This is a genomic window from Larkinella sp. VNQ87, from assembly GCF_049445795.1.
Lineage (GTDB): Bacteria > Bacteroidota > Bacteroidia > Cytophagales > Spirosomataceae > Larkinella.
The window spans coordinates 1-115343 of the sequence record NZ_JBMSDT010000011.1; the positions used below are offsets into that span (position 1 = coordinate 1).

The 115343-nt window shown below is 52.1% G+C and carries 101 protein-coding genes, 1 tRNA gene and 1 pseudogene (1 of these 103 running past the window's edge); 51 read left to right on the plus strand and 52 right to left on the minus strand.

Annotated features, from left to right (window positions below):
- The 10 genes from ACO2Q8_RS19245 to ACO2Q8_RS19290 all read right to left on the minus strand — a co-directional run.
- Positions 1-604, minus strand: a 604-nt coding sequence (locus ACO2Q8_RS19245; protein ID WP_423346480.1) for an amidohydrolase family protein, incomplete at its 3' end; no start/stop codon positions are given.
- 92 nt (positions 605-696) lie between these two features.
- A complete protein-coding gene (locus tag ACO2Q8_RS19250) occupies positions 697-1152 on the minus strand; it encodes a DUF4920 domain-containing protein (protein WP_423346481.1) in 456 nt (151 codons plus the stop codon).
- Between the two features lie 214 nt (positions 1153-1366).
- Positions 1367-2254, minus strand: a complete 888-nt coding sequence (locus tag ACO2Q8_RS19255; RefSeq protein WP_423346482.1) for a Nif3-like dinuclear metal center hexameric protein — start codon at positions 2252-2254, stop codon at positions 1367-1369.
- 19 nt (positions 2255-2273) lie between these two features.
- Entirely contained in the window at positions 2274-5537 is a 3264-nt protein-coding gene (locus tag ACO2Q8_RS19260) for a PKD domain-containing protein (RefSeq protein ID WP_423346483.1), read from the minus strand.
- A gap of 316 nt (positions 5538-5853) precedes the next feature.
- A complete protein-coding gene (locus ACO2Q8_RS19265) occupies positions 5854-6549 on the minus strand; it encodes an aminoglycoside phosphotransferase family protein (protein WP_423346484.1) in 696 nt (231 codons plus the stop codon).
- A 39-nt stretch (positions 6550-6588) separates the two neighbouring features.
- Complete coding sequence (locus ACO2Q8_RS19270) at positions 6589-7203, minus strand: ABC transporter ATP-binding protein (protein WP_423346485.1); 615 nt, start codon at positions 7201-7203, stop codon at positions 6589-6591.
- Positions 7204-7301: 98 nt separating this feature from the next.
- Positions 7302-8096: an acyl-ACP--UDP-N-acetylglucosamine O-acyltransferase gene (gene lpxA / locus ACO2Q8_RS19275; RefSeq protein WP_423346486.1), complete on the minus strand. Its 795-nt coding sequence runs from the start codon at positions 8094-8096 to the stop codon at positions 7302-7304.
- Between the two features lie 74 nt (positions 8097-8170).
- Positions 8171-9565, minus strand: coding sequence for a bifunctional UDP-3-O-[3-hydroxymyristoyl] N-acetylglucosamine deacetylase/3-hydroxyacyl-ACP dehydratase (locus tag ACO2Q8_RS19280; RefSeq protein WP_423346487.1), 1395 nt, complete (start codon positions 9563-9565; stop codon positions 8171-8173).
- A gap of 71 nt (positions 9566-9636) precedes the next feature.
- Positions 9637-10668: a UDP-3-O-(3-hydroxymyristoyl)glucosamine N-acyltransferase gene (gene lpxD / locus ACO2Q8_RS19285; protein ID WP_423346488.1), complete on the minus strand. Its 1032-nt coding sequence runs from the start codon at positions 10666-10668 to the stop codon at positions 9637-9639.
- A 74-nt stretch (positions 10669-10742) separates the two neighbouring features.
- Complete coding sequence (locus ACO2Q8_RS19290) at positions 10743-12017, minus strand: HD domain-containing protein (protein WP_423346699.1); 1275 nt, start codon at positions 12015-12017, stop codon at positions 10743-10745.
- A 162-nt stretch (positions 12018-12179) separates the two neighbouring features.
- Between ACO2Q8_RS19290 and ACO2Q8_RS19295 the strand changes: the two genes are divergently transcribed.
- From ACO2Q8_RS19295 to ACO2Q8_RS19305, 3 genes are all read left to right on the plus strand, one after another.
- Positions 12180-12253, plus strand: a tRNA-Ile gene (locus ACO2Q8_RS19295).
- Between the two features lie 205 nt (positions 12254-12458).
- Complete coding sequence (locus tag ACO2Q8_RS19300; protein WP_423346489.1) at positions 12459-13400, plus strand: LytR/AlgR family response regulator transcription factor; 942 nt, start codon at positions 12459-12461, stop codon at positions 13398-13400.
- Positions 13401-13638: 238 nt separating this feature from the next.
- Positions 13639-15774 (plus strand): DUF5916 domain-containing protein, encoded by a 2136-nt coding sequence (locus ACO2Q8_RS19305; RefSeq protein ID WP_423346490.1) that lies wholly within the window; start codon positions 13639-13641, stop codon positions 15772-15774.
- 204 nt (positions 15775-15978) lie between these two features.
- Here ACO2Q8_RS19305 and ACO2Q8_RS19310 read toward each other — a convergent pair whose 3' ends face one another.
- Entirely contained in the window at positions 15979-16302 is a 324-nt protein-coding gene (locus tag ACO2Q8_RS19310; RefSeq protein WP_423346491.1) for an RNA polymerase sigma factor, read from the minus strand.
- Positions 16303-16399: 97 nt separating this feature from the next.
- Here ACO2Q8_RS19310 and ACO2Q8_RS19315 point away from each other — a divergent pair, with 97 nt between their 5' ends.
- Entirely contained in the window at positions 16400-18757 is a 2358-nt protein-coding gene (locus ACO2Q8_RS19315; protein WP_423346492.1) for a transcriptional regulator, read from the plus strand.
- A gap of 333 nt (positions 18758-19090) precedes the next feature.
- Here ACO2Q8_RS19315 and ACO2Q8_RS19320 read toward each other — a convergent pair whose 3' ends face one another.
- A complete protein-coding gene (locus ACO2Q8_RS19320) occupies positions 19091-20533 on the minus strand; it encodes a family 43 glycosylhydrolase (protein WP_423346493.1) in 1443 nt (480 codons plus the stop codon).
- A 40-nt stretch (positions 20534-20573) separates the two neighbouring features.
- Entirely contained in the window at positions 20574-21326 is a 753-nt protein-coding gene (locus ACO2Q8_RS19325) for an acetylxylan esterase (RefSeq protein ID WP_423346700.1), read from the minus strand.
- Between the two features lie 416 nt (positions 21327-21742).
- On the opposite strand from ACO2Q8_RS19325, the gene ACO2Q8_RS19330 reads away from it, so the two are divergent.
- From ACO2Q8_RS19330 to ACO2Q8_RS19350, 5 genes are all read left to right on the plus strand, one after another.
- Positions 21743-21934 carry a hypothetical protein gene (locus ACO2Q8_RS19330; RefSeq protein ID WP_423346494.1) on the plus strand — a complete coding sequence of 64 codons (192 nt, stop codon included), beginning with the start codon at positions 21743-21745 and terminating at the stop codon, positions 21932-21934.
- 630 nt (positions 21935-22564) lie between these two features.
- On the plus strand, positions 22565-22888 hold the full coding sequence (locus tag ACO2Q8_RS19335) for a cupin domain-containing protein (RefSeq protein ID WP_423346495.1): 324 nt from the start codon (positions 22565-22567) through the stop codon (positions 22886-22888).
- Between the two features lie 120 nt (positions 22889-23008).
- On the plus strand, positions 23009-24151 hold the full coding sequence (locus tag ACO2Q8_RS19340) for an acyltransferase family protein (protein ID WP_423346496.1): 1143 nt from the start codon (positions 23009-23011) through the stop codon (positions 24149-24151).
- A 138-nt stretch (positions 24152-24289) separates the two neighbouring features.
- A complete protein-coding gene (locus tag ACO2Q8_RS19345) occupies positions 24290-24691 on the plus strand; it encodes a hypothetical protein (RefSeq protein WP_423346497.1) in 402 nt (133 codons plus the stop codon).
- 245 nt (positions 24692-24936) lie between these two features.
- On the plus strand, positions 24937-26028 hold the full coding sequence (locus ACO2Q8_RS19350) for a fatty acid desaturase family protein (protein WP_423346498.1): 1092 nt from the start codon (positions 24937-24939) through the stop codon (positions 26026-26028).
- Between the two features lie 55 nt (positions 26029-26083).
- On the opposite strand, the gene ACO2Q8_RS19355 is transcribed toward ACO2Q8_RS19350, so the two are convergent.
- Entirely contained in the window at positions 26084-26539 is a 456-nt protein-coding gene (locus ACO2Q8_RS19355; protein ID WP_423346499.1) for a cold-shock protein, read from the minus strand.
- 905 nt (positions 26540-27444) lie between these two features.
- Here ACO2Q8_RS19355 and ACO2Q8_RS19360 point away from each other — a divergent pair.
- From ACO2Q8_RS19360 to ACO2Q8_RS19375, 4 genes are all read left to right on the plus strand, one after another.
- Complete coding sequence (locus ACO2Q8_RS19360) at positions 27445-28128, plus strand: MCP four helix bundle domain-containing protein (protein ID WP_423346500.1); 684 nt, start codon at positions 27445-27447, stop codon at positions 28126-28128.
- 181 nt (positions 28129-28309) lie between these two features.
- Positions 28310-29596: an acyltransferase family protein gene (locus tag ACO2Q8_RS19365; RefSeq protein ID WP_423346501.1), complete on the plus strand. Its 1287-nt coding sequence runs from the start codon at positions 28310-28312 to the stop codon at positions 29594-29596.
- A gap of 126 nt (positions 29597-29722) precedes the next feature.
- Positions 29723-30616 (plus strand): ROK family protein, encoded by an 894-nt coding sequence (locus tag ACO2Q8_RS19370; RefSeq protein WP_423346502.1) that lies wholly within the window; start codon positions 29723-29725, stop codon positions 30614-30616.
- A gap of 53 nt (positions 30617-30669) precedes the next feature.
- A complete protein-coding gene (locus ACO2Q8_RS19375) occupies positions 30670-31239 on the plus strand; it encodes a D-sedoheptulose-7-phosphate isomerase (RefSeq protein WP_423346503.1) in 570 nt (189 codons plus the stop codon).
- A gap of 72 nt (positions 31240-31311) precedes the next feature.
- On the opposite strand, the gene ACO2Q8_RS19380 is transcribed toward ACO2Q8_RS19375, so the two are convergent.
- The 3 genes from ACO2Q8_RS19380 to ACO2Q8_RS19390 form a co-directional block, all read right to left on the minus strand.
- A complete protein-coding gene (locus ACO2Q8_RS19380; RefSeq protein WP_423346504.1) occupies positions 31312-32037 on the minus strand; it encodes a sulfite oxidase-like oxidoreductase in 726 nt (241 codons plus the stop codon).
- Between the two features lie 97 nt (positions 32038-32134).
- Positions 32135-32995 carry a DJ-1/PfpI family protein gene (locus tag ACO2Q8_RS19385; RefSeq protein WP_423346505.1) on the minus strand — a complete coding sequence of 287 codons (861 nt, stop codon included), beginning with the start codon at positions 32993-32995 and terminating at the stop codon, positions 32135-32137.
- A complete protein-coding gene (locus ACO2Q8_RS19390; protein ID WP_423346506.1) occupies positions 32992-33969 on the minus strand; it encodes a GlxA family transcriptional regulator in 978 nt (325 codons plus the stop codon). Before ACO2Q8_RS19390 ends, ACO2Q8_RS19385 begins: the two co-directional genes overlap by 4 nt.
- 271 nt (positions 33970-34240) lie before the next feature.
- On the opposite strand from ACO2Q8_RS19390, the gene ACO2Q8_RS19395 reads away from it, so the two are divergent.
- Both ACO2Q8_RS19395 and ACO2Q8_RS19400 read left to right on the plus strand, forming a co-directional pair.
- The gene (locus tag ACO2Q8_RS19395) at positions 34241-35380 is read left to right on the plus strand and encodes a thioredoxin-like domain-containing protein (protein ID WP_423346507.1); all 1140 of its coding nucleotides are present in this window, start codon (positions 34241-34243) and stop codon (positions 35378-35380) included.
- The gene (locus ACO2Q8_RS19400; RefSeq protein WP_423346508.1) at positions 35377-36486 is read left to right on the plus strand and encodes a redoxin domain-containing protein; all 1110 of its coding nucleotides are present in this window, start codon (positions 35377-35379) and stop codon (positions 36484-36486) included. The genes ACO2Q8_RS19395 and ACO2Q8_RS19400 overlap by 4 nt, the downstream gene beginning before the upstream one ends.
- A gap of 141 nt (positions 36487-36627) precedes the next feature.
- Here the strand turns inward: ACO2Q8_RS19400 and ACO2Q8_RS19405 are convergent, their stop codons facing one another.
- Complete coding sequence (locus ACO2Q8_RS19405) at positions 36628-37113, minus strand: hypothetical protein (protein ID WP_423346509.1); 486 nt, start codon at positions 37111-37113, stop codon at positions 36628-36630.
- A 171-nt stretch (positions 37114-37284) separates the two neighbouring features.
- Positions 37285-39816 carry a YfhO family protein gene (locus ACO2Q8_RS19410; RefSeq protein ID WP_423346510.1) on the minus strand — a complete coding sequence of 844 codons (2532 nt, stop codon included), beginning with the start codon at positions 39814-39816 and terminating at the stop codon, positions 37285-37287.
- A 265-nt stretch (positions 39817-40081) separates the two neighbouring features.
- Here ACO2Q8_RS19410 and ACO2Q8_RS19415 point away from each other — a divergent pair, with 265 nt between their 5' ends.
- Positions 40082-40663, plus strand: a complete 582-nt coding sequence (locus tag ACO2Q8_RS19415) for a Uma2 family endonuclease (RefSeq protein ID WP_423346511.1) — start codon at positions 40082-40084, stop codon at positions 40661-40663.
- Between the two features lie 165 nt (positions 40664-40828).
- Here the strand turns inward: ACO2Q8_RS19415 and ACO2Q8_RS19420 are convergent, their stop codons facing one another.
- Positions 40829-43246, minus strand: a complete 2418-nt coding sequence (locus ACO2Q8_RS19420; RefSeq protein ID WP_423346512.1) for an endonuclease MutS2 — start codon at positions 43244-43246, stop codon at positions 40829-40831.
- Between the two features lie 228 nt (positions 43247-43474).
- Between ACO2Q8_RS19420 and ACO2Q8_RS19425 the strand changes: the two genes are divergently transcribed.
- Positions 43475-44347: a hydroxymethylglutaryl-CoA lyase gene (locus ACO2Q8_RS19425; RefSeq protein ID WP_423346513.1), complete on the plus strand. Its 873-nt coding sequence runs from the start codon at positions 43475-43477 to the stop codon at positions 44345-44347.
- Between the two features lie 68 nt (positions 44348-44415).
- Here ACO2Q8_RS19425 and ACO2Q8_RS19430 read toward each other — a convergent pair whose 3' ends face one another.
- Positions 44416-44940 (minus strand): hypothetical protein, encoded by a 525-nt coding sequence (locus ACO2Q8_RS19430; RefSeq protein WP_423346514.1) that lies wholly within the window; start codon positions 44938-44940, stop codon positions 44416-44418.
- Between the two features lie 174 nt (positions 44941-45114).
- Between ACO2Q8_RS19430 and ACO2Q8_RS19435 the strand changes: the two genes are divergently transcribed.
- On the plus strand, positions 45115-45441 hold the full coding sequence (locus ACO2Q8_RS19435) for a HesB/IscA family protein (RefSeq protein WP_423346515.1): 327 nt from the start codon (positions 45115-45117) through the stop codon (positions 45439-45441).
- A gap of 83 nt (positions 45442-45524) precedes the next feature.
- Positions 45525-49280: a sensor histidine kinase gene (locus ACO2Q8_RS19440; protein ID WP_423346516.1), complete on the plus strand. Its 3756-nt coding sequence runs from the start codon at positions 45525-45527 to the stop codon at positions 49278-49280.
- Between the two features lie 9 nt (positions 49281-49289).
- Here ACO2Q8_RS19440 and ACO2Q8_RS19445 read toward each other — a convergent pair whose 3' ends face one another.
- Entirely contained in the window at positions 49290-49868 is a 579-nt protein-coding gene (locus ACO2Q8_RS19445) for an HNH endonuclease (protein WP_423346701.1), read from the minus strand.
- 349 nt (positions 49869-50217) lie between these two features.
- Between ACO2Q8_RS19445 and ACO2Q8_RS19450 the strand changes: the two genes are divergently transcribed.
- Positions 50218-50580 carry a CoA-binding protein gene (locus ACO2Q8_RS19450; RefSeq protein ID WP_423346517.1) on the plus strand — a complete coding sequence of 121 codons (363 nt, stop codon included), beginning with the start codon at positions 50218-50220 and terminating at the stop codon, positions 50578-50580.
- A 112-nt stretch (positions 50581-50692) separates the two neighbouring features.
- Here the strand turns inward: ACO2Q8_RS19450 and ACO2Q8_RS19455 are convergent, their stop codons facing one another.
- From ACO2Q8_RS19455 to ACO2Q8_RS19470, 4 genes are all read right to left on the minus strand, one after another.
- The gene (locus ACO2Q8_RS19455; protein WP_423346518.1) at positions 50693-51694 is read right to left on the minus strand and encodes a 3-oxoacyl-ACP synthase III family protein; all 1002 of its coding nucleotides are present in this window, start codon (positions 51692-51694) and stop codon (positions 50693-50695) included.
- A gap of 3 nt (positions 51695-51697) precedes the next feature.
- Positions 51698-51955: a phosphoribosylformylglycinamidine synthase subunit PurS gene (gene purS / locus ACO2Q8_RS19460; protein ID WP_423346519.1), complete on the minus strand. Its 258-nt coding sequence runs from the start codon at positions 51953-51955 to the stop codon at positions 51698-51700.
- Between the two features lie 61 nt (positions 51956-52016).
- Complete coding sequence (gene pssA, locus ACO2Q8_RS19465; RefSeq protein WP_423346702.1) at positions 52017-52700, minus strand: CDP-diacylglycerol--serine O-phosphatidyltransferase; 684 nt, start codon at positions 52698-52700, stop codon at positions 52017-52019.
- A 94-nt stretch (positions 52701-52794) separates the two neighbouring features.
- Positions 52795-53784 (minus strand): 2-hydroxyacid dehydrogenase, encoded by a 990-nt coding sequence (locus tag ACO2Q8_RS19470; RefSeq protein ID WP_423346520.1) that lies wholly within the window; start codon positions 53782-53784, stop codon positions 52795-52797.
- 226 nt (positions 53785-54010) lie between these two features.
- Between ACO2Q8_RS19470 and dinB the strand changes: the two genes are divergently transcribed.
- The 3 genes from dinB (at position 54011) to ACO2Q8_RS19485 (ending at position 57123) form a co-directional block, all read left to right on the plus strand.
- Positions 54011-55090: a DNA polymerase IV gene (gene dinB, locus ACO2Q8_RS19475; RefSeq protein ID WP_423346703.1), complete on the plus strand. Its 1080-nt coding sequence runs from the start codon at positions 54011-54013 to the stop codon at positions 55088-55090.
- 192 nt (positions 55091-55282) lie between these two features.
- Positions 55283-55699, plus strand: coding sequence for a DoxX family protein (locus tag ACO2Q8_RS19480; RefSeq protein ID WP_423346521.1), 417 nt, complete (start codon positions 55283-55285; stop codon positions 55697-55699).
- Between the two features lie 104 nt (positions 55700-55803).
- The gene (locus ACO2Q8_RS19485) at positions 55804-57123 is read left to right on the plus strand and encodes an MFS transporter (RefSeq protein ID WP_423346522.1); all 1320 of its coding nucleotides are present in this window, start codon (positions 55804-55806) and stop codon (positions 57121-57123) included.
- 97 nt (positions 57124-57220) lie between these two features.
- On the opposite strand, the gene ACO2Q8_RS19490 is transcribed toward ACO2Q8_RS19485, so the two are convergent.
- Entirely contained in the window at positions 57221-61030 is a 3810-nt protein-coding gene (locus ACO2Q8_RS19490; protein ID WP_423346523.1) for an ATP-binding protein, read from the minus strand.
- Between the two features lie 330 nt (positions 61031-61360).
- Between ACO2Q8_RS19490 and ACO2Q8_RS19495 the strand changes: the two genes are divergently transcribed.
- The gene (locus tag ACO2Q8_RS19495; protein ID WP_423346524.1) at positions 61361-62896 is read left to right on the plus strand and encodes a choice-of-anchor I family protein; all 1536 of its coding nucleotides are present in this window, start codon (positions 61361-61363) and stop codon (positions 62894-62896) included.
- A gap of 82 nt (positions 62897-62978) precedes the next feature.
- On the opposite strand, the gene ACO2Q8_RS19500 is transcribed toward ACO2Q8_RS19495, so the two are convergent.
- Together ACO2Q8_RS19500 and ACO2Q8_RS19505 are read right to left on the minus strand one after the other, a co-directional pair.
- A complete protein-coding gene (locus tag ACO2Q8_RS19500; protein ID WP_423346525.1) occupies positions 62979-63203 on the minus strand; it encodes a hypothetical protein in 225 nt (74 codons plus the stop codon).
- Between the two features lie 410 nt (positions 63204-63613).
- Positions 63614-64471 (minus strand): 5'-methylthioadenosine/adenosylhomocysteine nucleosidase, encoded by an 858-nt coding sequence (locus ACO2Q8_RS19505; RefSeq protein WP_423346526.1) that lies wholly within the window; start codon positions 64469-64471, stop codon positions 63614-63616.
- Between the two features lie 29 nt (positions 64472-64500).
- Between ACO2Q8_RS19505 and ACO2Q8_RS19510 the strand changes: the two genes are divergently transcribed.
- Positions 64501-64944, plus strand: coding sequence for a RidA family protein (locus ACO2Q8_RS19510; protein ID WP_423346527.1), 444 nt, complete (start codon positions 64501-64503; stop codon positions 64942-64944).
- Between the two features lie 3 nt (positions 64945-64947).
- On the opposite strand, the gene ACO2Q8_RS19515 is transcribed toward ACO2Q8_RS19510, so the two are convergent.
- Positions 64948-66264 carry an NCS2 family permease gene (locus ACO2Q8_RS19515; protein ID WP_423346528.1) on the minus strand — a complete coding sequence of 439 codons (1317 nt, stop codon included), beginning with the start codon at positions 66262-66264 and terminating at the stop codon, positions 64948-64950.
- A gap of 193 nt (positions 66265-66457) precedes the next feature.
- Entirely contained in the window at positions 66458-66814 is a 357-nt protein-coding gene (locus ACO2Q8_RS19520; protein ID WP_423346529.1) for a hypothetical protein, read from the minus strand.
- 267 nt (positions 66815-67081) lie between these two features.
- On the opposite strand from ACO2Q8_RS19520, the gene ACO2Q8_RS19525 reads away from it, so the two are divergent.
- The 3 genes from ACO2Q8_RS19525 (at position 67082) to ACO2Q8_RS19535 (ending at position 69820) form a co-directional block, all read left to right on the plus strand.
- On the plus strand, positions 67082-68275 hold the full coding sequence (locus ACO2Q8_RS19525; RefSeq protein ID WP_423346530.1) for a sensor histidine kinase: 1194 nt from the start codon (positions 67082-67084) through the stop codon (positions 68273-68275).
- 29 nt (positions 68276-68304) lie between these two features.
- Positions 68305-69051 carry a LytR/AlgR family response regulator transcription factor gene (locus tag ACO2Q8_RS19530; RefSeq protein ID WP_423346531.1) on the plus strand — a complete coding sequence of 249 codons (747 nt, stop codon included), beginning with the start codon at positions 68305-68307 and terminating at the stop codon, positions 69049-69051.
- A 103-nt stretch (positions 69052-69154) separates the two neighbouring features.
- Complete coding sequence (locus ACO2Q8_RS19535; RefSeq protein ID WP_423346532.1) at positions 69155-69820, plus strand: Uma2 family endonuclease; 666 nt, start codon at positions 69155-69157, stop codon at positions 69818-69820.
- A 55-nt stretch (positions 69821-69875) separates the two neighbouring features.
- On the opposite strand, the gene ACO2Q8_RS19540 is transcribed toward ACO2Q8_RS19535, so the two are convergent.
- From ACO2Q8_RS19540 to nusB, 8 genes are all read right to left on the minus strand, one after another.
- Positions 69876-72089: a S9 family peptidase gene (locus ACO2Q8_RS19540; protein WP_423346533.1), complete on the minus strand. Its 2214-nt coding sequence runs from the start codon at positions 72087-72089 to the stop codon at positions 69876-69878.
- 103 nt (positions 72090-72192) lie between these two features.
- Complete coding sequence (locus tag ACO2Q8_RS19545; RefSeq protein WP_423346534.1) at positions 72193-73845, minus strand: amidase; 1653 nt, start codon at positions 73843-73845, stop codon at positions 72193-72195.
- A 73-nt stretch (positions 73846-73918) separates the two neighbouring features.
- On the minus strand, positions 73919-74542 hold the full coding sequence (gene coaE / locus ACO2Q8_RS19550) for a dephospho-CoA kinase (RefSeq protein ID WP_423346535.1): 624 nt from the start codon (positions 74540-74542) through the stop codon (positions 73919-73921).
- Positions 74539-75318: a hypothetical protein gene (locus ACO2Q8_RS19555; RefSeq protein WP_423346536.1), complete on the minus strand. Its 780-nt coding sequence runs from the start codon at positions 75316-75318 to the stop codon at positions 74539-74541. Before ACO2Q8_RS19555 ends, coaE begins: the two co-directional genes overlap by 4 nt.
- Positions 75319-75428: 110 nt before the next feature.
- Positions 75429-75695 carry a preprotein translocase subunit YajC gene (gene yajC, locus ACO2Q8_RS19560; RefSeq protein ID WP_423346537.1) on the minus strand — a complete coding sequence of 89 codons (267 nt, stop codon included), beginning with the start codon at positions 75693-75695 and terminating at the stop codon, positions 75429-75431.
- A 107-nt stretch (positions 75696-75802) separates the two neighbouring features.
- A complete protein-coding gene (locus ACO2Q8_RS19565; RefSeq protein WP_423346538.1) occupies positions 75803-76243 on the minus strand; it encodes a DUF1573 domain-containing protein in 441 nt (146 codons plus the stop codon).
- Between the two features lie 29 nt (positions 76244-76272).
- On the minus strand, positions 76273-76575 hold the full coding sequence (locus tag ACO2Q8_RS19570; RefSeq protein WP_423346539.1) for a YtxH domain-containing protein: 303 nt from the start codon (positions 76573-76575) through the stop codon (positions 76273-76275).
- Positions 76576-76623: 48 nt separating this feature from the next.
- Complete coding sequence (nusB, locus tag ACO2Q8_RS19575; RefSeq protein ID WP_423346540.1) at positions 76624-77766, minus strand: transcription antitermination factor NusB; 1143 nt, start codon at positions 77764-77766, stop codon at positions 76624-76626.
- A gap of 338 nt (positions 77767-78104) precedes the next feature.
- Here nusB and ACO2Q8_RS19580 point away from each other — a divergent pair.
- From ACO2Q8_RS19580 to ACO2Q8_RS19600, 5 genes and pseudogenes are all read left to right on the plus strand, one after another.
- A pseudogene (locus ACO2Q8_RS19580) lies at positions 78105-78437 on the plus strand (GxxExxY protein).
- 195 nt (positions 78438-78632) lie between these two features.
- Positions 78633-80414, plus strand: coding sequence for an ABC transporter ATP-binding protein (locus ACO2Q8_RS19585; RefSeq protein ID WP_423346541.1), 1782 nt, complete (start codon positions 78633-78635; stop codon positions 80412-80414).
- A 49-nt stretch (positions 80415-80463) separates the two neighbouring features.
- Complete coding sequence (locus tag ACO2Q8_RS19590; protein WP_423346708.1) at positions 80464-80670, plus strand: hypothetical protein; 207 nt, start codon at positions 80464-80466, stop codon at positions 80668-80670.
- Positions 80642-80827 carry a putative toxin-antitoxin system toxin component, PIN family gene (locus ACO2Q8_RS19595; RefSeq protein ID WP_423346542.1) on the plus strand — a complete coding sequence of 62 codons (186 nt, stop codon included), beginning with the start codon at positions 80642-80644 and terminating at the stop codon, positions 80825-80827. Before ACO2Q8_RS19590 ends, ACO2Q8_RS19595 begins: the two co-directional genes overlap by 29 nt.
- 35 nt (positions 80828-80862) lie before the next feature.
- On the plus strand, positions 80863-81069 hold the full coding sequence (locus tag ACO2Q8_RS19600) for a putative toxin-antitoxin system toxin component, PIN family (protein WP_423346704.1): 207 nt from the start codon (positions 80863-80865) through the stop codon (positions 81067-81069).
- Positions 81070-81077: 8 nt separating this feature from the next.
- Here the strand turns inward: ACO2Q8_RS19600 and ACO2Q8_RS19605 are convergent, their stop codons facing one another.
- The 5 genes from ACO2Q8_RS19605 to ACO2Q8_RS19625 form a co-directional block, all read right to left on the minus strand.
- Positions 81078-81641 carry a GNAT family N-acetyltransferase gene (locus ACO2Q8_RS19605; protein WP_423346543.1) on the minus strand — a complete coding sequence of 188 codons (564 nt, stop codon included), beginning with the start codon at positions 81639-81641 and terminating at the stop codon, positions 81078-81080.
- 10 nt (positions 81642-81651) lie between these two features.
- Positions 81652-82749 carry a mandelate racemase/muconate lactonizing enzyme family protein gene (locus tag ACO2Q8_RS19610; RefSeq protein WP_423346544.1) on the minus strand — a complete coding sequence of 366 codons (1098 nt, stop codon included), beginning with the start codon at positions 82747-82749 and terminating at the stop codon, positions 81652-81654.
- A gap of 155 nt (positions 82750-82904) precedes the next feature.
- Positions 82905-84047 (minus strand): amidohydrolase family protein, encoded by a 1143-nt coding sequence (locus ACO2Q8_RS19615; protein ID WP_423346545.1) that lies wholly within the window; start codon positions 84045-84047, stop codon positions 82905-82907.
- A 40-nt stretch (positions 84048-84087) separates the two neighbouring features.
- The gene (ispF, locus tag ACO2Q8_RS19620; RefSeq protein WP_423346546.1) at positions 84088-84567 is read right to left on the minus strand and encodes a 2-C-methyl-D-erythritol 2,4-cyclodiphosphate synthase; all 480 of its coding nucleotides are present in this window, start codon (positions 84565-84567) and stop codon (positions 84088-84090) included.
- Between the two features lie 48 nt (positions 84568-84615).
- A complete protein-coding gene (locus ACO2Q8_RS19625; protein ID WP_423346547.1) occupies positions 84616-85851 on the minus strand; it encodes a M16 family metallopeptidase in 1236 nt (411 codons plus the stop codon).
- Between the two features lie 112 nt (positions 85852-85963).
- Here ACO2Q8_RS19625 and ACO2Q8_RS19630 point away from each other — a divergent pair, with 112 nt between their 5' ends.
- Positions 85964-87073, plus strand: a complete 1110-nt coding sequence (locus tag ACO2Q8_RS19630; RefSeq protein WP_423346548.1) for a tetratricopeptide repeat protein — start codon at positions 85964-85966, stop codon at positions 87071-87073.
- A 12-nt stretch (positions 87074-87085) separates the two neighbouring features.
- On the plus strand, positions 87086-88084 hold the full coding sequence (locus tag ACO2Q8_RS19635; protein WP_423346549.1) for a phosphotriesterase family protein: 999 nt from the start codon (positions 87086-87088) through the stop codon (positions 88082-88084).
- Between the two features lie 81 nt (positions 88085-88165).
- Here ACO2Q8_RS19635 and ACO2Q8_RS19640 read toward each other — a convergent pair whose 3' ends face one another.
- Both ACO2Q8_RS19640 and ACO2Q8_RS19645 read right to left on the minus strand, forming a co-directional pair.
- Positions 88166-90010 (minus strand): DNA polymerase III subunit gamma/tau, encoded by a 1845-nt coding sequence (locus tag ACO2Q8_RS19640; protein ID WP_423346550.1) that lies wholly within the window; start codon positions 90008-90010, stop codon positions 88166-88168.
- A gap of 75 nt (positions 90011-90085) precedes the next feature.
- Positions 90086-90682: a DUF6962 family protein gene (locus ACO2Q8_RS19645; RefSeq protein ID WP_423346551.1), complete on the minus strand. Its 597-nt coding sequence runs from the start codon at positions 90680-90682 to the stop codon at positions 90086-90088.
- Positions 90683-90883: 201 nt separating this feature from the next.
- Between ACO2Q8_RS19645 and sucD the strand changes: the two genes are divergently transcribed.
- The 8 genes from sucD (at position 90884) to gldN (ending at position 100048) form a co-directional block, all read left to right on the plus strand.
- On the plus strand, positions 90884-91762 hold the full coding sequence (sucD, locus tag ACO2Q8_RS19650; protein WP_423346552.1) for a succinate--CoA ligase subunit alpha: 879 nt from the start codon (positions 90884-90886) through the stop codon (positions 91760-91762).
- Between the two features lie 116 nt (positions 91763-91878).
- Entirely contained in the window at positions 91879-93015 is a 1137-nt protein-coding gene (locus tag ACO2Q8_RS19655) for a DUF4271 domain-containing protein (protein ID WP_423346705.1), read from the plus strand.
- 39 nt (positions 93016-93054) lie between these two features.
- Positions 93055-93837 (plus strand): uroporphyrinogen-III synthase, encoded by a 783-nt coding sequence (locus tag ACO2Q8_RS19660; protein WP_423346553.1) that lies wholly within the window; start codon positions 93055-93057, stop codon positions 93835-93837.
- Positions 93838-94071: 234 nt separating this feature from the next.
- Positions 94072-95040, plus strand: coding sequence for a PorP/SprF family type IX secretion system membrane protein (locus tag ACO2Q8_RS19665; protein WP_423346554.1), 969 nt, complete (start codon positions 94072-94074; stop codon positions 95038-95040).
- A 262-nt stretch (positions 95041-95302) separates the two neighbouring features.
- Positions 95303-96385 (plus strand): SUMF1/EgtB/PvdO family nonheme iron enzyme, encoded by a 1083-nt coding sequence (locus tag ACO2Q8_RS19670; RefSeq protein WP_423346555.1) that lies wholly within the window; start codon positions 95303-95305, stop codon positions 96383-96385.
- 80 nt (positions 96386-96465) lie between these two features.
- Positions 96466-97287, plus strand: coding sequence for a gliding motility protein GldL (gene gldL, locus ACO2Q8_RS19675; RefSeq protein ID WP_423346556.1), 822 nt, complete (start codon positions 96466-96468; stop codon positions 97285-97287).
- 39 nt (positions 97288-97326) lie between these two features.
- On the plus strand, positions 97327-98922 hold the full coding sequence (gene gldM, locus ACO2Q8_RS19680; RefSeq protein ID WP_423346557.1) for a gliding motility protein GldM: 1596 nt from the start codon (positions 97327-97329) through the stop codon (positions 98920-98922).
- A gap of 61 nt (positions 98923-98983) precedes the next feature.
- Positions 98984-100048, plus strand: coding sequence for a gliding motility protein GldN (gldN, locus tag ACO2Q8_RS19685; protein ID WP_423346558.1), 1065 nt, complete (start codon positions 98984-98986; stop codon positions 100046-100048).
- A gap of 51 nt (positions 100049-100099) precedes the next feature.
- Here the strand turns inward: gldN and uvrC are convergent, their stop codons facing one another.
- The 4 genes from uvrC to ACO2Q8_RS19705 all read right to left on the minus strand — a co-directional run bounded on the left by uvrC (position 100100) and on the right by ACO2Q8_RS19705 (position 107891).
- Entirely contained in the window at positions 100100-101911 is a 1812-nt protein-coding gene (uvrC, locus tag ACO2Q8_RS19690; protein ID WP_423346559.1) for an excinuclease ABC subunit UvrC, read from the minus strand.
- Positions 101912-102020: 109 nt separating this feature from the next.
- The gene (locus ACO2Q8_RS19695; RefSeq protein ID WP_423346560.1) at positions 102021-103139 is read right to left on the minus strand and encodes a glycerate kinase; all 1119 of its coding nucleotides are present in this window, start codon (positions 103137-103139) and stop codon (positions 102021-102023) included.
- Positions 103140-103317: 178 nt separating this feature from the next.
- Positions 103318-105675, minus strand: coding sequence for a penicillin-binding protein 1A (locus ACO2Q8_RS19700; RefSeq protein WP_423346561.1), 2358 nt, complete (start codon positions 105673-105675; stop codon positions 103318-103320).
- 77 nt (positions 105676-105752) lie between these two features.
- The gene (locus ACO2Q8_RS19705; RefSeq protein WP_423346562.1) at positions 105753-107891 is read right to left on the minus strand and encodes a tetratricopeptide repeat protein; all 2139 of its coding nucleotides are present in this window, start codon (positions 107889-107891) and stop codon (positions 105753-105755) included.
- Positions 107892-108116: 225 nt separating this feature from the next.
- On the opposite strand from ACO2Q8_RS19705, the gene ACO2Q8_RS19710 reads away from it, so the two are divergent.
- The 7 genes from ACO2Q8_RS19710 to ACO2Q8_RS19740 all read left to right on the plus strand — a co-directional run bounded on the left by ACO2Q8_RS19710 (position 108117) and on the right by ACO2Q8_RS19740 (position 112729).
- On the plus strand, positions 108117-108371 hold the full coding sequence (locus ACO2Q8_RS19710; RefSeq protein ID WP_423346563.1) for an AtpZ/AtpI family protein: 255 nt from the start codon (positions 108117-108119) through the stop codon (positions 108369-108371).
- A 1-nt stretch (position 108372) separates the two neighbouring features.
- Positions 108373-108735 carry a hypothetical protein gene (locus ACO2Q8_RS19715; RefSeq protein ID WP_423346564.1) on the plus strand — a complete coding sequence of 121 codons (363 nt, stop codon included), beginning with the start codon at positions 108373-108375 and terminating at the stop codon, positions 108733-108735.
- A 19-nt stretch (positions 108736-108754) separates the two neighbouring features.
- On the plus strand, positions 108755-109849 hold the full coding sequence (gene atpB, locus ACO2Q8_RS19720) for a F0F1 ATP synthase subunit A (protein ID WP_423346565.1): 1095 nt from the start codon (positions 108755-108757) through the stop codon (positions 109847-109849).
- A gap of 135 nt (positions 109850-109984) precedes the next feature.
- Positions 109985-110242 carry an ATP synthase F0 subunit C gene (gene atpE, locus ACO2Q8_RS19725; RefSeq protein ID WP_114404108.1) on the plus strand — a complete coding sequence of 86 codons (258 nt, stop codon included), beginning with the start codon at positions 109985-109987 and terminating at the stop codon, positions 110240-110242.
- A gap of 156 nt (positions 110243-110398) precedes the next feature.
- Positions 110399-110893, plus strand: a complete 495-nt coding sequence (gene atpF / locus ACO2Q8_RS19730; protein WP_423346566.1) for a F0F1 ATP synthase subunit B — start codon at positions 110399-110401, stop codon at positions 110891-110893.
- Positions 110894-110975: 82 nt separating this feature from the next.
- The gene (gene atpH / locus ACO2Q8_RS19735; RefSeq protein WP_423346567.1) at positions 110976-111512 is read left to right on the plus strand and encodes an ATP synthase F1 subunit delta; all 537 of its coding nucleotides are present in this window, start codon (positions 110976-110978) and stop codon (positions 111510-111512) included.
- A 158-nt stretch (positions 111513-111670) separates the two neighbouring features.
- Positions 111671-112729, plus strand: coding sequence for a CHC2 zinc finger domain-containing protein (locus ACO2Q8_RS19740; protein ID WP_423346568.1), 1059 nt, complete (start codon positions 111671-111673; stop codon positions 112727-112729).
- Between the two features lie 26 nt (positions 112730-112755).
- Here ACO2Q8_RS19740 and ACO2Q8_RS19745 read toward each other — a convergent pair whose 3' ends face one another.
- Positions 112756-113199 carry a GNAT family N-acetyltransferase gene (locus ACO2Q8_RS19745; protein WP_423346569.1) on the minus strand — a complete coding sequence of 148 codons (444 nt, stop codon included), beginning with the start codon at positions 113197-113199 and terminating at the stop codon, positions 112756-112758.
- An 87-nt stretch (positions 113200-113286) separates the two neighbouring features.
- On the opposite strand from ACO2Q8_RS19745, the gene ACO2Q8_RS19750 reads away from it, so the two are divergent.
- Positions 113287-114528 (plus strand): DUF6786 family protein, encoded by a 1242-nt coding sequence (locus ACO2Q8_RS19750; RefSeq protein ID WP_423346570.1) that lies wholly within the window; start codon positions 113287-113289, stop codon positions 114526-114528.
- A 140-nt stretch (positions 114529-114668) separates the two neighbouring features.
- Here ACO2Q8_RS19750 and ACO2Q8_RS19755 read toward each other — a convergent pair whose 3' ends face one another.
- Positions 114669-115343: the 3' end of a hypothetical protein gene (locus tag ACO2Q8_RS19755; protein WP_423346571.1), read on the minus strand. The gene runs 1254 nt beyond the window's last position; only the last 675 of its 1929 coding nucleotides appear in the window; its start codon lies beyond the right edge, outside the window — the gene reads right to left on this strand; the stop codon is at positions 114669-114671.

Consider the following 115343-nt stretch of genomic DNA (forward strand, 5'->3'; position numbering starts at 1 on the left):
TGTAGCGTTGCCGGACGGCTTTGCGCGCATCTTCCGGGCTGTTGATGACGCCTTCGTTCGGGCCGGGATCGCCCATGAGGTCCTTGCGATAACCGTTGGTCGGGTCGGCATGGCCGCCGGTGGTCGCGATGGATTTACCCGCCGTGAAAATACGCGGCCCATCGACCAAACCCCGGTTGATGGCATTGCGCAGGGCGATGTTCACACCGGAACCGCCCAGATCCCGGACGGTGGTAAAACCGGCCAGGAGCGTGGTTTTGGCGTATTTTGCCGCCTGAAAGGCCACATCCGGCACATTCATCGTAAACCGGTCGTAGGAGCCGCCCCGCCGGGTTTCGTTTTCGAGGTGAACGTGCATGTCGATCAGGCCGGGCAAGACGGTTTTGGTTTTCAGGTCGACCACCCGATCCGAAGCCGCCGGTTTGGTGTATCCTTTCTGAACGGCCGTGATTTTCGTGCCTTCGACCACCACGGTTACTTCGCGCTGGAGGTCGTTGTGAACGCCGTCGAGCAGGTTGCCGCAGTGGAGGAGCGTGCGTTGGGCAAGGAGGGGAGACGCCAGCAGCACGGAAGTTGCGAGCGCGAGGAAGTAGTGTTTTTTCATGCCGATGGGAGTGTAACAAAAAAGCCGCAGCGATTGCGGCTTTCAAGATAGGCAGGATTTGCCAAAGCGTGCTTACAAGGGCGTCGCTTTGGTTATTTTTTTACAATTACGCCATCGGCCATAAATGTGATGGCTTTTTCGGGCTGGGTAATTTTGGCAATTTCTTCCTTGCTTTTCCCGGCATCTTCGGCGTAGTGACGCAGTTCGGCGACGGAGGTGGTTTTGGTTTCGGCGGTGCCTTCAAACACGACATTTTTTCCGGCAATGTCTTTCGGGACAAAGAACCCGTAGTCGCGGAACCGCACCAGCATGGTCTGGTTGTCGGCGGTTTTGACGCGCATCCAGCAGCCTTTCACCTGACAAACCGACTCCACGGTGCCTTCCACTTTGGCGGGCATTTCTTTCTTATCGCCCAGTTTGGCGGCCAGTTCGGTCGTCGGGATGGCGTTGTCGGCCGAGATTTTCTTGCCGTGGTAGCTGACGTTATCCTGGGCCAGCGCGCTGAACGAAAGGCCGAGCGCGAGCAGGCAAATGGCGAGGTGTTTCATGGTTGGATGCGGTTTTAATGATGATGCAGGACAAAAATACGAAAAAGCCGGTTTTAATCCGCAGGGCGAAATAGCTAAAAAACAGGTAGGTACAAAAAGTGGTCAGCCAATTTGATGACTTTTCGGGACGATGACAGTCAAAGCAAAAACCGCCTGACAAATTTAACACACTGGACTCTATGAAAGCATCTGCCCGTTGGCATATGCATTATCCTCATTTGCGGGGCCGGTCGGGGCGCCAGTACGGTTCGGGAGCGGAGAGGAACGCAATGGGAACTTCTCGGACAAATTCCTTCAGCCACTCGGCGCAGTACTGCATACCTGCCTGCTCCGAAATCAGGTGGCCCAGGATGATCAGGGCTTTCTTCTGCCCGGCCGTAATGGCGTCCTGCACGTATTCCACCAGTTCCCATTCGTGCGTTTCGCCCACGATCAGCACATCGGCCTGGGCCAGGTACGGCACACCGGGCATTAGGCTCAGATTGCCCCAACTCGCCATGGCCCGCCGAATCGGCAGGTTCGGATCGCCGATGACGCGCATGGTTTGAATGTTCAGTTTTGAGGCCATGCCTTGTGCAAACCGGTCTAGTCTGGTTTCGGGAAACGTAAACAGCTTGGGCGTTTCCGGGTCGGCGTTTTTCTCCCAGCCTAAGGTCCGAATCATGCCGGTGGCGATGCCGTCCGGCTTTCGTCCGTGCCAGTGGTCGTGGAAGTGAAAAACCGCCAGGCCTTTGTCCCGAATAAAATCACGCTTCTGCTGGTAGAGCGGGTCCTGAGCCACCGGCTCAATCCGGTCCTGGTGGGAGTAGTACGTCGGCTCGTGGGTGATGATCAGATTCAGGTTCTGCGCAGCCGCCCGCTGGAGTACGTCGAGGGTCGCCATCATCGTGACGGCGATGCCTTTCACGGGCAGTTCCGGCTTCCCCGCAATCAGGTTGTCGACGGTTTGCTCCCGCCAGGGAATGCCCACGTTTGCCTTGATGCGGTCGATAACCTGACCAACGGTAATCGGTTGTCTGCCGGACGGACGAATAAAACCGGCGGTTGCCAGACCGAGCGAAGCCGCGAGAAACGTACGGCGGGAAGTAGTATAAGGTGTCATTTTAGGAATCGTTCGTGGTTTATTCGAGCACTTCTACCCAGCCCTTGCATTTGGTTCCGCGTTGCGTCGTGAGCAGATAATAATATAAACCGTTGGGGGCATCCGCTCCCCAGTTGTTGGCATAATTCTCACTCCGGTAAATTAGCTTGCCCCAACGGTTGAAAATCTCCAGTTTGGCGCCTGTAAAACCAATATTGAACACATCGTTTTTGCCATCGTTATTCGCCGTTACCACGTTCGGAACATCGCTCATGTTTTCAATCTCGACCGGGAGGTTCAACGTCAGGTTGCATCCGTTTTTGGAGGTCGTCAACGATATCTGGTATTGTCCGGACTGCGGGTATTGGTAAGTGCCGGGCGAATCAACCCGGAGCGTGTCGCCGTTGCCCATTGCCCACTGGTAGCTGTCAGCTCCGGAACCGTTGTTGACCAACTCCACCTTCATCGGTTGCCCGCATTCGGCACTTACCCGAACTTCGGCATCGGGCCGGAACGAGTCGTCGGTACTGATGGTCACCTTCTTCTCGGTCGAACAGCCATTCTCGCTTGTAATCTTGACGGTATACGTGGTGGTTTTGGTCGGACTGACCACCGGGTTGCTGACCGTCGCGCTGGTCAGGCCCTCGGTAGGCGTCCAGACATACGTTTTGCCGCCTTCGGCAAGCAGTTGCACCGGTTTTCCGGGACAAATCGTCGTGTCGTTGCTCACCTTGAAATTAGCCGGGTACACTTTAATGACTTTCTGCGCCACGTCGACGCGCTTGCAACTCAGTCGGTTATAGGCCGTCAGCGTCACGGTGTATTCACCCGGTTTATCAAAGGTATGGCTTACCTGCGTGGGGCTGGTCGAAGTGCCGGTGCCGCCGAAATTCCATTCGTAGGTAATCCCGCCTTCGCTCGTATTGACGAAGTTGAGCGTCAGGGGCATGCAGCCTTCGATGACATCTTTCTGGGTGCCCTGGTAGGCATCGAAGGCGGCTTTCAGCCGGTCGATGTCGAATTTGAAGGCGGCATTGTTGCAGTTCGGGCTTTTGTTGGTGGTCGACCAAACTTGTGCCGTGGCCGGAAACCGCGTTCCTCCGCAGGCACAGGCTGCGTGGTAAATCACTCCGCTTTTGTCGAACCGGCTTGTGCCGCCATCGACATGATCTCCCCGTCCGGGTAGGTTATCGCTGCCGAAAAATGTGGCGTAGAGCAGCGATTTTCCGCCCCGTTCGAGCAGGACCAGCCAGTAGTTGTTGCCATCGGTCGTCCGGCGGTACGCATCCGTCGTGACGGGCAATCCGGACGTACTGCTGTTCGGATTGGCGCTTCGTACGTTGACCGAACCGCCCCAGCCCGACATATAAATGTTGCCGCATTCGTTGACCAGAAACGCCGTCGGCGAAATGTCCGGGCTGGTCCGGCCGGAACCGACCACCGTTGAGAAGACGGTTTTGCTCAGCGTAGGGTCGAGAGCATGGACAAACTGCCCGCTCCGGGCGTTTTGGTATACACTGTCGGAAACCGGGTAAGAGCCCCGCGTCAGCCCGAAAACGTGCGGATTCTCATCTGAATCGAGGTCAATGAGATAAGCCGCGTCCTGCGCCGGGGTACCCAGGTAGGTGCTGCGTTCCAACTGGTCGTTTCGGAACTTCACCAGAAAACCGTCTTCCTGACCGCCCAACTGGGTTTTGTACGCGCCGGTCGTGCCCGGCAGGTCGCTGCTGCGTGTCGTTCCGACGGCGTAAAGGGCACCCGACGCACCGATGCGCAGGGCGTAGGCCACGTCGTAACCGCTTCCACCAAAATAAGTACTCCAGCGTAACTGACTTAGGTCCGAATTTAGCTGAATAAAAACCGCATCGCCCGGCCCTTGCCGTTTTGGCTGCGGGGCATTGGCCGTTACCGGAAAATCCGCCGAGGTCGTTACGGTGGCGACGTACACATTGTCGTTTTTGTCAACCATGACTTCGCCCCGCAAATCGTCGCCGTAGTTGAAAATGCTCAAATAGACATCGGCATAATTGATGCCATCGTTGCCCGAACCACCGATATAGGTACTGTTCCGGAGCGTCCGGCCGTCGGCGCTGAGGGTGGCCAGGAACAAATCGGTGCCGTTGCGGAAGTAAATGGAGCCGTACAGGCTGTTCGGTTCGGGGAGTTGGTTGCCAATCGGCAGGTAGGGTGTGCCCCCGGCAAATTTGCGGCTATAGGCTGCAGCGGTGGTCGGGAAATTAGATGATGATGTGACGCCGTAAATCAGCAATTCGTTTTTGCTGTTGACAATTAAGCTATGTGGTGTTTCGCCGGTGGAGCCGCCCAGGTACGTTGCGTACAACAATTGCCGACCGTCGGGGCTGAATTTCAGGATAGCCACGTCCATTTCAGCCCCGTAGCGGGTTTGGAAAGCCCCGGTGGTCGGGACGAAACTGGTGCCAAAAACCGTCCCCGCCGTGTAGAGGTTGCCTTCGTTGTCGTAAGTCGCTGTGTGCCCCCAGTTGTCGCTGACGGAGCCGGAATAAGACGAGAAGATCAGCGTGGGGTCGATCGTAAGTATTTGTTGTCGGTTAAAGCCGTTCGGAAAGCGGAAGGAAGCCGTTTGGTCTTCCAATCTCCATTCTGACGGTACTTCGGTCGTCCTGCCGTTTTTTTCGGTGAACGAATACGGTTTTTCTTCTTTAAATGGCAACAAACTAGTTTCGATGACCAGTTGGCCGTTTTCCAACCGCACGGCTGAGGCTCCATCGTACTGCAACCGAATCACCGACGGATCAGCGCCCGGTTGTACGACAAATTCATATTTCAGTGTCTGATAATAGGCAAACAGCCGCAAATCGATACCCGGATAAATGCCCCGGTAAACGATTTCGCCAAAAGCCGGTACAGCACTGGCCCACTGGCTCGATGCGCTGCCTAAAAAGTAGTTCAGGTTGGTCGAAACCCGGTTTTTGCTTTCCATCTGAACGGTTTCCAGGCTATTCGGCAACCGCACTTCGATGCCGTGTGCGTTCACCAGGGGTTCGGTCCGTTCGGGCGGGGCCGCGGTTCGGGCTGCGGGCTGACCGGTGCGCCCGGAATGAATACGGTCCAGGGCTTCGGTATCGTAAAAAACGTAATGGAGCGATTGTTTTTTCAGGAACAAAAAACCACCCGGCAGTTCGGCGCGGTACAGGATTTCGGGCGACCACTGGCCTTTGTTTTGAACAAACCGCACGGCACTGGACGATGGCGCATCCGCCAGTGCTGCGCTAATAATTCCACAAAGCCAGAAAAGAAAAGAAAGAGTAAACGTTCGACGCATAACCGGCGGCTTCAAAACCATTTTCAAGATACTATACTTCGGCAAAAGAAGAAAGCGAACTGGTGAACGCCTGAACCGTTGGAATGAAGTTAAGACTCCCGTTGCCTGTCTTTTTGTCTAAAGTTCTACGATAATTCCAAATGAAAGGGGAAACCGGCGAAAAAACGCGCATTACCCCAGAAAATGTTTGCCGGGCGGGCGGTTTTCTTCGTATTTATCAGGACTCCAGAATAGCGTGAAGCGTTGCAAGAAGACCGCTCAAAGAAGCAGAGGTATGCGAGCGTATCGGGCAATCATCGTGGGTGCGCATGGCGAATTAGACATCGTGCAGGTGACTCCGTAACGCCATAGCTTGTTTGGCAAACCAGCGCAGGTCCCGCCTGAAGATGGCAGCCGCTTTTTGTCGGCCCGCTTGTTGGTGATTGAGTAAGGCTCGTTCAAGATCCGCTTCGTAATAGTCAACTAATTCAGCGGGGTTTGGCCACCCGTAGGCCCGGCACAGGAGTTGAAGACGGCGGGCCTGGTTGGCTACCGGCCAGGTTCGGTGGCCCAAATCGATGTAGGCACCAGCCGCCAAAGCCAGGTCCTGAAGCCGGGAGCCGGGTTGGGCGTCATCCCAATCGATTAGTCCAACGGGCTGGTCGCCCTGAAAAACGGTGTTATGCGGGCCGAGATCACCGTGCATAATGATTTCATGCGCCCCTTTCAGGTCCGATTGTTGCGTCAAATCATGAAACCGCCGGATAAGCCGGGCCACCTGGACGAGTTGCTGATCGGAAAGCCGATAGCCCGTTCCCGGTAAAACCGACCCTTCCATGAAGGAAAGGATTTCCCGGTTTTTCGAATCAATGCCTAAAAACCGGGGAGCCTCGGCAAACTGATGATGTTCCAGAAACAGCAGCGTCTGATGAACGAACGGGGAGTTTGCCTTGAGTGGTCGGCGTACTGTTGACCCTACCCGAACGATGCCCGCTGTCACCTGACCTCCCCGAAGGGGTATTTCCTGATCCATAGCGGTTTACGGGAAAAAGACCTGACTAGCTCACCAAAATTATTTCCAGCGCATGATGTCGATGACATTTGGGCAGAAATCGTATTCTTCAGGCTGGTTGGAGCCGATCAGCAGGAGGGGGGCAGCAAGTAGCCGGACCTGTTCGCGGTACCAGGCCACGCCCTGTTTGTCGAGGTTCGAGGTGGGCTCATCTAGGATAACGACGGACGCTTCGGAATAGAACGCCAGCGCGAGTTTGACGCGTTGTTTCATGCCCGACGAAAACGCTTTGATTTCCTTGTGCCGGGCGTGGCCGAGGTGCATCAACTCACAAAGCTGTTCCGGGCTGCGTTTTTGCCGGAACGGCTTGAACGATTGGTGAAAGGTCAGCAGTTCGAGCAGCGTCAGTTCCTCAATTAACTCAAGATAAGGAGCCGCCATCACGACGCACTGAAACCACTGATCGACCTCGACGGTTTTTCCCTGGTGGGTATACCGGATGACCCCTTCGGAGGCAGGCAAAACGCCGATCAGCGTTTGCAGCAGGGTTGATTTTCCGCTGCCATTGGGTCCCACGAACGTATAGCTGTTTCCGGCCTCCATACGCAGGTCGACGTTCCGGAAAATCCACTCGCGCCGGAAGCGCTTGCTGAGTCGTTCGGTGGTGATCTGCATAAAAAGCTTTTAATTAAAATAACGAATAGCGAAGTACAGCCACAACGGGTTTCGTTATTCGATATTCAGTATTCGCTATTTGTTATTCCATGCCTGAACTATTCCCCCACTTCTCGCCCCGACGGGCCTTTCATGATGCCGCGTTCGGAGTTGCGGATGAAATTGACGATTTCATCGCGTTCGTCGGACGGGGGCAGTTCGAGTTCGATGCGGGTCAGGGCGTCGGCGTTGCTCAGACCGCGCAGGTAGATGTAGCGGTAGATTTCCTGAATCTGGTTGATCTGTTCGTTGGTATACCCGCGCCGGCGCAGTCCGACCGAGTTGATACCGGCATACGACAGCGGTTCGCGGGCGGCTTTCGAGAAGGGTGGGACGTCTTTCCGAACCAGCGAACCACCCGAAATGAAGGCGTGAACGCCGATTTTAGCAAACTGGTGAACGGCGCTGAACGCGCTGATGATGCCCCAGTCGCCGAGGTGAACGTGACCCGCCATCTGCACGGTATTGCCAATCAGACAGTGGTTGCCGACGCGGCAGTCGTGGGCGACGTGGGCGTAGGCCATAATCAGGCAGTCGCTGCCGATTTCGGTCCGGCGGTGTTCCTCCGTGCCCCGGCTGACCGTTGCGTATTCGCGAATGGTGGTATTATCCCCGACGAACGTTAGCGTGTATTCCCCTCTAAATTTCAAATCCTGCGGAATGGCCGAGATCACAACCCCCGGGTAAATGCGGCAGTTTTTGCCGATGCGGGCCCCTTCGTTGATGACGGCGTGTGAACCAATCCAGGTTCCCTCATCGATTTCAACGTCTTTGTGGATGATTGCAAATGGCTCAATCACAACGTTTTGAGCTATTTTAGCCTCGGGGTGGACGTATGCAAGTGGTTGAATCATTAAACTGTGTGGTTTAACGTTTGACGTTTAACGTTTAACGCGGGAGCTTGACCCTGAAACGTTAAACGTTAAACCTATTTTTTCTTAACAAGACTGGCGATCATTTCGGCTTCGCAGACGAGCTGACCGGCCACGTACCCCCGGCCCGACATCTTGACGATGCCGCGTTTCATGGGTGAGATAAATTCGCACCGGAAGATTACCGTATCGCCCGGAACAACGTTCCGGCGGAAGCGGCAGTTCTCGATGCCGATCAGATAAGGCCAGTAATTTTCTGGGTCCGGAACGGTGCTGAGGACCAGAATCCCGCCGGTTTGGGCCATCGACTCCAATTGCAGGACGCCCGGCATGACCGGATTTCCGGGAAAATGGCCCATGAAATACTGTTCGTTCATGCTGACGTTCTTGATGCCGACCACGCTGTTCTCGTCCAGCGCGATGATTTTGTCGATCATCTGGAACGGGTAGCGGTGGGGGAGCAGGCTGGCAATTTTCTGAAAATCGTACACCGGCGGCTGGGTGGGGTCGTACGTCGGGATGTTGTTGGCCGCGTTTTTCAGCATCAGCTTTTTGATTTTCTTCGCAAAAGCGACGTTGGCTGCGTGGCCGGGCCGGGCGGCCAGAATCTGCGCTTTGATGGGTCGTCCGACGAGCGCCAGGTCGCCAACGAGGTCGAGCAGTTTATGGCGGGCCATTTCGTTCGGAAAGTGCAGGTCGAGGTTGTTCAGAATGCCCTCTTTTTTGTTGACGCTGACCTTCGGCTTGTTGAGCAGATCGGCCAGGTAATCCAGTTCGCCTTCCCGCACATCGCGGTCGACGATTACGATGGCGTTGGTCAGGTCGCCCCCCTTGATCAGATCCTGTTTGTAAAGGGCTTCCAGTTCGTGCAGAAACACGAACGTGCGGCACATGGCAATCTGCGAGGCAAACTGGCTGATGTCGTTCAGAAACGCGTGCTGGCTGGTGATCACGCGCGAATTATAGTCCACCATGACCGTCAGGCGGTAATCGCTGAGCGGCAGAGCGGCAATTTCAATGTCTTTTTCTGAATTTTTGTAATGAACGTACTCGTTGATTTCGAAGTAGTTGCGGTAGGCATTCTGCTCCTCAATCCCGGCATCCTGCAAGGCTTCGATGAATTTGATTGAACTGCCATCCATGATGGGCGGTTCGGGCCCGTCGAGCTGGATCAGAATGTTGTCGAGCTGCAAACCGACCAGCGACGCCAGCGCGTGCTCGACAGTATGAATGCGGGCACCGTTTTGTTCCAGCGTGGTTCCGCGTGACAGGTCGACCACGTTATCGACATCCGCATCGACAATCGGCTGCCCCGGTAAATCGACGCGCTGAAATTTGTAACCGTGGTTGGGCGGGGCGGGCAGGAATGTCATGGTCGCTACCACGCCGGTGTGTAGCCCGACGCCCGAAACCGAGACTGCTTTTTGAATCGTTTGCTGTTTGGTATTCATTCCGTAAGCTTCTGGTCAGAAGGCTATTATCATCATCAACGAGTGTACTCTCTGGAGCGTTCGCTGTTGACTCATTGATTGTTTAGTTTATTTTCCAGCTCGTCCACCCGTTTTTCCAGCGTTGGTAACCGCTGGTAAACGACCTGGGAGCGGAGGTTATCCTTTAATTCGAACGCGGGCGAGCCCAGCAGCGACAGGCCCTCGGTCCGGATCGATTTCATGATGCCCGATTGGGCCGCAATCCTTGTTCCGTTGGCTACCGAAATATGGCCGCTCAGGCCGACCTGTCCGCCAATCATGCAGTTTTCTCCGACTTTCGTTGAACCGGCGACGCCGGCCTGGGCCGCGATGACGGTATTTTTGCCAATTTCGACATTGTGCGCAATCTGAATCAGGTTGTCCAGCTTGGTGCCCTGCCGAATAATTGTCGAGCCCAGCGTGGCACAATCGATGGTGGTGTTGGCCCCGATGCTGACGTTGTCTTCCAGAATCACATTGCCCAGTTGGGGAATGGGCCGGTAGGTACCGTCGGGCTGGGGGGCAAAACCGAAGCCATCGCTGCCGATCACGGCGTTGGCCTGCACGATGCAGTTCTGGCCAATAACGGTATGATCGAAAATCCGCGCACCGGGATGAATGACGGTATTGTCACCGATGGTAACGTAATTTCCGATGTAGGTCTGCGGGTAAATCTTCACGTTATTTCCGATCGAGCAATTTTCTCCAATGTATGAAAACGCCCCCCGGTAGTACCCTTCGCCGACGGTGGTACTTGCTCCCAGGTAAGCGGGTTGTTCGACACCCACTTTGGCCGCATGTTTCGACTGGTTAGCCAACTCCAGCAATTTTGTGAAAGCAGAATAGGAGTTATCCACGAAAATCAACGTGGCCCCAACCGCTTGTTTCGGTTGAAAAGTTTTATCAACGATGACGGCGGATGCGGAAGTAGTATATAAAAAGGGCTCGTATTTCAGATTGGCTAAAAAAGAGATGCTACCTTCCTGGCCTTCCTCAAGTTTTGACAGTTGATTGATTTTCAAGGATTCATTGCCGTCAATCGTACCGCCTAGCAGGGCAGCAATCTGCTTCACTGTAAATTCCATAGGGTTGACGTTGTCGTCGTTGGAGCTATCTAAGAGTCGGATAATCGTGCCGCTAAGGTAGACAACAAATTGAACTATACCAACCAAACCGGTTGTTGGCCGAGGTTTTTCGCCCAGCAAACGTAATAGCGTTTTACCATGTTGGTCAAGGCTTTGATGCCCGGCAAATCCGAAGCGTCGGCAATGTCGATGATTCGACCGTCTTTCATTTTAATGTTAATGTTGTCAATGGATGGTAAATAGGCCGAGTTGGTCGCGACGCCTTCGACCAGAAAATAGGACAATTCGTCGGGCTGGACGCCGGTTTTCAGTAACTGCTGTTCAATTTCTGCGACCAGTTGCCCGGCAAACGGTTCGTCGGACATCATGATCTTGAAAAGCCGCCGGTCGAGCAGCATCCGGCAGAGTGTCGACAAGACCCGGTCGGGGTGCTGGCTCCAGAATTTGATACAGGTCCAGATGTCGTAGTCGTCAAGCCGCGAAAATGCCGCTAGATACGCCGGGTGTTCCTGGAAATCTTCAATCGTAATTTTCCGGGACAGGAACGTCAGCAAGGCCGGGGTAGTAAAAACCGGCGGTATGTTTTCCTGACTGCCCGCATTCTGGGTCAGCAAAAACCGGGCCCGGCGCATGATCTGAACCAGCATCGCTTCGGCGCAGAGCGACGTTTTATGCAGATACACCTGCCAGTACATTAACCGGCGCGAACTCAGGAAATTTTCGATGCTCAGAATCCCTTTGCCTTCCACGACGAGCTGATCATCGACCAGGTCGAGCATCTTGATGATGCGGTCAGCCCCGATGGTCCCTTCGGCCACGCCCGTGTAGAAGCAGTCGCGGTTGAGGTAATCCATCCGGTCCATGTCCAGTTGACTGGAAACGAGCTGGTGAAAAAACGGCCGGGGGTAAGTTCCTTCGAACATCCGGATGGCCGTAGTCAGCGCTCCGTTGAACTGCCGGTTTAGCTCGTGCATGAGGAGTAACGACAGCCGTTCGTGCGGAATGCCTTCCAGGATGGTGTATTCCAGGACGTGCGAAAAGGGGCCGTGGCCAATGTCGTGCAGCAAGATGGCGATCTGGGCCGCGTCGCATTCGGTTTCGGTTATCCGGTGGCCTTTGCCCCGCAGCGTCTGGATAGCCTGGCCCATCAGGTGCATGGCCCCAAGCGCGTGGTGAAACCGGGTATGCAGAGCACCCGGATATACCAGTTCCGACAGCCCGAGTTGCTTGATTCGCCGGAGCCGCTGGAAATACGGGTGTTCGACCAAATCGAAGGTAAGGTCGTTCGGAAGCGTGATAAACCCGTAGACGGGGTCGTTTAAGATCTTTTTTTTGTTCTGAGAAGCCAACAGAGCCTGGGACCGATTCACAGGCAAATATACGCCAAAATCACCCAGACTGTTGCAGCCCTGAGGAATGAGTTTGCGAATGGATCTTGAAGCGGACGCCATTTTTCGTATATTTGCAGACGCTTTGCCACTTTTGGTAGCGAAGCCGGTTTTGGCCGGAGCGGGCCTATAGCTCAGTCGGTTAGAGCATCTGACTCATAATCAGGTGGTCCCAGGTTCGAGCCCTGGTGGGCCCACGTTGAGGATCAGCCACTTACAGCTAGAATAGCTGTAAGTGGCTTTTTCTTTGCCTACAAGGCCGTTTATCTGTATTGGCCTAGCCCTCCAAAAATGCCGCTTTACCCTTCCCTCTCTTGTGATTCCTGCCGCTTTTACGCAATTAAACCACGTAAGAATTCCTATGCGCTTACTTTGCGGCCAACAGATCAAAACACGCTTAGGATGGCTGAAAGTGTACCAGGCCTGTGGCTCAGTCAGTGTGGCAACACGGCTTATTCTACCGGCCATCAAAAAAAGATCGGTAATTGTCAACCCATTCAATACTTTCATAGCATGAAAGTGGTTATTCATCTCTATCTGCAAACATTCCGGTTACCAGCTATTCAAAAAGGATACGCTGGTATTGTGATTTTACTAATCCTTTCGTCCCTAATGACGTTGCTCTATCAAGCAACGACCCATTCGGTCTGTTCCACACAAATGGTGTTGATCCTGGTTGGAGAGATGTTATTCTGGGGCAGCCTGACCCCCTTGGTATATCAGACAGCTCGCCTAACACGGGCATTTTCCAAGGTGATGTTTCTATTTTTATGTCTGGCCGTTTGTCTGCTAATTGTCAATCAGTTGGGTATACAGTATTGGTCGGCGTTCATGGTCAGAGTCCTTTATGGCTGTCAGTTGGAGGGCACTTGGCTCACCCGGATGCTCCACAACAATCTCCTAATCAATTTTCTCTGTTACACCCTTCTTTTTTGGGTAGGAACTGGTGCGGCCTACCCGGTACCAGATAGCCGGAATCTGCCAACTAGTCCTCCCGATCCGGCTATTCCGACTCGCGAGCAATATGTTCAGCAAATTAGAATTAAAAATGGAACAGCTTGTCAGTGGGTTCTGGTCGGGGACATAATCTGGATTGAAGCGGCCAATAACTGTGTTGTCCTGCATACCAAGTCGCAGCGGCACGTGGTTTATCAGTCGCTGAAAAGCGTGCAAGCTACTATTGATCCACAGCTTTTTGTCCGCATTCACCGTTCTCGGCTCGTGAACCGCCACTTTATTCATAAAATCCATCACCTGCCAACGGGGGATGCGGATGTCGAACTGCTGACAAGCATGCGCCTTCGAATGAGTCGGCTTTACAAGAAGCAGATTGAGGGCCTTTGATTTCCAATTCATCTCGCGACTCACCCTTTGTTTTCCTCCATTGACCCTGTTGTATTTGCTGGGGTTTTCTGTCCCCATTTCCTTTGTCAGGAACCACTGCTGACAGGGCCAGATGCTATTTCGAGCCATTTTTCTTGTTTTGTGGGCCAACCAATGGGCATGGACACAAGACACAATCCGAGACGACAAACCACTACGTTTCATCCCAAAAACTACCCAAACACTCGTATTGGACGGGTTGAGCAACGAACCGTTCTGGCAGGGTATTCCATCGTTTCCATTCGTGGTGCTGAAGCCCGTTTATGGCGCGGCAGCTACCGAAAAAACAGAACTGCTGATGACCTACGATGACCGTTTTCTATACCTGGCGGGTCGATGCTACACACAGGATACCAGCCAGATTGTGGCCCGCACATTAGTGCGTGACGGCTACCGGGGCGACGACTGGATGACAATACACATCGACAGCCGCTTCGACCACCAGAATGCGGTTGTTTTTTCAATGTATCCACTGGGAAGCCGATATGATATGGCCGTCGCTAACGACGCGGTCGAGCTGGGTAGTTCCACCTTCAACCCAGCATTCAATATGATTTGGGAAGGTAAATCGGTTATCAATCGACAGGGATGGTTTTTCGAAATGAAAATTCCACTCTTTAACCTCCGCTTTAAACCTGATGCCCTCGGAGCCGTACAGATGGCAATTAGCGCGACCAGAGCCATTCAACACAAACAGGAATATCATCAATTTCCTGCCGTGCCGCGTAACGCTATCGAACCGATCATGAAGCCATCGCTCAAGCAACCGATAATTCTGAGCCATGCACCGAAGCCACGTTTACTGTTGCTGACACCGTATGTACTGGCTGGTCGTGAGCGTATTACCCGGCTCAACCCTGCGGAAACCGGCTTTGATAAATCACTAACAACCAACCTCCAGGCTGGCCTGGATGCTAAAGTCGGCATTTCTTCTTACCTCACCCTGGACGTCTCGGCTAATCCCGATTTTGCCCAGGCCGAGGTTGATGACCAACTGGTAAATCTCAGCCGTTTTTCTGTGTTTTTTCCGGAAAGACGGTTGTTTTTCCAGGAGCAGGCTGGTTTGTTCGAGTTTAATCTTGGTGGGGATTCTCAGCTTTTCTACAGCCGCCAAATTGGGATCAATAGTGGCCAACGAACGCAGATTTACGGCGGTCTGCGTCTCACAGGCAAACTCAATCCCTCCTTAGATTTAGGTGTCCTGAGCATGCAATCGGCCAATGTTCATCTGGACGACGGACAACGTCAGCCGAGCGAGAACTTTAGTGTCTTCCGATTGCGGCAACAGGTGCTGAATCGCCGGAGTTATATAGGCACCATGTTTACCTCTCGCGTAGGAGCCCGGGCTAACAATTACACGGCGGGGGTGGATGCCATACTCAATACAAAAGGAGTACATTATGTGCAACTGGCCGCTGCTACGTCGATAACCAGCGAAAACGGATTGAAGCCTTTAGGTGGTCTGGATGCCAGCCGGGTGCTGCTTTCGTGGGAGACGCGCCAGACTGACAATTTGTATCATAAACTTAGCTACATATACTCCGGCCGTCAGTTCAACCCGGCGGTTGGTTTTGTGGATCGTCCTGACAACCATAATCTGTCTGGCTACATACGTTATGGACGGATAGCGAATACCCGAACTGGTCGTTTCCAGAACACACAATGGACGCTGCTCGGCTTCAGTACGTTTCTGAATGCCCATACAGGTCAGTTGGAAAGTCAGTTGGTCCAGACGGGCTGGCAGGGTAGCACCTTCAAGGGCACCCAATGGAGTGGACTAGTGCAGTATAGCTACGAAAATCTATCCTTACCGCTCGATTTTGGCAATGCACAGGCAATTCCGGTAGGCCGATACCACTTTCCCACACTGACAGTCAAATATATACCTGCCAGTTTTCGGGAAATACGGGTACCTGTCAGCCTGACAGAAGGATTTTTTTACAACGGTAAACGTTTCAACGCATCCATAGATCCTACGGTTAATTTGGGAAAACACATTGAAATACAGAGCTCCTATGATTTTAGTTACCTGCGCTTTGCAAAGGAGAATCTATACCAACCCATTCATGTAGGCCGATTGAAGGTGGCTTATGCGCTAGATTTACATTTTTCGATGTATGCTAATCTACAATACAACAGCACCAACCGGCAGATTTTCACAAATGCCCAACTGCGCTATAATTTTCGGGACGGCCACGATTTGTACATCGTATTGAATGAAAATCTGTTTACCGAACGGCGATATAATGACCAGTTAGTACGTCCAATTTTGGGCGATCAAACATTACTGTTCAAATACTACTACACCTTTCAGGCAATTCGCAAATCTCAATAGTTGCCTGAAAGGGAGATGCCTACATTCCAGGCTTGCTTTTATTCAACGTGCTGTGTAGGCTACTCCCCATTCCAACCAGTAATCTTTATTTGTATTCTTAACTTTCCAATATCCTGTTCCTGAATGACTCAATAGGTATAATAACTGTTTCTTCTGAGTACTGGACATAAAATGTACAACGGAGTGTCACTCCGTTGCTGGACTTTAACAAGTATCTGTTAACGAAGCCATTAACCCAACGGAGTACCACTCCGTTGTACAAATGTCCAGTACTGAGCTGTTTCGTACTTTGAGGACTTTCAACAAATAATACCGAACGTTGTTGGGCTGCGTCAGACGGTCGCGCTTTACCCATATTTCGGTAAAAACATCGTGAATACAGTTCAGCACAAAAGCCTTCGACGCGGGCACCAGGCTCATGCCATACCGGTACAGAGATCGGATGTGGGTTCGGTAGAGACGGGTGTAAGCCTCTTCGTCGCCCTGTTGAAAAGCCAGCCAGAGTTGTGTGTCTTCCGAAGTCGCCAATAGAATGAAGTTGTTTCTTCAAAGAGACGAAAATAGGATCTTTTTTACCGTATAAAGACCTACCCCAGCTTTTTCTATTGACCTTCCTCGTACCGGATTGTCTTTGCTGACTTTGTCAGGGTATGAAACAGCAAACAAAAAACCGTTAATAGACCCTTGCAAATACGTTGATGTTAACGGCTCCTCAGAACAGGAAAGCCTGATAAACGGGCTCAGACCCCCGCCCGGTATAGCCTTAATCCCGAAAAAGAACGTATTGCAACTGACACGATTTATTCCGTCTGCTACGATGACTTGTTTAATGGCTGTAAAAATGGTCTTTTACCGGTTTCTCCTGCTATCCATAATGGCGCTGTTACCCCTCCTGTCGGCTTTGGCGCAGTCGGATGGTTTTTACAAACAGGATATCAAAACGGAAATAGCACTTCCCGCAGAAGCTGATAAGCATGTACGCAACCTCTTTCTGTCTGACAGAAGTATCGCTGCGGTTACATCCAACGGGATCTTTCGCTATCGGGATGGCACATGGAAGGGGAAAAAACAGGGGACGGACTGGATTACCGCAGTACAGGATACAAAGGGCACGATCTGGCTGGCCGGTCAACGGTCGGTATGGGCAGAAAGAGAAACAAAAGGGTTCGTACAACCGCCCGTTTCGGAAAAAGACTCCATTTCCTGTCTCTACTGGGATGAAAAGAAACTCTTTGTCGGTACCCATACCGGACTGCTGATCTGGGATGGAAACTGGAACGTTTTTCCGGGGATGAAGGGAGCCTGGGTTACCGCCATTACCAAAGATCGTCGCGGCTGTCTGTATGTAGCAACGAATAAAGGACTGTGGCGTCGGGACGGAGGGCAATGGATCAACCTGGATAACACCCTGATGGCGGTGGGGAATCAGGAAAATTATTATGCGCTGGCGACCACAAATGAAGGGCGGGATCTCCTTTACAGTAGCCCGCGGTCAGTCGGCTGTATCGCAGCCGATGGCGACCATTGGGTAGTAACCGGTGCGGATGGATTACCCTTTGGCCCGGTAACGGCCATACTTCCCGGTAACGGGTACACCTGGCTGGGGACGAAGAGAGGAGCGATCAAAAAAGACAAGGGCTGGCATTATTACCAGGGAAAGCGCTGGCTGCCTGACGACCAGGTAAATGACCTGCTGATCGTCGATTCATTGACCGTATGGATTGCCACACCAAAAGGAATCGTTCAGATTAAGCAGCAGGTGATGACACTGGCACAGAAGGCCGACTCGATCGAAAAGGTCATCGCATTACGCCACAACCGGCGCGGGCTGATCAACCAATCCGTGTTAAAGCAGCCGGGGGATTTAGCGAGCAGCTTTCTGCAAAACGAAGACAACGACGGATTATGGACTGCCTGCTATCTGGCGGCCGAATGCTTCCGTTACGGTGTTACCCAAGATTCAGCGGCAAAGGCCAATGCCATCCGCACCTTCGAAGCCCTTGAACGACTGGAAACCGTGAGCGGAATTCCAGGTTATCCGGCACGCTCGTATGCGGCCGCCACCGACCCGATCACCCCGTCCCGATCACCGCATCCCAAGGCATGGCATCTGTCGGCAGACGGGAAATGGTACTGGCTGGACGATACCAGCTCGGACGAAATTACGGGGCACCTGTTTGCCCTGCCGCTCTTTTTCGACCTGGTGGCCGATGCTGCTCAACAGGAAAGGGTGCGACAACTGATCAGACGGATTGCCACCCATATTACCAATAACCAGTATCATCTGATCGACTTTGACGGGAAGCCCACCCGCTGGGGCATCTGGCATCCCGATTCACTAAACCACTCCCCAAACTGGATGTACGAGCGGGGCTTGAATTCCTTACAAATTCTCTCTTTTCTGAAAACAGCCGCCCATTTCACCGGCGATCCGAAGTTTGAAGAACATTACCAGTATCTGGTCAATCAGCACGGATATGCCCAAAACACCGTGGAAGCTAAAAAATACGGGCCTTTTGAAACGAGCCACTCCGATGATATCCTTAATTTCTTCCCGTATTACCCTCTTCTTCGGTATACTCAACATGATCCGAACCGGGATCTTTATCTTAAAAGCCTTGTTCGAACCTGGAACGCTGTACGGAATGACCGAATGCCGGTCTGGAATGTTTTTGCCAGCACCTTGCTAAAGCGGGATTGCGACTTAAACGTGGCATTGGAGGAAATTCAGCAATATCCGGTTGATCTGATCAACTGGACAATGGAAAACAGCCAACGGTGGGATCTTCCCAAAGACCCACTCCTGAGCCGGTCGGGAAAGCTCCAGTCGACCCGACCCATTCCTGCTCCGGAAAACAACATTTCCCGATGGAACACCAATCCGAAACACTTCCACGCAGGAAACGGTGGTAAAACGGAGGACAGCGGCACCTATTTCCTTTTCGCCTATTGGATGGGCCGGTTTAATGGATTCTGGAAATAAGGATATAATGGTGCCAGTAGCATGCGCAAAAAACAGGTAGGTGTCTGAAAACGAACGGCGTACCTGGACGGCTGAAAAACCGGTTTTTGTGTTTCAACGAAATGCCCATCCCCGGCCCGGATCTAAACGCCGACAGCCTCGACGCTGGAGACGAAGGGCTAGGTCAGGCAGATTATCGGGTGAGTCAACAAACCACAGAAAAGGAACTTGGTCGCTCTGAAAGCGATCATATTATTCGCTCCTTATTCGCATGATCAACTACTTACAACGAACAGAATGTGAAATGGAGAAAAACAATGAATGATTCGCGCACCAACGGTGTAACGAGTCGCCTTAGTGGGCCCTAAAATTCCATTTAGCGTTATCGCTGTTAAAATCGAATTCTGCCAGGGTCGGTGTGCTATCTCCGGAAGATACCAGCGCTAGCTTCTTTCCTGAATTGGGTACAACCTTAGGCATGATCCGGTAGGTGCCGTCCGTCAATTGATCGATTCGCCATAACTGTTCAGGAGCACCGGTAAAGGCTGGAACGGTTATCACTTCGGCATCGGTCGTGGCCGCCAAGGCCCGATCGGTTCCGGCCAGGACAATTTTATAATAGGGGCCTCCTAAATAGCCCGTCGAATCAGGCGCATCGGTAATCGTCCATTTCTGATGGGGGCGGGACATGTAATCGCCTACTCGCACGTTGATAGGACCTGTTGGCCAGCTTTTGATGACATCGGCTAATTGCTGAGCTGCTACGGGTTTGATGGGGTCATTGTTGGACTGGCCAAAGCCGCGAGGTCCAACGGCCATTCTGGTAAAATCAACGGCCAACTCTAATCCATACCCTCTTCGTACCGATTCAATTTCATACGTACCTTCTTTGAACTTTTCGCCGGCAACCGGCCATCCCTCTTTCCAAACGACCGGCAGGATGCCTAAAACGCTTCGACCACCCTGCTCTAAATCGGCTTCATAGTGAATGGACATTTTTTCAACGCCGTTCTCCAGGATGATGTGTCCAAAATGCCCGGGGCCAATTAATCCACCGCGGGTAGCCACGACTAGTTTACCACCACCTTCCAGCATGCTTCGACCTACATTATCGAGGTAAGGGCCGGTTATTTTTTTTGAACGACCCACCACCACATTGTAGGTCGAGTTGGCCCCATCGCAGCAACTGCCATGCGTGGCCAGCAGGTAGTACCAACCGTCGCGATAGACTAACGTACTGGCTTCACAGACAATGGCGACATCCACGGGTTTATTGCCAGCCTTGAGTTTTCCGGTTTTGGGGTCTAATTCGATCAGGCGAGTAAATCCAAAATAGGTGCCGTAGGTTAGCCAAAGGCGTCCGGTGGTGGGATCCAACATCACACCCGGGTCAATGGCATCGTTTTCTTCATAGCCATCCGAAGTCGCCACAACAACCGGTTCAGAATACTTAAAATCGGGGGACTTTGGGTCTAATGTTTTGTTCCACATGGTAAGAATAGCCCCTTTGTGGCTGGGCGAACCACCGGTTGCGCCGTAGATGACCAGGTAACGATCTCCGATTTTGATAACATCCGGAGCTGCTCCACCACCCGGACGCACCCCGCCACCGTGCCACGTCCAGCCATCATTGGAAATTAATCCGCCACTGCCTGTGCCAAAGGTATAATACTTACCATCACATTCAGCAACAGTTGAGGGATCATGGATAAAGGGTCTTCCAATCTGGGCTAGTACGGTTTGGGTTATGAATAAAACGAATAAAATGGGTAGGTCGGATACTTTTATTCTTTTCATATAAAATCATTGATAAGTAGCGTAAACAGACGGTTGCCTATTATTCGTAACTGATGCTAAGGTTTTTTACGGGCGCTCCTTTTTCATCTAAAAAACGAACGCAAAAATTAGCCATACCCGGTCCGTTTATGACTGCCCCGCGGATGATATTTTTCCCCTTTTTAAGCGTTAAACGAGCCGATGTGCCATTATCGGCAATCATATCCCGGTCACCCGAAAGCAACAGGGCTTCCTGACCATTCAACCACCACAGGCTACCGGAATTACATCCGGCAGCCAGCCTGACATTCCTGATTTCTTCCGGGCAATTGATGACGGTGACAAGCCAGACAAGTATACCATATTTTGGCTTGTTGAGGGCGTAGGTAAAATGGTATAAATTAAAATTGAAAGCCTTGCTGTCTAAAGCATACCACTTCAATTCCTGGGTTCCTATTTTCTCCGTTTCGCCATTTTTGGGAATGGTGGTGTAATCCACGGAAAAATTATCGGCCGAAAAAGTGGTTCTGAGATAGTTGTCCGTAAAAATATTATTCCTGACAATCTCTTTCTTTACCGGTTCCAGGACAAGCCAGCGTTGAATGAATCCCTTGGCATCCGGTGCTATTTTGGCAGCAGTTGCCATGCTAAAGTGTTTGGATAGGGTATGGGTCGTGTCGCCTTTGATCGGTATGGGAGGGAGGGGTAGTCGTTGTGGCGGGCCCTGTGCAAATGCGGCAAGGCCAATGAACTGGAACCCCGAGAGAACGATGAATACTATGAACGGCAATACCTTGTTGTATTTTCTCTCCATCGCTAATTTCATCTTTAAGTAGTTGTCTTTCAAAATCATCCGTAATATATGAAAACTCGTTAAATGAAGGAGTAGTGGCTGATAAAGTTGACGAGTAAAAAATAGGATTGACAAATAGACTGATAGAGACAAATTCATCTGAGCAAATGCTGCCGAAGCGTTAGCGTACTTATAGCCCGGCTTGTGAAACCTCTTCCCACAATTCCGGGCCGCGATTAGCGCTGTGATCTTTATGGAGGTGATCGAATTTCCATAGGCAAATGGATAAAAATGGTGACAACGTACACCAAGAAGGGGGTGTTAACCTTTCCCGGTTTCATTGCGGGGCAAATCAATCGTGCTGAAACGACCAGACTGCTCTGGCACTTTTGTAAAAGTGAACCAATAAACTTACTTTAGTGTAAAAGTTCACTAGTATGGCGCTTGTCCATTCTGCCCCTGGTCCGGCTTTCAACGCCCGCCCGCTCCTTAGCGAGGAGGAAATCATCACCCGCAGCCGGAAAGGCGTTCTCCGCAGCGAAGCCGACCGCGTGGCCGCCCTGGTCGGGCTGACGATAAAGAACTGGCCTTCGCTTCAGGCTTGTCAGCATCCTACCTGCACCGATTGAAAGCCGATCAACTCATCAATCAGGGTGCTTCGGAGCGGCTGCTGCTACTGGAAAATCTGCTGCCGCACGCGCTAGTCAGGTGGTGGAGGAAAAACCGCTGCTGATCGAGAGACGGTTATGGCTGCGGCCCTAAGATTCCGGGCATTTTTAATCAGATCTTGGCCTGCAAAAACCTACTGTTGTGGCCTGAATCGCGGAAGGCCATTTGAACTTACTGAACCAGTTGAGGGCAATGTGTTGGTGCGCTTCCTCCACCTGATATAAGCGGTTTGCCGGCCGTGCTGCCGATCGGTCTGCATCTTCCCGTCGGTGAAAACCAGTCATACCGTGTACAACTAGCACCTTAAACCTGAAAGTTTACCACTTGGTATTTTTACAGTCAGGACAAACTTGTCAGATAGCTTTTACAGGTAACTTCGTCCGAGAATTTCTCATTATAAGTCTACCAGTATACAAGCGGAGATTGTCGATTCCTTTGCCATTTTTGTGGCTGATACGGCTTAGAGATAATGGTTAATTTTTTGATTGTCAATTATTTAAACTAGAATTTTCAATTGTCTCTAAGTTGGTCAAGTATATCATTACCAAAAGTATAGTGGAAACGAACAAAAATGCGAACGAACGTAAACGATGAGTCCTGGAAATCTTTTTGCGGCAATCCCCCAGGCCTTGCCGGAGGAACTGGTGGAGGAGTTAATCACGGCGACCGCTCTGCGCGTGGAACGCATTGTATCCTGGGGTCATGCTTCCCCGGATGGATTCTGGTATGATCAGTCCGAGCAGGAGTGGGTAGTCGTTTTGAAAGGGGCTGCCCGCTTGCGGGTGGAAGGGCATGAGCCAATCTGGCTTGAACCCGGAAGCTACCTGCACCTGCCAGCGCATCAGAAACACCGGGTGGAGTGGACGGCTCCGGAGGAGGAGACGATTTGGCTGGCGATTTTTTACCCACCGTAAACGGCAGATTCATAAGAGGATTCGCTGCACAACAGCCTTGTTGTAACTGGCTTATGCCTTCTTGGCAAGCTTTCAAAAGTTTCTGATTATTATTTACCGACTCAAAAAGCAGGAAAATTAATGGCAAATAGCCAAACCTCGGCTGCCTTTGCGGATTCAAAACCGCATTACATCTTACTCGACGGATTACGGGGCGTAGCGGCATTAACCGTGGTTTTTTTTCACATTTTTGAAGCCTTTGCGACCAGTCATATTGACCAAAAAATCAATCACGGTTATCTGGCGGTTGATTTCTTCTTCATCCTGTCCGGCTTTGTGATGGGCTATGCGTACGATGACCGGTGGAACACAATGACCGTAAACGACTTTATGAAACGTCGATTGATTCGCCTGCATCCGATGGTGGTGTTGGGGGCGTTCATCGGCGCGGGGCTGTTCTACCTTCAGGGCTGTTCTGCCTGGGATGTTTCAGCGATCTCGATACCCCGGCTGCTTGTCGCTACCTTGTTAAATGCCTGTCTGATTCCGGCCACCCCCGGTTTTGAAATTCGGGGTGTAGGTGAAATGTTCCCACTGAATGGTCCGAGCTGGTCTTTGCTTTTTGAATATATCGGTAATATCCTCTATGCTTTCCTTCTTAGTAAGCTTTCGACCAAAGTGCTTTCTGTCCTGGTCTTTCTAGCCGGTTGCGGACTGGCCGCCTTTGCGATCTGGGGGCCTTACGGCGACGTATGCGTCGGATTTTCGCTAACCAAAGATAATATACTGGGGGGCTCGTTGCGGCTGCTGTTTTCATTTCCGGCCGGATTGCTGCTCGCCCGCGTATTCCGACCTGTACAGGTAAAAGGAGTTTTCTGGATGGGTAGCCTGACGATTGTGATGATATCCGCCCTGCCACGGATTGGGGGTAGTGAACACCTGTGGATGAACGGTTTATACGACACGGTTTGTGTTACTATCATCTTTCCGGTACTGGTTTATCTGGGTGCTGCAGGAACGATAAGGCGTAAACAAACGGCCCGGCTATGTAAATCCCTGGGCGATCTTTCGTACCCGCTGTATATGGTCCATTACCCGTTTATTTATTGGTATTATGCCTGGGTCAAAAATGAAAAACTCAGCTTCGTAGAATCGTGGCCTGGTGCTCTCGCGCTGGTGGTGGGTTCGGTTCTTTTGGCTCATGGATGCTTAAAATACTATGATGAACCCATACGCCGGTGGTTGACAAAGCGTTTTTTGCTGACAGCCAGGGAGTCGAGCTAGAGGTTTACCGATCCATTTAACCGCAGCATGATCGGTATACAGGCGCGCTTTGGCAGGCCCTTTTCTCAATTTTTTGCCTTGAATTGGTGAACATTCCCGGAGCATCCAGTTAGGAGCAGACTGGTAACGATTCCGCTCATGCATTCCTTTTACCTGCTGCTGGCCGATGATGATGTGGATATCGGTATTCTTCTGACATATTACATTCGACTCGTCTATAAAGATCGGGTATCGATAAAATCCGTGCGTACTGTGCCGGAGTTGCTGGACGTGCTGTCACCAACAGCACCCGTGCCTGACTTATTGCTGCTGGATTATCATTTAAAACCGGAGCCTTTGAAGGCTACCGATGTGCTAATCTGGATGCATCAGCAAAACCATCTTGCTGACTTGCCGGTGAACGTTTGGTCTTCGCTGCCGGATGGCCCCGAAGCGGATCGATGCCGACAGTTGGGTGCCCTAAGTTTTACGACCAAAGCAGATGCCTTCGATAACATGAGCCAGTTTGTGAAAAACCTGGTAGAAAATTCCTCCCTGTAACCAGAGATGCAGCCAGTAGAGCAGACCGGGCCGCATCTTGACGGCCTTCAAGTATACTGAGTTGGCCCCGGTTAAAGAGGTCATTCAACAGAAAGGGTATCCTTGGGGCAAAACAAATTGGTTCTGAAATAGACTATCCGATTTGTATCAGCGTTATTTGAATACAGCATACGCAACGCATTAGCCCTTCACAGCATTTAGCCGTCAAGTTTTAATAGGTTGACAAACCCTGCTCCAAACTGACAATGACGGCTACTCACCTGAAGTTTCTTAATAAAGACAAATCGCTATTCTTTTCTGTATTGCGGACGCGTATCGAGGACCATTTTGCTGAAAATGGCTTCTCTAAAGCCGGAGGGTCGCCGATTCTTTACAAGAGCCTTTTTATGCTGGGCCTGTACCTGATCCCATACGCCTTGCTATTGACCAATTGGTTCTCGGCCACCGGTATGATGGCTCTATTTGCCATTATGGGTCTGGGCATTGCCGGTGTAGGAATGTCTGTGATGCACGATGCCAATCACGGCAGTTTTTCGGCCCATTCCTGGGTGAATGGGTGCTTTAGCAGCAGCCTGTACCTGCTGGGTGGCAATGTCTATAACTGGAAGATCCAGCACAACACGCTACACCATACGTATACGAACATCGATCAATTGGATAGTGATATTACCGGGAAACCGTTTCTGCGGCTTTCCGTGGAGCAACCACTTCAAAAAATGCATCGCTATCAACACCTGTACGCCTTTTTGCTTTACGGATTGATGACGTTTTCCTTTCTGCTGAAAGACATCAAACAGGTCCGCGATTTCAATCAAAAAGCCCGGCAACGACTGACCAGGCCCTTTCCGTTACCCGAGGTACTGATTCTGACGTTCAGTAAGCTTTTGTACCTGGTTTTCATTTGTCTGCTTCCGTTGCTGGTGACGGATTTGAGCGTATGGCAGTGGGCGCTGGGATTTTTGGCGATGAACTTTGTGGCGGGGTTGGTACTCAGCACCATTTTTCAGTTGGCGCACGTTGTAGAAGACATTATGCCGCCCGTTCTAAATGTAGATGGCAACATTGAAAATGCCTGGGCAATCCACCAACTCGAATCGACGGCCAATTTTTCGGGTTCCAGGCTGGTGTCGTGGTTCATCGGCGGTCTGAATTACCAGATTGAACACCACCTTTTTCCTTCCATTAGCCATATTCATTACCCGGCTATTGCACCGATAGTCCGCGCAACGGCCCTTGAATACGGGCTTCCCTACCATCAGAAGGCGTCTCTCGGGCAGGCCGTACGATCGCATATCGAGCAACTGAAAAAGCTGGGAAGGCCCATCGCATCGCGTTAACCGAAGCATGCGGGCCATTCCACAGGAATACGCGTTTTCGGAGAGGAAACACTGGTTACAACATTTTCCTGACCTTGATCGCATTTTCTCCCTTTAAGCCCATTTCGACTTCAAAGGTAACCCGGTCATTTTCTTTAATGGGATCGGTCAGACCACGAACGTGGACGAAAACACTTCGCTGGGTCTTCAGATCCTTGATAAAACCGTATCCCTTGGATTCATTAAAGAAGGTCACTACGCCTTGTCGGACGTCTGGCTCAGCTTCACCGGCTTCCTGTCTGGGAATACCGATCCGGATTTCGTCCTGGCGAATATCCCGTTTCCGGGACATATCGGGAGGAGTTGTCGATAAATTGCCGTTTTCATCCACATAAGCCAACATATCATCAAGTTGCTGTCCTTTCTGGGCACTGGCTTTCCGCTCTTCTTTTCGGTCCTCCTTTTCCTTTTTCTTTTTTAACCGGGCCTTCTCTTTTTCTTTTTTATTAAATGTTTCCTGCGATTTAGCCATCTTGCTTGACGGGATTAGGTCTGTTTGGAAATAATTTTTGTTGGATAAATTTTACTGGGCTTCCGTCTGATAAATATTTTTACAGATTAAAATACCCCTCAATCCCGGGCGGCCGGTGCCGGACTTTTGAATCCGGATAAGCCTGTGTCCAAGTCCCCTTTAGGCCGGGCCGACGTTTCGGGATTGAGGGGCAATAAGCGAAAGTCCTGATTTTATTTTGCAGTCAGGTACTCCATGACCGCTTCACATTTGTCAAATTCAATTCGGTTGAAAGCCTGGTTGGGCACGAAAAAGCGAATTGCCTTTCTACAGTCATTCTTTAACAATTTCATTCGAGAGCCGATTCGGTTTCATCACTCGGCCGGGGCCGCAGTAAAGGACAAAAAAATTAGGTATCGCCAGGCGATCTTCGCTGACAATTCTACCGAATCGGTATAACGAAGCGGGGAGTTAAATGGTGAAAGAGATTCTTTACAAAGTACGTGGTAAGTTACCAACAAGTTCCCAATATGTCATAAATATGAAAACCGCGTCAGTGGCAAGCCAGCCGTTCTGGCGAACCTTTCGAGAACCGGCTTATCCCTAGTAGCTTTATAAGCTGCAAGACTACCCGAATTCGGTTCCGGACTCACTTTTCGTTTTTCAAATACCAGGGAAGTTACGCTGGCTGGAGGCAAGGATGCTGCTACCAAGGGAATTGTCAAGTTGTTTAGTGGAATTATAAAACTAGTTTGGCTATCAGAAGACCCCAAAAGTCCTTAATTTGGATAAAATAGTAGAATTGGAAAACGAACTTGTCAGACCCTATGAAAAACGGCTATGATTGATCGGAAACGTTTCCTATATTCGTTTCTTCGGAGAAGTGAAACGCCGGTTATCCTTCAGCCAGTTAGCGAGCAGTAAGCATGAAGTGGTCATTTGTGATTCAGCAAAAAATAAAGGCAGCCGTACTGTTGACGGGCGTCATGCTGCTGGTGGTTCTTTGTACCGTTCTGTCCCGGCGTAACATGAAAGGCATGGATCGATCGTGTTCGTCAATGTACCAGGACCGATTGATTCCGGCCGTTGACATGGTGTATCTGAGCGAAAACCTGTATACCAAACGGCTTTTGCTGGAAAACTTTCTGTTTTCGAATGCGGATTTGGCGCCCGCCGAGGTCAGTGGCCAATTGATTGAACGGAATCAGTCCATCGACTCCCTGATCCGCAATGTCGAGCAGACGTTTTTGATCGCCGAAGAAGCCAAAAGCCTGCAATTGTTCAAGAACCGGGTGAATGCCTATGCGTTGCTCGAAAAAGACATTCTGCACCTAAGCCGCGAAGGCCGTCTACAGGAGAGCCGCGAGTTATTTAAAAGCCAGGGTGCGGCCACGTTTCAGCATTCGATCAAGACCCTGAATCAGCTAACCGACATCCAGTCGGCCGTCGGTCGGAAGCTTGTGAAAGCTTCCCACGGCGAATCCTCCGAATTCAATCTCCTTTCTTCCTTGCAGATCTCCATTGCCATTGTGATTGGTCTGCTGATTTTGGGACTGATCTATAATTCCAAGATCATCAACAAGGAAAAACAACCCTTCCATCTAAACTGACCTTTAAAACCGCCTAAGAGATTGGCAACGCTCCGGCGTAGGCTCTGCTGGCGTGCGTAGTTCTCGCGATTTAACCGAAACAAGAAAATTAAAATTGTCTGTTAATTGGTACCATTTTTGGTGCTTTTTCTTGTACCCATCGAAAAGAACAACGAGTAAGGCTAGATTAGCCACCTGAAAAATGATTGTCAATGCTCCCAAGCAATACACCTTAGATGCGCTAAGGGGTTTTGCGGCTACTGTTATCCTGCTGTATCACGTTATTGAATACGGAACCTTTCTAGATCCTAACTATTCTCCCGGTTTTTTTAGATATTTCGGTAGTTCCAATGAGGGACACCTTCGGGTTTTGCTCCTGTTTGTTATTTCCGGAACCGTCATCACGCTCAGCAATCAGAATTTTGATCAATCAAAAATCATAACGTACCTACGGAAGCGGTTTATTCGTTTGTATCCAATCTACGTAATCGGTTTAATAGCCGCTTTGTCATTTGGGTTTTCTCATTATTCAGCTTTTACAATCATCGGTAATTTTCTGTTTCTGGATGTTTTGTTTACCGATGTTATTCTGGAAAATGGTCCAATCTGGACCTTACATTATGAAATACTGTTTTACTTACTTTTTATACCCATCGCATTAGTGAGGGTAAATCCGGTTGTTGTATTCACTACATCGATTACTGTGGGTCTGGTAAATTTTCTGGTTATCAGTAAGTTTCTGGAAATACGGATTATCACTTCCTATTGTTTCGGATTTGCGTTTTGGTCGTTAGGTATGATCATCGTCAGGTATTTTTCAAGCTCGCGGACACTACCTGATAACTATTCCAGCCTGCTCAGTTATCTATTTCTTATTTTATCTATCCCTGGTCTGAATGCATTGAAATTGTGGTTGTACGATCTGGCGTATAAGCATTTGACCTTTCCCATTGAATATCCATTTGATGGCAATATTAATAACTGGTTCAGGTCGGCCTTTATCTTCTCGGATTTTTCGTATTTGCCGTATTGTTTTCTGGCTATTATCTTGTTTTCCGGATACCATTTTAAAGGTAAAAATTTGATTTTACTGTCTGTGCAGCTTCTGCCCTTACTGTACGTATATCAGATATTGAATAAGGGTGAAAGTCTGGATGTAGATAAAATGGCTGTTCCTTCCATTTTCTATGGGTTTAGTCTTATTTTCTTCTTTGCTAAATCAAAACTCATAGAAAGAATAGCCAGGAAGGTCATTAAGTCGTTTATCTGGTTTGGTCAAATTTCTTACGGAATCTATATTATTCATATTCCGATTCTGATTGCCATTCATACGATCTCCTTATTCTCCGGATCTGCCTTTTCATTCTTTGGACGACTGGTCATTTATCTGGCTTTTACGATTTCTGCCTCCTATTTCCTGGAGCGAATTTTTCAACCGATTATTGCTGCATCTCTTACGAATAAGTCGGTCCTTGCTCCCAAAGTGTAGCCATTTGGGTCGGGAATTGGGCTTTTTTGTTTGAAGCATCTTCAGTGTGGCTCCCAAATAGATCGCTTGCCGTACGCGTTTTCTTGTTTATTTTGGCCCACCGGATTAGTAATCCGGTTTTTGGTCATGAATCTTGGTATTGAAATTGGCGGCACAAAACTGCAACTCGTTGCGGGGGAAGGTGCCAACATCCGGCATCACATTCGGTATGCAGTCGATAAAGGACGGGGCGCTGCCGGTATCTTACAACACATCGAAGCAACGATCCGGCAACTCCCTGATGCCCTTGACGCCGTAGGAGTGGGTTTTGGTGGCCCCGTCGACATCCGGACGGGCTGCATTGCTACCTCGCATCAGATTACGGGCTGGTCGGGATTCAATCTGGCCGACTGGCTCCGACAACGTACCGTGGCCCGGCAGATTCGTATTGAAAACGATGCCAACGTGGCGGCTCTGGGCGAAGCGCTGCACGGTGCCGGACGCGGTTTTGGTCATGTTTTTTACGTGACCCTGGGCAGTGGCGTCGGGGGCGGTATGGTGATCGATGGCCGGATTTATCACGGTGTTTCGCCCGGCGAAACGGAAATTGGTCACATTCGACTGGACAAAGCCGGGACAACGCTGGAATCGGTCTGCTCGGGCTGGGCCGTCGACCAGGAAATTCGCCGGGCCATCAGCGGACTTTCGGACCGCTCCGTTCTGAAGCAGTTGGTCGGTACGGCTACGGCGGGAGAAGCCCGGTTTTTACGGGAAGCCTTCGACCAGGGCGACGAAACCGCTCGGCAGATTTTGAACCGCATCGCCGACGATCTGGCTTTTGGTTTATCGCACGTAGTCCACCTGCTGCACCCCGACGTACTTGTACTGGGCGGTGGCCTTTCGCTGACCGGCGAACCCCTGCGGGCGGCTGTCGAAAACCGCTTACTGACTTACCTTATGGAGGCTTTTCAACCCGGTCCGACGGTGCGGCTGGCCGAATTGGGCGAAAATACCGTGCCGATCGGCGCGCTCAGTTTGTAATTGACCCCGACGATGCGGTTAGAAACCGCTTATTTCTGACTTTCTACGAGTATATGCAAACGTATTTTGAACAGTATTTAGTCCATCACCAGGCTGCTATCGACTCCATTCCGGTCGATCAGGTGGAGCGTATCGTTACGCTGCTGAAAACATGCTGGGAAGAAGACCGGCAATTTTTTGTATTTGGCAACGGCGGTAGTGCGGCCAATGCCTCCCATTTCATCACCGACCTGGGCAAGGGCGCTTCGGATAAGCTGGGCAACCGGGGCGACGGTCGCCGGTTTCGTTGTCTGTCCCTAAACGACAATACCGCCTGGCTGACGGCACTGGGCAACGATTATTCCTACGACGACGTGTTCGTGGGGCAGCTCCAGAACTACGCTAATCCCGGCGATCTGGTCCTGACGATGAGCGTCAGCGGGAGTTCGCCCAACCTGGTGAAAGCCGTGGAATGGGCCAACGACCACGGCCTGACCACCGTGGCGCTGGTAGGTGGCAAGCGCGGCAAACTGGCCGATCTGGCGCATGAAGTCATCGTCATCGACTCCGAGCACTACGGCCGCGTCGAAGACGCCCACATGACCATCTGCCACATGCTGTGTTATGCCTTTATGGAGAATTAAGAGTTAAGAGTTAAGAGTTGCGCTGCGACTAGTGAATGCGTTAGCCAACTCATGACTCATAACTCTTAATTCCTAACTGTATCGATCGTTTCGCCAGGGGTAGGCGGTGTTGGAGTAGCCGCGTTGTTCCCAGAAACCCAGGCGGTTTCCGGCCAGGAATTCGATACGTTTGATCCATTTGGAACCTTTCCAGGCGTAAAGCTGGGGCGTAATCATCCGGACGGGGCCGCCGTGTTCGCGCGGGAGCGGGTGGCCTTCAGCGGTATGGACGAGCAACACATCCGGTTTCAGGGCTTCTTCCAGCGACAGGTTGGTGGAATAACCGTCGAAACCGTAGCACATGACGTGTGTGGCGGTTTCCTTCGGCATCACCAGTGCGGCCAGGTCGGCAAACCGCACGCCCACCCACGGCACATCCAGCTTCGACCAGGTCGTCACGCAGTGAAAATCACTAATATCGTCGGTTTGGGGCAGGGCCATAAAATCCGCCCACTTCAGCCGGACCGGATGTTCCACTTCGCCGTCGATGGCGAGCTGCCATTTGTCGAGCGGAATGTTGGGATGGTGGCCCAGATCCAACACCGGCCATTTTTTCGTAACGGTCTGACTTTTGGGTATTTTCGGCATGCCGTGGCGGTTCGGCGGGCCGGAACCCAGCGGCTTATTCGGTCCGTCGATATGATCAGCCATCGAAGGGGTGTTCTTCATGGCTTCTTCAAACCGATGTTTCAGCTTCATGCGGGCGTCGATGATGCGGTCGAGTTTGTCGGAGTCGGGGGCGGTTTCGTCTGGTTCCATGCGATTGGCGTTTGCTGGATAACGGCAAGTTAACAGTTCTGGTTTTCGGGACGAAAAAAAACACGCACCCATCCACCACGGTGGGTGATTCTAACGCCTACTTATTCTCGGCCGCAACCTTTGGCTTCACGATCAGGCCTTCCCCGGGCTTCCACTTGTCATATTCCATGTAGCGGGCAGTCTGGGTAGCGACAGCCTGTCCCATTAATTTCGACACGACGTGCAGGGCCCCATCAATTCCTGCCGAAACACCCGCCGTTGTGATGATTTGGCCGTTGTCAACAAAACGGGTATTCGCCAAAATCTCGGCTTTGGGTGTTGCCCGTTGCAGGGTTTCGATGTAGGAATGAAAGGTCGTCGCCTGCTTCCCGTCCAGCAGGCCCGCTTTGGCCAGTAGTCCGGCACCCGTACAAACCGATAGGGTGATCTCGGTTTGAGGGGCCGTGTTTTTAATCCAATCAATCAGGGGCTCGTTCGTAAGGAACGGTCCGGTTTTACCTCCTGGTATGACCAGAATGTCCGGTTTAGGGCAATCGGTCAGGCTATAGGTTGGGGTTATTTTAACGAATCCCTGACTAATGATCGGTTCTTTCGTAAGCGAGACGGTGTATACATTGAACCCTTTCGTAGAAGCAAAGACCTCGCTGGGGCCGGCAAAATCCAGAATCTCAACGCCATCGTGAATAAAAATGGCTACGTTCCGCTTTTTACCTTGCTTCGTGGTTTGCGGCAGGGAGTCCATCGGGGCGATGATACGTTGGAAAAGGGGCAGGCCAGCCTGTTGAGAACGGCCGGTTTTTTCGAACCGCTCTACATCACCGTCACTGTCGCAGAGATCGTAATAGTAAGCCATCAGGGCATCGTTCGGAGTCAGGTTCATAGCCAACATGGGGCTGCCCGCTAAACCGAGCCAACCGGCCACGAATACAGACAATCGGAAAGAAAGAATGAGTTTCATGCGTTTATGAATTGAGTGGAGATAACGGTTTTGCTGTTGTTTGCCGATTCAACTCGCTGCCAGATTCGGCGTAACTGGCGGGCATCCTGGAAACCACACTGCTCGGCAATGGCTTCCATCGTCATACCCGGATTGTGCCGCAGCGTACGGGCTCGTTCCAGCCGTAGTAGCGTGGTATAATCATGAATGGAAATCCCCGTTTCTTTTCGAAACGTTCGGGTCAGGTTACGGGTACTCATACCGGCCACCTCAGCCAAGGTATCTAACGTGGCCCTTGTTTTCAGATTGGCAATCAACCAGTCCTGCAATTGGTGAACGGCCACGTTCATATGGTTGCGGTAATCGAGGTAAATGCTTTTCTGCGAATGGTTGGGGCCGCGACGCACATAGACGACCAACTCCCGGGCTATCTTGGCTGCAAAAAGGGACCCCTGTTGCACTTCCAGAATCGCCAGCGCCAGGTCGATACCGGCAGTAATTCCCGCACTGGTATAGATCCCGCCATCCTGGACGAATAACTGATCGTGCTGGGTAACAATCCGTGGATAGGTCGTTTGCAGTTCCGCTACGCGTTTCCAATGGGTCGTGCATTTTCGGCCATCCAACAGGCCTGTCTGAGCCACTAAAAATGCGCCCGTACAAACCGAGCAGAGGATAACGCCCTGGCGATGCTGCTCCCGGAGCCAGGCCAGGAAATCGAGCTCCGCCTTCAGTTCAGCAGACCGGATATACGTCATATCCATGCCTGGGATGAAGATCAGATCGCCGGGTTGAGGCTGTAGTTGGGTAAAGGGTTGCACAGGCCCCACCGCCAGGCCTGCTGTGCTGACAAGCTGGTTTTGAAACGAACAATACCGTAATCGATACGGAGCGCCATACGCAACGGCTTCGTAGAAGACCTGAACGGGGCCGGCCAGATCCAAAACGTGTACATAAGGCGGCACAACAAAGATGACCTGTTGAGTGGACGACATGGGCTAACGGAGTCAAGCCATAAAGGTAGGCGATGCCCGGCGTTCATTCGAGCCAAACACCGGACATTTTGGGCCAAAAACGAAGAGACTCAACGATCGCTGCTGTGTGCTCATTTCGGCGAAACCGGTTAACCTCTGCAATCCGTTGGCAGTTGCTGCGGAAACGCAGTCAATCGGTTGATTGCCAAAAAAAACGTTCAACGGGCAGATCGTTTCGAAAGATTACTATATTTATAGTTGAAAGTACGCGTAACCCCTAAACTTTTTCCCTATGAAATCGCTGCGAACCTATGCGCTACTGGCCTGGGTAACCTTACACTCCCTGCTAGCCTGCCGCGAAGACAAACCGATTCAAATCAGCGGTCGTCTGGAAAACATGCCGGACGGGGAGATGATCTTTTACACCCGCGATCGGAAAACCGGTCACATCGTGCCGATGGACTCCTGTCCGTTTGTCAAAGGGCGGTTTACGCAATTACTTTCGGCCAAAAAATACCCCGAATCCATCCGGGTGTTCATGAAACATCGGGAAGTTAAAACGGGAACGTTGCGCGTGTTCAGTTTTCGCACCAACCTGAAATACCGGGGAAGTTCGCTGAGTCTCGACCATTTTATGTTGGAAGACGGCATTCAAATCAACGGGAAGGTTTCCGAAGATACGTTTCTCGGATTTCGAGCGAACAAATCGTTTAAATTGGTCTCAATTGACCGGTCTATCATTCCGGGTCTGCAAACACAAGTTGCCTATAACGATACCGTAGGCTTCGGAAACCTGACCAGCATCGCGCGGATTAAGCAGTTGGTGGCGCAACACCCGTATTCGTATTACTACCTCTACGAACTGGAACGCCGGGTGGGGGATTTTTCGAATGCTGGCTTTCGAACGGTTTTTGCGTCCTTCGATCAGGACGTACAGCAGAGCGAAACCGGACAACAACTGCTGGATTACGTCAACCGACGCGACGAAAAACGACTGACCTTCGCGACCACCCTGCCGGATTCTCAGGGGCAGGCGCAGGTGGTTCTGGACAAAACCGCCCCGTATAACCTGGTGGTGTTGTGGGCGTCCTGGTGCGGTCCGTGTCGGCAGGAAATTCCCGAACTAAAGCAGTTATATGCCCGATTTGGGCATACCCGCCCGGGGCCAACGAAGCGGCTGCACCTGGTATCGGTATCGGTCGATGAAAACCGGGAAGCCTGGCTGAAAGCGGTCCAACAGGAGCAAATGCCCTGGAAGCAGTTACTGCTGGCCGGAGAAAATAAAGTTTTTGCCCGGGAACTCTTTCAGTTCAACGGCAGCATTCCCACGATGTTGCTCGTCGATCAGCACGGGAAAACCGTCAGGAAATGGGTGGGGAATGATGGAACTGCATTCATTGCTGTTACTGACCTGATCAACGAAACTCTATGAAGCCTTACCTACTGATTGCAGTGCTTCTAAATCCAGGGTTGCTCTGGGCTCAGAGTAACGTTTACAAGGTTGAAGGCCAATTAGGGAAGGGGCAACCAAAAGCAAACGTTTCTGTACGCTACATAGTGGAAAAAACAAAAACCGTACATTGGGATTCGTCCCGGATCGAGAATGGGACGTTTGTCGTGACAGGAACAGTCGATCAGCCTCATTATGCGTGGCTGGCCATTGACGATAACCGCATCCGTTTCTATCTGGAACCGGGTACCATTACGGTGACTAGCCCTGACTCCATTCAAAACGCGGTTGTGGGTGGATCACCGATGAACATTGATAATCAGAAGCTGAAACAACTGCTCAAGCCGATTGAAACGCAATCGGCTCAGATAGAGCAACTTCAGGCCAATACGCCGGAATCAAAAAAAGATAAAGCGTTTGAAGAAGCTATTGAGAAGCAAAAAGATGCCCTTTTTGACGCACAGAATGCTATTAAAGCTCAGTTTGTTAAAGACCATCCAACGTCGATGCTGAGTCTGTATATCCTGGATCAATATACAGATCTAAATCATGATTTTCCTACATTGGAACCGCTGTTCAACAACCTTTCGAACGCGATTAAAACCAGCAAGCCCGGCAAAGAATACGCAAAAAAGCTGTCTCTGATTCAAGCCACTTCGGTTGGGGCGTTGGCACCTGATTTTACCCAGGCTGATACGTCAGGGAAAGCCGTATCCTTGAGTAACTTTCGAGGAAGATACGTGCTGGTTGATTTTTGGGCGAGTTGGTGCGGTCCCTGCCGGACCGAAAATCCGAATCTGGTCAAAAATTTCCATCAATACCAAGACAAAAACTTTACCGTATTAGGGATTTCACTGGATGGACATGAGGGGAAAGCAGCCTGGATGAAGGCTATTCATAAAGACCGTCTTGCTTGGACGCACGTCTCAGACCTAAAGGGTTGGGATAATGAGGTAGCGAAGCAATACGCCATTCGGCTGATTCCTCAAAATTTCTTGATAGGTCCTGATGGGAGAATCCTTGCAAAAAATATCCGGGGGGAAGCTTTAGGGAAAAAACTAGCTGAAATTTTCACCAGTAAGCCTTAATAAGTGAACAGTTTAGATTGAGATAAGCCGCACCTAGCTGGATATTGGAAAGGGAGATGTTCAGGCATGTCGGGTCTATCTCTGAGTCCGTCAGTACCTGAGCAATAGGTGTTAGCCAACGTGGTGATTGGTATATCTAATTTAAGATTGTTCAGGTCGTATATCAAGAATTTTTTCGAAGTTTTTTTTCAGCCCATTGGTCATCAAGATTATGGTACCAAGAATAATTGGCCCGAAAATCGGATAAGAAATAAGGAGAAAAAGCTCGCTTTGAGTATTGATTGTAGTCTTTATACTGAACAGTTCAATAATGAATAAAATAGCAAGTAAATGATGAAGAAAAACTAAGCCTAGATTGGGGTTTAATTGAATTGTGATAATGGTTTTTTCTCTTTGTGCAGAAATTTGCCCTTGAAGATAGACAAACTTATTGCCAAATATCCCATTGATATACCCTAATGTCCATTTGTGAAAAAAGAGAAAGGAATAGTCCTCGTTAAGTTTCCCCGTAATATTATCTGAAAAATCCCGCCAACTTCTGGTCGTAATTTTGGAAAAATCATCTACTGTATCTCCAAATGACTTGTTAATTGCGTATGTATATTTTCTTCTAAATAGTATATCCATTCGCTATTACAAGCTAAATCCTATTGCTTCGATTTTAAACTCTCTGATTTAACCTAGAGAAGTAACCATAAAATTTTTCCAAATCACACTTTAATGGATATTTCTTACAAGACAAAATAGGTAAATATCATAGATGGTTGTGAATATCTGCCCTTTACAAAACCTGCCGTTTTAAACCGCTTTCTTCCGGTTTTCAAGAAACACCGCTGTTCCAATAAAAGCGATAATCAGCAGCGAACTGATCAGGTCGACTACTTTGCCGACGCGGATCGAAATCGGGTCGAATTTGAAGACGATGGTGTGTTTGCCCGGCGGAATCCGCATAGCCCGCAGCACGTAATTGGCCCGCAGGTGTGGCACTTCCTTCCCATCGATCGTCGCCTTCCATTCATCCCGGACGTTGTAGTAGATCTCCGAAAAAACCGCCAGTTGCTCGCTCGTCGCGTTGCTTTCGTAGGTCAGTTCGTTGGGTTTGTAGCTCGTCAGCCGAATCGAATTGGCCGAATCCGGCCGGATGGTCAGGCCGTTCAGTTGCCCGGCAAACCGCTGATCGACCACTGCCGACCGGCGGGTATCCAGACTATCCAGCGCCTGCATTTCGGCGTTGGCGTTCGGAACCAGTTTATAGTTTTCCACAAACCAGGCGTTGCCGAGCGCGCCCGGATTCATCTGTGCTGTCGGTGGCCCCGGCGCCTGCTGCGGGTTGGTCGACTGCGGCTGCGTCAGGAAATATTTCGTATTCAGCATGTTGATGACGTTGTACGCATTCGGTGTCGTGGGGTTTTCGCGCAGGTTCCGGTAAATCTGAAACTCGGCCAACTCCTGATACCGGCGCATTTTGGCGGCATGGTACCCGCCGAGCGATTTGTGAAAGTACGAGGCCTTGGCATCGCTCATGAAGCTGGTCGTCAGGTCGAGCACCCGGAAATCCAGCGACTTGTCGGCCAGAATCTGCTCATCGGCGGGCGTCGGTGTGATGGTTTCCTGAATCGCCTGTTTATTCACGAAATCGTCGTTGTTGAAATACCGCTTATCAATGCCGAACAGGTCGAAAATGACCAGTGCCAGCAAAACCGGGTAGAAGATCGCTGGTTTGATGCGGTCGCGGACGTACAGCCAGATGAGCCCGCCGACCAGCAAAATCAAAATGGCTGACCGGAACGCGTCGGACCGGAGCATGCCGATCCGGTCGTCGACTATTGCGGCCATTACCTGGTTGGCGAGGTCTTTATTTTGCAATCCCTGTTCTAAACTGCCCGCAAACGCTTCGTCGTTGGCCCCCCGGAACGATTGGAAAACCGTCGGCAGCAGCGCCATGAGCAGCGACAATCCGGCCGTGATGCCCAGGCTGATCAGCAACGGACGGTTCAACTGTGCGGCCGTCAGCTTTTTGTCCACGATTTGTTTCAGGGCCAAAATACCCAGCAACACCAGCGGCAACTGCGCCAAGGTCAGCGTCATCGTTACCGCCCGGAATTTGTTGAAACCGGGGAAATAGTCGAAGAACGTGTAATTAAGCGCCGGAAGGTTTTTGCCCCAGGCCCAGCCGATGAACAGGAGCGCAATCGCCAAGGCCCACCATTTCAAGCGACCGGGCACGATCAACAGGCCGAGCACAAACAGGAAGATCACAATAGCACCCGCGTAGGCCGGTCCGGTTTGGCTGTAAAGGTTGCCGTGATACAGCGGCAGTTGTTGCACAAATTGTTGGGCCATTGTCGGATCGACGCCGATGCCCGTCATTTTTTTGTACGTTTCCGAGTCCGTCGACAGCGAGCCGACCGACGGCCCCCCGGCGTAATTCGGAATCAGCAGCGTGAACGTTTCGCCAATACCGTAGCTATACTGAAAGGCGTAATCCTTACCTAAACCGTCTTCGGTATTGGTCCCGGAAGCTGCCGGGGCACCGGTTTCGGATTTTGGCGTGATGGTCAGTTCGGATTTGCCACGGGTCGTTACGGTCACATAATCAGCCGCGTTCCAAAGCCGGGTGGTGTGCGTACCGACCGCCAGCAGCGCGGCCACGGCCAGCGAAGAAAGCGACAATACCAGCGGTCGAACCCGGCCTTCGCGGATGGCGGCTACGCTCTCGATCAGGACGTAAATCACCAGACCAATCGCCAGGTAGTAGGTGATTTGGACGTGGTTGGCGTAAAGTTCGAGGCCCAGAAAGAGGGCTGTCAGTGCGGCTCCGGCCAGGTAACGGCCCCGCAGTGCCATCACGACCCCGGCCACAATGCCCGGCGCGTAGGCCAGCGCCAGAATCTTGGAAACGTGCCCGGCTTCCAGGCTGAGCAGGTGGTAAGACGCAAAACTATACGCCACCGCCCCCACGGCCGACAGCCAGACGTTGGCCCCCAGCGCCAGCATCAGGACGTAGCCGCCGATCATCAAAAGCCAGATGTAATTGGCGGGATCAGGCAGTAAGAGGTTGATGTATTGGCCGAGCTTGTGAGTCAGGCTGGTGGGGTAGTCGCCGGAAATCATGTAGGCAGGCATGCCGCCGAACATGCTGTTGGTCCACCAGGCCCATTCGCCGGTTTCTTTATGGTAATCAACCACTTCGCGGCCAGCCGCCACGGACTGAATGATGTCGTGCTGGTTGAGTCGTTTGCCTTTCAGAACCGGTGAGCAGTAAATGACGGCCAGAAGCGCAAAGCCGAGAACGGCGATCAAATGGGGGAGAAAGCGTTTGAAATTCATACAACGGGTAAGGTGTAAAGCGCAAAGCCGCTTCAGAAATAACGGGTAAAGAAACGGTTTTTTCCAACACGGCGAAAACCGGGGACGTCACTTTTTGCGTGATTTGCCGCCTTTCAGCGCTTTCCAGATAACGAAAAAAGCACTGATCACTGTCTAAGCAGCAGACCGTCAAAGCAAGAGAAAACCGGATTTTTCCGGAAAAGATATGACTTTCTAAAGCGCGGACCGTCTAAGCGGAAAGTATTGACCTGAATTTGGTAGCTTTATGGAAGCAAGAAAGTACGATTTCACGATGGTGACTACGAAGAAGAAACGGTACACGTTTGAAGAATACGAAGCCCTGGAACGGGCTGAAGGTGTTCGCTACGAATACATCGATGGCGAAGTATTCGCGATGGCCGGAACGACCAAGCGACATAATACCATCGTTCTGGCGTTTGCCAGAGCACTATTTCCTTTCGCCCAAAAAAGCGGTTATGCGGTTTTTACCGAAAGCATCAAGCAGAAGCTGAGAACCGGCGAGAAATACGTTTATCCGGATGTGATTTACACCTGCGAACCGGCGGATCTGGCCGATGATTCGGAAACCGTGGTCCGGTCGCCATCTTTGCTGATTGAGGTCGTCTCGGAGTCTTCGCTACGGACCGACAGCTACAACAAGCGGCTCGAATACTTCAAAATCCCGTCGTTGCAATACTACCTGCTCGCTTCCCAAACCGCCCCCGTCGTGGAGGTCTACGAACGTTCGGCAGACTTCTGGAAATACACCATTTACGAAGGACTCGACACCACGATTTCGCTGGAAAAACTGGGCATTACGATTTCGCTGGCAGAAGTCTTGAATTAGAAAACATGAATTGTCTTGAACCTGGATTACACGGATTAAAGGATTAACTCGTCTTGAACTTGGATTACACGGATTAATGGATTAACTGGGATATAAAAGGTAAAGATTGCGGTAGCCAATCCTCTTCATCTTTTCATCCGTGTAATCCGAGTTCAAGACGACCGTTTACTTCATTCGCACCACCGTCACCCCGGCACCGCCCCGGTCGGCGTGTTCGTCCTGTAGGGAGGCCACTTGCGGGAAGGTGCGCAGGTGATTCCGAACCAGCGTTCGCAGAATGCCATCGCCTTTACCGTGCACGATCCGGAGTTCAGGATAGCCGAGCATCAGGCCGTTGTTGATGAAACTGTCGAGTTCGACCAGCGCTTCTTCGCCCCGTTTGCCCCGGATGTCGAGGTTGAAGCTAAAATTCATCATCTTCTCGTTTAGATCGATGCCCTGCACGCGCGGTCGGCTCGATTCGCCCACGGCTTCCTTGTATACTTTCCGGCTCACTTTTTCGAGCCGGTTTAGTTTAACCGTGGATTTAAGGTCGCCAATCCGGATTTCGGCGTCTTTGCCGCGCAGGGCCAGTACCTCGCCGATAGTGGTTTGCCCCTTGATCCGGACGAAACTGCCCACGCCAATGGCGCTGTTGTCGGGTAGATACTCTTCCGATTCGGTCCGGTTTGGGGTTGGCTCGTCAACCAGCGTGTCGGTTTTCAGCTCTTTTTTCTCAAACTGTTCCAGTTCCTGCCGGACCAGCCGGGTCGTGTCGCGGTCGGCTTTGTTCTCCTTGATTTCCCGAATCGTGTTTTCGATGCGCTGGTTGGCTTCGGCGACGAGTGCTTTGGCTTTCTGCTTGGCTTCGTTCAGCAGCCGCTTCTGGTCGTTGTCGAGCCGGGTTTTCAGGGCGGTTGTTTCAGCCAGTTGTTGCGCCAGTTTGCGCTGGTTGATACCGATCTCCAGGTTTTTTTCGGCAAAAACCCGCTTCTCAATGTCCAGTTCTTTCAGCAGTTTTTCCAGATTCACCTGCTGCGACCCCAGTTTTTCCTTAGCCCGGTCGATAACGGCTTTGGGCAGGCCGATCTTCGACGCAATCTCGAAGGCAAACGAACTGCCCGGCCGGCCGATTTCAAGTTCGTAGAGCGGTTCGAGGTGTTCGCCGTCAAATCGCATCGCGCCGTTGACGAGTCCGGCGGTTTTGTCGGCAAAAAGTTTCAGGTTCGTGTAGTGCGTGTTGATGACCCCGTACGCCCCCGATTTCGTCAGTTCTTCCAGGATGGCTTCGGCAATGGCCCCGCCCAAACCGGGTTCGGTGCCGGTCCCGAATTCATCAATGAGAAAGAGCGTTTTGCGGTTCGACAGCGTCACAAACGCCTTCATGCTCGTCAGGTGCGAGCTGTAGGTGCTGAGGTCGTTTTCCAGCGATTGCTCGTCGCCAATGTCGATGAACAAATTCTGGAAAATCCCGGCGGTCGAGCCTTCGATGACCGGGATCAGCAAACCGCTCTGGAGCATGTATTGCAGCAAGCCGATAGTTTTGAGGGCCACCGATTTCCCGCCCGCGTTCGGTCCCGAAATGATCAGGATTCGCTGGCTGGCATCAAGCAACAAGGTCAGTGGCACCACTTTTTTGCCCTGTTTCTGAAACGACAGATGCAGTAGCGGGTGCCGGGCCTGGAGCCAGTCGACCAGCGGCTGATTGACCAGTTTGGGCATATCGGCGTCGATCTGAACGGCCAGTTTGGCCTTGGCCCGGATGAAGTCGATCAGGCCCAGAAAGGTGGTCGCGCGTTGCAGTTCGGGTAGGAAAGGCCGGGCAATATCGGTCAGCTCGCGCAGGATGCGGGCCACTTCGCGCCGTTCTTCGTATTCCAGTTCGCGGATTTCGTTGTTGGTGTCGAATACTTCCGCCGGTTCGATAAAAACCGTCTGGCCCGTGGACGATTCATCGTGAATGAAGCCCTTCAGCCTCCGTTTGTGTTCGGACGAAATCGGAATCACCACCCGACCATTTCGGATCGTGAGCGAAATGTCGTCGGGCATCCAGCCCTGCTGGCGGGCATTTTTCATGATGCTCTCCATCTTTTTCCGCAACCCGGCCTGTTCGGTGATGATGCGTCGGCGGATGCTGGCGAGTTCGGGCGAAGCCGAGTCGCGGACGTGGCCCCGGTCGTCGATGACCCGTTCGATGGCGTCGGTCAGTTTCTTGTCGACTGTGATGCTGTCGGCCAGTTCGGTTAGGTACGGATACGTTTCTTTATCCTTGTCGGCCAGAAACCGCAGGCATTGCTGGATGGTCCGAAGGGTCAGTTTCAGGTCGAAAAACTCCGCTTCGGTCAGCATCATGCCTTCAATCCGGATTTTGCTGAGCTGCGGCCGGATATCGAGGTAGTTGGAAGCCGGAAATTCCGGTTCGTACTGCACGATGGTCTTGAACTCGGCCACCTGCCGGAGCATTTTATCGATGAGCTGGAAATTATCGGAAAACCGGATTTTGTCGACATACGACTGCCCCAGTGGACTCAAACAAGCCTCCCGGAGCAGGTCGCGGATTTTATCGAAACCCAGTTTTTGTTCAAATGAATCAGGGTACAGCATTTAGTTGTTTGTTTCTCGTACCCACGGACTTTAGTCCGTGTTTTTACGGCTAACTTTTTCGAGTAGAAAGCTAAAAAACACGGACTAAAGTCCGTGGGTACGTAAGGGGTAACAGTTACTTCCGGCGGGCGGTTCTCTTTTGGAAAAGAAAACCGCAAAGCTACGGACGTACCGGCAATTTTGGTTGGATTCGCTATTTTTCTATGCTGAAAACCGTCATCTTGCAGCATGGATTCGTTTAAACTGATCGAATGCCCGCGCGACGCCATGCAGGGGTTGCACGACTTCATCCCGACGGCCGACAAAATCCGGTACCTGAACGCGTTGTTGCGGGTCGGCTTCGATACGCTCGACTTTGGGAGCTTTGTTTCGCCCAAAGCCATTCCACAACTCCGTGATACGGCCGAGGTGCTGGCGGGCCTGGATCTGACCGAAACCCGGACGAAATTACTAGCCATAGTCGCCAACGTTCGCGGGGCCGAACAGGCGGTTTTGTTTCCTCAGATTCAGTTTCTTGGCTTTCCGCTCTCGGTTTCGGAAACCTTTCAGCTTCGGAACACCAACAAAACCATCGAACAGGCGTTCTCGGAGGTCGAAGCTATCCAGGACTTGTGTCAGCAGCACGGCAAACAACTGGTTGTTTACCTGTCGATGGGCTTTGGAAATCCGTATGGCGACCCGTATAACCCGGACGTGGTCGGGCAGTTTACCGAGCGACTGGTTCAACGGGGTATTTCGATTATTGCTCCGTCTGATACCGTAGGTTCCTCGACCCCCGAAGGCATCGAAACGTTGTTTTGGTATCTGCTCAAAACCTTTCCTGACGTTGAGTTTGGAGCGCATCTGCATTCTCGGCCCGAACAGGTTGCCGAAAAAGTCCGGGCGGCTTTACGGGCGGGTATCCGGCGCATCGACGGGGCACTGCACGGTTTTGGTGGTTGCCCGATGGCGGCTGACGACCTGACCGGTAATTTGCCCACGGAACAAATTGTTCTCCAGCTTAAGCAAGCCGGTATTCCGTTGGCGATCAACCGCGATCGGCTGGCCAAAGCGCTGGAACTGTCGGCCGAGGTGCTGGGTTCCCGTACCCACGGGCTTTAGCCCGTGTTTTTTGAGTTTATTCCAACTAATTGGTCATACCAACTCACACGGGCTGAAGCCCGTGGGTACTAGAGGAAAACCGCCTGCACTTCGTCCTTAACGGCTTTTAGCCCGGCGGCCGTCGGCTGTACCTCTTTCTGAATGATGTTGTCGAAAATCTTTTTGGACAAGTCCAGGGCGGGGGCTTCGGGCGCTACTTCGCTGGCCGATTCGTTGATGAGCACCACCACCTCGTTCATGGCGTTCTGCACGGCTTCCCAAACCGGCTGGCTCATGTAAATCTGCTGCGACACGTTGTGGTTATATTCTTCCCGGATGTCGCGTAACAGCACTTGCTGAAATTCCAGGGCCACGGCGGCTTGTCCGCTCAACCGCAGCAGCAGGTTGCTGGGCGTAATCCGTTCCAGAAACAGAACCATGCGTTCGTAAGCCTGTAACCGCAAGGGAGTGACTTCGCTGGCATAGCGGTTTTTAACCTCGACGCGTTGTTTTTCGGCTTCCCGTTCCAGCATCAACCGGACTGTTACAAACATTCCGTACAGCACCAGCCCGGCGGGGACAATGAGTTTTACTAATTCAGCAATAACTTCCATACGTATTTTTTCAGTTACTGTTCCTTATCGCTTTCCCGGTTGGTCGGTTAATTCTTGAAAGAAACCCTTGTTTGAACCGGAACCTAAAACCTTAGGAGGAAAACCGTAAACGGTTGCCTATATTGTGAGGCAAAGTTTGTAAATTTCACTCAGCAAACGGAATTTTTACTTAGTATGTTTCTTTCAAGTATCGAAAATCCGGTTCGACTGACGCCCGCTGCCCGGGATCAGATTCAGGATACGTTACGGACCAATAAAATTCCCGAAACCTATGGATTGCGAGTCGGCATTCGGGGAGGAGGGTGTGGTTCGTCGTGGATGCTTGGGTTCGATCAGCCGGGCCAGGGGGACGAGGTGTTTGAAGTGGATTCGGTTCGGGTGATTATTGATAAAAAACACCTGCTCTACGTCCTGGGAGTTGAAGTTGGCTACGAAAACGCGGAGGGAGAACGTGGTTTCACCATTGAAAAGCCCGACCGGGTCATATCCGATAACACCTAACTAACGTCAGAAAGGTGCCAGAAAATTTGGCATGATTTTGGGGTTAAATCAGATAAGTGAAAGCCCACTCAGCTCTATTTCTTGTGAGTATACTCAACAAGCATATTTTTCTGATTTTATCCATTCTGGCACTCGGATTGTCGGTCTTCTTCAATTCGGTGTTGGAGAAGGGGGCTATCAGTGCGGCTGATGAGCAATACTTACGGACCACCCAGCAGCGGATTAAAGATGAACTGGACCGTAGTGCCGACGAACTGCAACAGGTCCGGGAGCAACTTCAGGAACATAAACCACCCTATACGTTTTCCGCGTTAAGGCTTGAAACGAAGTATCCTTACTACATTTTTAGCAACCAACAACTGCTATTCTGGTCGGATTACCGGTTTATTCCGGATTACAAGCGGCTTCGTAGTGTTATTTACCCTAAATACATAAGCTTCCCCCAGGGCGATTATGTCGTAAACCGGCAGGTGATCAAACAGGGGAAAGAGTTGCTGGAAGTCTTTTCGCTGGTGACGATTTACCGGAGATACCAGTACGAAAACAGTTACTTACGTTCGGGGTATAATCCGGACCTGTTTACGGTAAAGCCCGCCGAGATCAAATCGGAAAAGAGCAGCATTTACCAGAGTATGTATGATTCGACGCCGGTTTTTCTGTTTTCGGTAGTACCTCCGCAGATGGAAGGTTACCAGAACCAGACGTCGCCCGTCAACACGGTCATACTGGTGATGCTGTCGGTTTTTTTCATGGGAATTTACCTCATCCGCAGTACGCTTTCTCTCCGCAGAAGTCGCCATTACGGGGCCGGATTTATTATTCTGGCCCTTTATCTGGTCGTTTTACGGGCGGTAATGCTGTATTTTGGGGTACCCTTTCTGTTTTTTGAATCGTCGTTGTTTAATCCCAGTAAGTTTGGAGCTTCGGTTGTTGCGCCGTCGCTGGGCGACCAGTTGCTGAATTGTCTGGCGCTGGTAGTGCTGTCGCTTTACCTGGCCAATACCTTTTACCGAACCCGCTCGTACTACTGGCTCCTCCGGCAATCCGATGGGGTGAAAATCCTGGTTTCCATCGTTTCGGTGGTGCTCAGCTACGTGGTTTTCTACGGTGCTTACCAGGAACTGAGTACGATTTACGAAAATGCCGAGGTCACGCTCGACATTACGCTGAGCCTTTCATTGACTAGCCTGAAAGTGGCCTGTCTGTTGCTGTTCGTCGGGACGTCTACCGTTTTTTTTCTACTCCAGCATGTGCTGGCGAGCTTGTTTCTCCGGTTGAACCTCACGTACTGGCGCGGGTTGATCTGGTTTGCCATCGGAACGGTGCTGACCGTTGCGGTACTCTGGCAGGGCCTGATGCCTGTCCCCTGGCTTCTGGGCATCCAGGCTGTCTGTTTTCTGGTGCTCTACCTGCCCCGGTTTCCCCGTTCCCTGTATACTTTTCGGTATAAAACGACACTTTACCTGTTCTTTACCGCCCTGATCTGTGCCATTATGGCGACGTCCATCGTGTACATCCAGGGATTGAAGAAAGACTTGATCAACAAACGGAAGCTTGGCGAACAATTGCTGGTAGAAAACGATACATTTGGCGAGTTTCTGCTCAACAAATCCCGTTCGGCCATTATCCAGGACGCAGAACTGAAGCGGGTTATGACCAGCGACACGTTGCTGGTGCGGGAACGGATTCAGCAACGCATAAAATCGATTCACCTTGATAAACACTTCGAACGCTATGGCGTAGAAGTGCTGGTATTTAATTCGTCGCCTTCCGCCAGCGGGCAACAGACGGAAGCCAGTTACAAACGTTATGCCGAGCGGTTTAAGCAGGAGCGCTATCAAACACAATATCCTGATATCTACTTCATTAACGAAGCGGGTAACAACTTTCGCAAACAATATATACAGTTTCTCGACATCCGGCAAGGGAATCAGCTTGTGGGCCATATTGTACTCGATCTTAAATGGAATAGCCAGCATACCAACCATATCAACTCCGAGTTTCTGACCGACCGTAAATTCATTCGGGCGGCAGAAACCCAGGTTTACAGCTATGCGGTCTTTAAACCTCATGAGAAGGATCCTTACACATTCGGAGAGTACAACTATGAACGCCGTTTTCCGGCATCCCTGCTGAAGAATCCGGACTTGTACGAAGACGGTATTTCCTATAACGCCTACAAACACGTCGGTTTGAGTGATGACAGTGGCCGGATCATCGTGATTTCATCGAAAAGCTACCCCGTCCGCAGTATTTTCTCAAATTTCTCGTTTCTGTATCTGATTCTGATTCTATATATCCTGCTGTTGTTCCTGATCTACGCCATTCGCTTCGGATTTTCACAATTTTACATCAGCTATTCTACCAAAACCCAGCTTTACCTGAACGTAGCCTTTTTTTTGCCACTGGTGCTGGTGGTGGCCATTACGTTTGGAGTGATTAGTTCTAATTATGATGTCTATCAGGAAAGTACGTACCTGACCAATGCGAAGAACATTAGCGCCAATTTTTTAACCAATTGGAAACGGTATTTGCAGGCCGATGCCAGTGAAGCCTACATCCAGGAGGAACTACAGAAAATTACACAAGATGACGAAATCGATATCAGTGTATTCGATGTAAAGGGAAATTTGCGCTGTTCGACTCAGCCGCTGGTCTACGAAAGTGGCCATTTGTCCAAACGAATCAATCCGCAGGCCTATATCCATCTGATCGAAGACAAGGAAACCCAGGTTTTGCTGATGGAGTCGCTGGGAACGAAGATGTACCGAACCGCTTATGCGAGTATTAAAGATTACGACGGTCGGTTGCTGGGCATTCTGGCCGTATCACACTTCGGTTCAGAACCCGAACTGGAACATCAGATGATCGATGTCGTGACAACGGCCCTGAGCGTTTTCACCGGCTTGTTCATGATTTTCCTGCTGGTTTCGTACTGGGCGTCTACCGTATTAACAAAACCGCTGAAAATCATTACCCAGAAGATCCGGCGCACAAACCTGGATCGTTTCAACGAACCGCTCGACTGGAAATCCGACGATGAAATCGGATTGCTTATCGGCGAATATAACCGCATGCTGGTGAAGCTGGAAGAGAAAAAACAGGCCCTGTCGCAGAGCGAAAAACAATCGGCCTGGCGGGAAATGGCCAAGCAGGTGGCCCACGAAATCAAGAATCCGCTGACGCCTATGAAGTTAACGCTGCAACACCTTCAGCGTACCCTTCAATCCGATAGCCCGACAGCCCGGCGGGTGTTGCAGCGTACGCTGGATACGCTGCTCGATCAGATCGACAACCTGAGCGACATTGCCACATCTTTTTCTGATTTTGCCAAAATGCCGCTTCCGAAACACGAACTGTTTGAGATTACGTCTGTAATCAACAAAGCAGCCGACCTCTATGCCGATGATGGAAAAATCACTCTCATTCGCGACATTTCTCCTTATCCGGTAATGGTTATGGGCGATCGGCAATTGATCGGCCGTATTCTAACCAACTTAATTATCAATAGTGTACAGTCAGTCCCATCCGACCGGAAACCGGTCATTCATCTCCGGCTCTTGGTTAACGATGAACAGATCAACATTGAAATCCATGACAATGGCGCGGGTGTACCGGAGTCCATCCGGAGCAAGATTTTCCTGCCTAACTTCAGTACGAAGGAAGGAGGGTCAGGATTAGGACTGGCCATTGCCAAACGCGGCATCGAACACGCCGGTGGCAGTATCTGGTTTGAAACCGCAACAGATGAGGGAACTACTTTTTTCATTACGTTGCCCCACGTACCGCCCATTGGTTTGGGGAGTGGCCTAAAAGGCGAGAGTGTGGGGCTGAACTAGAGGAACGGCTTATTCCGTCGGATCTTCGTCGATGGTGACGTGTTTCCAGTTTTCACCCGATCGAATCCGGTTTAGTTGCGTGTGCGTAATTCCAAACTGCTTGGCGATCATCTTCAGCCGGTTCTTCTCGTTTTTCAACAGTTTCTTGATCATTTTCACCTTCGACTCGGTCAGTTTGTAATTTCGAGTCCGTCGCGGCATTTCCCGGTTCAGAATGTTCGGGCTTTTGCGATTGTGTTCAATCATTTCGTCCTTGGTGGCCCATTTCAGGTTCTGGAAATGATTGTTCTTTTTGTCGTGGTCGAGGTGAATCACAAACGTCTGATCAGGACTTTCTCGCGGCACGAAGGCTTCCGCAATCAATTTGTGGAAGTACCGGTTGATGGTCTTCCCACCCGTCCGAATGTTGAGTGAACGATAGCCCTGAATAGTCGAGCCATTGATGAGCGTTCCGTTTTTAGGATCATTCTGGAAGCTTTTCATGCGACCAAAATTTGAAACTTCGTAGTGCGGTGGGTTCTCAACTCCTCCGAAATTGACAGGCACCCATTTCTCATTCCAGTAATTACTGGTTCTTTTCTCACTCATGCGCAGGTTTGATGCGGTTAGTAGGTTAGTGGCCATTTTGTTGAATGGTTAATTAACAGGTTTGCGAATAAAGTGTTGCCTCTAACTCAGCAAAATAACAGTTAAGCAGTTGTAACAGCGTCGCTGTAATCTTTACTACTGATAACTACAACAAAAAAATACGGTAAATTTGTTTAATATTAATACAAAAAAATTAAACAGAATAGTTCTCGCAACTAAATAATATTTTTTTGGATGAACCAGAACGGGAACCGTGCCTATATATACGAAAGTGAAACCGCCCAGGATTTGACGGGGAACTAAACGGATCGTTTGGAGTTATTTAAAAAAGCAATGGTATAAAACAGTCATGAAAAGAACCACCTTGGTGATCGGGGCTTCGGAGAACCCTGAACGCTACGCTCATAAAGCAGCCAACCGGCTTGTTCAGCAAGGACACCCTGTTGAATTAGTGGGCTTACGAACCGGAACAATCCGAGGAAACCCAATCCGGATGGGACAACCCGATCTGGAAGATATCGATACGGTTACCTTGTACGTTTCCGCCCGGAATCAGACCGGGATATACGATTACATCAAAAAGCTGAGACCCCGGCGGGTGATTTTCAACCCCGGAACCGAAAACCCGGCTTTTGAAAAAGAACTGGCGCAACAAGGCATCGAACCCATTGAAGCCTGTACCCTGGTCATGCTCGCAACGGGACAATATTAGGAGTTAAGAATTAAGAGTTAAGAATTAAGAGTTGGCTACGCCGTTTCCTGGTAATATGGCAGCGCAACTCATAACCGCACGGGCGGCCCCGTCTTAATTCTTAACTCTTAATTCAATACTTGATCAGGGCGGAGGCCCAGGTGAAGCCGCTGCCGAACGCGGCCAGGCAGATCAGGTCGCCCGAACGGATGCGGCCCTGTTCCCAGGCTTCGGTAAGGGCGATGGGGAGGGAAGCTGCGGTGGTGTTGCCATACCGCTGAATGTTGTTGAAAACCCGCTCGGGGGGGAGGTTGAGCTGCTGGCGGACGTTTTCCGAAATACGCAGGTTGGCCTGATGAGGAATTAACAACGAGATATCTTCCGGCTGATAGCCATTGGCTTGTAGGGCTTCCTGAATCACTTCCGGAAAGCGGGTTAGGGCGTGTTTCAAAACCGCACTGCCATTCATGGACACGTCAAAACCGCCTTCGTCAACCATTTCTTTTGTGGCCGCACGCGTTGGGCGGCTGCTGCCCGGTTCGCGAACGTACAACTCTTCCGCGTAGCGACCGTCGGCGTGCAGATGGGTCGATAAAAGCCGGTGCTCCGGATCGTCGGTGGCCTGCAACACGGCCGCTCCGGCTCCGTCGCCGAAAATAACCGCTACGTTCCGGCCTTCGGTGCTTTTATTGAGCCAGGTCGACTGAATTTCCGAACCGACCACCAGCACGGTTTTATACATGCCGGTTTTGATGAACTGGTCGGCAATCGACAGGGCGTAAATAAAACCGGAACATTGGTTGCGAATATCGATGACGCCGACTCCTTCGAGACCCAGCTCGCGCTGCATCAAAAAACCGGAACCGGGAAAGTAATAATCCGGCGTGGTGGTCGCATACACGATCAGTTGAATGTCCGAAGGCTGCAAACCGGCGCGGTCGATGGCCATGCGGGAAGCCGCCGTGGCCATGCTCGCGTTGGTATCTTTGCCGTAGGTGAAATACCGCCGTTGTTCAATACCGGTGCGTTCCCGAATCCAGGCGTCCGAGGTTTCCATGTACTGGGTCAGATCCTGGTTCGTGACGACGTTTTCCGGAACGTAGAATCCCAACCCGGCAATGGTCGAATACGTCATGCCTTACGCCTGGGTTTCTTCGATCGAAAAGGTATATTCTTCCATAATCAGGTTGGCCAGCAGTTGCCGACAGGCCGTATCGACGATAGCGCTGGCACTGTCCGACGACTCGGCTTCGACTTCCAGCCGGATGTGCTTGCCAATCCGAACGTCGCCCACCGAATCGATGTGGAGGTTATGCAGACCCAGTTTGACGGCTTTTCCCTGCGGATCCAGAATTTCCTTTTGGGGCATGATGTCAATGTGCGCGATGTATTTCATGATGAAAGAAAGGAATAGAAGAAGCGGAGAGAAGCGAATTCTCATTTTACCTGCGCTAACCTTACTCCTTATGTTTAGCAAAAAATGAAACCAGAATGTATAAAAAGATGATGAGCGGAACGGCCGCGAACTGCAAAAATAGCAACAGAACCGCTGATAGTATCAGAAAAATGAACTTAATCTGGTTTTCGCGCCAGCCAAATGATTTGAACTTAAGCGCCAGCAACGGCAGTTCAGCAACCAGCATGAACGAAAAACCGACCAGGAAATACAGTAGAATCGGATTTTGCCACAGGAACGCAAATTGCGGCTGGTAGTAGCTCATGAGCGGAAAAGCCGCAATCAGCAGGGAGTTGGCCGGAACCGGCAAACCGATGAACCGGTCGGACTGGCGGGTGTCGATGTTAAAGTTGGCCAGCCGCAACGCCGACAGAACCGCAATCAGGTAAGCCAGATACGACCATCTGGCCATACCCGTTGTCCACAGTGCCTGAAAAACAAGGGTCGCCGGTAACACACCGAAGGTGACGACATCGGCCAGTGAGTCGAGTTCTTTGCCAAACGGGCCCGATACCTTCACAAGCCGGGCCACAAAACCGTCGCCAAAATCGAGTAGTCCGGCCAGCAAAATAAGCCAGGCCGCCGTGTCGGAATTACCGCGCAGCGTCATCACCAACCCGACGCAACCACAGAGGAGGTTGCCGCAGGTCATGGCATTGGGCAGGTGTCGGAGTAACGGATTGATGGATTGTTTGGCAAATGATGCCGTAAATCTACGGGAGAGAGTTGGCAACTCAAATTTTAGTGAGAAAAAAGAACGCTTTAGTGACCCGGACGAATTACATCGAGATCTTGCTGATGCCCGGCTGGCGGCTGTTCTGGAAATAAGAAATCTGGAGCAGCAGGTTATGAGCGATCTGTTGCAGAGCCTCTTCGGTCAGAAAGCCCTGGTGGGCCGTCAGGAGAACGCGCGGGTGCAGGCGCAGCCGGTTCAGCTCGTCGTCGGTAATGGGCTGGCCCGAAAAATCCCGGTGAAACCAGCCTTTCTCGCCCGCATAAACGTCCGTGGCATAACCGCCCAATTTTTGGTTATCCAGCGCATTGAGCAGGGCTGCCGTATCGACCAGTTTGCCCCGACCCGTATTGACGACAATCGCCGTCGGTTTTAGTTGGGCAATGGCGTCGGCATTCAAGAGGTTGGCGGTATGGCTATTCAGCGGGCAATGGAACGAGATCACGTCCGACTCGGCCCAAAGTGTCTGGAGCGATACGTACCGGACTCCGCTGTTGAGCAGCCGTAGATTCGGTTTCGGATCAAAGGCGATTACGCGGCAGCCGAAGCCGAGCATGATTTGGCTAAACGCCTGTCCGATCCGGCCGGTGCCGACTATGCCGACGGTTTTGCCGTGCAAATCCTGCCCGGTCAGGCCGTTGATGGAAAAGTTGCCCTGCTGTACCCGCGTATAGGCCTGCGGAATCTGCCGCACGAAACTCATCAGGAGCGCCACGGCGTGTTCGGCCACCGAATAGGGTGAGTAACCGGGCACATGCAAGACGGTCAGGTCGGCTTCCTCGGCCGCTTCCAGATCCACATTGTCGAGCCCGACGCAGCGCATCGCCACCAGCTTAACGCCCTGACTCTTCAGCGCCTGCAAAACCGGGGCGCTCAGATCGTCTTCCACAAACGCACAGACGGCTTCGTAGCCTTTCGCCAGGTGGCAGGAATGCGCGTTCAGGGTTTCTTCCAGAAACGTAATGGCATGATGCCCCTGGTAGCGGGTAAACCAGTCGCGCTCGTAAGCCGCCGTACTAAAAAAGGCAATTTTCATAAGTCAGTGATTGAAAGGTACCCAGGCTCTTAACTGGTTTCTAAACTCAGACAAAAGTAGCCAAACAACGGAAGCGGTTTTATGAGCAGGGTCAGGCCGTTCCCTGATCGTTATCGGATTTGGCGTCCCCAATCGGTTACGAACAACCCGGTGAACGCCGTAAAAGGGTCGGTTCAATGTCGGGAAAAACCGTTATCTTTAAACGGATCAGTTGCAGCAAGTTTTCGTGGATCAATCCAACGCCCGGAAGATTATACACATCGACATGGATGCTTTTTACGCATCGGTCGAACAGCGGGATCACCCGGAATTACGGCAAAAACCGGTAGCCGTGGGAGGCTCCAGCCAGCGGGGGGTTGTGGCTGCAGCCAGCTACGAAGCGCGGCAATTCGGCGTACGGTCGGCCATGGCTTCGTCGGTGGCCATCCGAAAATGCCCCGGATTGATCTTCGTCAAGCCCCGTTTCGATGTCTACAAAGCCGTTTCCGGCCAGATTCGGGCTATTTTTGCTGAATACACCCCATTGATTGAACCGCTCTCCCTGGACGAAGCGTACCTCGATGTAACCGAAAATTTAAAGAACATCGCTTCGGCAACCCGAATTGCCGAGGAAATCCGGGCGACGATTTGGGAACAAACCCGGCTGACGGCTTCGGCCGGGGTGTCGTACAACAAGTTCCTGGCCAAGCTGGCGTCCGATATGCGCAAACCCAACGGGCTATATGTGATCAAACCCAGCCAGGGACTTGCCTTTGTCGAAACCCTGAACGTTAGTCAGTTTCATGGCATTGGCCGGGTTACGGCGGCCCGGATGAATCGACTTGGGATTTTCACCGGCTTGGATTTACGGCAGCAATCTGAAGCCTTTCTGAAACAGCATTTTGGCAAGGCAGGCAGCTTTTACTACGACATCGCCCGGGCGGTCGACCACCGGTCCGTAACCCCCGACCGGCTGCGGAAATCGATCGGGTCGGAAAACACGTTTGAGTACGATTTGACGGAAGAACCGGAATTGACGGCCCGTTTGCAGCCGCTGCTGGATTCGGTCTGGCGAGCCTGCGAACGCATCCGGGTAGTGGGACGTACAGTGACGCTGAAAGTGAAGTTTGCGGATTTTGAACAAATCACCCGCAGCCGCACAACCCTCGGCCCCGTCTCGCAGAAAGCTTTTCTGGACCGCATTGGCCTGGACTTGCTGAAGTCGGTTTTGCCCGTACCGAAAGGGGTTCGCCTGCTGGGAGTTTCTGTTTCGAACCTGGAAGCCACCGAGGAGCAGGCCGGGCAGCAGTTGACCCTGCCTTTTTAGCGTTTAAAGGCCTGAAAGAACCAATTTGTTCGCGTCTCAAATGAACCGGTTTTAGAAACTTACTCTTTAAAAAAACGGTCTGAAAAATGCCGCAATACCCCCTGTAGTTTGTCGTTTTTACACGCTATCGAAACGGGGTCGGGTGCGTAAATTTGTCTTATTCAATCGGTTAAAAAACAAAAGCCAACGGCCATGAAAACGACAAAAATTCTGTATTGGGTCTTTACGGGTTTATTCGCCTTCTTCATGTTTGGGTCGGCCATACCGAACATCCTGGTCGATCCGATGTCCGTCCAGGGATTCAAGGACATGGGCTATCCGGTTTACCTGATTCCGTTTCTGGGGTGGGCAAAGCTACTTGGTGTCATTGCTATTCTGGTGCCGGGTTTTCCCCGCATCAAGGAATGGGCGTATGCCGGCTTAATGTACGACATTCTGGGCGCTATTTATTCCATCAGTATGTTGGATAAACTGGCGGTAGAATGGGTGCCGATGCTGATCATTCCCACCATTGGGCTGGCTTCGTACGTCTATTATCACAAATGGCTGAAAGCGAAATCCGACCATCTGGCCGATGCCCCATCCGGCTCGTTAAAAGTAGCCGGATGAGGCTGATCCGGGAACGATAGCAGCGGTTTGAACGTAATTTGAAAGGGTCGGTTCAACTCCTGAATGGACCTTTCCCTTTCCGCAAATACGAATGAACAAACGCTATGAACGACCGCTTTTACGCTATTCTGGCCAATACACTGGCCGCATCGCTGACGAACAATTTTGTCTGGTTTGCGCTGACATTCTGGGTATACCTGCAAACCAAATCCGTCGTAGCCACTTCTGTCATGGCCGGTATTTACCTGGGAACGGTAGCCTTCTCCGGTTTCTTCCTAGGCTCAGTGGTCGACAATTACCCGAAGAAAACCGCCATGTTGCTGTCGAGCGCGGGTTCGTTGTTGTTATACGTCCTGGCTTGGGGGATTTATAGCACCACGCCGACAGCGGTTTTTACGGATCCGTCCAGCCCGGCACTGTGGGTGTTTGTCCTGCTGGGCCTACTGGGTGCGATTGCCGGGAATCTGCGGACCATTGCGCTTTCTACGCTGGTAACTCTTTTGATACCGGAAGACGAACGGGACAAGGCAAACGGGATGGTCGGAACCGCCAACGGCATTGCGTTTCTGGTGGCGTCGCTGTTCAGCGGGCTGGTGATCGGGTTTCTGGGTATGTTCTGGATGCTGGTGCTGGGCATTGGGCTAACGGCGCTGGTGGTACTGCATCTGTGGACGATTTCGATTCCGAATACCGCCCCGGACACGCATGCCCAGATCGAAAACCGCATTGACATAAAAGGAACGTTACTGGCGGTGCGGCAGATTCCGGGGTTGTTGGGCCTGATTTTTTTTAACACGTTCAACAACTTTCTGGGGGGAGTGTTCATGTCGTTGATGGATGCTTATGGCTTATCACTGGTGTCGGTGCAGGTCTGGGGTGTTTTGTGGAGCGGGCTGAGCGGTGGTTTTATCGTGGGCGGTATCGTGGTGGCCCGGCGGGGGCTGGGGCCGAATCCGTTACGCACGCTGTTTCTGGCCAACATTGTCATGTGGACGGTTTGCGTTTTCTTCACCATCCAGGCGTCCATCGTGTTGCTCTCGCTCGGGTTGTTTGTGTACATGTGTTTGATCCCGGCGGTCGAAGCGGCCGAGCAAACCATCATTCAGAAGCTGATTTCGCCCGAGCGCCAGGGCCGGGTGTTTGGGTTTGCCCAGAGCGTCGAACAGGCCGCATCACCCATCACGGCGTTTCTGATCGGACCGATTGCCGAATTGATTTTTATTCCCTTCATGACGACCGGCAAAGGGGTTGACTGGCTGGGCGGTTGGTTCGGGACCGGCAGCGATCGCGGGTTGGCGCTGCTGTTTACCGTCACGGGCCTGGTGGGGTTGCTGATCACGCTGGCGGCTATGCGTTCGGGTTCGTACCGGGTTCTGGCAAAGAATTATGAGAAATCGGCAGCTTCGACAGCGCTGGTCAACTAAAGAAACCCAATTTTTCGAGGAATTTCCTCCATCAGCATCGCTCGTCTCCGGTAGTCGGATCCGGATCGCCAGCCAGACCCTTGTCGGGCAGTCTGAGTCAGTCATCACGGCGTTCATTGAGTTGCCGACGATCGGCAAACGCGTTTTGGCGGAGGGGGAGGGTAATCATGAAGTGAGCCCCCTGACCCGGTTTGCCTTCGGCGGTAATCTGGCCATGATGATTTTCGACGATCCGGCGGCAGATGGTCAGACCAATGCCCGTTCCTTCGTACTGCCCCCGGCCGTGCAACCGTTGGAACATCCCGAAGATTTTTTCGGCATACTGCGTTTCAAACCCGATTCCATTGTCACGGATCGAAATCCGGATGTAGTCGCCGGGCGTGGTAACCGCCGAAACCGTCGCTGGCGGTTCTGCGGGCTGGCTCGTAACCCGAATAACCGGAGGCCGATCAGCGACAAACTTAAGCCCGTTGCTGATCAGGTTCTGGAAAAGTTGGTGCATCTGGCCGGGAATAGCTTCGATGAGAGGCAGGGTGTCGATTTCGAGCCGGGCCTTTTTTTCCTGAATCGTGATGGACAGATCGTCGGCAATTCCGTCGATCAGGGCATTTAGATCGACGATCTCGTGCCGGGCGCTGGTATTGGAAAGTTTGGAGAGTCGCAGCACATCGTCCACAATTTTTTGCATGCGGGCGGCCGCACCGGTAATCCGGCCAAAATGACTCCGTTCGTCCTCACTTAGTTTACCATCGAGTGTTGTCGTTAGTAAGTTGCTGAACGACTGAATTTTGCGTAACGGTTCTTTCAGGTCGTGGCTGGCTACCGACGCAAATTGCAACAGGTCCAAATTAGAGCGTTCCAGTTCGGTATTAAGGTTGCGTAATTCCGAAGTTCGCTCCGTTACCCGCCGTTCCAGTTCGTCGTGGATGACCTTCTGTTCGTTGATATCGGTACAGCCGCCGATGTAACCCAGAAACGTCCCATCGGCCGCAAACCGGGGACGACCCTTGTCGATAAACCAGTGGTAGGCCCCATCGAACCTCCGCAACCGGTATTCCATCTGAAATTCCTGGCGGGCATCGAAAGCCGTCGTGTAGGTATGCATACAATGCTCCACGTCGTCCGGGTGAACGCCCGTAACCCAGCCATTGCCGAGTTCCTGCTCCATCGGGCGACCCGTAAAATCCAGCCAAACCTTGTTGAAAAAGTTGCATAGCTTATCGGTGCCCGAGGTCCAGATCAGGACAGGGGCCGTATCGGCAATCGCCCGGAACCGGCTTTCACTTTCTTCAATTTTCTGACGTGCCACTACCTTCTCCGTCACATCGATCACAACGCCCATCACCCCGCTAATCGACTCGTCGGCTTCCCGAATGGGATGGTACATATAATCGAAATACAGCGACTGCGGTTTTCCCTGCCGGACCAGCCTGACCGGAGCATCGCGCTGAATATACGGAATCCCTGTCGTTGCCACCTGATGCAATAATTCGTCAAAACCTTGTCCTTTTATTTCAGGGAGGACTTCCAGCAGCGGTTTTCCCAGAATCTGGTCCAGCGGCCGGTCGATCAGTTCCGCAAAGGCCGAATTCGCCATGCGGTAGACAAAATCGGGTTCGCGGCCGACAATGGAAATGACCACGGGCGCCTGTTCGAACAATCGCTGAAGCCACTGCTGATTTTCCTGACGCACCCAGGCAAGCCGGAGTTGGGCCTGCACACGAACGAGCAACTCCCTGGCTGTGAAGGGTTTTACCAGGTAATCGTCAACTCCGGCGACGTAGCCTTCGTAGGCTGCTTCTTCGCCCGCTCGCGCCGAAAGCAGAATAACCGGTATGTGATTCGTTTGCGGGTTACTTTTCAGTCGGTTCAACAGCGCTACGCCGTCCATCACCGGCATCATGATATCGGAGAGCACCAGTTGGGGCGGTTGACGGAGGATGGCTTCCAGGGCAGCCTGGCCGTCGGCAACGGCTTCTACCGTATAATGGGGGGCTAGCAGACGACTAACATACGCGCGCATGTCGGCATTGTCGTCGGCCAGAACCAGGCGCGGTTTGGCCGGTTCAGGATCGGACGCTTTTTCGAATCCTTGGTCGGTCAAACTTTCTACTTCGGCCTGAAACTGATCGGTTAGGGGACTGCTATCGGGTTGATTTTCTGGTAATTGCTGAAGCGAATCGACGGGTTTCCGCGGAATGATAACGGTAAATGAACTGCCCCGGCCCGGTTCACTTTCGGCCGTAATCGTGCCATTGTGCAGTTCGACCAATTCTTTTACAAAAGCCAGACCAATGCCCGTTCCTTCAAAGGTGCGTCCCTGAAAAGCCCCATCAGAACGGTTTACCTGATAAAAACGGTCGAAAATATGGAGAAGCTGGTCCTTCGGAATACCAATTCCAGTATCGGATACGGTCAGGATGACTTGTTGATCAGCTTCGTGCAGCGAAACCCGGATTTCGCCGGCCAAGGTATATTTGAACGCATTCGACAGCAGATTCAGCACAATTTTTTCCCACATACTGTGATCCAGTACCACGGGAGCTGAAAGGGGGGCGGTTTGAACCACAAAATCCAACCCGGCTTTCCCGGCGGCCGAACGGAAATTGCTGGCGAGGTCGGACGTCAAAATAGCCAGATTGACTGGTTCAAAGTGAGGCTGGAGCCGACCGGCTTCAGCCCGGCTGAAATCCAGGAGGGTATTGACGAGTTTGAGCAGCCGTAGCGCATTCCGTTTGACCATCTGCAGGGACTCGTGCTGCTGAACCGGGGCCTTGCGGAGCAATTCGTCCAGCGGACCGAGCAGCAGCGTGAGCGGGGTCCGGAACTCGTGGCTGATGTTGCTGAAAAAGCGGGTTTTCGCCTGGTTAAGCTCCAGTAGAGCCTGAGCCCGCCGTCGTTCTTCTTCATACGCCCGAACATTGTTGATTTCGGTGGCGATCTGATCCGCAATTAGTTGAAAAAAGTCCCTGTACTTAGTATCGAGCACCAGATGCGGATTGATACCGGCAATGAGAACGGCGTAGGGTGTATGAAATCCATTCGGCGTGATGGGTAGAACGTAAACATGGCTGGGCGGCATCTGCCAGGCACCCCTCGGAAGCGACAAAAACGGAACCTGATCACTGTTGAGCAGAAGCGGGCTTTTCCGCGTAATCACATCAGTAAATGCCCTGGCCAACCCGGTCGACGAGTTTAGTTCGACGGTTTGCAACCCTTCTGAGAACAAGCTCTCAAAACCGGTAGGGAGTTCCAGATGAGCTACAGAAGCAGCCTCATCAAGCCGGTAGAACACACTAAACGGGAAATCGTAGGGGTTGTTGGCCAAAACCGCCTGGGCATTACGCAGAACGTCCGAGACGCTTTGCCTGGCTTTGAGCTGCCGACCCAGATCGCGCAGAGTTTGGAGTCGACGGCCCTCGACAACACCGGCAGTGGTTTCAGTAACGGCGCAGAAGGCTCCGCCGATTCCGCCGGATTCATCATGAATCGGGCTGTAGGAAAAGGTGAAATAACATTCTTCGGGATAGCCATTCCGATCAAGCAGCAGCAACTGATTTTCGGACCAAGTGGCCTTCCCTTCTGAGAGCACACTTTCGAGCATAGGGCCGATGATTGGCCAGATTTCGGGCCAGACCTGCTGACCGGGGCTTCCCATCGAAGCCGGATGCTTATTGCCCAGTATCGGCCGGTAGGCGTCATTGTACAGCATGACGAGTGAGGGCCCCCACCAGAGCAGAATCGGGAACCTGGAATTGAGGCAGGTGCTCACCGAGGTTCGCAGACTCTGGGGCCAGCCTTCGACGGGGCCGATCGGTGTGGCCGACCAGTCAATTGTTCGCATCAAGGCGCCCATTGTGCCCCCATCAGATAAAAAACCGGGCGTATTTGGAGGTAAAGAATTCATAGTCAGGCTGGCGAAGCAGCAGTCGGATGGAGAGGGAATTGTAATAATAGGCTAATTCTCCCGGTTATGATAGCTTCTGCTGACATTTCTATCCTATGAACCAAGGTTGACTTTTGGTAAAAAAATGCTCTGGCGGGCTGCTTCGTGTTTTCGGGAGTCGGTGCAGGACGAAAGGCAGAAGTCAGTTTTAATCCTGGCGGGTCGGGATTGAGGATGACATTATTAAACTATTAACTACCTGTTAATTAATCGTTAAGCCTTGCTTAGGCCGATTTTTAGCGTGCGTGGAGCCCTATTTTTGCAATCCACAACCACTCTACTTTTACTAGCATGATGTCAAACAAATACCTGACTGGATGGGTCGTCCTGGCCGTCGCACTGAATGCCTGTATGACCGATCACCGAGATCCGGGCTCGTTTCAGGAAAATCCGGCTAATTTTCGGGAAATCGCTTCGACGGACCTGGGCGGAGAGGCTTCGGCGGAGATTGCGGCCTATGATCCGTTTACGAAACGATTATTTGTGGTCAACAATGAAGACGCGCCGAAGATCGAGGTCATTGAGTTATCCTCCACCGGAACCTCCAGCCTGATGGCAACCAAAGGGCAGTTCATCGATGTTTCGGCACTGGGTGGGGTGGCCAACAGCGTAGCCGTCCATAGCGGAAAGCTGGCGATTGCCCTGGAAGCCACTGACAAACAGGCCAATGGAAGCGTCGTCGTGATCAATACCAGTACACTGGCCACAATCCGGCAAATTTCGGTGGGTGCCTTGCCCGACATGGTAACCTTCAGTCCCGACGGAACGTACATCGTCACGGCTAACGAAGGCGAACCCGACGGCCTGTACACCGTGGGCGCAAAAGATCCCGAGGGTTCGATTTCGATCATCAATGTAACCGATAATTACAGCGTAAAAACCCTGAACTTTGCTGCCTTTTCGGGTTCGCTGTCCCAACTGGCGGCTGACGGTTTTCGAATTTATGGTCCGAATGCGACGTTTGAGCAGGATGTTGAGCCCGAGTATGTAGCTGTTTCAGCAGATTCTAAAAAAGCCTGGGTGACGCTTCAGGAAAATAACGGGATTGCTGAAGTGGACCTGGTAGCCGGAACCATTCTGAAAATTCATCCGCTGGGCACCAAAGACTACAACCTGGCAGCGAATGGCATCAACCCCAGCGATCAGGATGCCAATGACTTGACCCTGGGGCCGTGGCCGGTCAAATCCTTCTTCTTGCCGGATGCCATTTCGTATTTTACGGCGGGTGGTCAGGGCTATCTGATCACAGCCGACGAAGGGGATGCCCGCGAATATGCCGGTTACGATGAGCAGGTTCGGGTCAGCAGCCTTAACCTGGATGCCGTTCTCTTTCCGAACGCGACCGACCTGAAACTGCCAGCGAAACTTGGTCGGCTGCGCGTGACGAAGTCGGCCGGAAATTCGATAGTCGATAGCAAGGTCGTTTACAATACACTCTACGGTTTTGGCGGGCGTGGCTTCAGCATTTACAACGCAACAACCGGGCAGCGGGTTTTTGAAGCGGGGAAAAGCCTGGAGGAACAGGTGATTACGGCCGGTTTGTATGACGACAGCCGTTCGGACGATAAAGGCGTGGAACCGGAAGGCGTAACCGTTGGCATGATGAACGGAAAACCGATTGCCTTTGTGGGCATGGAACGGGCCGACGCCATTGCCGTGTATGATGTGAGCAATCCGGCAGCTCCGCAGTTTCTGCAACTCTTCAAGACCGGTGATGCTCCGGAAGGTGTTCTTTTCATTCCGGCGAAAGACAGCCCAACGGGGCACAGTTTGTTGGTCATCAGTAGCGAAGGCGACGGAACCGTAAAAATTTATCAGGCCGCTTGATCTTGTTTTACCAACTGAGTGCCTGAATACGAAACCGGGAGGCTGGCTATAAACGGCTTCCCGGGTTTATTTTTTTAAGCTATTAGTCTTCTGAGGGCTTTTCCGGCTCATCCGGCTCCGGCTCATCGGGGTCCGGGATGGAATTATACTTTTCGTCGACCCAACCTGCCGATTGAACCGCCCAGGCACTTAGTCCCAATCCAAGGGCAACCAGCCCACTTAGGATGCTAAGAAACCCCTCCGTCGTGAGACAGGCAACCACGAAAAGGATGGCCAGGATTAGCAGGGCGAAGGTTTTTTTTCTCATGGCAGACCGTTACGGTAATGTATTTCGACCAATCAGCGTGCCAAAGAGCGGGGAGGCATTGTTTTGTCGATCCTTTCCAACTACACCGGCAAATATAAGTAGTTCATCCGTTTTAAGTTTATTATTTATAGTTCTTGAAAAAATAACCTATTTCTACTTGTGGTCAGCTAGTTAGATGTCTATTATCGACTAAATAAAACAAACATCAACAATGAGTTACCAAGGTGAAAGAACGGTCAATCAGCGGGTAGTGACTTCCAACTCTGCTGGTTAGTAGATAGATGATTGGTCAGGCTCGTAGTCAGGAAGAAAGTTTTTTTATGCTATTGTCCGTCGTGCTGATGGGGTAGCATTTTATCATATAAACGATGAAACCGCGCGGACATTGTCTCGTTTGGACGCCAAATGCCTCAGGGTAACCGTCCGACAATTGCCATGACGAGGTTTGCTGAGTTTCGGGCAGCAATTTTAAAGAACGTCAGCATGTCTTGCCGGGCGTTGGAGTTGGCCTTGTCGCTCAGGCTCCGGATGACCAGGCAGGGTACCTGCTGCTGGTAACAAATCTGCGTCACGGCAGCACCCTCCATTTCGGTGGCGTCGGCTTTGAACTCCGACCACAGGCTGGCGACTTTCTCCTCCGACGAAACAAACACATCGCCGGTGACTACCGTACCGACCAGCACCGAAGGGGGCCGCGAAGTAACCGGAATACTCTCGAAAACAACGGTTTTGGCTGCTTCCTGGGCAGCCCGCATCATCAAGGAGTCGGCGGGGAAAAAGGTCGGGTTCAGGTCTTTCGTGATGGCGTTGCGGGTCTGGTTGGTTTTCTGCTGCTGAAACGTGATGTAGCCGTAATCGTGGTGGGCAGTTTGGCGGGCAATCACAATGTCGCCGGGTTGCAGGTCCGGGTTAGTACCGCCCGCGATGCCCGTGAACAACACCTGTTTGGGCTTGAAATAGGCCAGCACAAACGCCGTGGTCATGGCGGCATTGACTTTCCCGATGCCGGTTTCGGCCACCACAACCCGATGCCCGTTGATCCGGCCCGTCATAAACTTGATGCCGTTGAGGGTATGTGTTTTGGGTTTTGTCAGCGATTGCTGAACCAGCTTCACTTCTTCATCAAAAGCCCCCAGCAAGGCCGTGATCGGGCGGGGTTTGTAGCGTTGTGCCAGGGCGGTTTTCGGAACAAAAACCGTCCAGATTGACAAGATGATGCTGGCGAAAACCGCAATCCGATGAATCCTTTTGTATATTTCCTCTCGCATACAGTTCTGATTTAAACAACGAACATACAATGAAAAACCGTGTTTTTTTGATTTTAAGTGTGATTTCAATGGTAATTTCTACGGCAGTCAATGCCCAATCCGGCCAGAATACAATTGAAAAACAGAAATTTCATTTTGGTAAAGCGGGTGAAGATGGGGCCGGATATGCCCAGGCCGTCCGGGTTGGCAAAACTATTTACATTTCCGGAACGGTCGGTGGGGGTGAAACAGCATCGGCGCTGACAAATGTGTACAATGGACTTCAGAAAACATTGGCTTTTTACGGAGCAACGTTTCAGAATGTGGTCAAAGAGAACTTGTATACGACCAATATTGAAGAAATAAAAAAGCACAACGATGTGCGAAAAAAGTATTATAACAACGACTTTCCGGCCGCTACCTGGGTTCAGATTCAGCGGTTATATGAGGAAACTGCCCTGGTCGAAGTCGAGTTGGTGGCTGTGTTACCCTGATGCTCAATGCCCGGAAAAAAGCGCCAGAACGCAAAAGAGATCGACAAGCAGCAAACCGACGGGAACATCCTGCGTCTTACCGAGCGCGAGTTTGACCACCGTCCAGGTCAGGAAGCCCCAGATGATACCCTGCGTGATGGAATAGCTGAACGGAATCAGCACGAGCGCCAGAAAAGCCGGGAGTGCATCGTCCAGTTGGCTCCAGTTGATTTTGGTCACCGGTTTCATCATGAAGGCTCCAACCAGCACCAGCGCCGGGGCGGTTGCAATGCCCGGAATCACCGCCAGGAGGGGCGACAGAAACAGAAAGGGTAAAAACAGACTACCCGCTACGATGGCCGTCAGGCCCGTGCGCCCGCCCTGGGCAATGCCGACCGCCGATTCGATGTAAGCCGTGCCAGGGCTGGTGCCGAGCAAACCGGCTGCAGTGGTGGCGACGGCATCGACGGTCAGCGAGCGGTTCAGGTTGCGTGGGTTGCCGTCTTCGTCGTACAGGTTGGCGGCTTCGGCCACCCCCACAAACGTCGACAGACTATCGAACAAATCCGTGAAGACGAAAGCGAAAATAACCGGCCAGAGCGACCATTGCAGCGAGTTGACCAGATCAAGCTTTCCCAATAAACCAAAATCGGGGGCCGAAACAATGCCCTGAAAGTTCACCAGCGTTTTCTGCCCGAAATTCACCGCCGACGCATCGCCCCACCACCGGCCGATGGGCCAGGCCACCAGGGTGGTCAGCGCGATTCCGATGATGATGGCACCCGGCACGTTGCGAACAACGAGAATGGCGGTCAGCAGCAGGCCGAACAGAAAGGTCAGGATGATGGGGTCGTGCAGGCTGGCAATCCCGACCAGGGTGGCCGGATTGGCCACGATAAATTTGGCATTTTCAAAACCGATCAGGGTAATAAACAGCCCGATCCCGGCCGACACGGCGTACCGCAGCGGTTTGGGAATAATACGGACCAGGGCCGAGCGCACGTTGAAAACCGACAGAATCAGAAACAGCACACCGGCCCAGAAAACCGCCCCCAGGGCCACCTCGGGCCGGATGCCCAATCCTTTGACCGCCGTGAAGGTGAAAAATGCATTCAAGCCCATGCCGGGCGCTACCACCAGCGGGTTGCGGGCATAAAGCCCCATCAGCAGGCTGCACCCGAACGACAACAACACCGTGGCCGTCAGAACCCCGCTGAACGGCAATCCGGCCTGACTCAGAATCGCTGGGTTGACCACGATGATGTACATGGTGGCCAGAAAGGTAGATACGCCCGCCAGAACTTCGGTACGGGTGTTGGAAGCAGGAAAACCAGTTTGCATGGGAATCGGTTCGAAGCCCGAAAATACGTAAATCACCCCATTCCTGCCTACTTCAAAAACAAAAAGCCCCCGATCCGGTGCCAAGGCCCAAACCGGGGGACTCAAACCAATTTAACCAAATTAAAAAAGAAGAAAGACAAGAGAAAAGAGACGTTTCGGGTCGTTTTACATTTCCGATCTTATGTCTTTTGTCTCAATTTCCAAACTCAGCAGCCAGCCAGCGCTGATTGCCCGCAAGCGGGCTGTTCGCCGGTTGCGGATGGAGCGTCCATTGCTGAAGAGCCTTTTCCAATACAGAATTCAGGCTTTCGCGTGTCGTGGTTCGATTAAGGTTGAGCTTTTTCTTCGTCAGCGTTTCCTGATAAACAAGCTGGTTATCTTTGTTGTAAAAAGAAACCACACACGGTTTTTTAGGCTGCGACTCAACGACCCAGAAACCGTTCTGGGGCGTGCTGATTTGGTTTTGGCGGGGTTGGGCAAAGGCAATCGATGACACAACGAGTGTGGTGGCCAGCAGGGCCAGTCGGAGGGATTGTGTATAGCGTTTCATAAAACCGACCGCCGGAGCGGTTCATTAGTAGTTGTTGTAGTTGTCGTTATTGACGGGTTAAAAGTAAACAACCGCCCAGCCATTCGCTGGCCTTTTCGCCCAATGCACCGCTTCGCAAACGATATAGCCGCGGCTGGGCGACGAGTGTAGAAAACAGTCGGTTATCAGCCGTTGAGCGACGATACTCCGCCGTTCGTCTACAATTGGCTGAAAATCGGGCGGTTTTGGCGTCGTTTGTCTATCTTCGGTCGGTAATCCGGCTTCTGTATGCAACTGTCTGCCAGTAAGTTCATCTTTTCCAATCAACTCCGGCACCGGCTGGCGCGTCATGGTTTTTTCTGGGGCGTTGTCTGGCTCTACTTTACGCTCCTGTACGGGATCTTTCCGATTGGCTTTTTCATTGACAGAGGGTTCAGTACCCTGCTGGCAACCTTGTTGGGGTTTCTGTCGTCGGGTATGGATGCCATTCTTTTTATGCCCGCTCACATGATTCTGGCCTACGGAATCATCTACGTGCTGTTTCCTCGCTATCTGCATAAGGGCCGGTATTGGAAAATTGTAGTCGGGGTGATTTTCTTTTCATTTCTAACCGCTTGTGCCTCCGCTTTTCTTTCGGCCTGGGTTGTGACACCTGTGCATACCAGGATAGGCATACCGCGTGTTCGGGGGGCAAGCCTTAGTTATTTGCTGATGGCCGGATTGCGGGGTGGCATAACCGTAGCCGGTTTCGTGGCAGCCATTAAGTTGGTGAAAATCTGGTATTTGAAAGAACAGGCGTACCGACAGATTGAAAAGGAGAAGTTTCAGGCCGAGTTGCAGTTATTGAAGTCGCAAATTCACCCGCATTTTCTGTTCAACACGCTAAATAACCTTTACGCGCTGACCTTGCGGAAGTCGGAGCAATCCCCGGCGGTAGTGCTAAAACTGTCGCAATTGCTGAGTTACATGCTGTACGACTGCAATGCGTCGGAGGTGTTGCTGGAAAAAGAGATTGCGTTCATGAAAAATTACATCGGCCTCGAACAGTTACGCTACGGAGCACGGCTGGAGGTGTCGATGAATTTTCACGGCGATTTGAAAGGAAAATCGATTGCGCCCTTGCTGCTGATCCCGTTTCTGGAGAATGCGTTCAAACACGGTACGAGCGAGCAACTGGAGCAAGCCTGGATTTTTCTGGATTTGGCCGTTGATGACAATGTGCTGACGTTCAAGCTGGTCAACAGTCGCGATACGGATTCTGTTTTGCCAGAAACTGATCCACCCTCTGTGGGTGCAACCTCCGTTGGGGGCATCGGGTTGCAGAACGTGCGGAAACGGCTGGAACTGCTGTATCCGGGGCGGTACGAATTGACTATTCAGCCGGAAGAAGAGACGTTTCTGGTGGATTTGATCTTGCGCTTGCCGGAAGAATCCGTAGTTTTGAAACCATCGGCAGCTTCGGTAGCGGAATTGCCTGCATAATGTAACAACAACAAATACGATCCATACTTATGAATGTACGTTGTCTCCTAATCGATGACGAGCCCCACGCCGTGGAAATCATCGAGTCCTATATCGAGATGGTCGATGGGCTTGAGGTGGTCGGCAAGTGTCACAATGCCGTGCAGGCTTTCAGCTTTCTGCAATCGACGCCGGTCGATCTGCTGTTTCTGGACATCAAAATGCCCAAGCTCTCGGGCACGGATTTTCTGCGGAGCCTGCGCAACCCGCCCAAAGTTATTTTCACGACGGCCTACCGCGAATACGCCCTCGATGGGTTTGACCTCGACGTGGTCGACTACCTGCTGAAACCGATTCCGTTCGAGCGGTTTCTGCGGGCGGTTTCCAAGGTCATGCGGCTCGAATCTCAAACGGTTTCGCACATGGTGCCCGAACCGACATCCCTGGCTTCCGAAAAAGAACTCGTTCCGTCCGAGCGCGATGCGTTTCTGTACTTTCGGGCCGACCGCAAGATGATGAAGGTCTACACGAAAGACATCCTGTACATCGAAAGCCTGAAGGATTACATCAAAATCATCACGACCACGGGCAAACCGCTGGTGGTCAAACAGGCCATCAGCTCGGTCGAGTCCATGCTGCCCGGCCGTGATTTTCTGCGGATTCACCGCTCGTACATCGTGGCCCTGGACAAGATTTCGGCCTGGTCGCCCAACCACATCGAGATCGCCGGGCAGGAACTGCCCATTGGTCGGCTGCACCAGAAGGATGTGGGCCGGGTGCTGAAAATGGAGGTTTGATGGCGGTTCAACTCCGATTGTGGTTGGAAGAGTTACTGGCTAAAAAGCTGGTTTCATAAAATACTTTGCCGTAAAAACCGTATTTTGCAATAAATGCTACGATATGGAGACGTTGGAGAAGAAAAATTTAGTCGGACAATCCCGCAAACCTAAGGGTGTCAAATCGTCGGGAAAAACGTCTAAACAGATAGTATCTCCTGAATCACTGATTTATGAAGTGTTGGATGGGCGACCACTGTATTACCGTGGACATGAAGACGTTTTGACAGGCAGAAAAACACCGGAAGAAATTATAGGTTCCAGTACATTGCAATGGGTGCTTGTTTCCTATTTTGTGGAATTGATGATTTTAAATTTAGATCGAAAAAAATACCGGTTTGCATCTTCTGAAGCAGGAGTTCATCTAGATCATCGTAATAATTTGTCACACGTGGCCATTTATGAACGTAGTATTTTGACGCCCGACAAGATCAATGTGCGTTATGCAGATGTGCCCGCCAAAATAGCCGTCGAGATTGACGTAAAAGCGGATATATCCAAAATCGAAGACTTTAACTACGTCAACAAAAAGACCCGGAAACTACTCGATTTTGGCACCGCTAAAGTTATCTGGGTTTTCACGGATACCCAACAGGTGATGGTCGCCGAACGGACGGCCGACGCCTGGCTGACAATGGATTGGCACCGCGACCTGGAACTCCTCGACGGTCAGGTTTTCAACATTGGCCGGTATCTGGCAGAGGAAGGGATTCAGGGAGAAAGAAACTAGCTCACAGGCCAAGCTGTGAGCTAGTAAAATAAGAATTCGATTTTTGGCCGGTTTACTAATTCGTGGTTCCATTCTTCAAAAACCGCTCCAGATAGTCCGTATACTGCTGATACAACAACAGTGAACTTGTGCTGTTGTAGGCCACGCCGTGGGCTCCCGGCGGGTAAATGCGCAGGTCGGCGTCTTTCCCGGCGTCTTCCAGCGCATTCATCAACTGCATGGTGTTCCGGACGTGGACGTTTTCATCCATTGTCGAGTGGGCGATAAACATCTTGCCCTGCAAATTTTTAGCCTTCGGTGAAACCGCGCTCTGCTCGTATTTGGCGTCGTTTTCGGGCAACAGGCCCATGTACCGTTCGGTGTAGATGCTGTCGTACAGCCGCCAGTCGGTCACGGGCGCGCCGACCAGCGACACCTTGAAAATACCGGGATGAGCCAGCATCGTGTAGCTGGTCATGTACCCGCCGTAGCTGTGCCCCCGAATCGCTAGCCGACCCGCATCGACCCACGGAAGGGTGGCGAGGTACTTGGCGGTTTCCACAAAATCCAGACTCTCGTACTGGCCGAGTTTCTCGTACACCACCTTCTCAAACTGATAGCCGTAACCCCCGCTGCCCCGGTTATTCACGCTCACGACGGCGTAACCCTGTTGTGCCAGAAATTGGTGCCAGCCGGTTGTACTAAACTCATTGTAAACCGATTGCGCACCGGGGCCACCGTAAATGTCGAGCACGATAGGGTACTTTTTCGCCGGATCGAAGTCGAGCGGTTTGATGATCGAAATGTCAATTTTCTGGCCGTCAGAGGTCGTGAAACTGGTCAATTCTTTCGGAACGTAGGCGTAGTTGCTCAGAAACTGCGTCACGCCGGGATTGGCTTCCAGCGTTTTCAGCAGCTTGCCCTTCGTGTCCCACAACTCCACGCGGGTTGGGGTCATGACGTTCGAAAACCGGTCGATGTAATACTGGCTGTTGGGCGCAAAGTCAATCTTATGCCGCCCTGCTGTCTGCGTGAGTTTGCGGGTATTCTTTCCGTCAAAATCCACTACGTACAATTGCCGCTCCAGCGGAGATTGTTCGGTGGAGGTGTAATAAACCTTCTTGCTTTTGGCGTCGATGTTGTGGACGATCACCACCTCCCAATTGCCTTTTGTGACTTGATTCAGCAGTTTTCCGGAATAATCGTAGCGGTAAAGATGGGCAAAACCGTCGCGTTCGGAGACCCAGAAAAACTCCTGGGAATTGGCCGGGAAGTAGAAGTAATGCAAAATGCCGGCGAAAAAATCAAAGACATCGATCCAGGCGTTGCTGGTTTCTTCCATGATCTGCCTGGCGTCGCCGGTGCGGGCATTGGCAAAAAATAGCTTCAGATGGTTTTGTTTGCGGTTCAGATGGACAACTGCCAGTTGGCCTTCCTGTGATGTCCAGTAAATACGCGGAATGTAGCCATCATTCAGATCGACCTTCATCCATTGGGCTTTTTTCGTCGCCAGTTCCACGACACCGATGCGCGCCTTTGGGTTGGGGTCGCCGACGCGCGGGTAGGGGAGTTTGACAAAATTTTCGTCAAAGCCTTTGTAATCGGTCATGGCGTAGATGGGCACCGGGCGCTCGTCGATCTGCCAGTAGGCAATAAATTTGCTGTCGGGCGACCATTCCCAGGCCTGCGCCAGCCCGAATTCTTCCTCATACGCCCAGCCAAACCGGCCGTTGTAGAGCGACGGGGCCGCGTCGTTGGTCAGTTGCGTTTCCTGCTGGCTGGCAAAGTCGAACACGAACAAGTTACCGTCGCGTTCGTAACCAATTTTGGAGCCATCGGGCGACAATTCGGCCGTCTGGGCATCTTTTGCTACCAGCTTCAGACTTTTGGCAGCAACCGCGTAGACGTAGTAATCCGAGATGCCCGACCGTCGCCAGACCGGCCGAAAATTAGTTTGAAACAACAGGTTTTTAGAGTCTTTCGACCATTGAAACGATTCGTAGGTAAACGCCTGATCAGTTCCGGGCAGTTTTAGGCGGCTACCGTCGAAAACAACCTCTTCACGCTGGTCTTTGGGCGAAAAGGACTTGATGACATTCTGATCGATGAACGAAAACCGGGTGCCGCCGTCGATCCAGTTGACGCTGGCGGGCCCCTGCGAACCGGCCAGTTGCCCGTTGGCCCGTAGGGCTTGTTGCAGGTTCTGAAACCGCTGTTTTTGCTGGGAAAAACCGGAAATTGAAACGAAAAGGAGAAGAAGAAAACCGTATGGAATGAGCCGATGACGCATAAAAACGGGTTGACTGAAGTGTAAAATCGCTTCAAAAATAACGAAAAAAACGCCGTTGCCGTACCCGGTCGATTTTCTCGTCGGTGACATTCACCGACTAAACTCAGAGCGACGGGTGTTTTTGGTGAAAAACCGTTGCATCCTGGTACGCTTTGGCGACGGCGAGCAACCGGCCTTCGTCGAACAACTGCCCCATAAACGTGATGCTGGTCGGCAGGCCTTTGGCCGTAAAACCGTTCGGCAGCGCCACGCAGGGGTGGCCAGTCAGGTTCGTCAGCGTTAGGTTCGGGTTCCCGAAGGTGGGAGCGATGTACACATCAAAGCCTTTCATGGTTTTCGCCATGTCGTTGATCAGTTTGGTGCGGATGCGGTTGGCCTGGATGTACTCGACCGCCGGGATAAACCGCGCCGACCGGAACGAATTCGGCCAGGCATTCCGTACCTGCCGCACCAACTGGTCGTCCTTGCCCGACCGGGTCAGCTCGTCAAAAGCCGCAGCCGCTTCGGCGCTCAGAATCATATTCATCCGGCCAACCGGGATGTCGGGTAACTCAAAAGGCACCAGTTCGGCACCGAGTTTCCGGAGCGTTTCGAGCGTGGCCTGATCGTTGGCTTTGTTGGGGTAATCCGACTCGAACGCTTTTTTGAGGTAGCCAATTTTAACGCCTTTTAGCGAAGCCAGTGGCGCGTACCGGAAGGGGGCGGCAAAAACCGTTGGATCCAGGCCGTCGGGTCCGTAAATGGCATTGAACACCAGCGCACAATCTTCCACAGACCGACACATCGGCCCAATTTTATCCATCGACCAACTGAGTGCCATCGCACCGTAGCGGCTTACGCGCCCGTAGGTGGGCCGCAATCCCGTTACACCATTGACCGTTGAGGGCGAAACAATGGAGCCGAGTGTTTCGGTGCCGATGGCAAACGGCAGCAAGCCAGCCGCCACGCTCGATCCTGACCCGGCCGACGAGCCACTGGAGCCGGTGGACGGGTCCCAGGGGTTGCGGGTTTTGCCGCCAAACCAGACGTCGCCCATCGCCAGTTCGCCCATCGTGAGCTTGGCACACAAAACCGCCCCGGCTTTTTCCAGCCGTTGAACGATGGTGGCGTCGTAGTCGAGTGTCTGATTTTTATACGGCACGGAGCCCCAGGTCGTTTTGTAGCCTTTCCGGGCAAACAGATCTTTGACCCCGTACGGAATACCGTGCAGCGGTCCCCGGTATTTTCCGGCCCGGATTTCGGCGTCGGCCTGCTGCGCCTGTTTGAGCGCCAGGTCATCGGTCAGCGTAACGACACACAGCAGTTTGTCGTTGTGGGTTTTTAGCCGTTCCAGAAAAAACCGGGTCAATTCGACGGACGTAAGCTGGCGGGTTCGAAGCAGTTCGCCCAGTTGGGCCACCGTATAAAAGGCCAGGTCATTGCGGTTTTTGGGCAAGGTCACTTTCCCGACCACGCTGGGTTTGAACGAGGGCTGGCCCTTCGGCAGTTTAAAACCGGTTGGTAAGGGGTTAAAATACAAGGCCGGAGCCACATCGTTGGGCAGTTCAATCTTTCGCAACGCTTCGTAGTTGTTGCGGTAATTGGTCAGGTTGTCCAGCATCGAATCCCGTTCGGCTGGGCTAAATTCCAGGCCAAAAACCGTAGAAGCAGCCGCCACGAGTTCAGCTGTGAGCGGGCGCTTCGGATCGTCGTCCGTGATGAAGGCACCTGCCAGAAAACTCAGCAGGCAGGCAACAGGGAGTAGAAGTTTTTTCATAATCGTACCCACGGACTAAAGTCCGTGTGAGTTAGTATAAACAATTAGAGTAAATTAACTCCCAGGACACGGACTAAACGGGGCCGCCCGGCGGTCCGTGGGTACTAAAGATTTCGTGCAGCCGCACGACTTGCGGAGTGAGCAACTGCGTTTCGTCGTTGTAAATGACATAATCCGCTATGGCCAGTCGTTCCTCGTCGCTGATTTGTCGGCTGATGATGTTGCGGATGTCGGCTTCGGTGCGGTGCGGGTCGCGCTGACGGATGCGTTGGATGCGCAGCTCCAGCGGTGATTGAACCACGACGAGTTTGTCGAGGTTGTTGCCGTCTTCCCCGGCGGCCCGGAGCAGGGCCGCTTCCTTAATTAGGTACGGTTTGTCCGGATAACCACTGGCCCAAAGCCGGGTGTCGGCATACACGCGCGGATGAATCAAGGCGTTAAGCTGGAGGAGCAGTGCCGGATTATCGAATACCTGGGCAGCTACCCAGGCGCGGTTATACCGTCCGGCCAGGTCGTAGGCTTCGGGGCCGAGCAGGCGGGTGACGTCTGCTTTCAAAACCGGGTCATGGTCGACCAGCCACTTGGCCCGCTCATCGGCCGAATAAACCGGTATCCCCAAGGCTTCGAAGATGCGGCAAACGACGGTTTTCCCGGCCCCAATACCACCGGTAACGCCGATGAGCAGTGGCTTTTTCATTTCTTACGGTTCGGTTTGGCTTTCGTGGGCGCTTTTGCCGGTTTCTCATCCTGCTGAGGCTGCTCAGGTTCAACGGGCGGAGTCGGCAGCGGTTGGAGCATTTCGGCTACTTCAAAACTAATGGCAACCTGGTCGGCACTGGCCCGGATCAGCGGGTGACGCGGAATGGGCAACCGAAGTTCTTCGTCGTAGTTCAGCGCCAGCCTGCGGGCCGGAATGCGGACTTTGATTGTATCGGGTGTCCCGCGCAGCAACCGGGCCGGGCCTTCAAACCGGATGATGCGGGGCGTTACGTTGATCAGGCTGGACACCACCATCCGGTCGGCCAGATCAATTCCGGCACTATCAACCACCACTGGCACGTCGTGAATGGCCAGCCGGTCGAAATTCAGGGCCAGGGTGTCGCTGGCTACAAAATTAACCTGGACATCTTTTGCATGGTCTGACAGCAGAGCGGTCAGGGATGCGGTATTGATAAATTTTGTTTGGAGTGGCCGGGGTACCGGGTAGCGGATAGGCTGCGACCGAAACGGCAGCCACGAACGTCGGAATAACTTCCAGCCATTGCCGGTGATGCTGACGGTAAGCGTTTTGGGCAGGGGAGAGGTTGGCACGTATAACTTCTGATCGTACACGAATTCGATCGGATACTGCACGTTAACCGTGTAATTATTTTTATTCAGGGCGTTGAGCAACCAGATGACAGCAGCCGCCAGCAGACACAAAATCAGCGTCGGTAGTTGAACACGGCGGGTGGAAGCGGTAGGGAGGGACACAATCAGATACTTAAATGATGAATGAAGAATGATGGATGATGAATTAGTGATTGCAAAGCAACCGCGCGGGCGAACCCGTCATCGTTCATCGTCCATCATTCATCATTTGGTTACGCCGTTATTTTCGTCGTGGCTTCGCGGGAGATGGCGGTTTTTTCAAATGTCAGCTTCAGCCCTTTATCCACTTCCAGTGTCACGGTGTTGCCTTCAACAGCGTAAACTTTTCCGTGTAAACCACCAATTGTTACGACACTATCTCCTTTTTTCAGGTTTTCGATAAAGCTTTTCTGATCTTTTTGCTTCTTCTGCTGCGGACGGATCATGAAAAAGTAGAAAACGACAAAAATACCGACCCACAAAACGATGTTCCAGATCATAGAATTTTGGGAACCGGCCGGGGCCTGTAATAAAACAGAAAGAAAGGTCATGTTGACAACGGATGGTTTAAATGATAACTGCTGGTTTGTTGCAAAAATAAGCGCCGTTACTGCGCCGTCGCGGTGCGGCTCGAATCCGCCCGTGGGTTGACCATTACCCGAAACGCCAGTTCGGTGTAAGCCGGATCGGTATTGGCATAAACCGTGACGGTTTTGTTCTGGACACCCCGCTTGCCCTGGCTGTTAAATAGCACTTTAATGGTTCCCTCTTCGCCCGGTGCAATCGGTTTTTTGGGCCACTCGGGCGTCGTACAACCACAGGACGCCTGGATGTTGTTGATAATCAGCGGAAACTCGCCTTCATTTTTAAACTTGAACTGACGGGAAACGGTATCGCCTTCCGTAATATCACCAAAGTCGTACACGCCGGTATCAGCGAAGACAATTTTGGGCATCTTATCCGACAATTCGTTGGTTGAGTCTTTCTTCGTCTGGTTGCAGGCGACCAGGCCAATAAGCAGCAACAGACTGATGACAACGGTTTTCATTCGCTTTTTGGATATGAATAAAGGGGAGGTTAAGCACCTTGCTGCTTGATCTGTGCCATCAGGCGATCCACATCTTCCAGCAGTTTTTCGGCTTTCTCCCGCGCGTCGTTCACCACGCGCTGACCTTCGGTTTTGGCAAAGCTATCGGGCAAAGCGTCCGAACTCAGAAGTTCGTCGAGCAACGAACGCAGTTGTTCCCGGTATTTCGACAACTGGTAGGTCAGCCGGTCGCGGGTAACGGTTCCTTTTTCGGGGGCATACAATAATCCTAACGCGGCTCCGGTTACGCAGCCCGTTACGAAGGCTATCAAGGTTTGGCTTGTTCTGCTCATAATGGTACTAAGTTGTTATTACGCTACTTACCGGAACAACCAAAACGGTTATTTGTTGTCCAGCAATCCCCGGCCGCTTTTGCGAAGCTGGCCGCTGTTTTTCAATTTTTCAGACAGGCTGTCCAGAATTCCGTTGACGAATTGTCCACTTTTCGGGGTACTGTACAGTTTTGCCAGTTCAATATACTCGTTGATGGTTACTTTAACCGGAATATTCGGAAAATTCAGCAACTCGGCCAGCGCCAGTTTGAGAATAATTTTGTCCAGTTGTGCCACCCGTTCGACGTCCCAGTTTTTGAGCTGTTCGGCCAGCAGGGCTTCGTACTCGGCGTCGTTTTCCATCGCCTTTTTGTACAAGGTTTCCAGAAAAAGCCGGTCTTCTTCCCAGTCTTCGGTCAGGGCCATCAGTTTCAGGCCTTCCGGGCCTTGCACGGATTTCAGCGTTTTGATCGCCATGCTGCGCACCAGTTCGCCGTTTTCCGACCAGCCTAGTACGAGTTCTTCGAAATACGTCTTGGCTGGGTCCTGTTTCAATAAGACATTGCGAAGAATATGCTGAACCAGTTGCTGATCCTCGTCGGCGGTGTGCTCGGCGGTTTCGCAATAGGCCCGGTATAGCTCGTCTTCTTTCAGAATGTCGTTGTAAATCGCCCGAATCATCGGAAGCGCATCGCCCCAGTCGATTTTCCGGCGGATCTTTTCGACCTCCAGCGGTTTGTGCTGTTGCAGGGCCTGAATGATCCGGTTTCGGTCGAGGCCCGATTCTTTACCGATGGTCCGGGCATCCGGGTCGGCGTATTTCCGAACCCGTTCGCGGTCGACCTGTGCTACATGAGCCAGTTCGAGCAGCAGCGTCAGCAGCCGGATCAGCGAGTCGTCCAGCGTCCGGACATCATCGATCAGCGACTGCAACACCCGGTTTCGTTCGCGGGTCAGGCTGTTGCGGTAATCGACCAGGGCCTGGTTGGCGGCTACCCGCACTTTATGCGGAATATCCTCTTCCTCCGACGGTTTTCCCTGGGTCACACCTTCTTCAAACAAAACCGTCGCCAGTCGGCGGAACCCTTCCAGTTGCTGGTGGTTCTGGACCTCCATCGAATTCAGGTCGGGCTGAAAGGTTTCGGTGATGGTATCCACGGCCAACTGCCGATTCGATAGTTCGGATTGGCGCAGCGCATACATTGCCTGCATGACCTTTATCCGCAATAAACGTCTGTTAAGCATTCTCTCCGGCAAGAAACAAAGAACTGGGTTCGCTATTTCCAAATTTGGTAATCGGGTACAAAAGTACGGAAAATGTTTGAAAGTGTCCTGAACCTGGATTACGCGGATTTAAGGATTAACTGGGAGTGCTGGGATGGGAACGATCCGTCGTAGCAGACTGACTAAGAGGTGCTGAAGATTTATGAAAGGGTTATTAGCTGATTTGCGTGACAAAATCGATCTGCTTACTTCTAAAAGGAAATTAACTTTTCAGCTTGAAGCTTTTGGAATACAAAGAACTAACTGGTCAGGTGATTGGCTGTGCGATGGAAGTTCATCGGCAATTAGGCAACGGTTTTCAAGAAGTGATCTATCAACGAGCGCTGGCAATTGAGTTGGCAATGGCTGGCGTTACTTTTGAGCGTGAAGTTGAAATGCCTATTTTTTACAAAGGGTAGTCTGTCGGCGCTCGCCGAGTCGATTTTTTGGTCGAGAATACGGTTTCTGTAGAACTGAAAGCAATCATAACGCTCGAAAACGTCCATTTGGCCCAAGCCATCAACTACCTTGAAACCTACCATCTCCGGGTCGGCCTACTTATCAACTTTGGAGCCAAAAGCCTGGAATTTCGGCGTCTAATCAACAACAAAATTAGTTGACTCTCTTAAGGCAGTCTTCACAAATCTGTAAGAATTAATCCTAGCCGTATTCCTGGTCCGATCAGGACCTCCCAGTTAATCCTTAAATCCGCGTAATCCGAGTTCAGGACGGCTCAGCAAACTATTCTTTCCGGTTTTCTGTTACCCAGCCAGACATCCCGATCTTGTTGGATTGAAAAGACGTTTCCGAAACCTGTGAGAGCACTTTCCCACCTCAATAAATATTTGCTGAAATACAAGTGGTACCTGATCTGGGGAACTGCTTTCACGATCATTTCCAACCTATTCGGCATCATTCCGGCCCAGTTGGTGCGGTATTCGCTCGATCTGGTGAAGGAAACGCTCGATATTTATTTTCTCTATAACGGCAGCCGCCTGCAAAGTAATTTGTACGACGTGTTTGCCTACAGCATTTTGCTTTACGGTTTGCTGATTCTGGCGATGGCGCTGCTGAAGGGGTTTTTCCTGTTTCTGGTGCGGCAAACGCTCATCGTCATGTCGCGGCACATCGAATACGACCTGAAAAACGAGATTTACCTGCATTACCAGACGCTTCCGCTGAGCTTTTTCCGACAACACAATACCGGCGATTTGATGGCCCGGATTTCGGAAGATGTCAGCAAGGTTCGGATGTACGTTGGGCCGTCGATCATGTACGGGCTGAACCTGATTACGCTGTTTATTCTGGTGATCAGTTATATGGTGTCGATTAACCTCCGGCTGAGTTTGTACGTGCTGCTGCCGCTGCCGGTTTTGTCGATCGCGATTTACGTCGTCAACAACATCATCATCAAGCGGTCGGAAGAAATTCAGAAAAGCCTTTCAAACCTCTCGACGTATGTGCAGGAAGCGTTTTCGGGCATCCGGGTTCTTAAAGCGTTCGTGCGGGAAGAAAACTCGGCCACGCATTTTACGGTCGAGAGCGACGTATATAAACACAAGTCGCTGCAACTGACGCGGGTCGATTCGCTGTTTTTTCCGTTGATCATGCTGTTGGTGGGTCTGAGCAACGTGCTGGTGGTGTACGTCGGCGGGCAGGAAATCCTGACTGGGCGGCTGACACCGGGCAACATCATGGAGTTCATTCTCTACGTCAACATGCTGACCTGGCCGGTGATGGCCCTCGGCTGGACGACCAGCCAGACCCAGCGCGCGGCCGCATCGCAGCAACGCATCAACGAATTCCTGGCCGTCAAAACCGATCTGGTTTCCGAGAAGTCGCTGGAGCGAACCATCGAAGGCGAAGTCGAATTCCGGAACGTGCGGTTTGTGTACCCCGATTCGGGCATCGTTGCCATTAAAGACTTCAATTTACACGTCAAAGCGGGTGAAACCGTAGCTATTCTGGGCACAACGGGTTCGGGCAAAAGTACGTTGGCGAATCTGCTCACGCGGATGTACGACCCGACGGAAGGCGAAATCAGGATCGACGGTATTCCGCTGAAAGAGTATAGTCTGACAGCCATCCGGCGGCAGATGGGCTACGTGCCGCAGGAAGTGTTTCTGTTTTCCGAAAGCATCAGCAACAACGTCAAATTCGGCTTGCCCGAAATGCCGCAGGAAAAGGTGGAGCAGGCCGTCAAGGATGCGGATTTGTACCAGAACATCCTTGGTTTTCCCGAACAGTTCGAAACCCGCATCGGCGAGCGGGGCGTCACGCTCTCGGGTGGTCAGAAGCAACGGCTTTCCATCGCCCGGGCCATTGCCCGCGACCCTAAAATCCTGATTCTGGACGACTGTCTGTCGGCGGTGGATACCAATACGGAGAACATCATCCTAAACAACCTCCACCGGATCATGGAAAACCGCACCTCCGTCGTGATTTCGCACCGGGTGTCGTCGGCCAAGCTGGCCGATAAAATCATCGTACTGGACGAAGGTGAGGTCGTTGAGCAAGGCACCCACGAAGATCTGCTGGCGGCCAACGGCGTGTACCGCGAACTCTACGAACGGCAATTGCAGACGGAGGAAGTGTAAATAGTTGTACTAATTTGGGTATTTTAGTGTAAAAAGAGCCGACTGAACCATGACACCAACTGAATTCATTCGAACATTTGAGTCCTTTTCGGCGAAGGATCGTCTGACTATTGCTAAAAAGTTACAGGTTCGGGTATTGGATGACCTCTTTGAAGAACTCGACGCTGAAATGCCGGATGTAGACATCTCTCTGGAGGAAATTCAGTCCGAAATCAACGCCTATCGCCATGAGCAAAAGGCTGAGAGTCGTCCTTGATGCAAACTGGTATATCTCGGCTTGTTTAAGCCGGAAGTCTCGCAAGACGGTTTATTATAAAATCCTTAAAAATAGCCATCTGACGATCTTTTATTCCTCTGAACTGCTCGCAGAGTTTGAAGCAGTAATTCGGCGACCAAAATTCGCTAAGTATTGATTGATAAGCACATAATTCGTTTTCAGCAAATTGCCTTGAAATTTCTAAAAAAGGTAGAAATCCGAAATGTACCGGATTTGGTTCGGGATGCCAATGACAACTATCTGCTGGGAGTTTGCGAAGCGTGTCAGGCAGACTTTTTGGTAACAGGAGATATGGATTTACTTCTATTGGAAAACTACCAGAATACTAAAATTGTCACAATGGCTGAATTTCTTCAGACAACTTCACATTCGAGTTGATTGCTCATTTACTGCTCTCCCCAATCCCAAACCACAACATCCCAGTCTTCGCCATTGCTCGGATCAAAGTACGTGTGAAGCTTCCGGAAGCCAACCCGCTCGTGGGCGCGCTGTGAACGCCGGTTGCGGACGGCTACCTCCGTCACAGCCAGCGCGTACGTTCCCGCCAGTTCTTCCCGAAACTTTCCGTATAATCCATCAAAAAGCCCCTGCCCCCGAAACCGTTTTGCCACGCAGATTTGCCCCATCACTACGTACGCGTAGTCGCCGAGGAGCCGGTTTTGATAGGTGAGATTGTCCAATAAATCGAACATGGCCGTTAACATCGGAATGTCATCACGAAACGAGGGCAACATCGTCAAACTATAACCGACTACTTCCGCGCCGTCTTTGGCGATGATGCTTGGTGCCGCATCGTTCATCCGGCGCAGGAGCGGCAGGTCGTGCTCAATGGTCAGAAAACCCTGGCTGTTGAGGATGTCGGTAGTCAGCACGGTTCGGAGGTTCTGCCGTTGCAGGGCCAGGATTCCCTGCAAATCCGCATCCGATTGCGCCAGCGTGAGTGTTGCCATCGTAAGGCGCTTATCGAATTTCGAGTTTTTCCAGTCCGGCCAGAAAGGTTTCATCGCAAACCGCTCCCAGACCGGGCGTTTCCGGCAGTTCAATTTCGTAGCCTCTGTAGGTGATTCCGCCCAAAACCGGGTCGGCTGCGTGCTCAAAGGGCGCATCAAGATCATAAAACCGGACGTTGCGCCGGGCCGAAGCAAAGTGCGCTTTGGCGGTCATGGCGAGCCGCGATTCTGACATACAGCCGATCATGCACGGAATCCCGGCCGCTTCAGCAATGGCGTTGATTTTCTGGGCGTTAAAGATTCCACCACTTTTGGAAAGCTTGATGTTGAAGTAATCGACGGCTTCTTCCTGCGCCAGCCGCAGCGCATCGCGGTGGTTGAACAGCGATTCGTCGGCCATGATCGGCACGGTGGTGTGTTGCCGCAGCCGCTTCAAATCGGCGATGGCCCAATGCTTGACGGGCTGTTCGCAGTACTCGATGTTCCAGTCCTGAATGGTTCGGAGCACATTGAGGGCCGTGACGTAATCCCAACCCTGGTTGGCGTCCGTCCGAATCGGAATCCCGTCACCGACCGCTGCCCGAATGGCTTCCACGCGCCGGATGTCGTCGCGCGCGTTGGTGCCCAGCTTTACTTTAATTGCCAATCCGCCCTGGGCCTGAATCCGGCGGGCATCATCGGCCATGCGTTCCGGCAGGTTGAGGTAGATCGTTTCGTCTGTGACGATTGTAAACCGCTCTCCGCCCAGAAAAGCATACAGCGGCAACCCGGCTGCCTGGGCCGCGAGGTCGTACAGCGCCATGTCGAAGGCGCTTTTGATCGTCGGGTTGTGGGGCAAATAGGCATCCAGCCGGTTGAGGTTACCTTCCAGGTCCAGCGCATTCTGGCCGAGCAGCAGGTTGGCAAAATCGCGGGCGGCAGCAAAACCGGTTTCCTGCGTTTCGCCCACAATCATCCAGAACGGCGAACCTTCTCCCCAGCCAGTCAGCTCATCGGCCTGAATCCGAATGAGCAGATTCCGGGCGTTTTCAATCGTTCCCAGCGAAATGGCGATGGGCGCTTTCAGCGGGATGTTGTACTTAAAAATGTCGATCTGTGTGATTTTCATATCGTACTCACGGACCGCCGGGCGGCCCCGTTTAGCCCGTGTGAGCAAGAATAATCAAATAGGTAGAATTTACTCACAAAAGACGGGATCTATCCGGGAGAGATTTCCTGACTACGGATAATTCTAGCGCTCACGGGCTAAAGCCCGTGGGTACGTTAGTTCGGAAACTGGGTTTTATCCAGGCCGGGGATGATCCGAAGCGCGTTCTTGTAATAGACTTTTTTCAAGACCTCATCCGGCAGCGCCATCCCGTACATCCGCCAGAAGGCGTGGTATTTTTTGTGGTACGGAAAATATTCGTCGTCAGTTTCCAGCACCCGGAAGTACGTCGCGTATTCCGACGGGACCCAACTGTCTTTGCCGAACAGAATCCGGTCCTGGTATTTCTCGAAGAATTTCCGGGCGGTCCGGGGCTGGCGACCGAGCTCGGCAATCACCGCGCCAATTTCCAGCACCATGTTCGGGAACACCTTCATCAAACTGTCCAGCTTCACCAGATCGTTCGGATACCAGCCCATGTGGGCGTTGATGAACGTGGTTTTCGGATGTTTCCGAAACACGTTGTGCTGTTCGGCAATCAGCTTTTCCCACGAAACCGGGTTGTCGTCCGAGCGCTTGCGGCCGGGGTGGGTTTTGAGTTCGAGCCAGCGTTCGTTGAAGCGGTCCATCGGGTCCCAGAACGATTTGGGGTCGGCGGTGTGAATCAAAACCGGAATCCCCAACTGGCCGCATTTCGCCCAGATCGGGTCCAGACGCGGGTCGTCGACCTGCACGCGGGTTCCCTTGTTGTCTTTTACACTGAACCCCAGGCTTTTGTAAATCTTAAGCCCTTTGGCCCCTTTTTTGACATCATCTTCCAGCAGCTTGACGGCCTGTTCGGTCCAGCCCGGATCGCCGAGGTTGGCAAAGTTGATATTCGTAAAAATCGCCAGCCGTTTGGCGTCGGTTTTCTGAATGTTGGTCAGGGCTTTATCCAGAAACCGGGTGCTTTCGGCCACGTTCGACGTGAAACCGCGTCCGCTCAGGTTGACCATAATTCCCATGTTCAGGCTGTCCATCTGGGTGATCAGCTTGCGCAGGTCGGCCCCGTCCATTTCGTATTGGTGGTTGTGCACGTCGATGAACGGGTATTTGGCCCGGGTGATTTTGTGTTCGGGAACCTTGAGGGTCGAAACCGGTTCGTATTCTTCAAAATCAATCGGACCGCTGGGCGTCGACACCTTCGGCTGGGCATAAGCGGCTGTCAGGCCAGCCGACAGGATAAAAAGGAAGCGCAAAGTTCGCAGATGTGCTGGCATAGTTGTCGGATAAATGCTAGATTAAAACGCTTTTTCAGGGTTACTCTGAATAAATCAACGCGACGCAAAAAGCCGCGATGCCTTCCTTTCGGCCGACAAAGCCCAGGTGTTCGGAGGTCGTGGCTTTGATGGAAATATCTTCCTCCGAAACCTGCATTACGCCCGCCAGGCAGGTTTTCATGGCTGGAATGTGCGGATTCAGCTTCGGCTCCTGCAAGACCACCGTCACATCGACGTTCGATATTTCGTAGCCTTTTTCCCGAATCATCTTCATCACTTCGGCCAGCAGTAACTTGCTGTCGACGCCCTTCCAACGCGGATCTTTGTCCGAGAAATGGTATCCGATGTTCCGCAGATTGGCGGCTCCCAGCAGCGCATCACAAAGGACGTGGCAAACCACATCGGCATCTGAGTGCCCCAATGCGCCGTGCGTATGGGGAATCAGAATACCGCCCAGCCAGAAATCCCGGCCTTCGGTCAGTTGATGCACATCATATCCTTGTCCTACGCGGATTTTCATCTGAAAATTAGCTATATGCCTCGACCTATGCGATCTGACCTATGTGACCTATGCGGCTCGATAATACAATGTGGAACGGTTTTCTTTGCGGAGAATCCGCTGAGCCGCTGCCTGAATGTCGTCCGGCGTAACGGCCTGAATTCGCTCGGGTTCCTGGTTGACCCAGTCGGCATGACCGGCGTTGGCCGCGTATGCCAGATTCATGGCCCGGTTCAGCAGCTCCACCTCCGAGAAGACCAGCGTCGATTCGGCCTGGTTTTTCACTTTCGCCAGTTCTTCTTCCGAAACGGGCTGGCTGATGACCTCGTCCAACACCGCATCGATGGCCGCATCGGCTTCTTCCAGTAACACGCCCTGATTGAGCGACCCGCTGACCACCAGCAAACCGGGGTCCAGCGAACCGGTCGAATGGGCCGAAATACTGGTAAATAAAGCCTTTTCTTTCAGTAATTTCTGATACAGCCGCGACGATTTGCCCCGACCCAGCACGTCGCCCAGCAGATCAGCGTGGTAGTAATCGTCGGCGAAACGGCCCGGCATGTGGTAGACTTTATAGAGTGCATTCAGCGGAACTTCGGCAACGGTTTCCAGAAACCGGGGGGCCGTTTGCACAGGCTCCTGCGGCAGGTTCCGAACGGGCGGTTTTCCCATCGGAATTGGCGCAAACCACTTTTTGCACAACTGTTTGACCTGCTCCAGCGTGACGTTCCCGGCCACCACCAAAACCGCATTATTGGGCACGTAATGCGTATAAAAAAAGTGCTTTACGTCGTCGAGCGTCGCGTTTTCAATGTGGCTGATGTCCTTGCCAATGGTCGCCCACTGGTAGGGATGTACCTGGTAGGCCAGGGGCCGCAGTTTCAGCCAGACATTGCCGTAGGGCTGGTTAAGGTACCGTTGCTTGAACTCCTCAATTACCACTTTCTGCTGCACGTCCAGCACCGTCGGGTCGAACGACAGGCCGAGCATCCGGTCAGATTCGAGCCAGAAGGCCGTTTCGAGGTTGGCCGACGGCAGCGTGATGTAATAGTTGGTGATGTCGGGCGAGGTAAAAGCGTTGTTTTCGCCCCCCACTTTTTGCAGTGGTTCGTCGTATACCGGGATGTTCTGCGACCCCCCAAACATCAGGTGCTCGAACAAATGAGCAAAGCCGGTTTTCCCGGAATCTTCATCCCTGGACCCGACATTGTACAAAATATTAACCGTCGCCATCGGGCTGGTTGGGTCTTCGTGAACGTAGACTTTCAGACCGTTATCCAGGACAAAATGCTCATAGTGAATCATAGCAAACTTTTTCGGCGGGGGTGTCGTTAGGCCCATTGAGAATGAACAAAAGTAAGGGTCTGTTCGAATTCTTCAAAAAAGAACATTCTCATAGTTTTTAACACACCGTCTCATGAAAAAATTTTGCCTCTTCCTCTTCTTTCTGTTTCCCTTCGCTTCTCCGGCTCAATTGCTGAATGATGCAGATATTCAGCAAGTTATTTTAAAAGCCACCGATAAAATTTACAATTACGAGTTTGACGAAGCCGAGGAGTATATCCGGCAGGTCAAAGTAAAATATCCGCAGCACCCAGTTGTGCCAGTTTTAAAAGCGGTTCAGATGTATTGGCAATTTCTTCCGCTGAACGAAAACAAATCGGCAACGGCTCAATACATGTCTTACCTGAATCAGGGAATTGCCTTGTCGAAAAAACTGCTGGACCGCAACGAGAACGACCCGGAAGGCGTCTTTTTTGCGCTGGCATCGCATGGGTATTTGGCGATGAAATACCACTATGATGATGAAACGATGAAAGCCGTTGGCGAAGCGCAGAAGGCGTACGGGTATTTGAAAAAAGGGTTTAAACTGATGGAAAAAAATCCGGAATTTTACTTCTCGACCGGACTGTATAATTATTACATCGAACGCTATCCTGCCGATCATCCGGTGTCAAAACCGCTGTTGCTTTTTTTCCAGGACGGCGATATGGCGCTGGGTTTGAAGCAGATGGAAACCGCATCCCGGCGCGGGCTGTTTACGCGGACCGAAACCGCCATCTATTTGAGCCACATCTACCTGGAACACGAAAGCCAACCAGCTCGGGCGGCTTATTTTATGAAACCGCTGGCGGATAAATACCCCAAAAATCCGATCTTCAACCTGGAATGCGCCGAAGGGCTGGTACAGTCGGGCCGGTACCGCGAAGCCCAGCCCTACCTGGAGCGGCTCCAGAAAATGCCGCAACGGTTTTTGGCAATGCCCGTCAGCACGCTCGAAGGCCTGATCGAAGAAAAGCTGAACGGCGATTTGAAAGGGGCTGCTGAAAAGTACCAGGCTGCCATTAAATTACCGATGAATGCGGTTTTTACGAAACAGTATGCAGCCCATTCGTATAGCGGCCTGGCGCGGATCGCGGCCCAAACCGGCGACCGAAACCGGGCGAAGTCGATGTACAAAAAAGCGCTTGATCTGGCCGGGTATAAATCGACCATTCGGGAAGCCAAAAGTTATCTAAAATCCTAACCCTTGCACGGCATGAAACGCCGGACTTTCCTGAAAGCATCCGTAGCCGCCGGTTTCGCCGGGGCTTTCCGACCCAAACCCATCTGCCACACGGTGACAGGCCCCATTCGGGCGTCGGACCTTGGCCTGACGCTGATTCATGAGCATTTGCTGGTGGACTTCATCGGCGCGGATCAGATACGGCCTGACCGCTGGAATCGCCCGGAGGTGGTCGCCAAAATGCTGCCGTACCTGCAACGATTGCGTCAACTGGGCGTCCGGTCGCTGTTGGATTGTACGCCCGCTTATCTGGGTCGCGATCCGCTATTACTGAAGGAGTTATCCGAAAAATCCGGCGTTCGGATTGTGACCAACACCGGTTATTACGGCGCTTCGAACGATAAATACCTACCTGCCCACGCCCGAACCGAAACCGCCGATCAACTGGCCGACCGCTGGGTGACCGAGTTTGAGCAGGGCATTGATGAAACCGGTATTCGTCCGGGTTTCCTGAAAATTGGGGTCAACCCCGGCCCGTTGTCAGAACTGCACCAGAAGCTCATTACGGCGGCTGCCCGCACGCACAAACGCACCGGCCTGACGATTTGCTCGCATACCGGCCCCTACGTTCCGGCTTTTGAACAGATAGCGATTTTGAAACAGGAGGGCGTCGATCCGTCGGCTTTTGTCTGGGTACACGCGCAGGGACAGAACATGGTGCACTACGCCCGCGCGATTCGGGAAGGTGCCTGGGTGAGTCTGGACGGGCTGGACGGCAACAACGTCAGCCAGTATGCGGAAAACCTGCTGTTGCTGAAAGAAAACCGCCTTTTGCACCGCACGTTGTTATCACACGACGCGGGTTGGTATGATCCGGGCCAGCCCGGAGGTGGCCCGATTGGTCGGGATTACACAGTGTTGTTCACCCAACTCATGCCCGAACTAAACCGTCGGGGCTTCACGAAAAAAGACTGGAAGCAGATTTTGGTAGAAAACCCGGTTGAAGCGTTTTCATGTACCCACGGACTTTAGTCCGTGTGAGCTTCTATGATCCAGTAGTTAATATCAACTTAAGGGTTGTCTAGCTCACACGGACTAAAGTCCGTGGGTACGTTAATAATCCACGTCCAGGCCCAAGGTTCGTTTTAACTCCAAAAGCGCCGGGTTTTTTTCGGCCAGGTAATTGAATCGATCCTGGGGCGTGTAGATCATCCGGCGGGTTTCCTGGGCGGCAATGGTATGCGTGAGTTGAATCTGGCTGTTGCGCAGTTCCTGCCGGAGATAGGTGAGCAAGTCTTGGCGCAGGTCGTTCAGCAGGTCAGCTTGTAATGAATTATCGAGCGTAAGATGGATGGTTGTCCCGTCGAGCACAAATTCCCGATTGAGCATGACCTGCTCGGTTTGAGAACCGCCCTGCTGGTCGCGTAGTCGGGTAAAGGTCTGCCAGGCGGCTTTTAACTGCTCAAAGATGAACGGTTTATCGACCCGGGGAGCTTCCAGAACGGCCGTTACCACTTCCTGCACCGGGGCCGCAACGGGCCGGGCTGTCGGCACCAGGTTGGCCGTCGTTTTCAACCGGCTGCTGACCGGTTTCGGAATCTCGACCACGATAGCAGGGCGTTCCGGAACGGTTTTGACTGCGGCTCCGTTGCCGTTCCCATTCGGCCGGGCATGGTACCCATTGGCCGGTTCGCTCGTGTGCGAGGGCAGGGCTACGGGTTCAGGTCGGGTGTCTGCAGGATCAGACCCGGCTGGGCTGTCCTTTTTTTTTTCAACCCGCTCGGTTTCCCGGGCGATTTTCGGATCGGCACCACCGGCTGAAACCGGCAGTGCAGAAAGGTCGAGCACATGGGGCAAGTTAGCCAGTTTCATCAGGCAGACTTCCACATGCAGCCGCTGATTTTTAGCAGATTTGTAGTTCAGATCGCACTGTGCCCCGACGCTGAGCGCCGAAAGCAGAAAACTCAACGGAGCTTCGGCGGCCTGGTGCAGGTATTTCTGCTGAACACTGTCGGTAACTTGTAGTAAAGTCACCGTTGCCGCATCCTTGCAAACCAGCAGATTCCGGAAATGCTCGTTCAGACCGACGATAAACTGGTGACCGTCGAAGCCTTTGCGCAGAATTTCGTCGAACAGCAACAGGCTTTGGGGCAGATTAGCGGCCAGCAGCAGGTCGGTCAGCCGGAAATAATAGTCGTAATCGAGAATGTGCAGGTTATCGAGCACCTCCTTATACCGCAGCGCCCGGTCTTCCGAAAAGGTCACGTTCAGGTCGAACATCGAGAGGGCATCCCGCAACCCCCCGTCGGCCTTCTGGGCAATCAGTTCAAGGGCTTCGTATTCAGCCTGAATACTTTCCTTTTGGGCAATATTGGCCAGGTGATTGGCGATGTCGCGCGGCTGAATTCGGTTGAAGTCGAACAACTGACAGCGCGACAGGATCGTCGGTAAAATTTTATGTTTCTCCGTGGTCGCCAGAATAAAAATAGCGTAGGAGGGCGGTTCTTCCAGTGTTTTCAGGAACGCATTGAACGCGGCCTGCGACAGCATGTGAACCTCATCAATGATATAAATCTTATATTTTCCGGACTGGGGTGGATACCGCACCTGGTCGATCAGGTTTCGGATGTCTTCGACCGAGTTGTTGGAAGCCGCGTCGAGTTCATGAATATTGAACGAGGCATTCTGATTAAAACTCACGCAGGATTCACACTGGTCGCAAGGTTCGACGGCATCAGCAGACTTGACCTTACTGAGGTTCTGACAGTTGATGGTTTTGGCCAGAATCCGGGCACAGGTTGTTTTGCCAACCCCCCGTGGCCCGCAAAACAGAAACGCCTGCGCCAAGTGATTGGTTAAAATCGCATTCTTAAGCGTGGTGGTAATATGAGCCTGCCCGACGACCGTATCGAAGGTTGCCGGACGGTATTTTCGGGCTGAGACAACGAAGTTATCCATGTCGGCAAGTTAGCCAAAAAAACCGTGCGCCGGTGCGTTTGAAAAGCTGTTGGGCAAAATTAAAATCCCCTTTACTTAGGTCGGTTGATGGAAGTTTTGTACGGCTTTTCCGAAGCAAAGTATTGATAATGAGAGGGTATAATGGTAGAAATCAATCGGTGAAATCGGCAAACTCTTGGATTGCCCCAGCCGGGTTGCCAACGCCAGGATCATGACGGCCAGCACAATCCAGGAAGCCCGGGGATCCCGGCGCATGACGCCCAAAAAAGCGATGAGCAGGACGATGACCATGCCCATCGATGGCACCACCGCCCGGAACCCACCAATAGTTGGATTCAGCAATAAAAGCAGAAAAAGCCCCAGCCCGAGCGTAATGGTAATGATGAAGCTGCTCTGCCTGATTCGTTGCTTCAGAATGACGCCCCAGACGCCGACAATGACGCAAACCACGCCCAGACTCCCCGCCAGCGTTTCCAGCGAATGGTGCAACGCAGCCACACCTTCGATGCCTGCAAACAGCAGAATACCGACCAGGGCTGTCATCGAGATCGTAATCAGAAAAAGTCCCCACAAAATCCGGTTGTACCAGCTTAATCCCTGAAAGTAGCGCCAAAAGACCCAGATACCCGTGAAAGCCAGGACGGCTTCCGATACCATGTTCGATATGTTCATGCTGGAAATAACAATTTTTCGAAGAAAAAGACAAAGGGAGTTAAGAGTGAAGAGTTAAGAATTAAGAGTTAAAACCGCGCCAGCCAACTCTTAATTCTTAACTCTTCACTCTTAACTTTTTTCTTTTCCCATTTCGCTCTACTTTTGCGCCAGTTCCAAAAGCTTATACCTTCACACGCATAGCATAGCTTTCCATTCATCATGAGCGTATTAGTTAACAAGAATTCCAAAGTTATCGTACAGGGTTTTACAGGCTCTGAAGGGTCCTTTCATGCTCAGCAGATGATCGAGTATGGCACGAACGTCGTTGGCGGAGTTACGCCGGGCAAAGGCGGCCAAACCCACCTCGATCGGCCTGTGTTCAACACCGTGAAGGAAGCTGTCGAAAAAGCCGGGGCTGATGTTTCGATTATTTTCGTGCCGCCCGCTTTTGCCGCTGACGCCATCATGGAAGCCGCCGATGCAGGGATCAAGGTGATTATCTGCATCACGGAAGGTATTCCGACCAAAGATATGATGGTAGCGAAAGCCTACCTGCAGGATAAGGAGGTTCGGCTGATCGGCCCGAACTGCCCCGGTGTGATGACGGCGGAAGAATGTAAGGTTGGCATCATGCCCGGTTTCATTTTCAAGAAAGGCACCATCGGCATCGTTTCCAAGTCCGGTACGCTGACGTACGAAGCCGTTGATCAGCTTTCGAAAGTAGGCCTGGGCCAGACGACGGCCATCGGAATCGGGGGCGACCCGATCATCGGCACAACGACCAAAGAAGCTGTTGAATTGCTGATGAACGATCCCGAAACGGAGGGCATCGTGATGATCGGTGAAATCGGTGGGGGCATGGAAGCCGAAGCCGCCCGCTGGATCAAAGCCGACGGCAACCGCAAACCGGTTGTTGGGTTCATCGCCGGACAAACCGCGCCGAAAGGTCGCCGGATGGGCCACGCCGGAGCCATCATCGGGGGCGCCGACGACACCGCAGCCGCCAAAATGCGGATCATGTCCGAATGCGGTATTCACGTCGTCGAGTCGCCCGCGAACATTGGCGAGACGATGCTTAAGGCGCTGGGAAAGAATTAGATAGTTAAGAGTTAAGAATTAAGAATTAAGAGTTGCTCCGCAGTAGAATGCGTCAGCCAACCCTTAACTCTTAACTCTTAACTCATAATTCCAAAAGGGTGCGGTTTTGTTTGCTTGTGTCCATACTGTTGTTGTGGGCCGTTGGAAGTTGGGCGCAGGGAGTCGGGCCGAATCAGCAGTTTTTTCCCGTCCACGACTTCCGCAACGACTGGCTGGTTTACGACCAGGCCTACAAATCTTATGTGCCTTTTATCGACGAACAGCACGCCCTGGTCCCCTCCGTCAGTTTTTTTCTGGACATCGAGAGTAACCGCCGATATAACTTATTGATTTCTACGCAACAGGACGGTTTTTTGTTTATTGACGCAGCCCTCAAAAGTAAACTGAATGCCAGCGAGTGGCTGGTCATCAACCTGGACAGTTTGTATCGCGTCTACCGCAAACCGGAGTTGTTTGTGACGCTGTACGGAAGCCCCGGCGTCGATGATAAGCAGGTTTTTATCGGGCATCGGCGCTCAGCCGCCCAAAAAGACGTGGCCACGACAAATACTCGTCTGAGCATTTTACCTCGTCGTTTGTCGGTTTATACCAACTTCTTCACGCTGAGTTTGTTGTTCATCGTCGCCGTCAATGCCTACCTGTTCAACTTTCACCACCGGGCCTTCCTGCGGTTTTTCAATCTGGCCGATCTGCTCGCCATTACCGTGCGCGACGAATTGTTTCTGGTGACGCGTCCCCTGAGCCGGACAAACCTGCTTTTTGTCATGAATTTGAGTTTCATGACGGCTTATCTGTACCTGATTATTCAGAGTAAAAATATCGATCTGTTTCTGTCGCGGGCTTTGCTGCTGCGGGGGCAAAGTTTGTGGGATCTGACGCTCACTTTCTTTGAATTGAGCGGACTGGCGTTCCTGCTGATGCTGGCAAAGTACCTTTTTGTTGTCGCGATCGGCAGTTTATACCGGCTTGAAGAAATTGTTAACCTGCACTTTTTCAAAGTGCTGCAATCGTCGTTGATTTTTTTTACGGTCGGCACGGTCACGGTCGCTACCATTGCGGCCAATACGCCCACAGTTGGTTCGTGGCCCAGTCTGTGGCTGATCATCCCCTTTGTGGGTTTCTACGTTGTGCGGCTAGGCTTGTTGTATGTCGTCATTGCGAACAAAGCGGTTGTCAAAAATCTCTATTTATTTTCGTACCTTTGCATCGTTGAATTGATACCATTAACCATTGGGGTGCGGTTCGCTCTGTAGCCCTTGTGCCAGCTTTAAACACAAAACGCGAGGAATTCGATGAGTGAGATTTCTGCGAAGAACGACCAGGAGCGGCTAACGAAAGTTGCCAGTATTTTAGTGACGCAAGCCCGCCCTGCCGATGCCAATTCACCTTATTTTGACATTGCAGACAAGTACAAACTGCAGATCGAGTTTCGCCCGTTCATTCAGATTCAGGGGGTGTCTTTCAAAGACTTTCGGAAGCAGAAAATCAACATCCTCGATCATACGGCGATCATTTTTACCAGTCGCAATGCCGTCGATCACTTCTTCCGGATTTGCCAGGAGGCCCGGATGGAAATGCCCGCCGATATGAAGTACTTCTGCGTCACGGAGCAAACCGCCAATTACTTGCAGAAATACATCGTCATCCGGAAGCGGAAAATTTTTACAGGCACCAAAACTGCTGCCGACCTGTTCGATCTGATTCGGAAGCACAAGAACGAAAAATTTCTGTTTCCCTGCTCCAACATCCGGGGCAACGACATTCCGGATTTCATGGATACCAGCGGCTTGCACCTGACCGAAGCTGTCATGTACGAAACCGTACCGACGGATCTGTCGGACCTGCCGGTCAACGCGTTCGACATCATTGCTTTTTTCAGCCCGTCGGGCGTCAACTCCCTGCTGCACAATTTTCCGGACTTCCAGCAAAACGGCATTCGAATGGCGGCTTTTGGCCCCACCACGGCGCGGGCTGTTACTGAAGCCGGGTTTATTCTCGATATTGAAGCACCTTTGCCCAACGCTCCTTCGATGGCGGGTGCGCTTGAGTTATACATTAAAAAAGCCAACAGCTAGTAGCCCGGCCGATGCCTGAATGAGGTTGCGCGGTTTGAAGAAGAGAGCGAAGACGAGCCCCTGTTCTCCTTCAGACCGCGCAACCGCTGTTTTAAACCGTCCTTTTTCCACCAATATTTTTGGAAAATCTCCGTTTAATAGGTAACATGCTGCTTGGCGTGACAACGAGCCGAACAATCGGTTTAACCGGTGGTTCGATTCAAGAAACTTACTGATAGATGATCTGATAGTTGTATGATTCGTACGTTCTACGTTATCCTGGTAGGAATGGCCTGCTTACTCCCGGTTTCGGGGGTACAAGCGCAAGATCAGGACCCGCAATTCAGCATGTTTATGTTAAATCCGGTCTACTACAATCCGGCAGCGGTCGGGTCGGAAGGCGTAGCCCGGTTTCAGTTGGTCCACCGGACCCAGTATCTGGGGTATCAGGGTACGTTTGACGAAGGTGGGGCACCCAACACACAGTTGTTCTCGTTCAACATGCCCCTGAATCAGATCCGGAGTGGCGTGGGCCTATACGCGGTTAACGAACGATTCGGTCCCCAGGGATTTCAGCGGGTACAATTGGCTTATGCGGTCCGGTTGCCGATCAAGAAAGGAACGCTTTCCATCGGGGCTGAAGGCGGGCTCCACAACTGGTCGATCAATTACGACCGGCTGCGCCCCAACGAACCCGGCGATCCCCTGATTGCCAACGGGCGTGTCAACCAAACCCGGCCTGATCTGGGCGCTGGAATTGCCTACCAAACCGAGACGTACAATGTCGGTTTCAGCATGAAACACCTGACCCAGCCGGATTACGAATTAGGCAGCGAAGCAAACGGCAATTCCTTGTACCGAACGGCTTATTTAACGGCGGGTTACCGGTATGCCTGGAATGATCTGATCGATATTTTACCGGCGGCCCTTTACAAGTTTAATACGAATGGAACGTACTCGTCGCTGGAGGTAAACGTGATGGGCATGTATGACAAACGGCATTGGGTTGGGCTGGGGTATCGGCAGGGCGATGCGTTTACGTTGACAGGCGGAGTTAGCCTGCTGCGTAACAATGCGTTGCGATTTGGTTATGCCTTCGATTTTGTGGTGGGTAATCAAGGGGCCAAGAGTCCCACTTCCCACGAATTGCTGCTGTCGTACTCACTTCCGGAACCACGTAGTGGTCGGAAACCGATCATCCGGACTCCTCGTTTCCGGTATTGATGAAAGCGCGAAACCGGCATCGACCCGTATTCGTTACCGGCTTCCAACTTATTGGCGTAATTATTGTTAGGCTGTTTAGCGGCAAAGTAATAATTTTGAAAATTAGTTGGACAGGTGATAAAACGGTTCGCATGAAAGTTTGCACTTTTCTGGAATAATAAATTGCATTTAATCAATTCAACTGTACGTATACAATAAAATGCTTTATTTTCGTTCTAAGACTGGTTTGCACGCGAAACAGATTTTAACGTACCATACAACTATGAGTCATAAGTGGTTTACCGGCAACGCAGCCCGAGGGGTGATGGTGGTGGCAACGATTCTGCTGATGCAGGGTTGCGGGTTTATCAAGTCCAAATTCGGAGGAGGAAAAGGCAAAGGGGAAGACGTTGGGGTAACCAACGGGGAGATCACTGCCGCCGGCCGGAAAGGCTGGAAACAGACAACGCCGTATGGCATGGTGCTGATCCCGTCCGGTTCGTTCATGATGGGGCAGGCCGATGAGGATCTGGCTGCCACGCAGGTAAACATGAACCGCCGGGTGACGATTAGTTCCTTCTACATGGATGATACCGAAATCACTAACCACGAATACCGGCAGTTTGTCAACGCCCTGTTGACGGACTCGGTTTCGGTGCTCGGTGAAGAGGAAATCATGAGCAAGTATTACCCGGATACCACCGTTTGGAAAAACGACTTTACGTACCACAACGGTGACCCGATGCTGGAGTATTACTTTTCGCACCCGGCTTTCGATACCTACCCGGTGGTGGGCGTAAGCTGGCAGGCGGCTCAGTATTTCTGCAACTGGCGGACGAACCTCTACAACGATTACCGTACGAAAGAAGGGCAATTTGTATCGCCCCGCTACCGCTTACCATCCGAAGCCGAATGGGAATGGGCCGCACGCGGTGGACGGAACTCCGCCAAATATCCCTGGGGTGGCCCGTACGTAGCGAACGGCAAAGGCTGTTATCTGGCTAACTTCAAACCGCAACGCGGAAACTTCGACGCCGACGGGTATCCGTATACCGCCCCGGCTAATGCCTACAACCCCAACGAATACGGTCTGTACAACATGGCCGGAAACGTGGCGGAATGGACCCGGGATGCCTACGCCGAGAATGCTTCGGCCATCGTCTGGGATATGAACCCGGATAACCAGAATGCCGACGAGCCCCGGAAGGTTGTACGGGGTGGTTCGTGGAAAGACATCTCGTATTACCTGGAAACCGGCACACGCTACTACGAATACGAGTACAACAAGCGTTCGTACATCGGTTTCCGGTGCGTGATGGACAACCTTCAGGGCCGCACGGCTTCAGGCGGAGCCCGGCGCCGTTAATCCACCCGGTTTGGCATCTGCATTCTTACCCTGTAAACTCTTAAACAAAATACAAGGCTTACCTTTTTTTCTCTAATATCATGGCTAAAAGTAACGGCTCGAATGTTTTCTTTGATAAGGTTCTTCCTACTGTATATAGCGCCGGGGCGGCTGTCGTTGTCCTTGGGGCGTTAGGTAAAATTCAACACTATGATTGGGGTGGCCCCATGCTGACGATCGGTTTGTCCGTGGAAGCCGCCATTTTTGCCCTTTTTGCTTTACAAACCTTTTTCCAGCCTACCCAAACCGAACCGGACTGGACCCGAGTTTATCCGGAACTGGCCGACGATTATAAAGGTGAGTTACCGAAACGTGGACCGGCGCTGCAAAGCAACGGTTTGACAGCGAATATGGATAAAATGCTGGCCGATGCGAAAGTGACGCCGGACATTTTTGAGAAACTGGGAACGGGTCTGCGCAGCTTTACCGATACCGTAGGCCGGATGCGGGATGTTTCGGAGGCTACCGTTGCGACTAACGAATACGCGCAAAATGTACGGCAGGCTGCCAGCGCCATCAACGACATGAACAAGTCGTATGGAGTGGCCGTGACGGCCATGAATGCCATGGCGGATGCCACGCAGGATGCGAAAGAATACCGGGCTCAGTTCCAGAAGATTACGCAGAGCATGGGCGCGTTGAATGCCGTTTATGAACTCGAATTGCAGGATACGAACAAGCACCTGAAAGCCATGAACGCTTTCTACGGCAACCTAACGAGCGCGATGGAAAATATGGCCGATGCCAGCCGCGATACGCAGCAGTTCAAAACCGAACTGTCGAAACTGACCAACAACCTGTCGTCGCTCAACAACGTATACGGCAGCATGTTGACGGCCATGCGCGGGAACGGTGCGAAATAATCTTCAACTCTACATTACAGCTTACACTACCATACACTAATGGCAGGAGGAAAAGAAACACCCCGGCAGAAAATGATCGGGATGATGTATCTGGTATTGACCGCCATGCTGGCCTTACAGGTTAGTTCGGCCTTACTGGAAAAGTTTATTCTGCTGAACAACAGTTTGGAAACATCGACGGGTTCAGCCAATCGAATTAATCAGTCTACGTTAGATAATATCCGGGCCACGGTGGAAAAATCTGGAAACCGGGCCGCAGATTTAGCCATAGTCAAACAGGCGCAGGAAGTGCGTGAACTGACATCCGGTGTGGTTGCCGAACTGGATGCGCTGAAAGATCAGATCATTAACGAAGCCGGTGGCGGTCGCGATGAGGAGGGAAACATCAAAAACCCGAACGAAGAAACGCGGGTTGGTTCCATCATGATCGGGAACAACAAGAACGGAAAAGCTTACGAATTGCAGGCAAAATTGAATCAGTACGTTCAGCAATTGCAGAAGTACAATCCGAACGCAAAGTTCACTCCGCTGGCTGTGGATGCGAAAGATGATCCGATTGCCAGCCGTTCGAGAGACCAGCGCAACAAGGATTTTGCCGAACTGAACTTTGAACAAACCCCGGTTCCGGCGGCTTTGGCGGTTTTGAGCCAGCGGCAGTCGGACATCCGTCGGATGGAGGGCGAAGTGCTGGATTACCTGGCGGGTAAAGTGGGCGCGCAGGACATCAAGTTTGACAAAATTCTGGCGATGGTCAGCATGGAGTCGAAAGTGGTGGTGGCCGGTACAAAGTTCAAAGGGGAAATGTTCCTGGCGGCTTCGTCGAGCGGAATTACGCCCCGGATGAGCCTGAATAATGGAGCGGTACGGGTTGAAAATGGCGTCGGTAAGATTGAATTTACGGCCCAGGGTGGTACGTATGACAAGAACGGCCTGGCCCGTCGTACGCTGGTTGGTTCCATTAGCTACCAGGCTCCGGACGGCATGAAAACCGTTAATTTCAATCAGGAATATTTCGTTGCCAAACCGTCGTACGAGATCGAAACGGCTTCGTTGCCGCCTTTGTACCTCGGTTGCGCCAACAAACTAAGCATTCAAAGTCCGCAGCTCGGAGCACTTTGGAATCCGTCCTTCACGGCTAACGGCGCTGCCGTACTGACCAGCGGTGAGCGGGGTAAAATCACGGTGATCCCGAGTTCCACACAGGTAACATTGAATGTTAACAATGGCGGTAGCTTGCTGGGAACTAATACTTTCAAAGTAAATCGAGTACCTCGTCCAACCCTGAAACTTTTTATTGGTGGAGCGGAATACGATGAGCGAAAGGGAGCTCCTGTATCCAGTGTGCGTTCAATTCAAGTTCGGGCTATTCCGGATGAAAGCTTTAAAAACTTCATGCCGGATGACGCCAAATTCCGTGTATCGGGATTCACGGTATCACTTGCTCAAGGTAGCCGTCGGATCGCTGGACCAATTTCTTTAGGCCCTAATGGGGGTAGCGTCGGCAGTTTGGCTTCAGAAGCCCAGCCTGGAATGCGTTATGTTATTGAAGTGGAAGGAGTGCAACGGCAGAACTTCCGTGGAGAAATTAGCGATGTTCCGGTTACTCAAAAATATTTCCCAATTATCTTGTACTAACCGTATAAGAACTGACGATCAATTCGTTATTGTGAAGAACAGAAGCAAAAAGCACAAGGTCATGAAACAGGCGGGAAGTGTAGCCGTAGCGGCCGTGTTGGCCGTGATGGCAGGCGGGGTGGCACAGGCGCAGGAGCGGGATAACACGAAAACCAATCCGTTGTCGGTTCGCGAGATCAACGAGAACGACATCATGATGAAGAAAACATTATGGCGTCGTGTCGACCTGAACGAGAAGCAGAATCAGGCGATGTTCTCGAAGAACAATCAGATTACCAAATACCTGATCGACGCCGTGAAAGCCGGGGTGTTGGTAGCCTATCCCAACGACTCGGTGAACACCCCGTTGCCGGTTGAAAAATTCGCCGAAAAACTACGCATACCCGACCAGGGCGTTGCTTTGACGGCGGAAGAGAAAGCGGCCGGTTTTGGCGACGAAACCCAGAAAACCAACGATGGCTGGGGCGAGGCACCAAAAGACAAGAAAGCAGCCGCCAAACCCGTGGATGATGGTTGGGGAACGCCCGCGCCAAAAACCGCAAAAGCGCAACCCGTAGACGATGGTTGGGGAACGCCCGCGCCGAAGAAAAAAGTCACCGCCAAAAACACCAAAGGCAAAAAACCGGTGAAACCGGCTCCGGTTGTTCCGGAACAGCCGAAGGTTGATTCAGCAGCGTTGGCCAAAGCGGCTTCCCCCTTCGATGCGTCCAACGAACGGCTGGCTGACGAATTCAGTGTGCTGGATATCAAGGAGGATTGGGTTTTCGATCGGAAGCGTTCCCGGTTGTACTATGATATTCAAACCGTAGGCATCGTGATTCCGGCGGATAAAAGCCCGTCAGGATTGGAAACGCAGGTGGCGTATTTCAAATACAAAGACCTGGACAAGCTGTTCCGTAGCGATCCGAAGAAATTCATCTGGTACAACTCGCAGAACCAGGCTCAGCACAAAAACCTGGCCGACGCCTTTGACCTGCGGTTGTTCTGGGGACGGATTTACAAAGTATCGAACCCGAAAGACCGCGACCTGATCGGTCAGTACGGCAGCGAGCGGGAAGGGTTGATGCAATCGTATCAGATCGAGCAGAAACTGATGGAAGAAGAGCACGGTTTGTGGGAGTATTAATCCGAAACCGCAACAAAAAAGGGAAGCCACCGGCTTCCCTTTTTTGTTAGCTCAGGCTTGATTGATCGTTTCGAAATACTGCCTGATTTTTTGCGCCTTGTCATTTCCCACCACCGTCGCAATATCATCGATCGGTGCTTCCCGGATCTTTTTGACGCCTTTGAAGTACTTCAACAACTTGGCCGCCGTTTTCTTGCCAATGCCCTCAATATTTTCGAGTTCACTAATCAGGCTATTCCTGCTTCGTTTGTCGCGATGATACGTGATGGCAAACCGGTGGGCTTCGTCGCGGATGCGCTGAATGAGCTTTAACGATTCAGATTTTTTGTCGATGTACAGGGGCAGGCTGTCTTCCGGAAAATAGATTTCTTCCAGACGCTTCGCAATCCCGATAATCGGTACCTGTCCATAGAGATTCAATTCTTTCAGGGCTTCACAGGCAGCACTTAACTGCCCTTTGCCACCATCGATCACGATCAGGTCCGGCAAACCGGTTTGCTCATCCAGCACACGCGTGTACCGCCGGGTGACGACCTCGTGCATGGAAGCAAAGTCGTTCGGCCCGATGACGGTTTTGATCGTGAAATGACGGTAGTTTTTGGGCGACGGTTTGCCGTCGATGAAGCAGACCATCGCCGAAACCGGGTTAGTTCCTTGGATGTTCGAGTTGTCAAAACACTCGATGCGGTGGGGGAGTGTTTTCAATTGCAAATCCTGCTTTAGCCGGATCAGCACCCGGTCTTTGCGGTTGGAGTTGCCAGTGGCTTCGGCGGCTGCCCGCTCGGCCCGTTCCCGGCGAAAATACAGCACGTTTTTCAGCGACATATCAAGCAACTTCTTTTTGTCGCCGATCTGCGGCACCGTAATGTCGGCCTTCAAGTCGGTTTCCAGCGGGATGTTGGTAATAATCTCTTTGGCCTCACTGCCGTATTGCGTCCGAAATTCGACAATCAGCATCGTAAGCAGGTCGGAGTCGGTTTCGTTCAGTTTTTTCTTAACCTCGACGGTATTGGCTTGCGTGATGGTCCCATTGACCACTTTCATGAAGTTGATGTAAGCCGCCGACTCGTCAGACGCGATCGTAAACACATCGGCATCCGCAATTTTGGGATTGACCACCGTCGACTTGCTCTGGAAGTTCTGCAACACGTCCAGCTTTTCCTTGTAATGCTGGGCCTGTTCAAACGCCAGTTGGTTGGCCGATTCCAACATGCGCTCCTTAAAATACTGCTGCGCCGGGCCCGCGTTTCCTTTCAGAATGGTGTGAACCTGCTCGATGTCTTTCAGGTATTCGGGTTCACTGACCAGACCTTCGCAGGGCCCTTTGCAATTGCCAATGTGGTATTCCAGGCAAACCTTGAACTTTTTAGCCTCTATGTTTTCGGGCGAGAGGTTCAGGTTACACGTACGCAGCGTAAATAACTGGCTGAACATCTCCAGCAGCGCGTACATCGGCCGTAACTGCGCGTAAGGGCCATAAAACGTGCCCAGTTTGCGGTCGATCCGCCGGGTCGTGATCACGCGCGGAAAGTGCTCGTTCGTAACGCAGATGAACGGATAGGTCTTGTCGTCGCGGAGCAGGATGTTGTACCGGGGCTGAAAGCGCTTGATCAACTGGTTTTCCAGCAACAGCGCATCAAATTCGGTATGAACGATGGTAAACTCAATCTTCCGAATCTGGCTGACGAGCCGCTGGGTTTTGCGGTCGTGCTGGTTCGACTTGACAAAATAACTGCTGACCCGGTTTTTCAGGTCTTTGGCTTTTCCGACGTAAATCACTTCGCCCGAGGCATCGAAATACCGGTATACCCCCGGTTCGTGCGGGACGGTTGCTAAGGCTGCTTTATAATCAAATTCGGCCATTGGAAGCGGTATTCAGTTTACGGTATTTAGTTTACAGTATTCGGTCCACTGTGCTGAGTTCTAGATGTCAGTACCATGAACTGAAAACCGTAAACTGTATACCGTAAACCTAGTTCAATAACAAGCGGATGACGTTAAAAGTTGTCTGCCGGACGGCGTCGTACGCGTTATTCAAGGCTTCATCCAGCGACTGGGGACGGTTCAGCACGGAGAAGGCTGCGGTGAGGCCCAACGCCTGAATAGCTTCCGGCCCGGCTTCCAGGGTACCACAAAGTGCAATCGTCGGAATGGCCTGCGTCCGCGCCTGCTGCGCAATGCCGTGAATCAGTTTGCCCTGGAGCGTCTGGTTATCCAGTTTCCCCTCGCCGGTCAGCACCAGGTCGACGCCATCAAGGTGATCGGTAAACCGGGTTTGTTCCATGACCACGTTGACACCTTCTTTCAGCCGCGCGTTCAGGAAAAAGAGTGCCCCGGCCCCCAGACCGCCCGCAGCCCCGGCCCCCGGCACGTTCGCTAGGTCGACGCCGAACTGCTCCCGGATCAGACTGGCGAGATGCCGTAAGCCCTGATCCAGTTGTTCAACCATTTCGGGCGAAGCGCCTTTTTGCGGGCCGTAAATAGCGGCTGCTCCATTTGGCCCGTAGAGCGGGTTAGTTACATCGCAGGCCACATCGACTTGCATCGCGAAGGCCTGGCCCGGCGGTACCATCCGGCTAATCCGGGACAGGTTGCCGCCACAGGGCTCGACCGGTTTTCCGGTTTCATCCAGAAACTGCCAGCCCAGCGCAGCCGCCAGACCCGTGCCGCCGTCGTTGGTTGCGCTGCCGCCAATGCCCAGGATCAGTCGGTTTACACCCCGGTTTTTGGCATCCAGAATCAACTGACCCGTGCCGTACGTAGAGGCTTTGAGCGGGTCGTACTCGTCTCGTTGTAGTAACCGCAAACCCGATGCCTGCGACATTTCGATAAAGGCCGTCTGCCCTTCGGCCGAAATACCGTAGGATGCCTGAATCGGCCTGCCGAGCGGGTCGAGCGCCGAGACCGCCAGCCAGTCACCCCCAGCCGCCAGCGTCAGCACTTCGGCGGTTCCTTCACCCCCGTCGGCCATCGGCAGGGCTATGATTTCAGCCTGTGGATCAGCCAGCCGAATGCCTTCGGTCATGGCGTCGCAAACCGAACGGGCCGTCAGCGAACCTTTGAATTTGTCGGGAGCCAGCAGAAATTTCATACGAGAGAGGAAAGACAACAGACATGATATGTGAGATGTATTGGTTCCCGAGGTTTTACCCCACCCCAACCCCTCCCTACGGGGGAGGGGTTGGGGTGGGGTAATCACGGCCTGGTATAATAACAGAAATAACCTAATTACTCAATTCATCTCTTGTCTCATGTCTGACATCTTTTGTCTAATTCAGAATTTCTTCGTCTTCCGGATTCACAACCTTGGGCGGAATGTAGCGTTGGCTGGAGTCGATGGCGTAACCGCCCCCGCAGTCGAGCGCCAAATTAAAACCGTCTGGCTTTCGGAAAGGCCCTTTCGGGAACGCCCGTTTCAGCGTCGGATCGGCATAGACTTTCTGCATGTACATGCCCCAGGCCGGCATGGCAATGCGGGCACCTTGTCCAAACGCCATATCCCGGAAGTGAATCGTCCGGTCGTCGCCACCGACCCACAACCCCGATACTAGACTTTGGGTTATGCCCATGAACCAGCCGTCGGAATAGCTGGAGGTAGTTCCGGTTTTGGCCGCAATTTCGTTACCCCCTTCCAGCAGTTTGTACTGGGTCCGAAGCCGTTGAGACGTACCATCGGCATCTTCGACGGCCCCACGCATCAGGTACAGCATCTGGTAAGCCGTGTTGGCGTTGATGACGAGCTTATTTTCGGCAAAAAAGCTTTTCAACAGGTTGCCATTTTTATCCCGAATGTCCAGAACCGTCAGCGGTTTAACCCGGTAGCCGCCGTTGGCAAAGGTGCAATAGGCTGCCACCATTTCGTAAACCGAGACATCGCTGGTGCCCAGACACAAGGTCGGGTTCTCCTGCAACTCACTCTCGATACCCAGCTTATGGGCGTACTCGATTACCGAGGCCGCTTTTGCCTGCTTGATGAGGTGAGCGCTCACCGAGTTGATGGAGCGGCCCAGCGCCTGCCGGAGCGATAAGGGCTGGTAACTCCACTTGCCGTTCGAATTGTTGGGCACCCAGGCTCTTGGGCCGTTGTGATCCTCATACGGTTCAAAACGAACCGGCTGGTCGGTCACGCGGTCGCAGGGCGTCAGGAAGTTTTTGTCGATGGCGGCCAGGTACAGGAACGGTTTGAACGTCGACCCCGGTTGGCGTTTGCCCTGCTTGACGTGGTCGAACTTCATGTATTTGAAGTTAATGCCACCGACCCAGGCTTTGACGTGCCCGTTCCGGGGGTCCATCGACATAAACCCGACGTTCAAAAACCGTTTGTAATACCGGATCGAGTCGAGCGGGCTCATGACGGTATCTTTCTCATTCCGCCGACCACCATACGTAAACACTTTCATCTTCACGGGCTTACGCATTTCTCGCCAGATGGCCTGCTCATCGTCGCCGTATTCCTGCTTGAGCGAAATATAGCGGGGAGTTCGCCGGGCGGCCGTTTCGATGTAGCCCGGCATTTCGCGCCATTGCTTGTTTTTATCCTTGTAGACCCAAGGGTTCCGGCCGCGCCAGTGTTCATAGAACTTCCGCTGTTGTTCCCGCATGTGTTCGTACACCGCTTCTTCGGCGTAACGCTGAAGCCGGGAATCAAGGGTTGTCCGGATTTTCAAACCGCTGGTTTCCAGGTCCAGTTCCTCGTCCGGATGGGCTTCATTGTACTCATCGAGCCACTTCCGGATTTCGGTTTTGATGACGGAGCGGAAGTAAGCTGCCGGACCGGTGTTCTGGTTCTCGATGTTAAAATCCAGCTTGATGGGTTTCTGTTTGTAAACCGCAAACTGATCATCGTTCAGAAAACCGTATTTCCGCATTTGGGACAGCACGACATTCCGGCGGACCTGCGAGCGTTCTTCGTACAGCCGGGGGTTAAACCGCGACGGGTTCTGCAACATCCCGACCAGCAAAGCCGCTTCTTCGACGTTCAGTTGCCAGGGTTCTTTGTTGAAATAGGTTTTGGCGGCTGTTTTAATCCCAAAGGTGTTGTTCCCGAACGAAACCGTATTCAGGTACATCATCATGATTTCCTGCTTGGTGTAATTGCGTTCGAGCCGCACCGCCAGTATCCATTCCTTGGTTTTGTCGATGATGACGCGGACGTAGGGAATTTTGCCCAACACACCCCGGAACTTTTCGGTCCGGGTTTCGAAGAGGTTTTTAGCCACCTGCTGCGTCAGCGTACTGCCCCCTCCCGAACTGCTTCGGCCCGTCAGCACCCCGCTGATGGCCCGGAACATACTGCGGGCGTCAATCCCGGAATGTTTGACAAACCGCGCATCTTCCGTAGCTAACAGAGCTGAAATAACGTTCGGAGACACCTGGGAGATTTCGATTGGCGTACGGTTTTCGAGGTAATATTTACTCAGCAGTACTCCATCCTCGGAATAGATTTCAGAAGCCTGGTAGCTCTGCGGGTTCTCAAGTGCTTTCAGGCTGGGCATACCGCCAAACAACCACAAAAAGTTGAAACTTACCGCTACTATATACAGAATCAATAGGAGAATCCCACCTAAGGTCAATTTCCAGAGTCTTGCAATCAGGCGTCGGTACAAACCCGGTTGTAACTCGAACATAGAAGAATTAGTGATTAAATCGTGCAATTAGTTAACGCTTACGCATTAGCCAAAAGTACACAATTTAAACGAAAACGCTACTTCCGTTTGGCGGTCGGCTGTTCGGCGGCCACCTGCATCTCTTTGACCCGGGGCAGGAGGGAACTGGTCGGATAATCACGAATAAACTCAATCAGCGCCTGGCGGTAAGGTTCGACACCACGGACTTTCCCAATCAGCATAACCCGCAGCAAGGCCATCTTGTCTTCGAGTACGCTGCCGGTCAGGGTGGTCAGAGCGGTTTCGGCCCGGCTGAGGGCTTCGGTGAAATTATTGGCTTTGTAGAGTTCGTAAATACCGGCATAAATCCGCTGGGCTTCATTTTCTCCCGTAGAAGTTTGCGGACCGTTTGGACCGGTTTTCCCGATCTGGCGGGCAAAGGAAGACGAGGGGAATTCGGCCAGCAGTTTGTCTTTCCAGGTCGAGGGACGATTTAGCTGATCGTTCGAAACCATCAACAGGTAATAGACTTCCGGTTTATAACTAGTGTTTGGAAACCGGGTCAGGAGGGTTTCAAACGTCGGAATAGCCTTGTCGGGCTGGTTGAACTGGAATTTGTACAGTTTGCCGAGTTGATAGTAAGCCGTTTCCAGCCGCTGGTTCGATTGCTGAAGGGCCTCCGGACTGAGCGGAATGGTTGCGTACAGGGCGTCTTTCTGGGCTTTTCGCTCGGCCTCCGAAACCGTCAGGACGATTTCGCCATTCGTGCCGTTGGTGGGTGTGCCACTTTGGGGCGACGCATCCGTCTGGACCAACTGAGCCGCTGATTCTTTCTGGCTTCGGCGCCAGTTGTCTTCCAGCGGCCGGTTGCCCCAGCGCTGCGTAAATTCGGCCCGTCCCTGCGTTACGATAAGCGGATTGTACAACACCCACCGCTGATCGGCCGGAATGTCGGAGGTGCTGGCGGGGCGGTTGGCCGTCTGAGCGGCCAGCGCCTGGGCTTTGGCCATCAACTCCTGTTCCTGTTTCAGTTTCCGGTCGATGGCGTCATTCAGATGTCGGTCGAGCGCAGCGGGGTTCAATTGAGCCAGCTTTTGCAGACTGTCCTCGGTTCGGATGGTCCGCTGGCTTTCCACAAACTCGTCCAGATAAACCTTGCGGTTCATCAGTGCCTTGTAATCCGCCGACTGTTCCGGCAACAGGGCCAGTGCGCTGTCGTAATAGGCTTTGGCGGACGGGAAATCCTGCATTTTTTCGAAATACAGTTTTCCCATCTCCATGTACGTATAAGGAATCTGTGTGGTGTTGGCCGTCGTTTCCTGAATGGACTTTTTCCAGTATTCGATGGCCTTGGGATACCGCTCGTTCCGCGCTTCGAGCAGGCCCATCGTGTAGTAAATCTTATCTTTCAGATCAGTATTCTTGCGATCGTTCAGCATCCGGCTAAACCGTTCGCTGCTGGTCCGCCCGCCCTGAATGGAATAGATAGTCGCATAAAAAGACTGCTCATAGGTCGGTCGGTTTTTCTGTACCTTCTGATAGTGGGCCAGCGCCTGGTCGGACTTGCCAAGCAAGTCGTACATCTGCCCGGCGATGAGGTGCAAGCGGGCTGTTGTTTCGCCTTTTTTCAAAAAGGGAAACGTAGCGTCCAGTAAAGCCGCCGAAATGGCGTATTCCTGCCGTTTCTGGTGCAGGTACGCTTTGGTCAGGTAATAATCGCGGGTGTTGGCTTTGTTGAGGGGCTGGGCGCGCAGGTATTCGGCGACCCCCAGTCCATTCGTGTAATCACCGGTTTCGATATACGTCCGCATCAGGCCGATCAACGCTTCATGCTTTTCATCTTCGCCTTCGCCTTTCGTGTTGACGTATTTGAATACCTCCATTGCATTGCCGTAATCCTGGCGGTACAGTCGCGCCGTACCCAGCAACAGATAACTGTTGTCGAGCCATTTACTATTCTGGTGTCGTTCGGCTACCAGCGATGCTTTCTTGATGGCATCGTCGAGCTGTGCCCGAACAGGTTCTAATTTTGTGGAGTCGAGCGGCAACAGAATAGGCAGCGGCTGGTTATAATTTTCCTGGTAGGTTTTGAGCCGGTACCGTTCGACTTCCCGGATGCGGTCGCGGGCGATCAGGTAAGCGTTGAAACGGGCGTTCAGGTTATGGTAAGCAACCGGTAATTTCTTCGTGCTGTACTGCGAACAGCCGCTCACCCAAACTGCAACGACTGCCCACACAAGAGCAAACCAGCACAGATTTGGTAGGGGAGACGAGACAAAAGATCGGTTTAAAAACCTGCCTTGCATGGAAAATAGTCGGATGCTTGGTAACCGGCCGAAGGCTTTCTACCTTCGCAGATCAATACGTATTTAGTAACGTCGTTCGGGCAAAAACCGTATCGAAAAGCGTGCCACTCAGACAAAAATACAAAAATCCTCACACCTACATAAGACCTTTGTCGCATGGAACCCGATAAAACCCCTTCTGACAGCCCGAACGATCCGCTCCGGAAAGCCACCCGTCGGACCAACTCGTTTGTGCAATACTCGGCCATCGGCTTTCAGATGCTGGCCACCATTGGCCTGGGGGTCTGGGGCGGGATCAAACTGGACGAGTGGCAGGGCAATCAGAAGCCCATCTGGACGCTGGTACTTTCCCTGTTCGCCATTGGGTCTTCGCTTTACCTCTTTATTCGTAGTTTACCCAAACAACCGTAGTATGCTTCCCAGCCTGGGGTTTACTGCCTTCCTGGCAATTGTATTTTTTATAGCCGAACAGCTTGGGGCCACGGGCTGGCTTCATCCGTATTGGAAATACATGCTGATTTTTTTTCTTAGCATTTCGTTTCTAATTCACCGACTCATGGGAATTGGTTTTCAGAATAATCGCGAAAAATTCGTGCCTTTTTACATGGCTACCATCGTGGCCCGGTTGATTCTGGCGCTGGTCTTTGTCGGGGTCTTTTTGTGGCAGGGTGTCAGCGCCGTCAAGGTCTTCATTCTCGACTTTCTTGCATTATATATATTTTATACAGCCTTTGAAATCTACATTTTGAGTCGTAACTTGCGACGCGGTTTGTGATACATACCATTTACTTCATATGTTTCGTCTCCTGATTCGTAACGGTTTTTTAAGTATTGTCCTGTTTCTGAGCACCTTGGTCGCCGTCAATGCGCAACACGATGATCACAGCGAACACGGTGCCGCCGAAGGGGAAAAGAAATTCAATGTGGGTGATATGATTATGCACCACATTAAAGATGACCACGGCTGGGAATTTGCACACGGTTTGACGCTGCCCTTGCCGGTCATTCTGTACACGCAGGATCGGGGTCTGGAAGTGTTCTCTTCCTCGCATTTTGCCCACGAAACGCATTACAACGGATACGTTAAAGAACACAACAAAATCTACCGCGCCGGAGCCAACGGCGAACCCGACAAATCGTTCAAAGTATACGATTTCTCGATCACCAAGAACGTGGCTTCGCTGTTGCTGAGTGCAGTTTTGCTGATTGTGGTCTTTTTCTCGGTCCGGAATGGCTACGAAAAGAACAAAGGCAAGGCGCCCAAAGGCTTGCAGTCGTTTTTGGAACCGATCATTCTGTTCGTTCGCGACGAGATCGCCAAACCGAACATCGGCCCGAAATACTACAAGTATCTGCCGTTCCTGCTGACGCTGTTTTTCTTTATTCTGTTCAATAACCTGCTCGGTCTGTTGCCGGGTGGGGCCAACCTGACCGGGAACATCGCCATTACGATGACGCTGGCCGTGATTACCTTCCTGATCGTCAACCTGAGTGGTAACAAACACTACTGGGCGCACTTGTTCAAACCGACGGGCGTACCGGTGGCCCTGCTGCCGATCATGATTCCGGTCGAGATCGTGGGCGTGTTCATGAAACCGTTCTCGCTCATGGTCCGGTTGTTTGCCAACATCACGGCGGGTCACATCATCATTCTGAGCTTGCTGGGGCTCATTTTTATCGCCAATGACCTGGGCGGCTCGGGCATGGGCTGGGGGGTTAGCCCGTTGATCGTCGTGTTCTCGCTGTTCATGAACCTGATCGAGTTGCTGGTCGCATTCCTGCAAGCCTTCATCTTCACGCTGCTTTCGTCGATGTACATCGGCAGCGCCATCGAAGATCACCACGAAGCCGATCACGGCGTTGGGTACGAAGGTCCGGAAGCACATTGAGGGAGTTTATGTTTATGGTTTATAATTTAAAGTCTATAGTTCTGTTACAACGATAAACTTTAAACCATAAATCATAAACCGATTAACCACTTTTCGTTTGCATTTTTTTGTTTCACCATAAATCAATTCTCGAGCATGTTTGCAATGTTGCTCTCTATTCTTTTGGAAGCTACGGGTAGCTTCGCAGTAATGGGTGCCGCCATCGGCGCAGGTCTGGCCGCTATCGGGGCTGGTCTGGGTATCGGCCGGATCGGTGGTTCAGCGATGGAAGGGATCGCTCGTCAGCCAGAAGCGGCTGGTCGTATCCAGACTGCGATGTTGATCATCGCAGCGCTGATCGAAGCCGTGGCACTGTTCGCGGCCGTTATCTGTCTGCTGATCTCCCTGGGCTAATCCAGCACGGAATCCGAGTCGCCGATTGCAATAGGCGTTGGCATCCGACTCACCAAAACCGGAAAAGATCCGTCGGTTTGGGCTAGCCAGCCGACGGATCTTTTCTAATCAATTGCTGAACTTATACGTTATTCTATATCCTAATTTCATACTTCCATGGATCTGCTGATTCCTGACATTGGGTTATTGTTCTGGATGGTGGTCGTTTTCGGCCTGCTGTATTTCATCCTGCAAAAATTTGCCTGGAAACCGATTACCGAAAGCCTGAAAGAACGGGAAGATGATATCCAGAAAGCGCTGGATATGGCCGAAAAAACCCGGACGGAAATGGCCAAGTTGCAGGCTGACAACCAGAAATTGCTGGCCGAAGCCCGCGCCGAGCGCGATGCCATTCTGCGGAGCGCCAAAGAAACCAGCGACCGCATCATCGCCGAAGCCCGTGACAAAGCTTCGGAAGAAGGCAAACACATCATTGAGAAAGCCCGCGAAGAACTGCAATCGGAACGCCAGGCCATGGTGGCTCAGGTAAAACGCGAAGTGATCGATTTGTCACTCGATATTGCCGAGAAAGTGCTGCGCAAAGAACTGAGCGACAAAAAATCGCAGGAAGAACTGGTCAAAAGCCTGGTCGCCGAATCACGATTGAATTGAGTTAAAAATTAAAAGTTAAAAGTTAAAAGTAGGCTGACGCCTGATATTTTTAATTTTTAACTTTTAACTCTTAATTGTAAAAATGGCAGAATCTACGGTTGCATTCCGATACGCGAAATCCCTGATCGACCTGGCGCAGGAGAAGCAGAAGGTCGAGGAGGTGTATAAAGACATGACGTTTTTCCAGCAGGTGACCCGGCAAAACCGGGATCTGATGCTGGCGCTGAAAAGCCCGATCCTGCGGCACGAGAAGAAACTGGCCGTGCTGCGGGCAGTTTTCGAAAGTCGGGTCGATCCGCTGTCGTTCTCGATTTTCAACATCATTACGAAGAAAAACCGGGAAGGCATCATGGATGTCATTGCCGACGAGTTTGTGCGGCAGTATAATGAGCTGAAAGGCATTCAGAAAGTGCAGGTGACCACGACCGTGCCGCTGACCGACGAGCTTCGGCAGGAAATCATCAGCCTGGTTTCGAAGCATACCGGTAAGCAGATCAAACTGGAAGAGAAGATCGACCCGAAACTGATTGGCGGCTACGTGCTTCGCATCGGCGACCGCCAGATTGACGCTTCGATCCGGAATCAACTGGCTGAATTGCGGTTGAGCTTTTTGAACTAAGCAAGCATACTTACTTCTTATCACCGGTGATTTCTGTTGATGCAGAAATCACCGGTTTTTTGTATTATGCCGTTTTGGATTTGATATTGTAACCATTGATTACCTAACTTTATTTTTATCATCCTCAGTCTATTTTAGGTAAACTAACCGACTACCAGATGGATTTGCTCGCTCAAACCCGGGGAATCAGCATCCTCCGCGTTGTGTCGGATTTGGGGTATGTTTTGCACGAAAACCGCAAGATCGTCTGCCCGTTTCATACCGAAAAAACGCCCTCGTTGGTCGTCTATCCGCAGACGAACTCCTACCACTGCTTTGGGTGCGGGCGGCACGGCGATGTGATCCATTTCTACGCGGGCGTGTCCAGGCTGGAGTACACGGCGGCCATGCATCAACTCGCGTTCAATTACCTGCCTGACTACAAACCGGAGCTGTACAAACGGGGGAAACTGGAAAAAATCCAGAAGACCGGGTTGTCGCGTCCGGAAAAAGTGACGTTGCCAGCGGACACCAAAACCTACGAATACAAACCGTTACACAGCGATATTTACGAAGATTTTCGGCGGATTTGTGAGCTACAACCCAGCAACGCCGTTCGGGATGAAGCGTGGCAGTACCTGACCGGACGCGGTTTTTCAGAAGCCACGCTGCGGAAGTTCCGGATTTTTACCGTCAACGACTACCACGCAGCCCAGGCTTATCTCCGCAACACCTACGCCCTGCTGGATTTGCAGGAAGCGGGCTTGTTCAACGAGAAGGGGAATCTGATTTTTTACCGGCATTCCATCCTCATTCCGTATTACCGTCGGGGGCGCATTTTGTTTTTGCAGGGCCGGGTCATCGGCAATCCGACCGATACGGTTTCCCGGTACCAGTTCCTGAGCGGGGTGCCGGTCGAGTTGTTCAATGCCGACGTGATGGATATTCTGAAAACCGGGCAGACGCTGTACCTGACGGAAGGCGCGTTCGACTGCATGACACTCATGCAGGAGGGGATGCCCGCCGTGAGCCTCGGCAGCGCCACGATGTTCAAGCGGGAGTGGATGAAACAGTTCCGACGGTTTGAAATTTGCTTCTACTTCGACAACGATGCCGCCGGACAGAAGGCCGCCCGGGAATATGGCGAAGTCTTCGGCCAATACGGCGTCTCGACCCGCGTAAAAACGGTGAAAGAAGGCTACAAAGATGTCAATGACTATTTTTCGAAACGGGAGTAATTTCTTCGTTTTCGTTTATGAAAAAATCAGGACTGCAATTCTTTCACAAACTTAAAGTGCGAGGGCCGAAACGTGAGCTGCTGGTAAAACCGGTGCGTATGTGTCCGTTTCTGATTTGCTGTGACCTCTAGATTCACAAATCCCTGTTCGTCGGCCAATTGCTCCAGCGCTGACACCAGTTGCCGGCCAATCTGCTGGTTCCGGTATTCCGGCAGGACGTATAGCTCCTGAATCTCGCCGACTTTACCGGTATGGTGAAGCAGGTACTGGACGTGGCAACTGACAAACCCGACCACTTCGCCTTCCACTTCGGCTACCAGGTAATGCACCCGGCGGTCGGTCAGGTTGCGTTGAAAAACCGCCCGGAAGGCTACCGCGTTCAGTTGGCATTCTTCCAGTTCGCAAATAAAGCGGTACAGGGTGGCAACATCCTGAAAATCAGCCGGGCGAATGTGGGCTTGAGCGCTCATAATCGGAGAAAGATTAGGTAAGGTTTCGGGATTTGATCAAGATGGGCTTAAATTTCGGGAAATTCTGATAAATCCTAAGCCTGATTCATGAAAAAAATAAGTCCTTGGGCGCTGCTACCCTGGCTGCTGGGTGCTGTTGCCTGCCAGCCGACTTCTTCAACCGATCAAAAAACCGCCCAAACCGACTCGACCTCAACCCACATGTTTGCCGCCGACCTCGCTTTCCTCCAAAAACACCATTCTGATTTAGTCATGCTGAAAGACGGAAATGCGCAGGTGCTGGTTTGCCCGGCGTATCAGGGCCGCATCATGACCAGCACCGCCGACGGTGAGACCAGTTATGGCTGGATCAACCGGGAACTGATCGAGTCGGGGAAATTGCAGCCGCACATGAATGCCTTTGGGGGAGAAGACCGGTTTTGGCTGGGGCCGGAAGGTGGCCAGTTTGCCATTTACTTCCAGCCCGGTGCCGAATTCATCGGCGACAACTGGCAGACGCCCGCACCCATTGATTCCGAGCCGTTTACGCTGGTTGCAAAAGACGAACGTTCGGCCCGGTTTTCGAAAGCGTTTTCGTTGACCAATTATTCGGGAACACACTTCAAAATGGGTGTCCAGCGGGAAATTCACCTCCTGAATGCCGATCAGGTCAGCCGGACGCTGGGAGCTTCCGGGGTTTCGTTGAGCCCTTCCCTCAAAATCGTAGGGGTTGAATCGGTCAACACGCTGATTAACAAAGGTCCAGAGCCGTGGACGAAAGCGAAAGGCTTGTTGTCGATCTGGATTCTGGGCATGTACAACGCGTCGCCGGAGGCTACGGTCGTGATCCCTTTTCAACCCGGCGACGGACCTGCGATCAAGGATGATTATTTCGGGAAAGTCCCGGCTAGCCGCCTGGTTCAGCACGAAAGCGTGGCTTATTTCCGGGCCGACGCCAACGAGCGCGGTAAAATCGGTGTTCCACCCGCCCGCGCCAAAAACCGGCTGGGAAGCTACGACCCAACTTCCCGAACCCTGACGCTGGTGACTTTCACCTTCAATCCGGCCGACCGCGACTATGTAAACTCGGCCTGGGAGATTCAAAAGGAACCTTACGGCGGGGATGTGGTCAATTCGTACAACGACGGGCCGATGAAACCGGGACAACCGCAAATGGGCCGGTTTTATGAACTCGAAAGCTCGTCACCCGCAGCCGCGCTTCCTCCTGGTGGGCGATTGACGCACACTCATACGACCCTGCACATTCAGGGCGACGAAATCCAGCTTGACACCATCGCCCGGCAGTGGCTGGGCGTTCCGCTGGCTGAGGTTGTCAAAGCGTTTGACTAAAGAAAACCGCCTTTCTGGTTTGTCCAAGAGCAAGCCCTGTCAAACCCCCAACCCCCTAAAGGACGGTCGGCCGCTGCCGGGCTTTTTGATCCGGATTCGTTGAGCCCCCTTTAGGGGGTTGGGGGTTGACAGGGGTACGCTCACTCAGGCATTTCCTCCGCAAACACCGTCGCAAAAGGGCCTAGCCTGAAGGAGAAATTTCCGGTTTCGTCGGGCGACGGGTACGAGACCGATTCCTCCCAAAATTTATCGGGCGAAAAACAGGCGCTTGAAAAAGTCGTTTCGTCCAAAATCCGAACCGCTATATTCAGGCTAACCGGAACGTGTACGGTTTGCGGCTCATGGGTCAGATTGGCGAGGACGAGGGCCATTCTTCCATTTTTTCGAAGATATAAAGCTTCGGTTTTGAACGGGTGGCTGCTGATGGTCGGCAATACTTCCCCGCCTTGAAACCGGTTTACGAACCGGAGCACCCAATACAGCGGGAAAACCATACCCGATTCGGCAAAAAACTGGTTCGGATAGGCTGAGGGGGCGTTGCCCTGCAAAACGCCCTCTTCGCCCACGGTTTCGTAGTAGGTCAGTGACCGGGCTTCGGCCTGCATCAAGTTCTTCAAACTGGCGAGCGTCCAGGCCGCTCCGAACAACGACATCTGCCGGGGATCGGTCGAAAACGGCATCTGAGCAGCGCTTGAATCGGCATCGTCGCCGGTCGAGTCGGGGTTGAACCGGGGGCGCAACGTGACCGGTGAAACCCGCACGTCCGGATGCCAGCGTCGGGCGTCGCGGACGGTGTCGGCCTGGGCCGTGGCATT

Excerpts from the sequence above, each read along its gene's own strand:
- ACO2Q8_RS19640 (WP_423346550.1), bottom strand. The coding sequence starts at position 90,010 with ATGGATAACTTCGTTGTCTCAGCCCGAAAATACCGTCCGGCAACCTTC.
- ACO2Q8_RS19350 (WP_423346498.1), top strand. The coding sequence starts at position 24,937 with ATGACGGCTACTCACCTGAAGTTTCTTAATAAAGACAAATCGCTATTC.
- ACO2Q8_RS19280 (WP_423346487.1), bottom strand. The coding sequence starts at position 9,565 with ATGAATACCAAACAGCAAACGATTCAAAAAGCAGTCTCGGTTTCGGGC.
- ACO2Q8_RS19595 (WP_423346542.1), top strand. The coding sequence starts at position 80,642 with ATGAGCAAAAGGCTGAGAGTCGTCCTTGATGCAAACTGGTATATCTCG.
- ACO2Q8_RS19250 (WP_423346481.1), bottom strand. The coding sequence starts at position 1,152 with ATGAAACACCTCGCCATTTGCCTGCTCGCGCTCGGCCTTTCGTTCAGC.
- ACO2Q8_RS19615 (WP_423346545.1), bottom strand. The coding sequence starts at position 84,047 with ATGCCAGCACATCTGCGAACTTTGCGCTTCCTTTTTATCCTGTCGGCT.
- ACO2Q8_RS19300 (WP_423346489.1), top strand. The coding sequence starts at position 12,459 with ATGGCTGAAAGTGTACCAGGCCTGTGGCTCAGTCAGTGTGGCAACACG.
- ACO2Q8_RS19625 (WP_423346547.1), bottom strand. The coding sequence starts at position 85,851 with ATGATTCACTATGAGCATTTTGTCCTGGATAACGGTCTGAAAGTCTAC.
- ACO2Q8_RS19265 (WP_423346484.1), bottom strand. The coding sequence starts at position 6,549 with ATGGATCAGGAAATACCCCTTCGGGGAGGTCAGGTGACAGCGGGCATC.
- atpE (WP_114404108.1), top strand. The coding sequence starts at position 109,985 with ATGTTTGCAATGTTGCTCTCTATTCTTTTGGAAGCTACGGGTAGCTTC.
- ACO2Q8_RS19740 (WP_423346568.1), top strand. The coding sequence starts at position 111,671 with ATGGATTTGCTCGCTCAAACCCGGGGAATCAGCATCCTCCGCGTTGTG.
- atpB (WP_423346565.1), top strand. The coding sequence starts at position 108,755 with ATGTTTCGTCTCCTGATTCGTAACGGTTTTTTAAGTATTGTCCTGTTT.
- ACO2Q8_RS19335 (WP_423346495.1), top strand. The coding sequence starts at position 22,565 with ATGAGTCCTGGAAATCTTTTTGCGGCAATCCCCCAGGCCTTGCCGGAG.
- ACO2Q8_RS19545 (WP_423346534.1), bottom strand. The coding sequence starts at position 73,845 with ATGAAAAAACTTCTACTCCCTGTTGCCTGCCTGCTGAGTTTTCTGGCA.
- ACO2Q8_RS19520 (WP_423346529.1), bottom strand. The coding sequence starts at position 66,814 with ATGAAACGCTATACACAATCCCTCCGACTGGCCCTGCTGGCCACCACA.
- ACO2Q8_RS19345 (WP_423346497.1), top strand. The coding sequence starts at position 24,290 with ATGCATTCCTTTTACCTGCTGCTGGCCGATGATGATGTGGATATCGGT.
- ACO2Q8_RS19605 (WP_423346543.1), bottom strand. The coding sequence starts at position 81,641 with ATGGCAACACTCACGCTGGCGCAATCGGATGCGGATTTGCAGGGAATC.
- ACO2Q8_RS19660 (WP_423346553.1), top strand. The coding sequence starts at position 93,055 with ATGAGTGAGATTTCTGCGAAGAACGACCAGGAGCGGCTAACGAAAGTT.
- ACO2Q8_RS19255 (WP_423346482.1), bottom strand. The coding sequence starts at position 2,254 with ATGACACCTTATACTACTTCCCGCCGTACGTTTCTCGCGGCTTCGCTC.
- ACO2Q8_RS19450 (WP_423346517.1), top strand. The coding sequence starts at position 50,218 with ATGAAAAGAACCACCTTGGTGATCGGGGCTTCGGAGAACCCTGAACGC.
- ACO2Q8_RS19750 (WP_423346570.1), top strand. The coding sequence starts at position 113,287 with ATGAAAAAAATAAGTCCTTGGGCGCTGCTACCCTGGCTGCTGGGTGCT.
- ACO2Q8_RS19530 (WP_423346531.1), top strand. The coding sequence starts at position 68,305 with ATGAATGTACGTTGTCTCCTAATCGATGACGAGCCCCACGCCGTGGAA.
- ACO2Q8_RS19390 (WP_423346506.1), bottom strand. The coding sequence starts at position 33,969 with ATGTCGTCCACTCAACAGGTCATCTTTGTTGTGCCGCCTTATGTACAC.
- ispF (WP_423346546.1), bottom strand. The coding sequence starts at position 84,567 with ATGAAAATCCGCGTAGGACAAGGATATGATGTGCATCAACTGACCGAA.
- ACO2Q8_RS19395 (WP_423346507.1), top strand. The coding sequence starts at position 34,241 with ATGAAATCGCTGCGAACCTATGCGCTACTGGCCTGGGTAACCTTACAC.
- ACO2Q8_RS19420 (WP_423346512.1), bottom strand. The coding sequence starts at position 43,246 with ATGCTGTACCCTGATTCATTTGAACAAAAACTGGGTTTCGATAAAATC.
- ACO2Q8_RS19630 (WP_423346548.1), top strand. The coding sequence starts at position 85,964 with ATGAAAAAATTTTGCCTCTTCCTCTTCTTTCTGTTTCCCTTCGCTTCT.
- ACO2Q8_RS19355 (WP_423346499.1), bottom strand. The coding sequence starts at position 26,539 with ATGGCTAAATCGCAGGAAACATTTAATAAAAAAGAAAAAGAGAAGGCC.
- ACO2Q8_RS19260 (WP_423346483.1), bottom strand. The coding sequence starts at position 5,537 with ATGCGTCGAACGTTTACTCTTTCTTTTCTTTTCTGGCTTTGTGGAATT.
- ACO2Q8_RS19565 (WP_423346538.1), bottom strand. The coding sequence starts at position 76,243 with ATGAAAACCGTTGTCATCAGTCTGTTGCTGCTTATTGGCCTGGTCGCC.
- ACO2Q8_RS19495 (WP_423346524.1), top strand. The coding sequence starts at position 61,361 with ATGATGTCAAACAAATACCTGACTGGATGGGTCGTCCTGGCCGTCGCA.
- atpF (WP_423346566.1), top strand. The coding sequence starts at position 110,399 with ATGGATCTGCTGATTCCTGACATTGGGTTATTGTTCTGGATGGTGGTC.
- lpxD (WP_423346488.1), bottom strand. The coding sequence starts at position 10,668 with ATGGAATTTACAGTGAAGCAGATTGCTGCCCTGCTAGGCGGTACGATT.
- ACO2Q8_RS19435 (WP_423346515.1), top strand. The coding sequence starts at position 45,115 with ATGTTTCTTTCAAGTATCGAAAATCCGGTTCGACTGACGCCCGCTGCC.
- ACO2Q8_RS19415 (WP_423346511.1), top strand. The coding sequence starts at position 40,082 with ATGGAAGCAAGAAAGTACGATTTCACGATGGTGACTACGAAGAAGAAA.
- ACO2Q8_RS19535 (WP_423346532.1), top strand. The coding sequence starts at position 69,155 with ATGGAGACGTTGGAGAAGAAAAATTTAGTCGGACAATCCCGCAAACCT.
- ACO2Q8_RS19715 (WP_423346564.1), top strand. The coding sequence starts at position 108,373 with ATGCTTCCCAGCCTGGGGTTTACTGCCTTCCTGGCAATTGTATTTTTT.
- ACO2Q8_RS19670 (WP_423346555.1), top strand. The coding sequence starts at position 95,303 with ATGAGTCATAAGTGGTTTACCGGCAACGCAGCCCGAGGGGTGATGGTG.
- yajC (WP_423346537.1), bottom strand. The coding sequence starts at position 75,695 with ATGATCTGGAACATCGTTTTGTGGGTCGGTATTTTTGTCGTTTTCTAC.
- ACO2Q8_RS19385 (WP_423346505.1), bottom strand. The coding sequence starts at position 32,995 with ATGAAACTCATTCTTTCTTTCCGATTGTCTGTATTCGTGGCCGGTTGG.
- ACO2Q8_RS19410 (WP_423346510.1), bottom strand. The coding sequence starts at position 39,816 with ATGAATTTCAAACGCTTTCTCCCCCATTTGATCGCCGTTCTCGGCTTT.
- ACO2Q8_RS19330 (WP_423346494.1), top strand. The coding sequence starts at position 21,743 with ATGGCGCTTGTCCATTCTGCCCCTGGTCCGGCTTTCAACGCCCGCCCG.
- ACO2Q8_RS19500 (WP_423346525.1), bottom strand. The coding sequence starts at position 63,203 with ATGAGAAAAAAAACCTTCGCCCTGCTAATCCTGGCCATCCTTTTCGTG.
- ACO2Q8_RS19380 (WP_423346504.1), bottom strand. The coding sequence starts at position 32,037 with ATGGAACCAGACGAAACCGCCCCCGACTCCGACAAACTCGACCGCATC.
- ACO2Q8_RS19370 (WP_423346502.1), top strand. The coding sequence starts at position 29,723 with ATGAATCTTGGTATTGAAATTGGCGGCACAAAACTGCAACTCGTTGCG.
- ACO2Q8_RS19695 (WP_423346560.1), bottom strand. The coding sequence starts at position 103,139 with ATGAAATTTCTGCTGGCTCCCGACAAATTCAAAGGTTCGCTGACGGCC.
- ACO2Q8_RS19490 (WP_423346523.1), bottom strand. The coding sequence starts at position 61,030 with ATGAATTCTTTACCTCCAAATACGCCCGGTTTTTTATCTGATGGGGGC.
- ACO2Q8_RS19325 (WP_423346700.1), bottom strand. The coding sequence starts at position 21,326 with ATGGAGAGAAAATACAACAAGGTATTGCCGTTCATAGTATTCATCGTT.
- ACO2Q8_RS19430 (WP_423346514.1), bottom strand. The coding sequence starts at position 44,940 with ATGGAAGTTATTGCTGAATTAGTAAAACTCATTGTCCCCGCCGGGCTG.
- ACO2Q8_RS19745 (WP_423346569.1), bottom strand. The coding sequence starts at position 113,199 with ATGAGCGCTCAAGCCCACATTCGCCCGGCTGATTTTCAGGATGTTGCC.
- nusB (WP_423346540.1), bottom strand. The coding sequence starts at position 77,766 with ATGCAGGCAATGTATGCGCTGCGCCAATCCGAACTATCGAATCGGCAG.
- gldM (WP_423346557.1), top strand. The coding sequence starts at position 97,327 with ATGGCAGGAGGAAAAGAAACACCCCGGCAGAAAATGATCGGGATGATG.
- ACO2Q8_RS19700 (WP_423346561.1), bottom strand. The coding sequence starts at position 105,675 with ATGTTCGAGTTACAACCGGGTTTGTACCGACGCCTGATTGCAAGACTC.
- ACO2Q8_RS19445 (WP_423346701.1), bottom strand. The coding sequence starts at position 49,868 with ATGAGTGAGAAAAGAACCAGTAATTACTGGAATGAGAAATGGGTGCCT.
- ACO2Q8_RS19400 (WP_423346508.1), top strand. The coding sequence starts at position 35,377 with ATGAAGCCTTACCTACTGATTGCAGTGCTTCTAAATCCAGGGTTGCTC.
- ACO2Q8_RS19425 (WP_423346513.1), top strand. The coding sequence starts at position 43,475 with ATGGATTCGTTTAAACTGATCGAATGCCCGCGCGACGCCATGCAGGGG.
- atpH (WP_423346567.1), top strand. The coding sequence starts at position 110,976 with ATGGCAGAATCTACGGTTGCATTCCGATACGCGAAATCCCTGATCGAC.
- ACO2Q8_RS19405 (WP_423346509.1), bottom strand. The coding sequence starts at position 37,113 with ATGGATATACTATTTAGAAGAAAATATACATACGCAATTAACAAGTCA.
- ACO2Q8_RS19710 (WP_423346563.1), top strand. The coding sequence starts at position 108,117 with ATGGAACCCGATAAAACCCCTTCTGACAGCCCGAACGATCCGCTCCGG.
- ACO2Q8_RS19570 (WP_423346539.1), bottom strand. The coding sequence starts at position 76,575 with ATGAGCAGAACAAGCCAAACCTTGATAGCCTTCGTAACGGGCTGCGTA.
- ACO2Q8_RS19510 (WP_423346527.1), top strand. The coding sequence starts at position 64,501 with ATGAAAAACCGTGTTTTTTTGATTTTAAGTGTGATTTCAATGGTAATT.
- ACO2Q8_RS19645 (WP_423346551.1), bottom strand. The coding sequence starts at position 90,682 with ATGAACATATCGAACATGGTATCGGAAGCCGTCCTGGCTTTCACGGGT.
- ACO2Q8_RS19480 (WP_423346521.1), top strand. The coding sequence starts at position 55,283 with ATGAAAACGACAAAAATTCTGTATTGGGTCTTTACGGGTTTATTCGCC.
- ACO2Q8_RS19320 (WP_423346493.1), bottom strand. The coding sequence starts at position 20,533 with ATGAAAAGAATAAAAGTATCCGACCTACCCATTTTATTCGTTTTATTC.
- ACO2Q8_RS19470 (WP_423346520.1), bottom strand. The coding sequence starts at position 53,784 with ATGAAAATTGCCTTTTTTAGTACGGCGGCTTACGAGCGCGACTGGTTT.
- ACO2Q8_RS19590 (WP_423346708.1), top strand. The coding sequence starts at position 80,464 with ATGACACCAACTGAATTCATTCGAACATTTGAGTCCTTTTCGGCGAAG.
- ACO2Q8_RS19635 (WP_423346549.1), top strand. The coding sequence starts at position 87,086 with ATGAAACGCCGGACTTTCCTGAAAGCATCCGTAGCCGCCGGTTTCGCC.
- ACO2Q8_RS19455 (WP_423346518.1), bottom strand. The coding sequence starts at position 51,694 with ATGACGTATTCGACCATTGCCGGGTTGGGATTCTACGTTCCGGAAAAC.
- ACO2Q8_RS19540 (WP_423346533.1), bottom strand. The coding sequence starts at position 72,089 with ATGCGTCATCGGCTCATTCCATACGGTTTTCTTCTTCTCCTTTTCGTT.
- coaE (WP_423346535.1), bottom strand. The coding sequence starts at position 74,542 with ATGAAAAAGCCACTGCTCATCGGCGTTACCGGTGGTATTGGGGCCGGG.
- lpxA (WP_423346486.1), bottom strand. The coding sequence starts at position 8,096 with ATGATTCAACCACTTGCATACGTCCACCCCGAGGCTAAAATAGCTCAA.
- ACO2Q8_RS19515 (WP_423346528.1), bottom strand. The coding sequence starts at position 66,264 with ATGCAAACTGGTTTTCCTGCTTCCAACACCCGTACCGAAGTTCTGGCG.
- uvrC (WP_423346559.1), bottom strand. The coding sequence starts at position 101,911 with ATGGCCGAATTTGATTATAAAGCAGCCTTAGCAACCGTCCCGCACGAA.
- gldN (WP_423346558.1), top strand. The coding sequence starts at position 98,984 with ATGAAACAGGCGGGAAGTGTAGCCGTAGCGGCCGTGTTGGCCGTGATG.
- ACO2Q8_RS19665 (WP_423346554.1), top strand. The coding sequence starts at position 94,072 with ATGATTCGTACGTTCTACGTTATCCTGGTAGGAATGGCCTGCTTACTC.
- ACO2Q8_RS19525 (WP_423346530.1), top strand. The coding sequence starts at position 67,082 with ATGCAACTGTCTGCCAGTAAGTTCATCTTTTCCAATCAACTCCGGCAC.
- ACO2Q8_RS19360 (WP_423346500.1), top strand. The coding sequence starts at position 27,445 with ATGAAGTGGTCATTTGTGATTCAGCAAAAAATAAAGGCAGCCGTACTG.
- gldL (WP_423346556.1), top strand. The coding sequence starts at position 96,466 with ATGGCTAAAAGTAACGGCTCGAATGTTTTCTTTGATAAGGTTCTTCCT.
- purS (WP_423346519.1), bottom strand. The coding sequence starts at position 51,955 with ATGAAATACATCGCGCACATTGACATCATGCCCCAAAAGGAAATTCTG.
- ACO2Q8_RS19610 (WP_423346544.1), bottom strand. The coding sequence starts at position 82,749 with ATGAAAATCACACAGATCGACATTTTTAAGTACAACATCCCGCTGAAA.
- ACO2Q8_RS19340 (WP_423346496.1), top strand. The coding sequence starts at position 23,009 with ATGGCAAATAGCCAAACCTCGGCTGCCTTTGCGGATTCAAAACCGCAT.
- sucD (WP_423346552.1), top strand. The coding sequence starts at position 90,884 with ATGAGCGTATTAGTTAACAAGAATTCCAAAGTTATCGTACAGGGTTTT.
- ACO2Q8_RS19365 (WP_423346501.1), top strand. The coding sequence starts at position 28,310 with ATGATTGTCAATGCTCCCAAGCAATACACCTTAGATGCGCTAAGGGGT.
- ACO2Q8_RS19270 (WP_423346485.1), bottom strand. The coding sequence starts at position 7,203 with ATGCAGATCACCACCGAACGACTCAGCAAGCGCTTCCGGCGCGAGTGG.
- ACO2Q8_RS19375 (WP_423346503.1), top strand. The coding sequence starts at position 30,670 with ATGCAAACGTATTTTGAACAGTATTTAGTCCATCACCAGGCTGCTATC.
- ACO2Q8_RS19505 (WP_423346526.1), bottom strand. The coding sequence starts at position 64,471 with ATGCGAGAGGAAATATACAAAAGGATTCATCGGATTGCGGTTTTCGCC.
- ACO2Q8_RS19485 (WP_423346522.1), top strand. The coding sequence starts at position 55,804 with ATGAACGACCGCTTTTACGCTATTCTGGCCAATACACTGGCCGCATCG.